At 68.5% G+C, this 112709-nt stretch carries 110 protein-coding genes, 1 tRNA gene and 2 pseudogenes (1 of these 113 running past the window's edge); 41 read left to right on the forward strand and 72 right to left on the reverse strand.

The genetic code is table 11. The annotated features are described in order from the left end of the window. Positions 1-194 (reverse strand): ABC transporter substrate-binding protein (locus tag IPP91_13580; protein MBL0143095.1); only part of this gene is annotated, 194 nt, incomplete at its 3' end. A gap of 411 nt (positions 195-605) precedes the next feature. Continuing rightward, complete coding sequence (locus tag IPP91_13585; GenBank protein ID MBL0143096.1) at positions 606-977, reverse strand: hypothetical protein; 372 nt, start codon at positions 975-977, stop codon at positions 606-608. Between the two features lie 696 nt (positions 978-1673). On the opposite strand from IPP91_13585, the gene IPP91_13590 reads away from it, so the two are divergent. Continuing rightward, the gene (locus IPP91_13590) at positions 1674-2552 is read left to right on the forward strand and encodes a M81 family metallopeptidase (GenBank protein MBL0143097.1); all 879 of its coding nucleotides are present in this window, start codon (positions 1674-1676) and stop codon (positions 2550-2552) included. A gap of 300 nt (positions 2553-2852) precedes the next feature. Here IPP91_13590 and eno read toward each other — a convergent pair. The 4 genes and pseudogenes from eno to IPP91_13610 all read right to left on the reverse strand — a co-directional run bounded on the left by eno (position 2853) and on the right by IPP91_13610 (position 6999). Continuing rightward, positions 2853-4130, reverse strand: a pseudogene (eno, locus tag IPP91_13595) (phosphopyruvate hydratase). Further along, entirely contained in the window at positions 4127-4768 is a 642-nt protein-coding gene (locus tag IPP91_13600) for a phosphotransferase (protein ID MBL0143098.1), read from the reverse strand. The pseudogene eno and the gene IPP91_13600 overlap by 4 nt, the downstream one beginning before the upstream one ends. Before the next feature lie 384 nt (positions 4769-5152). Then, a complete protein-coding gene (locus tag IPP91_13605; GenBank protein MBL0143099.1) occupies positions 5153-6061 on the reverse strand; it encodes a cation transporter in 909 nt (302 codons plus the stop codon). After that, a complete protein-coding gene (locus IPP91_13610; GenBank protein MBL0143100.1) occupies positions 6058-6999 on the reverse strand; it encodes a LysR family transcriptional regulator in 942 nt (313 codons plus the stop codon). Before IPP91_13610 ends, IPP91_13605 begins: the two co-directional genes overlap by 4 nt. 101 nt (positions 7000-7100) lie before the next feature. Here IPP91_13610 and IPP91_13615 point away from each other — a divergent pair, with 101 nt between their 5' ends. Beyond that, entirely contained in the window at positions 7101-7373 is a 273-nt protein-coding gene (locus tag IPP91_13615; protein ID MBL0143101.1) for a hypothetical protein, read from the forward strand. 13 nt (positions 7374-7386) lie between these two features. Here the strand turns inward: IPP91_13615 and IPP91_13620 are convergent, their stop codons facing one another. The 6 genes from IPP91_13620 to ppsA form a co-directional block, all read right to left on the reverse strand. Beyond that, on the reverse strand, positions 7387-9342 hold the full coding sequence (locus tag IPP91_13620) for an acetoacetate--CoA ligase (protein ID MBL0143102.1): 1956 nt from the start codon (positions 9340-9342) through the stop codon (positions 7387-7389). 74 nt (positions 9343-9416) lie between these two features. Beyond that, on the reverse strand, positions 9417-10052 hold the full coding sequence (gene pcp / locus IPP91_13625; GenBank protein MBL0143103.1) for a pyroglutamyl-peptidase I: 636 nt from the start codon (positions 10050-10052) through the stop codon (positions 9417-9419). Between the two features lie 64 nt (positions 10053-10116). Next, on the reverse strand, positions 10117-10908 hold the full coding sequence (locus IPP91_13630) for a 3-hydroxybutyrate dehydrogenase (protein MBL0143104.1): 792 nt from the start codon (positions 10906-10908) through the stop codon (positions 10117-10119). Positions 10909-10934: 26 nt separating this feature from the next. Beyond that, positions 10935-11561, reverse strand: coding sequence for a glutathione S-transferase family protein (locus tag IPP91_13635; protein ID MBL0143105.1), 627 nt, complete (start codon positions 11559-11561; stop codon positions 10935-10937). Further along, a complete protein-coding gene (locus IPP91_13640) occupies positions 11558-12013 on the reverse strand; it encodes a GNAT family N-acetyltransferase (GenBank protein ID MBL0143106.1) in 456 nt (151 codons plus the stop codon). The genes IPP91_13635 and IPP91_13640 overlap by 4 nt, the downstream gene beginning before the upstream one ends. Continuing rightward, a complete protein-coding gene (gene ppsA, locus IPP91_13645) occupies positions 12010-14403 on the reverse strand; it encodes a phosphoenolpyruvate synthase (GenBank protein ID MBL0143107.1) in 2394 nt (797 codons plus the stop codon). The genes IPP91_13640 and ppsA overlap by 4 nt, the downstream gene beginning before the upstream one ends. 153 nt (positions 14404-14556) lie before the next feature. Here ppsA and IPP91_13650 point away from each other — a divergent pair, with 153 nt between their 5' ends. Both IPP91_13650 and IPP91_13655 read left to right on the forward strand, forming a co-directional pair. Then, positions 14557-15381: a kinase/pyrophosphorylase gene (locus tag IPP91_13650; GenBank protein ID MBL0143108.1), complete on the forward strand. Its 825-nt coding sequence runs from the start codon at positions 14557-14559 to the stop codon at positions 15379-15381. Next, positions 15378-15686 (forward strand): DUF2007 domain-containing protein, encoded by a 309-nt coding sequence (locus IPP91_13655; GenBank protein ID MBL0143109.1) that lies wholly within the window; start codon positions 15378-15380, stop codon positions 15684-15686. Before IPP91_13650 ends, IPP91_13655 begins: the two co-directional genes overlap by 4 nt. Positions 15687-15689: 3 nt before the next feature. Here the strand turns inward: IPP91_13655 and IPP91_13660 are convergent, their stop codons facing one another. Next, on the reverse strand, positions 15690-17921 hold the full coding sequence (locus IPP91_13660) for a patatin-like phospholipase family protein (GenBank protein MBL0143110.1): 2232 nt from the start codon (positions 17919-17921) through the stop codon (positions 15690-15692). Positions 17922-18040: 119 nt separating this feature from the next. Here IPP91_13660 and IPP91_13665 point away from each other — a divergent pair, with 119 nt between their 5' ends. After that, complete coding sequence (locus IPP91_13665) at positions 18041-18445, forward strand: hypothetical protein (protein MBL0143111.1); 405 nt, start codon at positions 18041-18043, stop codon at positions 18443-18445. A 7-nt stretch (positions 18446-18452) separates the two neighbouring features. On the opposite strand, the gene IPP91_13670 is transcribed toward IPP91_13665, so the two are convergent. The 18 genes from IPP91_13670 to IPP91_13755 all read right to left on the reverse strand — a co-directional run bounded on the left by IPP91_13670 (position 18453) and on the right by IPP91_13755 (position 35368). After that, positions 18453-19178 (reverse strand): queuosine precursor transporter, encoded by a 726-nt coding sequence (locus IPP91_13670; protein MBL0143112.1) that lies wholly within the window; start codon positions 19176-19178, stop codon positions 18453-18455. A 250-nt stretch (positions 19179-19428) separates the two neighbouring features. Further along, entirely contained in the window at positions 19429-20235 is an 807-nt protein-coding gene (locus IPP91_13675) for an RNA methyltransferase (protein ID MBL0143113.1), read from the reverse strand. A gap of 2 nt (positions 20236-20237) precedes the next feature. After that, a complete protein-coding gene (gene rnhB / locus IPP91_13680) occupies positions 20238-20849 on the reverse strand; it encodes a ribonuclease HII (protein MBL0143114.1) in 612 nt (203 codons plus the stop codon). Next, the gene (lpxB, locus tag IPP91_13685; protein ID MBL0143115.1) at positions 20794-21999 is read right to left on the reverse strand and encodes a lipid-A-disaccharide synthase; all 1206 of its coding nucleotides are present in this window, start codon (positions 21997-21999) and stop codon (positions 20794-20796) included. Before lpxB ends, rnhB begins: the two co-directional genes overlap by 56 nt. Further along, complete coding sequence (gene lpxA / locus IPP91_13690; protein ID MBL0143116.1) at positions 21999-22775, reverse strand: acyl-ACP--UDP-N-acetylglucosamine O-acyltransferase; 777 nt, start codon at positions 22773-22775, stop codon at positions 21999-22001. The genes lpxB and lpxA overlap by 1 nt, the downstream gene beginning before the upstream one ends. Positions 22776-22800: 25 nt before the next feature. Next, positions 22801-23238: a 3-hydroxyacyl-ACP dehydratase FabZ gene (gene fabZ, locus IPP91_13695; GenBank protein MBL0143117.1), complete on the reverse strand. Its 438-nt coding sequence runs from the start codon at positions 23236-23238 to the stop codon at positions 22801-22803. Then, positions 23228-24262 carry a UDP-3-O-(3-hydroxymyristoyl)glucosamine N-acyltransferase gene (lpxD, locus tag IPP91_13700; GenBank protein MBL0143118.1) on the reverse strand — a complete coding sequence of 345 codons (1035 nt, stop codon included), beginning with the start codon at positions 24260-24262 and terminating at the stop codon, positions 23228-23230. Before lpxD ends, fabZ begins: the two co-directional genes overlap by 11 nt. Positions 24263-24287: 25 nt before the next feature. Then, positions 24288-24785 (reverse strand): OmpH family outer membrane protein, encoded by a 498-nt coding sequence (locus tag IPP91_13705; protein MBL0143119.1) that lies wholly within the window; start codon positions 24783-24785, stop codon positions 24288-24290. A 21-nt stretch (positions 24786-24806) separates the two neighbouring features. After that, positions 24807-27053 carry an outer membrane protein assembly factor BamA gene (bamA, locus tag IPP91_13710; GenBank protein MBL0143120.1) on the reverse strand — a complete coding sequence of 749 codons (2247 nt, stop codon included), beginning with the start codon at positions 27051-27053 and terminating at the stop codon, positions 24807-24809. Positions 27054-27107: 54 nt separating this feature from the next. Then, complete coding sequence (rseP, locus tag IPP91_13715; GenBank protein MBL0143121.1) at positions 27108-28478, reverse strand: RIP metalloprotease RseP; 1371 nt, start codon at positions 28476-28478, stop codon at positions 27108-27110. A gap of 20 nt (positions 28479-28498) precedes the next feature. Continuing rightward, positions 28499-29701 carry a 1-deoxy-D-xylulose-5-phosphate reductoisomerase gene (locus IPP91_13720; GenBank protein ID MBL0143122.1) on the reverse strand — a complete coding sequence of 401 codons (1203 nt, stop codon included), beginning with the start codon at positions 29699-29701 and terminating at the stop codon, positions 28499-28501. After that, entirely contained in the window at positions 29698-30531 is an 834-nt protein-coding gene (locus IPP91_13725) for a phosphatidate cytidylyltransferase (GenBank protein MBL0143123.1), read from the reverse strand. Before IPP91_13725 ends, IPP91_13720 begins: the two co-directional genes overlap by 4 nt. A 19-nt stretch (positions 30532-30550) precedes the next feature. Continuing rightward, a complete protein-coding gene (gene uppS / locus IPP91_13730) occupies positions 30551-31318 on the reverse strand; it encodes a di-trans,poly-cis-decaprenylcistransferase (GenBank protein MBL0143124.1) in 768 nt (255 codons plus the stop codon). A gap of 40 nt (positions 31319-31358) precedes the next feature. After that, positions 31359-31925, reverse strand: a complete 567-nt coding sequence (frr, locus tag IPP91_13735) for a ribosome recycling factor (GenBank protein ID MBL0143125.1) — start codon at positions 31923-31925, stop codon at positions 31359-31361. A gap of 14 nt (positions 31926-31939) precedes the next feature. Next, positions 31940-32656, reverse strand: coding sequence for a UMP kinase (locus IPP91_13740; GenBank protein MBL0143126.1), 717 nt, complete (start codon positions 32654-32656; stop codon positions 31940-31942). A gap of 40 nt (positions 32657-32696) precedes the next feature. Beyond that, positions 32697-33575, reverse strand: a complete 879-nt coding sequence (locus tag IPP91_13745; protein ID MBL0143127.1) for an elongation factor Ts — start codon at positions 33573-33575, stop codon at positions 32697-32699. A 79-nt stretch (positions 33576-33654) separates the two neighbouring features. Continuing rightward, positions 33655-34413, reverse strand: a complete 759-nt coding sequence (rpsB, locus tag IPP91_13750; protein ID MBL0143128.1) for a 30S ribosomal protein S2 — start codon at positions 34411-34413, stop codon at positions 33655-33657. Positions 34414-34630: 217 nt separating this feature from the next. Next, on the reverse strand, positions 34631-35368 hold the full coding sequence (locus tag IPP91_13755) for a hypothetical protein (protein ID MBL0143129.1): 738 nt from the start codon (positions 35366-35368) through the stop codon (positions 34631-34633). A gap of 376 nt (positions 35369-35744) precedes the next feature. On the opposite strand from IPP91_13755, the gene map reads away from it, so the two are divergent. Both map and IPP91_13765 read left to right on the forward strand, forming a co-directional pair. Beyond that, on the forward strand, positions 35745-36626 hold the full coding sequence (gene map / locus IPP91_13760; protein ID MBL0143130.1) for a type I methionyl aminopeptidase: 882 nt from the start codon (positions 35745-35747) through the stop codon (positions 36624-36626). A gap of 37 nt (positions 36627-36663) precedes the next feature. Beyond that, on the forward strand, positions 36664-39261 hold the full coding sequence (locus tag IPP91_13765; GenBank protein ID MBL0143131.1) for a [protein-PII] uridylyltransferase: 2598 nt from the start codon (positions 36664-36666) through the stop codon (positions 39259-39261). A gap of 18 nt (positions 39262-39279) precedes the next feature. On the opposite strand, the gene IPP91_13770 is transcribed toward IPP91_13765, so the two are convergent. Genes IPP91_13770 through smc form a run of 11 tightly spaced genes read right to left on the reverse strand, consistent with a single transcriptional unit; the run spans position 39280 to position 50975 of the window. Next, complete coding sequence (locus IPP91_13770) at positions 39280-40260, reverse strand: diguanylate cyclase (protein MBL0143132.1); 981 nt, start codon at positions 40258-40260, stop codon at positions 39280-39282. A gap of 52 nt (positions 40261-40312) precedes the next feature. Beyond that, entirely contained in the window at positions 40313-40816 is a 504-nt protein-coding gene (locus tag IPP91_13775) for a Spy/CpxP family protein refolding chaperone (GenBank protein MBL0143133.1), read from the reverse strand. 20 nt (positions 40817-40836) lie between these two features. Beyond that, positions 40837-41208: a hypothetical protein gene (locus IPP91_13780; GenBank protein MBL0143134.1), complete on the reverse strand. Its 372-nt coding sequence runs from the start codon at positions 41206-41208 to the stop codon at positions 40837-40839. A gap of 10 nt (positions 41209-41218) precedes the next feature. Beyond that, positions 41219-41569 carry a hypothetical protein gene (locus tag IPP91_13785; protein ID MBL0143135.1) on the reverse strand — a complete coding sequence of 117 codons (351 nt, stop codon included), beginning with the start codon at positions 41567-41569 and terminating at the stop codon, positions 41219-41221. 45 nt (positions 41570-41614) lie between these two features. Then, complete coding sequence (locus IPP91_13790; protein ID MBL0143136.1) at positions 41615-42151, reverse strand: peptide deformylase; 537 nt, start codon at positions 42149-42151, stop codon at positions 41615-41617. Beyond that, the gene (locus IPP91_13795) at positions 42138-42887 is read right to left on the reverse strand and encodes an S-methyl-5'-thioinosine phosphorylase (GenBank protein ID MBL0143137.1); all 750 of its coding nucleotides are present in this window, start codon (positions 42885-42887) and stop codon (positions 42138-42140) included. The genes IPP91_13790 and IPP91_13795 overlap by 14 nt, the downstream gene beginning before the upstream one ends. A gap of 2 nt (positions 42888-42889) precedes the next feature. Further along, positions 42890-43432 (reverse strand): hypoxanthine-guanine phosphoribosyltransferase, encoded by a 543-nt coding sequence (locus IPP91_13800; protein MBL0143138.1) that lies wholly within the window; start codon positions 43430-43432, stop codon positions 42890-42892. Then, positions 43429-44319, reverse strand: a complete 891-nt coding sequence (gene galU / locus IPP91_13805; protein ID MBL0143139.1) for a UTP--glucose-1-phosphate uridylyltransferase GalU — start codon at positions 44317-44319, stop codon at positions 43429-43431. Before galU ends, IPP91_13800 begins: the two co-directional genes overlap by 4 nt. Before the next feature lie 7 nt (positions 44320-44326). Beyond that, positions 44327-46345 (reverse strand): NAD-dependent DNA ligase LigA, encoded by a 2019-nt coding sequence (gene ligA, locus IPP91_13810; GenBank protein MBL0143140.1) that lies wholly within the window; start codon positions 46343-46345, stop codon positions 44327-44329. Between the two features lie 2 nt (positions 46346-46347). Further along, the gene (locus tag IPP91_13815) at positions 46348-47448 is read right to left on the reverse strand and encodes a hypothetical protein (GenBank protein ID MBL0143141.1); all 1101 of its coding nucleotides are present in this window, start codon (positions 47446-47448) and stop codon (positions 46348-46350) included. Positions 47449-47453: 5 nt separating this feature from the next. Beyond that, positions 47454-50975, reverse strand: coding sequence for a chromosome segregation protein SMC (gene smc, locus IPP91_13820; GenBank protein ID MBL0143142.1), 3522 nt, complete (start codon positions 50973-50975; stop codon positions 47454-47456). A gap of 169 nt (positions 50976-51144) precedes the next feature. Between smc and queF the strand changes: the two genes are divergently transcribed. Next, the gene (queF, locus tag IPP91_13825; GenBank protein MBL0143143.1) at positions 51145-51603 is read left to right on the forward strand and encodes an NADPH-dependent 7-cyano-7-deazaguanine reductase QueF; all 459 of its coding nucleotides are present in this window, start codon (positions 51145-51147) and stop codon (positions 51601-51603) included. Positions 51604-51625: 22 nt separating this feature from the next. On the opposite strand, the gene IPP91_13830 is transcribed toward queF, so the two are convergent. Beyond that, positions 51626-52513 carry a DMT family transporter gene (locus IPP91_13830; protein MBL0143144.1) on the reverse strand — a complete coding sequence of 296 codons (888 nt, stop codon included), beginning with the start codon at positions 52511-52513 and terminating at the stop codon, positions 51626-51628. Between the two features lie 41 nt (positions 52514-52554). Between IPP91_13830 and IPP91_13835 the strand changes: the two genes are divergently transcribed. From IPP91_13835 to IPP91_13885, 11 genes are all read left to right on the forward strand, one after another. Next, positions 52555-54030, forward strand: a complete 1476-nt coding sequence (locus IPP91_13835) for a glycosyltransferase family 4 protein (protein MBL0143145.1) — start codon at positions 52555-52557, stop codon at positions 54028-54030. Further along, complete coding sequence (locus IPP91_13840) at positions 54017-55846, forward strand: glycosyltransferase (GenBank protein MBL0143146.1); 1830 nt, start codon at positions 54017-54019, stop codon at positions 55844-55846. The genes IPP91_13835 and IPP91_13840 overlap by 14 nt, the downstream gene beginning before the upstream one ends. Beyond that, entirely contained in the window at positions 55843-56880 is a 1038-nt protein-coding gene (locus tag IPP91_13845) for a class I SAM-dependent methyltransferase (GenBank protein ID MBL0143147.1), read from the forward strand. Before IPP91_13840 ends, IPP91_13845 begins: the two co-directional genes overlap by 4 nt. A gap of 69 nt (positions 56881-56949) precedes the next feature. Further along, entirely contained in the window at positions 56950-58167 is a 1218-nt protein-coding gene (locus IPP91_13850) for a succinyldiaminopimelate transaminase (GenBank protein MBL0143148.1), read from the forward strand. Positions 58168-58179: 12 nt separating this feature from the next. Next, complete coding sequence (gene dapD / locus IPP91_13855; GenBank protein MBL0143149.1) at positions 58180-59001, forward strand: 2,3,4,5-tetrahydropyridine-2,6-dicarboxylate N-succinyltransferase; 822 nt, start codon at positions 58180-58182, stop codon at positions 58999-59001. A 42-nt stretch (positions 59002-59043) separates the two neighbouring features. After that, a complete protein-coding gene (locus IPP91_13860) occupies positions 59044-60222 on the forward strand; it encodes a PilT/PilU family type 4a pilus ATPase (GenBank protein MBL0143150.1) in 1179 nt (392 codons plus the stop codon). Between the two features lie 10 nt (positions 60223-60232). Continuing rightward, entirely contained in the window at positions 60233-60772 is a 540-nt protein-coding gene (locus tag IPP91_13865; GenBank protein ID MBL0143151.1) for a DUF962 domain-containing protein, read from the forward strand. A gap of 93 nt (positions 60773-60865) precedes the next feature. Continuing rightward, positions 60866-62002, forward strand: coding sequence for a succinyl-diaminopimelate desuccinylase (dapE, locus tag IPP91_13870; protein ID MBL0143152.1), 1137 nt, complete (start codon positions 60866-60868; stop codon positions 62000-62002). Between the two features lie 7 nt (positions 62003-62009). Further along, positions 62010-62975 carry a 50S ribosomal protein L3 N(5)-glutamine methyltransferase gene (gene prmB / locus IPP91_13875; protein MBL0143153.1) on the forward strand — a complete coding sequence of 322 codons (966 nt, stop codon included), beginning with the start codon at positions 62010-62012 and terminating at the stop codon, positions 62973-62975. Between the two features lie 5 nt (positions 62976-62980). After that, a complete protein-coding gene (gene pdxH, locus IPP91_13880; GenBank protein MBL0143154.1) occupies positions 62981-63613 on the forward strand; it encodes a pyridoxamine 5'-phosphate oxidase in 633 nt (210 codons plus the stop codon). A 2-nt stretch (positions 63614-63615) separates the two neighbouring features. Continuing rightward, positions 63616-64296, forward strand: coding sequence for a gamma-glutamylcyclotransferase (locus IPP91_13885; GenBank protein MBL0143155.1), 681 nt, complete (start codon positions 63616-63618; stop codon positions 64294-64296). Here the strand turns inward: IPP91_13885 and IPP91_13890 are convergent. The 13 genes and pseudogenes from IPP91_13890 to IPP91_13950 all read right to left on the reverse strand — a co-directional run bounded on the left by IPP91_13890 (position 64286) and on the right by IPP91_13950 (position 76207). Continuing rightward, a complete protein-coding gene (locus tag IPP91_13890) occupies positions 64286-65194 on the reverse strand; it encodes a TIGR01459 family HAD-type hydrolase (GenBank protein ID MBL0143156.1) in 909 nt (302 codons plus the stop codon). The two genes, IPP91_13885 and IPP91_13890, sit on opposite strands and share 11 nt — an antisense overlap. Further along, positions 65178-65987, reverse strand: a complete 810-nt coding sequence (gene phnE, locus IPP91_13895) for a phosphonate ABC transporter, permease protein PhnE (protein ID MBL0143157.1) — start codon at positions 65985-65987, stop codon at positions 65178-65180. Before phnE (IPP91_13895) ends, IPP91_13890 begins: the two co-directional genes overlap by 17 nt. Next, on the reverse strand, positions 65984-66784 hold the full coding sequence (phnE, locus tag IPP91_13900; GenBank protein ID MBL0143158.1) for a phosphonate ABC transporter, permease protein PhnE: 801 nt from the start codon (positions 66782-66784) through the stop codon (positions 65984-65986). Before phnE (IPP91_13900) ends, phnE (IPP91_13895) begins: the two co-directional genes overlap by 4 nt. Beyond that, the gene (gene phnC / locus IPP91_13905; protein MBL0143159.1) at positions 66781-67521 is read right to left on the reverse strand and encodes a phosphonate ABC transporter ATP-binding protein; all 741 of its coding nucleotides are present in this window, start codon (positions 67519-67521) and stop codon (positions 66781-66783) included. Before phnC ends, phnE (IPP91_13900) begins: the two co-directional genes overlap by 4 nt. 78 nt (positions 67522-67599) lie before the next feature. Further along, positions 67600-68604, reverse strand: coding sequence for a phosphate/phosphite/phosphonate ABC transporter substrate-binding protein (gene phnD, locus IPP91_13910; protein MBL0143160.1), 1005 nt, complete (start codon positions 68602-68604; stop codon positions 67600-67602). 793 nt (positions 68605-69397) lie between these two features. Further along, positions 69398-70246, reverse strand: a pseudogene (locus IPP91_13915) (pseudouridine synthase). Further along, positions 70236-70973: an SMC-Scp complex subunit ScpB gene (scpB, locus tag IPP91_13920; GenBank protein MBL0143161.1), complete on the reverse strand. Its 738-nt coding sequence runs from the start codon at positions 70971-70973 to the stop codon at positions 70236-70238. The pseudogene IPP91_13915 and the gene scpB overlap by 11 nt, the downstream one beginning before the upstream one ends. Positions 70974-70977: 4 nt before the next feature. After that, positions 70978-71829, reverse strand: coding sequence for a segregation/condensation protein A (locus IPP91_13925; GenBank protein ID MBL0143162.1), 852 nt, complete (start codon positions 71827-71829; stop codon positions 70978-70980). Then, positions 71826-72722: a hypothetical protein gene (locus IPP91_13930; protein ID MBL0143163.1), complete on the reverse strand. Its 897-nt coding sequence runs from the start codon at positions 72720-72722 to the stop codon at positions 71826-71828. The genes IPP91_13925 and IPP91_13930 overlap by 4 nt, the downstream gene beginning before the upstream one ends. A 30-nt stretch (positions 72723-72752) precedes the next feature. After that, positions 72753-73961: a tryptophan--tRNA ligase gene (locus tag IPP91_13935; GenBank protein ID MBL0143164.1), complete on the reverse strand. Its 1209-nt coding sequence runs from the start codon at positions 73959-73961 to the stop codon at positions 72753-72755. 11 nt (positions 73962-73972) lie between these two features. After that, positions 73973-74620: a site-2 protease family protein gene (locus IPP91_13940; protein ID MBL0143165.1), complete on the reverse strand. Its 648-nt coding sequence runs from the start codon at positions 74618-74620 to the stop codon at positions 73973-73975. After that, entirely contained in the window at positions 74620-75258 is a 639-nt protein-coding gene (locus IPP91_13945) for a threonylcarbamoyl-AMP synthase (protein MBL0143166.1), read from the reverse strand. The genes IPP91_13940 and IPP91_13945 overlap by 1 nt, the downstream gene beginning before the upstream one ends. A 112-nt stretch (positions 75259-75370) precedes the next feature. Next, on the reverse strand, positions 75371-76207 hold the full coding sequence (locus tag IPP91_13950) for a PHP domain-containing protein (protein ID MBL0143167.1): 837 nt from the start codon (positions 76205-76207) through the stop codon (positions 75371-75373). A gap of 101 nt (positions 76208-76308) precedes the next feature. Here IPP91_13950 and IPP91_13955 point away from each other — a divergent pair, with 101 nt between their 5' ends. The 6 genes from IPP91_13955 (at position 76309) to IPP91_13980 (ending at position 79676) form a co-directional block, all read left to right on the forward strand. Beyond that, complete coding sequence (locus tag IPP91_13955) at positions 76309-77034, forward strand: hypothetical protein (GenBank protein ID MBL0143168.1); 726 nt, start codon at positions 76309-76311, stop codon at positions 77032-77034. 43 nt (positions 77035-77077) lie between these two features. Next, positions 77078-77650, forward strand: coding sequence for a septation protein A (locus tag IPP91_13960; protein ID MBL0143169.1), 573 nt, complete (start codon positions 77078-77080; stop codon positions 77648-77650). Positions 77651-77655: 5 nt separating this feature from the next. Then, complete coding sequence (locus IPP91_13965; protein ID MBL0143170.1) at positions 77656-77955, forward strand: YciI family protein; 300 nt, start codon at positions 77656-77658, stop codon at positions 77953-77955. Then, entirely contained in the window at positions 77952-78206 is a 255-nt protein-coding gene (locus IPP91_13970; GenBank protein MBL0143171.1) for a BolA family transcriptional regulator, read from the forward strand. Before IPP91_13965 ends, IPP91_13970 begins: the two co-directional genes overlap by 4 nt. Positions 78207-78226: 20 nt before the next feature. Next, positions 78227-79045 carry a peptidylprolyl isomerase gene (locus IPP91_13975; GenBank protein MBL0143172.1) on the forward strand — a complete coding sequence of 273 codons (819 nt, stop codon included), beginning with the start codon at positions 78227-78229 and terminating at the stop codon, positions 79043-79045. 100 nt (positions 79046-79145) lie between these two features. After that, positions 79146-79676 carry a glycine cleavage system protein R gene (locus tag IPP91_13980; protein MBL0143173.1) on the forward strand — a complete coding sequence of 177 codons (531 nt, stop codon included), beginning with the start codon at positions 79146-79148 and terminating at the stop codon, positions 79674-79676. Between the two features lie 12 nt (positions 79677-79688). On the opposite strand, the gene IPP91_13985 is transcribed toward IPP91_13980, so the two are convergent. Beyond that, positions 79689-80231, reverse strand: coding sequence for a flavin reductase family protein (locus tag IPP91_13985; GenBank protein ID MBL0143174.1), 543 nt, complete (start codon positions 80229-80231; stop codon positions 79689-79691). Between the two features lie 39 nt (positions 80232-80270). Here IPP91_13985 and IPP91_13990 point away from each other — a divergent pair, with 39 nt between their 5' ends. The 4 genes from IPP91_13990 (at position 80271) to IPP91_14005 (ending at position 83042) form a co-directional block, all read left to right on the forward strand. After that, positions 80271-80708 carry a universal stress protein gene (locus IPP91_13990; protein ID MBL0143175.1) on the forward strand — a complete coding sequence of 146 codons (438 nt, stop codon included), beginning with the start codon at positions 80271-80273 and terminating at the stop codon, positions 80706-80708. Between the two features lie 73 nt (positions 80709-80781). Next, positions 80782-81624 (forward strand): hypothetical protein, encoded by an 843-nt coding sequence (locus IPP91_13995; GenBank protein MBL0143176.1) that lies wholly within the window; start codon positions 80782-80784, stop codon positions 81622-81624. Positions 81625-81667: 43 nt separating this feature from the next. Then, positions 81668-82225: a sigma-70 family RNA polymerase sigma factor gene (locus IPP91_14000; GenBank protein MBL0143177.1), complete on the forward strand. Its 558-nt coding sequence runs from the start codon at positions 81668-81670 to the stop codon at positions 82223-82225. Then, on the forward strand, positions 82218-83042 hold the full coding sequence (locus IPP91_14005) for a hypothetical protein (GenBank protein MBL0143178.1): 825 nt from the start codon (positions 82218-82220) through the stop codon (positions 83040-83042). The genes IPP91_14000 and IPP91_14005 overlap by 8 nt, the downstream gene beginning before the upstream one ends. Before the next feature lie 45 nt (positions 83043-83087). On the opposite strand, the gene IPP91_14010 is transcribed toward IPP91_14005, so the two are convergent. The 4 genes from IPP91_14010 to IPP91_14025 all read right to left on the reverse strand — a co-directional run bounded on the left by IPP91_14010 (position 83088) and on the right by IPP91_14025 (position 88496). Next, positions 83088-83570, reverse strand: coding sequence for a GNAT family N-acetyltransferase (locus IPP91_14010; GenBank protein ID MBL0143179.1), 483 nt, complete (start codon positions 83568-83570; stop codon positions 83088-83090). Beyond that, a complete protein-coding gene (locus tag IPP91_14015; GenBank protein MBL0143180.1) occupies positions 83567-83899 on the reverse strand; it encodes an antibiotic biosynthesis monooxygenase in 333 nt (110 codons plus the stop codon). The genes IPP91_14010 and IPP91_14015 overlap by 4 nt, the downstream gene beginning before the upstream one ends. Positions 83900-83957: 58 nt before the next feature. Further along, on the reverse strand, positions 83958-87938 hold the full coding sequence (gene purL, locus IPP91_14020; GenBank protein MBL0143181.1) for a phosphoribosylformylglycinamidine synthase: 3981 nt from the start codon (positions 87936-87938) through the stop codon (positions 83958-83960). 81 nt (positions 87939-88019) lie between these two features. Next, a complete protein-coding gene (locus tag IPP91_14025; GenBank protein MBL0143182.1) occupies positions 88020-88496 on the reverse strand; it encodes a hypothetical protein in 477 nt (158 codons plus the stop codon). 9 nt (positions 88497-88505) lie between these two features. Here IPP91_14025 and IPP91_14030 point away from each other — a divergent pair, with 9 nt between their 5' ends. The 4 genes from IPP91_14030 (at position 88506) to IPP91_14045 (ending at position 92482) form a co-directional block, all read left to right on the forward strand. Next, positions 88506-89339, forward strand: a complete 834-nt coding sequence (locus tag IPP91_14030) for a folate-binding protein YgfZ (protein MBL0143183.1) — start codon at positions 88506-88508, stop codon at positions 89337-89339. A gap of 155 nt (positions 89340-89494) precedes the next feature. Then, the gene (locus IPP91_14035) at positions 89495-89977 is read left to right on the forward strand and encodes a tripartite tricarboxylate transporter TctB family protein (GenBank protein ID MBL0143184.1); all 483 of its coding nucleotides are present in this window, start codon (positions 89495-89497) and stop codon (positions 89975-89977) included. An 11-nt stretch (positions 89978-89988) separates the two neighbouring features. Next, on the forward strand, positions 89989-91491 hold the full coding sequence (locus IPP91_14040) for a tripartite tricarboxylate transporter permease (protein MBL0143185.1): 1503 nt from the start codon (positions 89989-89991) through the stop codon (positions 91489-91491). Between the two features lie 13 nt (positions 91492-91504). After that, positions 91505-92482 carry a tripartite tricarboxylate transporter substrate binding protein gene (locus tag IPP91_14045; protein MBL0143186.1) on the forward strand — a complete coding sequence of 326 codons (978 nt, stop codon included), beginning with the start codon at positions 91505-91507 and terminating at the stop codon, positions 92480-92482. A gap of 44 nt (positions 92483-92526) precedes the next feature. On the opposite strand, the gene IPP91_14050 is transcribed toward IPP91_14045, so the two are convergent. Then, complete coding sequence (locus tag IPP91_14050) at positions 92527-92997, reverse strand: GNAT family N-acetyltransferase (GenBank protein ID MBL0143187.1); 471 nt, start codon at positions 92995-92997, stop codon at positions 92527-92529. A 41-nt stretch (positions 92998-93038) separates the two neighbouring features. On the opposite strand from IPP91_14050, the gene IPP91_14055 reads away from it, so the two are divergent. The 5 genes from IPP91_14055 (at position 93039) to IPP91_14075 (ending at position 99810) form a co-directional block, all read left to right on the forward strand. Continuing rightward, positions 93039-93923, forward strand: a complete 885-nt coding sequence (locus tag IPP91_14055; protein ID MBL0143188.1) for a DMT family transporter — start codon at positions 93039-93041, stop codon at positions 93921-93923. A 140-nt stretch (positions 93924-94063) separates the two neighbouring features. Continuing rightward, positions 94064-96319, forward strand: a complete 2256-nt coding sequence (locus tag IPP91_14060) for a trehalose-6-phosphate synthase (protein MBL0143189.1) — start codon at positions 94064-94066, stop codon at positions 96317-96319. Next, on the forward strand, positions 96316-97104 hold the full coding sequence (gene otsB / locus IPP91_14065) for a trehalose-phosphatase (GenBank protein ID MBL0143190.1): 789 nt from the start codon (positions 96316-96318) through the stop codon (positions 97102-97104). Before IPP91_14060 ends, otsB begins: the two co-directional genes overlap by 4 nt. Next, entirely contained in the window at positions 97101-98885 is a 1785-nt protein-coding gene (locus IPP91_14070) for a glycoside hydrolase family 15 protein (protein ID MBL0143191.1), read from the forward strand. Before otsB ends, IPP91_14070 begins: the two co-directional genes overlap by 4 nt. A 10-nt stretch (positions 98886-98895) precedes the next feature. Then, positions 98896-99810: an ROK family protein gene (locus IPP91_14075; protein MBL0143192.1), complete on the forward strand. Its 915-nt coding sequence runs from the start codon at positions 98896-98898 to the stop codon at positions 99808-99810. Here IPP91_14075 and ppa read toward each other — a convergent pair. Next, positions 99807-100349: an inorganic diphosphatase gene (gene ppa, locus IPP91_14080; protein MBL0143193.1), complete on the reverse strand. Its 543-nt coding sequence runs from the start codon at positions 100347-100349 to the stop codon at positions 99807-99809. The genes IPP91_14075 and ppa overlap by 4 nt on opposite strands. A gap of 133 nt (positions 100350-100482) precedes the next feature. Here ppa and IPP91_14085 point away from each other — a divergent pair, with 133 nt between their 5' ends. Then, positions 100483-101061, forward strand: coding sequence for an HNH endonuclease (locus tag IPP91_14085; protein ID MBL0143194.1), 579 nt, complete (start codon positions 100483-100485; stop codon positions 101059-101061). A 483-nt stretch (positions 101062-101544) separates the two neighbouring features. On the opposite strand, the gene menE is transcribed toward IPP91_14085, so the two are convergent. The 5 genes from menE to IPP91_14110 are packed head-to-tail and all read right to left on the reverse strand — an operon-like array spanning position 101545 to position 108792. Next, entirely contained in the window at positions 101545-102939 is a 1395-nt protein-coding gene (gene menE, locus IPP91_14090) for an o-succinylbenzoate--CoA ligase (protein ID MBL0143195.1), read from the reverse strand. Next, positions 102936-103925 (reverse strand): o-succinylbenzoate synthase, encoded by a 990-nt coding sequence (locus tag IPP91_14095; protein MBL0143196.1) that lies wholly within the window; start codon positions 103923-103925, stop codon positions 102936-102938. Before IPP91_14095 ends, menE begins: the two co-directional genes overlap by 4 nt. Before the next feature lie 24 nt (positions 103926-103949). Beyond that, a complete protein-coding gene (gene menB / locus IPP91_14100) occupies positions 103950-104780 on the reverse strand; it encodes a 1,4-dihydroxy-2-naphthoyl-CoA synthase (GenBank protein MBL0143197.1) in 831 nt (276 codons plus the stop codon). A 35-nt stretch (positions 104781-104815) separates the two neighbouring features. Continuing rightward, on the reverse strand, positions 104816-107440 hold the full coding sequence (gene menD, locus IPP91_14105) for a 2-succinyl-5-enolpyruvyl-6-hydroxy-3-cyclohexene-1-carboxylic-acid synthase (protein MBL0143198.1): 2625 nt from the start codon (positions 107438-107440) through the stop codon (positions 104816-104818). Then, positions 107437-108792: an isochorismate synthase gene (locus IPP91_14110; protein ID MBL0143199.1), complete on the reverse strand. Its 1356-nt coding sequence runs from the start codon at positions 108790-108792 to the stop codon at positions 107437-107439. The genes menD and IPP91_14110 overlap by 4 nt, the downstream gene beginning before the upstream one ends. A 259-nt stretch (positions 108793-109051) precedes the next feature. Here IPP91_14110 and IPP91_14115 point away from each other — a divergent pair, with 259 nt between their 5' ends. Beyond that, positions 109052-109288: a DUF2917 domain-containing protein gene (locus IPP91_14115; GenBank protein ID MBL0143200.1), complete on the forward strand. Its 237-nt coding sequence runs from the start codon at positions 109052-109054 to the stop codon at positions 109286-109288. Between the two features lie 66 nt (positions 109289-109354). Here IPP91_14115 and queA read toward each other — a convergent pair whose 3' ends face one another. Then, a complete protein-coding gene (queA, locus tag IPP91_14120) occupies positions 109355-110452 on the reverse strand; it encodes a tRNA preQ1(34) S-adenosylmethionine ribosyltransferase-isomerase QueA (GenBank protein ID MBL0143201.1) in 1098 nt (365 codons plus the stop codon). A 4-nt stretch (positions 110453-110456) separates the two neighbouring features. On the opposite strand from queA, the gene IPP91_14125 reads away from it, so the two are divergent. Then, positions 110457-110543 (forward strand) — tRNA-Leu (locus tag IPP91_14125). Between the two features lie 41 nt (positions 110544-110584). Here the strand turns inward: IPP91_14125 and IPP91_14130 are convergent. From IPP91_14130 to IPP91_14140, 3 genes are all read right to left on the reverse strand, one after another. Continuing rightward, a complete protein-coding gene (locus IPP91_14130) occupies positions 110585-111667 on the reverse strand; it encodes an acyltransferase (protein ID MBL0143202.1) in 1083 nt (360 codons plus the stop codon). Between the two features lie 4 nt (positions 111668-111671). Then, positions 111672-112406 carry a methyltransferase domain-containing protein gene (locus IPP91_14135; protein ID MBL0143203.1) on the reverse strand — a complete coding sequence of 245 codons (735 nt, stop codon included), beginning with the start codon at positions 112404-112406 and terminating at the stop codon, positions 111672-111674. A 212-nt stretch (positions 112407-112618) separates the two neighbouring features. Continuing rightward, on the reverse strand, positions 112619-112709 hold the end of the coding sequence (locus IPP91_14140) for a 5-formyltetrahydrofolate cyclo-ligase (GenBank protein MBL0143204.1). Its footprint extends 566 nt past the window's final position; only the last 91 of its 657 coding nucleotides appear in the window; the start codon falls outside the window, past its right edge — the gene reads right to left on this strand; its stop codon occupies positions 112619-112621.

Below are 112709 nucleotides of genomic sequence, written 5' to 3' on the forward strand. Positions count from 1 at the left end.
GCCTTGAGCCCGGCGCGCGTCCACATCTGCGCGATGGCCTGCGCCGCCGAGCTGTCGTTGGGGTAGCGCTCGCTGGTGGAGTGCAGGACGATGGAGGGCCACAGGCCGTACGCCTCCCTCAGAAGCGCCTGCGCCCTGGGCAGGTCGTGCAGGTCGGGCTTGAGCGTCTTGCTGGCGCCGGGGAAATTCCGCATCGAGCAACTGGCTCGCCGGAATCGCGCTGCCCTCCATGATCCACTTCACGATCGGGTCCCGGTTGATGGCGAGCGACGGGGCCCTTCCTACGCGCGGGTCGCCCGAGGGGTTCGCGCCGAACGTGCCTTGCCGTCCTTCGCGGTCTGAGGGGAGACCTCGCGGGCCGAGTCGAGGCACCACGTAGTGCACCAGCGCCGCGGCTCTCCGCGATAGAGGGCGAACTTACGCTGCACTCGCGCAGGCGGTCGAGATCCGGGATCGGCACCGCGTCGATCGCGTCCACCTGGCCGGACAGCAGCCGCCGCGAGCCGCGTCGGGTCCTTGGCGATAACGGTCTCGGTGACCCTTGCCCAGTGCGGCCTGGCGCCCCCGGTGGCGATCGTTGCGCTCGACCACGGAAGCCGTTCCGTTCACCCATTCGACCAGCCGGTGGGGCCGGTCCCGATAGCCGCCTTGCGCGAGTTGAAGTCGGCGGTGGTGGCCGCTTTCGCCGCCTTCGCCGAGACGATGAAGACGTTGGAAAGATCGTTGGGCGGCTGCTGCGGGCTGGGCGCCTGGTGCGGATCGACCGTGTGGTCGTCCACTTTCGTCACCCGTCTCGATGCCGCGCGTGGGCAGGAGAACGAGTTCGGTGAATTGAGGACGTTGGGCACGTCGATCGTGAACGGGACGTCGTCCGCCGTGAAGGGCGACCCGTCGTGGAACGTGACACCCTTCCGGGCCGGAATTCCCCAGGTGAGGTCGTCGATGAGCTTCCACGACTGCGCCAGGGAAGGCGTCACCTTCAGCTTGCTGTCGAGGACCAGCTTGTCGTAGAGGTACTCGTGCGACGAAGAAACCGTGGGGAAGGCGGCGAAGAGCGGGTCGAGCGTGTTGAGCTCGACTTGGTGCCAGGACGAGATTCTGGGCGAAGCGGCGGGAAGGAGGAGGGCAGCAGGCGGCGAGGAAGAGAAAGGCGGCCGAGCATGGCGGTACCTCGGGGCGAAAAAGCGGCGAAAATGGGGACGGTTTGGCGACGGCTTGCGGTGGCGTCGATGCCTGCCGGGACAGTGTAACCGAGGCCATTGTCAATCCTGTCTCCACTTCCTGCCATCCCCCGCATTGCCATCGGCGCGTTCATGCTCGAGTCAACTCCCATTCGCCCGTCGCCACGCGCAGAGAGTTCGCCGCCAACTACCTGTGCCTCGGCGGCGGCGACATGCTGACCGACCTGCGCAGTCCCACCCGATCGGACCGTTGACCCTGTCGGGATCTTCGTCGACGCCATGGACGCCTCGGGCGACTGGACGCCCGTTCCCCTGATGGGGGCGACCGTCAGGGCGAACTGGCCCCATCGACCACGCCTTCTTCCTCGAGGTGGCCGACGGCATCGTCTCCCGGCTCGATGCCGCGTTGCCGTCGACGGCGTGTTCCTCTCGCTGCACGGGGCGGCCATCGCCACCGGCCAGGTGGACCCGACGGCGTGATCCTCCGAGCGCGTGCGGCAGCTCGTCGGCCCCGGCATCCCGGTCCTTGCGACCCTCGACCTGCATGCCAACGTCTCGCGCCGGATGGTGGCCAACGCCAGCGTGCTGGTGGCCTACCGCACCAACCCGCACGTGGACGCGGCCGAGCGCGGCGCGGAGATGCGCCCGCCTCATGCGCGAAATCCTCGCCGGCGCGAAGCCGGCTGCCGCCTTCGTGAAACTGCCGATGATTCCGCCTTCGGTCACCCCCAGAACACCAAGCGGCCCGTATGCCGACATCATCGCGTACGGCCAGTCGAAGATCGACGCCCGGGTGATGAGCGTCTCGGTCGTGAGCGGCTTCTCCTGGGAGACACGCCGAAGAACGGCATGAGCGTCACCGTCACCACGCGCGGGGACGCCACGCTCGCCGGGGCCCTCGCGAAGGACATCGCGCGCAAGTGCTGGGCCGAACGCAATCGCTATGTGCCGCACCTCACGAATCTCGCCGATGCCACGCAGATGGCGCTCGATTCCAGGCGCGACGCGGCGAAGCCCTTCCTCATTTTTCGCCGACGTGGCCGACAACCCGGGCGGCGGCGGGCGCGGCAACACCACGGTCTGGATCCTGCGGGCGTTTCACCAGGCCGGCGTCAGGGCGCGCTCCTGGGCATCTTCTTCGACCCGGCGCTGGCAGCCAGGCGCACGCGCTCGGCAAGGGCGCGGCTTGCGTGCCCGGTTCAATCGCGGCGAGACCCACCCGCTGTCGGGGACGTTCGAAGCCGACGCGGTGGTCGAAAGGGGTTGCACGACGGCAACGTGGTGGGCCGGCGCGGCATCGCTGCGGGACACGATCGTGCTGGGGAAAATGGCCCTGTTGCGCATGGGCGGCATCCCGCGTCGTGGTCGTGAGCGTGCGCCAGCAGTGCAGGACACGGCGATGTTCGAGGTGTTCGGCCTGGACATCGCGGCCGCCCGCTCGGTGATCGTCAAGTCGCGCGCCACTTCCGCGCCGCCTTCGACCTGCTGTTTTCCGACGAACGCATCGTGGAAGTGGACGTCCCCGGCCTCACCACGCCGGTGCTGTCGCGCGTGCCCTATCGTGACGTGCCGCGCCCGGTCTTTCCCCTGGACACCGACTTCGCCTGGTCCCCTTGAGGGCAAGGGCGCAGGCGGGTCACGCGCCGGGCACCCGCCTGCCGGCCCGCGAGGTCACCGGGCCCGCAGGGCGGCGCGTCCCGCGAATCGCGCCTCGCTGCCGAGCTCGGCCTCGATGCGCAGGCACTCGTTCCACTTCGCCATGCGCTCGGAACGGGCGAACGACCCGACCTTCAGCTGGCCTGCGCCCCAGCCCACCGCGAGGTGTGCGATGGTAACGTCCTCCGTCTCGCCGGACCGCGCCGAAACGACGGTTGCCCACCCTGCCTTCCGGGCGGCCGCGAGGGCGGCCACCGTCTCGGTGATCGTTCCGGCCTGGTTGGGCTTGAGCAATGCCGCGTTGCACTGCCCCTGCGCCGCGGCCTGCGCGATGCGCTCCGCGCTGGTGACGAGGAAATCGTCGCCGATCACCTGGATCGAATCCCCGACGGCGGCGGTGAAGGCTCGCATGCCCTCAGGGTCATCCTCCGCGACGGGATCCTCGACCGAGGCGATCGGGTAGCTCCTCGTCCAGCCGAGCAGCATTTCAGCCATTCGCCGCCATCGAATTCCCGATCCTCCAGACCCAGGCGGTAACGCCCGTTCGAGCCGAACTCGGAGGCCGCGATGTCGAGCGACATCACCACGTCGTCATGGGCCGAAGCCCGCCTTCCCGATCGCCCGGGCGAGCATGTCGAGCGCCTCGTCGTTGGCCCGGAAGTCCGGCCACCACCCGCCCTCGTCGGCCACGCCGCAGCGCCGCCCCGCCGCTTGCATGAGTTCCCCCGCCGCGCGGTACACCTCGGCCACCATGACCATCGCCTCGTCGAAGCTGCGCGCCCCCACCGGCATCACCAGGAAGTCCTGGATGTCGACGCGCCGGCCGGCATGGGCACCGCCGCCGAAGATCTGGACCTCCGGCAGGGGCAGCGTGACCGGCGCTTCGCCAGCGACATGCCGCCACAGCGGCAGCCCGCGAGCGGCCGCGGCCGCGTGCAGGACAGCCATCGACGTGGCGATGACGGCGTTGCCGCCCAGTCGCGATTTCTGCGCGGTGCCGTCAAGCGCAATCAGCGTTTCGTCCACCTCCGCCTGGTTCGCGCCCTCGCGACCCACGAGCGCGGAGGCGATCGGGCCGTTCACGTTCGCCACCGCCCTGCCGACGTCGAACCCGCCCAGAAGCGCACCGCCGTCCCTCAGGTCGATCGCCTCATGGCTTCCGCGGGAGGCTCCCGCCGGCGCGATGCCGCGTCCCCGCGCGCCTCCCGCCAGGAACACCTCGACTTCGACGGTGGGCCTGCCGCGGGAATCCCAGATGCGGCGGCCTTCCACGCGGGCTATGGTCGTGTTCATGGGGCGTGCTCCCGGCTCCATCGGTGACGAATCTCGGCAAGGCTCGTCGAGCCGCCAAGAAGAAGCGACCGCGCGAAGTTGCGCACGCGCGAGCGCGCAGCCTCCTCGGTGAGATATTCCACGGGCGACTTGCCGTCCACTCGGGCGAGCAGCATCGCCGCGAGGAGGCGACAGGCGCGCGACTCCAGATGCACAGCGGCTCCCAATGGACGCCGTCGAGGTAGGTCGCGCAAAACGCGTCGAAGCACGCCAGGTAGGCTGGCGCCGCCTGGGGCCGGACGGCGCACAGGCAGCAGGTGGTTGAGGCAGAACGCGACGTCGAACGCCGGATCGCCGTACCACGCGCACTCGGCATCCAGCAGCACCGGTCCGCGTTGCCCCACCAGGATGTTCTTCGGACTCACGTCCCCGTGGACCAGCGCGAGCCGGGTGCCTGCCGTCGACTCGATGAGCTCGCGCAGGATCGCGCGCGCAGTCGGCGTTCGCGTCGGCCGCCGCGCCGAAATAGGGATCCAGCCGAAGGGCGAGGAAGTTCGCGTCGTTCGCGAAAGCGGCAGCGCACCGTTCGTCGCGCGCGGTCGCGTGGTGGACGCGGACCAGCGCGCCGGCCACCGCAGCAGCCGTTTCCCGCTCGGCACGGCCCGCGAGCAGCTGCGATTTCCAGACGGGATAGTCGGCGGGTTCGAGGTAGGCCATGGCGAAAGTCCAGGCTTCGCTATCCTCCCCAGGATTTGCGGCACGATCCCGGGCACCACGCCTGCGGCGACCTGCATCAGGCGACCTCGGCGCCATTGCGCTCAGCAGCGGCGCGGTCCAAATTGCAGCGACCCGGGCCTCGCCAGCGCGCGCTTGATGCAAAGAGGTGCCGCGCGTGGAGTCGACGCGCACGATGAGCGAGAGACGCCGCCCGCGAGGGAGTGAACTCCGGCACCTCTCCCGCGGCGAGGGCCCCATCCGGGCGAGGGAGGCAGCCAGACTGCAGATTTCGTCGGCGTCGAGAGGCACGGTCGGTTGCCTGCGCGCTAGGGCGGCGGCGCGGGCTCGGCGGGATAGTCCCAACTGCGCGGGTCCTCGAGGGATTCGAGGTGCGTGAGCACCTCGACGTGCGGCATGGCCGTCTCGATTTCCTGCTCGAGGCGGTGAGCGAGGTCGTGGCCGTCGTGCACGGTCATGGAGCCGGGAACGAGGATGTGCACGTCGACGAAGCTTTTCTTGCCCGCCGCGCGCGTGCGCAGGCGGTGGTAGTCCCCGCCGATCGCCTTCACCTGTTCGAGCACGGCCACGATACGGTCGCGCTCGTCGGCGGGAATGGCGCGATCCATCAGGCCGTCGAAGGATCGCCGGATCAGCGACCACCCCGTCCAGAGGATCTGCAGCGCGACGGCGATGGCAATCAGGGGGTCGAGCAGCAGCCACCCGGTGTAGTGCACCACGCCAACGGCCGCGATCACCCCTGCGGTGGTCCACACGTCCGTGAGCAGGTGGTGGGCGTCCGCCTCCAACGTGATCGAGCGGTGCTCGCGGGCACCCTTGAGCAGCAACCAGCCGCACAGGAGGTTGGCTCCGGCCGCGAACACCGAGAGCACGAGGCCCAGGCCCACCTGCTCGAGCGGCTGTGGCGCGATGAGGCGCGGGACGGCGCTCCAGACAATGGCCCCGGCGGCGACGAAAATGAGCGAGCCCTCGATGCCGCTCGAGAAGTACTCCGCCTTCTCGTGGCCGAAATTGTGGTCGTCGTCTTCCCCGGAATGCGCGTAGGACAGCGTCACCAGCGCCACCAGCGCGGCGGCGAGGTTGACGCCGGATTCGAGCGCATCCGAGAGCAAGCCGACGGATCCGGTGAGAAAGTAGGCGCCGGCCTTCAGCGCCATGGTGACGATCGAGGTCGCTACCGATACGAGGATGTAGAAGATGGGGGAGCGGCCGCTCATCGCGCCTTCCTCCCCCGCGTGGGCCTGACGGCATCCCGGCCGATGATCGCCTCGCCCTGCTCGAGCACGAAGCGCTCGAAGGCCTGCGCGATTGCCGGAAGACGCCGGTCTTTCCGCCGCACCACGAACCACTGCCGCATCACCGGAAAACCCTCCACGTCCAGGATGACGAGGCTACGCAGTGCGAGCTCCTGGCGCAATGCGTGCGCCGACAGGAATCCTACCCCGAGGCCCGCGGCGGCGGCCTGCTTGATGGTTTCGTTGCTGGCGATCTCCATTTCGATTCGCGGCACGATCCCGGCCTGCGCGAAGGCCTGGTCCATGGCCAGTCGCGTGGCCGAGCCCGGTTCCCGGGCAAGGAGGGGCTCCGCGGCGATGCGGGCGAGCGGGACGCGGCGCTTGCCGGCCATCGGGTGCGCGGGGGCCGCCGCGATCACGTGCGGATGCGGGGCGAACGGCGTGCAGACGTGGCCCGGCTCCACGGGCGGATCGCTCATGACCGCGAGGTCGATCTCGCGGGCAGCCAGGCGCGCGAGCAGTTCATGGCGATTTTGCACCGTCAGGCGCACGCGGATGCCGGGGCGCTGCTGCCGGAATGCGGCCACGATCCACGGAAAGAAGTGGTCGCCCGCGTTGATGACCGCCACGTCGAGGAGCCCCCGGGCGAGCGAGTCGAGTTCCGCGATCGCCTCCTCGGCGCCGCGGATATGGTCGAGGATCTCGCGCGCGTGCAGCAACACCTCCTCGCCTTCCGGCGTGAGGCGGATGCGCCGGCCGAGCCGCTCGAACAGTGCGGCCCCGGCGTGGCTCTCGAGCTGCTTCACCTGGATCGAGACCGCCGGAGGCGAAAGATGCAGCTCCTCCGCCGCGCGCGTGAGCGACAGGTGCCGGGCGGCGCAGGCGAAGACGCGCAGCTGGCGAAGTGTGGCGTTCCTCATGGTTAAACGATCACTTAATAAACTATGAAGATCATTTTACTGTCGTTTAATTGCTTCGGCGAGTACCTTGGTTTCATTCCTCGTGGAGGCAGGCCATGAACATGAATGAACCGACCCGCACCGGATTCACCGCCACCGACGCGCTGAACGCGGCATTCTGGGATCTCGGGCTGCGCTTCCGGTGGGACGAGGCGACCTGGCGCCTGCTGGTGCCGATGGAAACCCTCGAAGAGCAGATCGCCTACTACCTCGAGAACTGGCAGCCGCACCTGCTGGCCGTCTACGATCCCGGGTTCCTCGCCAGGCTGGTGGAAGGCCGCCTCGCCCAGCCCTCGAATTCGCGCATGGGCATGGAGGCGATGTCGCGGGCTTGACGCCCGCGCGGTCCTAGGGGGCCAGTTCGGGCCGGTTGCGGAATTGCTCCAGGGCCTCGGGGTTTGCGAGTGCGTCCAGGTTCTTCACCGGCTGCCCGTGCACCATGGATCGCACCGCGAGCTCCACGATCTTGTTCGACTTGGTGCGCGGGATGTCCGTCACCCGCACCACGACTGCCGGCACGTGCCGCGGAGTGGTGTTGTTGCGGATCGTGTCCTTGATCCGTTTCACGAGGGCGTCGTCGAGCGCGACCCCGTCGCGCAGCTTCACGAAAAGCACCACGCGCACGTCGCCCTGCCAGTCCTGGCCGATGACGATCGACTCCACCACCTCGTCCAGGCGCTCGACCTGCCGGTAGATCTCCGCCGTGCCGATGCGCACGCCGCCGGGATTGAGCACGGCGTCCGAGCGGCCGTAGATCACCATGCCGCCGTGCGGCGTAACCTCCGTCCAGTCCCCGTGACGCCATACGTTCTCGTACTTCTCGTAGTAGGCGGCGTGGTATTTCCTCCCGTCGGGGTCGTGCCAGAAGCCCAGCGGCATCGTCGGGAAAGGCGCCGTGCAGACCAGCTCGCCCTTCTCGCCCGCGAGCGATCTTCCGTCATCGCTCCACACCTCGACCTTCATGCCGAGCATCGGGCACTGCAGCTCTCCGCGCCACACCGGCAGGATCGGCGCGCCGCCCGCGAAGCAGGCCACGAGGTCCGTGCCGCCGCTGATCGAGGACAGGCACAGGTCCTTCTTCACGTTCGCATAGACGTAGTCGAAGGCCTCCGGCGCGAGCGGGGAGCCGGTCGAGAGCATCGTGCGCAGCGCTTCCAGCCGGTGCGTCCTCGCGGGTTCGAGCCCCGCCTTGGCCAGCGCGTCGATGAACTTGGCCGAGGTGCCGAAGTGGGTCATTTCCTCGGCCGCGGCATAATCGAAGAGGATGCTTCCCTTGCCGAGGAACGGGGAGCCGTCGTAGAGCAGGAGCGTCGCGCCGGCGGCGAGCCCCGAGACGAGCCAGTTCCACATCATCCAGCCGCAGGTCGTGAAGTAGAACAGCCGGTCGCCCGGTTTCACGTCACAGTGCAGCAAGTGCTCCTTCAGGTGCATGAGGAGCACGCCGCCCGCGCCGTGCACGATGCACTTGGGCACGCCGGTCGTACCGCTGGAGTAAAGGATGTAGAGCGGGTGGTTGAAGGGCAGCCGCGCGAACTCCAGGGGCGCGGGCTTGAAGGGCGCGAGGAATTTCGCCAGTGGCACCGCACGGGGCACCGCCGCGATGTCGGGCTTCTCCGACGCGTAGGGAACGACGACAACCCTCTCGACGGTTGGCAGCTGCGCCACGATCTCGGCGATGCGCGCAAGCGACTCGTTCACCTTGCCGTTGTAGAAATAGCCGTCGCAGCAGAACAGGACCTTCGGCTCGACCTGCCCGAAGCGGTCCACCACGCCCTGCACCCCGAAGTCCGGCGAGCACGACGTGAAGGTCGCGCCCAGGCTCGCCGCGCCCAGCATCGCGACGACCGTCTCGGGCATGTTCGGCATGAACGCAGCGACCCGGTCGCCAGTCTTCACGCCGGCCGCGGCCAGCGCCTGCTGCATCCGCGAGACTTCGCCGCGAAGTTCGTCGCGGGTGAGGCGGCCGCGCACGCGATCCTCGCCCCAAAACACGATGGCATCGCCCGGGCCCTCGTGGCGCAGCAGGTTCTGCGCGAAGTTGAGCTGCGCCTGCGGGAAGAACCGCGCCCCGGGCATCTTCGCCTTGTCGGCGATGACGGTTTCCCCGCGGGTGTGCGCGAGCACGCCGCCGAAGTCCCAGACCGCGACCCAGAAATCCTCCATCCGGTCCACGGAAAAGCGGTGCAACGCAGCGTAGTCGGTGATCGCGGTGCGGTGGCGGCCATTCACGAACTTCATGAAGGCAGCCATGTTCGAGGCCGCGATGCGTTCCGGCGTAGGGGTCCACAGGGGCTGGTCGGTCATGGTCGCCATTATCGCCTGCAGTCGGCTCGCTCCCCCGGGATGTTCACCAGCGGCTCGCTTTCCGGCCACGCAACTCAGTCAAGCTTGCCGGCGCCAATTTTCACATCGATGGCGGTGTCGAGCGCGCTGGCGATCGCGGCTTCCACCCCGCGCACCATTGTCGCGAGGGCCATCGACGGCTCGCCCGGCCGGGCAACCGCCTGGCTATCGAGCCACGGCACGTGGATGAAGCCCGCTGCCGCCTTCCGTCCGCTGGCGGCGAGGTAGTGCAGGACCCCGTAAAGCAGGTGGTTGCACACGAAGGTGCCGGCGCTGTTGGAGACTTCTGCCGGGACGCCTGCGTCACGAACCGCTGCCAGCATCGCCTTGATGGGAACCGTGGCGAAATAGGCGGCCGGCCCGGTGGGGGCGACCGGCTCGTCCACCGGCTGCCTGCCGGCATTGTCGGCGATGCGCGCGTCGTCCACGTTGATGGCGACCCGCTCGATGGACAGGCACGCCCGGCCTCCTGCCTGCCCCAGGAGGATGACGATCGAGGGCTCCAGCTCCTCGATCGCCTGCGCCGTCACCTCTATGGCGCTGCGGAACACCGTCGGCACGCGAAGCGTGTGCAGGCGCGCGCGCCCGATGGCCACCGGAAGCCGCCCGCAGATCTCCCACGAGGGATTGGCGTCCTCGCCGCCGAAGGGCTCGAAGCCCGTGACGAGGATCCTGCCGGAGGGCGGGGTGCCGGGTCCGGCTGCTTGAGCGGCCTTGCGGCGTCCGGTCACGGGGCTAGCGCGCTGTCCAGCCGCCGTCGATGACCATCGCCGTTCCGTTGACCTGCGCGGCCGACTCGTCGGCGAGATTGAGCGCGACCCGCGCCACCTCCTCGATCTTGATGAACTTCTTCGTGGGCTGCGGGGCCAGCATGATGTCCGCGATGACCTTCTCCTTCGGGATTGCATGGACGCGGACCTGGTCTTCGAGCTGCTTCTCGACGATGGGCGTCCAGACGTAGCCCGGGCAGATCGCATTTACCGTGATGCCCAGCTCCGCCACCTCGAGCGCCACGGTCTTCGTGAAACCCACGACCCCGTGCTTGGCGGCCACGTAGGCGCTCTTGTAGGGCGAGGCCACCAGCCCGTGGATCGAGGCCACGTTGATCACGCGTCCCCAGCCGCGCTTCTTCATGCCCGGGAGCGCCGCCCGCGTGGCGTGGAAGGCCGACGACAGGTTGATCGCGATGATCGCATCCCATTTCTCGATCGGGAACTCGTCCACCGGCGAGACGTGCTGGATGCCGGCGTTGTTCACCAGGATATCGACGGCGCCGAACTCCTTCTCGGCCGCCCGGATGAGGTCCGCGATCTCGGCCGGCTTCATCATGTCGGCGCCGTGGTAGCGGACCTTCACGCCGGACTCCTTCTCGAGGCCGGATCGCGTGGCCTCGATCGCCGCGGCCTCTCCCAGGCCGTTCAGCATCACGTTCGCCCCTTCGGCCGCGAAGGCCCGCGCGATGCCCAGCCCGATGCCGCTGGTCGATCCCGTGATCACCGCGGACTTGCCCGCCAATGCCTGGCCCATTTACCGTTCCTCCGAGGAAATGCGGATCATTCGCCGCGCAGCGCCCAGGCCTTCCGGGCAGCCGGGCGCGAATAGCAGTCTGCCAGCCAGCGCGCGAGGTTCGGGCGCGCCGCGTGGTCCATGCGCCGTGCGCGGAACATCGCCGCGGCCAGGTTAAGGTCGGCCACCGTGAAAGTGGCGCCCGCGAGGTACGACTTGCCCGCCAGGGCGGCCTCGATAACGGCGAGGGGCCTGGCCACTTTTTCCAGCGCGGCCGCGGCCCGCGCGGGATCGCGCTGGTCCTCGGGCAGGACGAACGAATGCGAGGCCCATTCCACCATGAGCGGGTCGATCTCCGTCACCGCGAAGAAGGACCACTGGAACGCGAGTCCCTCACCCTCGATCGTCGAAGGCCAGAGTCCCATGTCGTGCTTGCGCGCGAGGTACAGGTTGATCGCCATCGACTCCCAGAGCGTGAACCCGTCGTCGTCGATCGCGGGGACGCGGCCCAGGGGATTGGCGAGGCGAAACTCCGGGTTGTTCTTGCCGAGCGGGCCGTCCGGATCGTCGCGGTAGTGGATAGGCACGTGCTCATGGGGCAGCCCCAGTTCCTGCGCGATCCAGAGGACGCGGATGGCCCGCGAGGCGGCGATGCCGTAGATTCTCAGCGTCATTCGATGTCTCCCCGGAGCAGCATCTCGATGTGCGGGATGCCATCCTCGTCATAGGGCTCGGAGTCTGTCACGAAACCGAGCGACTGGTAAAAGCGCTCCAGCCGCTGCTGTGCGCCGATGCGGACCGGCCTCCCGGGCCACAACGCCTTCGCGCGCGCGATGGCCTCGACCATGAGCGCCCGGCCCAGTCCGGTGCCGCGCACGGCCTGCGTGGTGATCACGCGCCCGATGGAAGGCTCGGCGAACTTGATCCCGGCCGGGACGATCCGGCAGTAGGTGGCGAGCGCGCCGTCCACGTGGGAAAAGAGGTGCCAGCAACCGGGATCGACGCCGTCCATGTCCTGGAACACGCAGGCCTGCTCGACCACGAAGACTTCCGTGCGCGCCTGCAGGATGTCGTGGACCTCGCGCGCCGTGAGCTCGTCGAGGCGCGCGAAGCGCCACGCGGTCATGGAGCGCCGGTGGCGACCTTGTCAGCGGCCTTCGCCAGGTGCAGCCAGGTCTCGACGACGGTGTCCGGGTTGAGCGACATCGACTCGATCCCCTCCCCCATCAGCCATTCGGCGAGGTCGGGATAGTCGCTGGGGCCCTGCCCGCAGATGCCCACGTACTTGCCCTGCCGGCGGCACGCCTGGATCGCCAGCGAGAGCATGCGCTTCACCGCCGGGTCGCGCTCGTCGAAGGAATCCATGACCAGCCCCGAGTCGCGGTCGAGGGCAAGCGTGAGCTGCGTCATGTCGTTCGAGCCGATGGAGAAGCCGTCGAAGTGCTTCAGGAACTCGTCGGCGAGGATCGCGTTCGACGGGATCTCGCACATCATCACCACCTTGAGCCCGTTCCTGCCGCGCTCCAGGCCGTTGTCCTTGAGGATCGCGTGCACCTGCTCGGCTTCCTTCAGCGTCCTCACGAAGGGGATCATGATCTCGACGTTGGTGAGCCCCATCGCGTCGCGCACCTTGCGCATCGCCTCGCACTCGAGCCTGAAGCAGTCGCGGAAGGAGCGAGCGACGTAGCGCGAGGCCCCGCGGAAGCCGATCATCGGGTTCTCCTCGTGCGGCTCGTACTGCGCGCCGCCGATGAGATTGCGGTACTCGTTCGACTTGAAGTCCGAGAGGCGCACGATCACCTTCTTCGGCCAGAAGGCCGCGGCGATGGTGGCCACCCCCTCGACGATCTTCTCGACGTAGAAGCGCGTCGGGTTCTCGTAGCCTCGCGACTGGCGCGTCACCTGGGCCTTGAGGTCCGCGGCCAACCCGTCGTACTCGAGGCAGGCCTTGGGATGGATGCCGATGGTGTTGGAGATGATGAATTCCAGCCTCGCCAGTCCCACGCCGTCGTTGGGGAGCAGGCAGAAATCGAAGGCGAGCTGCGGGTTGCCCACGTTCATCGCGAGCTTCACCGGGATCTTCGGCATGCGGTCGAGGAAGACTTCCACCACCTCGAAGGCGAGCTTGCCTTCATAGACGAATCCGGTGTCGCCCTCGGCGCAGGACACGGTGACCTCGTCGCCGTCGCGCAGCACGCGGGTTGCGTTCTCGCAGCCCACCACCGCCGGCACGCCCAGCTCGCGGGCGATGATGGCGGCGTGGCAGGTGCGCCCGCCCCGGTTGGTGACGATGGCGGAGGCGCGCTTCATCACCGGCTCCCAGTTCGGGTCGGTCATGTCGGTCACGAGCACGTCGCCATCCTGCACGCGGGCGATCTCGGCCACGTCCTTGACGACGCGCACGCGTCCCTGCCCGATCTTCGAGCCGATGGCGCGGCCGGAGGCAAGCACCTCGCCGCGCTTGCCGAGCCGGTAGCGCGTGAGGTGGTTCTTGCGCGTCTCCTGGCTCTTCACCGTCTCCGGGCGGGCCTGCAGGATGTAGATCTGGTTGTCGCTCCCGTCCTTGCCCCATTCGATGTCCATCGGGCGGCCGTAGTGGTTCTCGATCGCCACCGCGTAGCGCGCGAGCTGCTCGACGTCGGCATCCGTCAGCGAGAAGCGATCGCGGTCGGTGGGCTCGACGTCGCGCTGCACGACGGACTTGTGGGCCTTCGACTCGCTGGTGAAGACCATCTTGATGGCCTTCCCGCCGATCGTGCGTCGAAGGATCGCGGGCCTGCCCGCCGCCAGGCAGGGCTTGGAGACGTAGAACTCGTCGGGGTTCACCGCGCCCTGCACCACCATCTCGCCCAGGCCGTAGCTCGAGGTCACGAAGACCACGTCGCGAAATCCAGACTCGGTGTCGAGCGTGAACACCACGCCGGCCGCGCCAGTGTCCGAGCGCACCATGCGCTGCACGCCCGCGGAGAGCGCCACGTCGGCGTGCGCGAAGCCCTTGTGCACCCGGTAGGCGATGGCGCGGTCGTTGTAGAGCGAGGCGAAGACCTGCTTCACGGCATCGAGCACGTTGTCGATGCCTCGGATGTTGAGAAAGGTCTCCTGCTGGCCCGCGAAGGAGGCGTCGGGCAGGTCCTCGGCGGTGGCGGAGGAGCGCACGGCGAAGCTCGTCTCCGTGCCGCCGGCGATCTTCGCATACGCCTCGCGGATCTGGCGCTCCAGCTCGGGCTGGAAAGGCGCCGAGGCGACCCAGTCGCGGATCTCGGCACCCGTCCTGGCAAGGGTGCCCACGTCCTCCACGTTGAGCGTCGCGAGGGCCTGGTCGATCTTCGCCTTAAGGCCATTCGCGGCGAGGAAATCGACGAAGGCCTGCGCCGTGGTCGCGAAGCCTCCCGGAACCCTCACACCTGCCGCGGAGAGCTGGCTGATCAGTTCGCCCAGGGAGGCGTTCTTGCCGCCGACCGACCCCACGTCGGTCATGCGCAGCGTTTCGAGGGGGAGTACGTAGGCTGGTGCCATGCTCGCTCGCAGGGGTTCGGGTGACGGGCCGCCCGGTATTTGCAATTATATCGGAGGCTTGCGGCCGTTGCTGCGCTGCATCAAACTCCTGTCTCGGACCCTTCGAAACATCCCGTGCGTAGCGCGGGGCCCCCACGAACCCGGAACCCTTCCATGTCCCACCGCCGCCGCGTCTTCTTCGTCTCCGACCGCACCGGCCTCACCGTCGAGGCTCTCGGCTCCTCCCTCATCTCCCAGTTCGACGGCATCGACTTCGTTCGCGTGACCCTGCCGTTCATCGACTCGGCGGACAAGGCTCGCGAGGCCGTCGCCCAGATCAACGCGGCCCACCGCGATTCCGGCAAGCGCCCCCTCATCTTCAGCTCGCTCGTGAACGATGCCGTGCGCGCCGAGATCGACAAGGCGGAAGGCCTCGTGCTGGACTTCTTCGGCAAGTTCATCGTCCCGCTGGAGGCCGAGCTCGGGCAGAAGTCGATGCACGCGGTGGGCAAGAGCCACAGCGCCGGCAACGCCAAGGACTACAACCACCGCATCGAGGCGATCAACTACACGCTCTCCCACGACGACGGCGTCACCCACCGCGGGCTGGAGGAGGCGGACCTGGTGCTGGTCGGGGTCTCCCGCAGCGGCAAGACCCCCACCTCGCTCTACATGGCGATGCAGTTCGGCATCAAGGCGGCCAACTACCCGCTGATCCCCGAGGACCTCGAGGCCAACCGCCTGCCGCCCTCGCTCGTTCCGATCAAGCACAAGGTCTGGGGCCTCACCATCCAGCCCGACCGCCTGCACCAGATCCGCAAGGAACGCCGCCCGGACTCGCGCTACGCCGCCCTCGACAACTGCCGCTACGAGGTGTCCGCCGCCGAGAAGCTCATGCGCCAGGCCGACATCCGATTCCTGGACTCGACGACCAAGTCCATCGAGGAGATCGCCACCACGATGCTGCACGAGGCCCAGCTCGTGCGCCGGGTGTATTGAAGCGCCTCTGCAACGCCTCCAACCTTCCCGAGGCCCACATCCTCGCCGGCTGGCTCGCCCAGCGCGGCATTCGCGTGCGCATCCTGAATGCCAATGCCTCGGGCGCCCTCGGCGAACTGCCGGTGGACGCGGCGGCGCCACAACTGTGGCTGGAGGATCCGCGCCAGGAGGCATGGGCGCGCGAGGCCATCGAGGAGTTCCGTCGCGCGGCCGCGGGACCTTCGCGGAAGTGCCCCGCCTGCGGCGAGGAGAACCCGCCCGCCTTCGAGCTGTGCTGGTCTTGCGGGTGCGGTCTCGTTCCCTGAGCGTCAGGGCGTGCCGATGAAAAAGTAGACCCGCCCCCCGCGGTCCTTGGCCGACGTCGTCGAGTAGCCGAAGTAGATCGGACCGAAAGCCGTATTCGAGGCAAGGTAGACACCGAAGGAATTGATCCCGCCGGTGAGGTTGGGCTCGGTGATCGGATTCTTCATGTATCCCGCTTCGTACGTCACGCCGGCCAGCACCGAAAGTCCCAGGATCGGAATCGGCTTGTTGAGCCGGTACTGGGCCTCGACCGTGGCGACACCATAAGCATCGACGCCGAGAATCTGCCCCGGCGCGAAGGCCGACAGGCGCCGGAATCCTCCCAGCGAGAACGCGTCGTTGAGCGGTGGGTTGCCCTGCGTGGCCATTCCGCCCTGTACCGAGCCCAGCAGGATGTAGTCGCCGTTCGGCGACCAGGCCCCGCCCAGCCGGCCGTCCACCCGGCCGTACTTGCTCAAGTTGTCGGACACGCGCTCGGCCTGGAAGAAGTCGAGGTCCGCCTTGTAGCCCTTCGTCGGGAAGAAGGCGAAGTCCAGCGTGTCGAGCGCCACGCTCGCCGAGATGCCGCCGATGTTTCCCTTCGAGTCGGGCAGGACCGGGGAGCCCGTGCTGAGGCTGGAGCGCCCTTTTTGCTCCAGCAAGCCCACGCTCGCCATGCCGTAGATCCCGAGGTTCAGGCCCACGTCGAGGCCCACATGCCCCTCACGCAGGCTGTAATCGGCAAGACGGTCGCCGTCGAAATACAGTCCCGCCGTGCGCTGGGTAAAGGCTGCATAGGGGCGTATGAAAGTGCGCTGTCGGTAGTCGAGCGGCTGGTAGAACTCCATCCCCACCGCCTGCTTGCTGCCCACCTGCACGATGGTGAGCCATTCGCCGCCGAAGGAGTTGATCCAGGTTTTCCGGAACAACGCGCGCAAGTTGTACGGCGTGTCGGAACTGAAATCCGTGGCCAGGTTGATGCCGAAGCGCAGGTAATCCGGCCCCCACGCCTTCTCGGAAGGAGCGAGCCTGAGGATCGTCTTTTCGCGCTCCGAAAGCACCGAGTAGTCGAGCGTCTGCAGGTCGCCCCGACTGTAGAGGAGGACCAGGTCCTCGGAAAGCTTCTGCGAATCGAGTACCTCGCCATCCTTCTGGCGAACGCCGGCACGCAGCTCCTCCGGGTTGACGAAGCGCGTCGTGGCCACCCGCACCTCATCCACCACGGGCGGGCTGTGCCTCGGCAGCGTGCGCAGCTTCGCCTGCCAGGCGCGGTATTCCTCCGGAGAGACGGAAAGCGCCCGCAGCTTGTCGGCCACCCCCAGCGCCGCCTCGCGCCCGATGGCCGCTGCCTCGAGCTGGTGGCTGAAGGCCATGGCGCTGAATTCGCCCAGCGCGGGGCGCATGTAGATGTCGCGGGGCCCCAGGAGCGAGAGGGACTTGGAGACGTTCTGCTCGGTGAGGAGGTTCACCATCTGCCCCATGACGCTCAGGACGCTGGTCACCTCCTCGGGCTTGTAGAGAGGCGAGCCCACGTTCACCGCGATAACGACCTCCGCCCCGCAGCGGTCGCGCACTTCCTGGACGGGCAGGTTGTCCACGAGCCCGCCGTCGACGAGCTTGTGGCCATCGCGCTCGACCGGAGCGATGGCACCCGGCACCGACATGCTGGCGCGCATTGCCGAGGTGAGCTCCCCGCTGCGCATGGCGACTCGCTCGCCCGTGCCGATGTCGGTGGCGATGAGAGTGAGGGGGAGCGGCAACTGCTCGATGCGCCGGTCGCCCAGGTCGGCACGGACGAGGTCGTTGAAGAAGAGCTTGATCTTCTCGCCCGCGACGGCGCCTTCGCGATAGCGCAGGCCGTCCTTGGTGACGCCGAACTCGAGGCCCGAATAGAAGCGGTCGTCGAACTGCTTGTTGCGCAGTCCCACCTGGTCGCGTCCGGCGGTGTCGTCGAACATTCGCGCCCAGTCCGTCTTTGCGATCTTTTCCGTCATGTCCGGGAGCGTCACGCCGGCGACGAACGCCCCGCTCACGAGCGCCCCCATGCTGGTGCCCGCGACGCAGTCGAATGGAACGCGCAATTCCTCCAGCACTTCAAGAACGCCCAGGTGGGCGCCGCCGCGGGCACCGCCGCCGCCGAGCACCAGGCCGACCTTGGGGCGCGTCGCCACACTTGCCTGCGGGAACGCGTCCGGCGCTGCGAGTACGGCACCCGCGAGGAAAGCCACCGCAGCGAGGCAAAGGCGGGGGAAAACCACGGCAGCACTCCGGAGACGGGACGCAGGACCGCTATTCTGCGCCCTGCGGATGCGTGCAGGCCAGAGCGGGCCGCGCGGCAAGCGGTTAGAATCGCGCAATCTCCCGACCCGGATTGCCCATGGACCGCCTCGTGATCGCCGCCTTCATTTTCGCCTCCGCAACCGCGGCCTTCGCGCAAACGCGCCCGCCCTCGGTGGTCTTCAAGCCCGAGGTGGCCTCGTGCCCGGAGTGCGGCGTGGTGCGCAGCGTGAAGCGAATCGAGACCGACCCGCGGCCCACGGCGCAGGAACGCGAGTCCACTGCCGGCTTCGTCGCGTCGATTCCGCTCGGCGGCGGGACGCCGGAAGTGGGATCGGTCACCGACGTGCGCCGCGAACAGAAGCCCCCCATCGTGAGCTACGAGGTGGTGGTGCGCCTCGACGACGGCCGCTTCCAGCTCGTCCTGCAGGACGGCGCCGAGGACCTCCACGAGGGCGACATGGTGAAGATCGAACGCGGCAAGGTCGTCCCGCGCAGCCACTAGGCCGGGCTCACACCTTTACCGAAAAGGGCGTGAAATCCGTGTCGCGGTCGTAGTAGTCCTCGTGCTCGGTGCGCTTGAGCCAGCCGACGATCGCGTAGGTGACGGGCGTGAGCACCACCTCCACCCCGACCTTCAGGACGAACTGGGCGAGCATCACCACCGGCAGTTTGTCGTCGGGGATGATGCCCGTGCCATAGAACGCGATCGGGTAGAAGAGGAGTGAATCGACGCCCTCGCCCAGGATCGTCGAGCCGATGGTGCGCGTCCACAGCCAGCGCCCGGCGGTCAGGATCTTCATCTTGGCAAGCGTGAAGGAATTCACGAATTCCCCGCAGAAGTAGGCGAACATCGAGGCGGCCGCGATTCGCCAGGCCTGCCCGAACGCGACCTCGTAGGCCGCCTGGTTCTTCCAGAACGGCGCCGGCGGCAGCGCCACCACCACGTACGCCATGAGTGATGCGAAAGCGAGCCCCGCGAAGCCCGCCCAGATCACGCGTCGCGAGCGCGCGTAGCCATACACCTCGGTGAGGACGTCGCCGAAGACGTAGGAGACGGGAAAGAAGAGCACGCCGGCGCCGAAGGTGAGCACCCCCAGCACGGGCAGGTCGATCTGTGCCACCTTCGCCGGTCCGATGAGGTTCGAGCAGATGAGGACGGTCACGAAGGCCGCCATCACGAACTCGTAATACCGGTACTGGCGCTGCGGGTGCGGTTCTGCGGGAGTTTTTTGCATGAGGTGGGCTCCGACTCATCCGGGGTTGAAAATCGCGGGCCGCTTCCGGGGGCGGCTCACGAGGGTGGCTATGGATGCAGCGGGGCTACGGTAACCCAAAAACAGGGACACGGATGAACACGGATGAAGACGGATGAAGACGGATTCGAAGAGGTCCGGACGAGGCGGTGGCGAGTGGGCGCATTCTCGCTCCGTTCGATGCCGCAGTTCCTGACCCGCATTATCCGAATTTATCCGTGTTCATCCGTGTTCATCCGTGTCCCCCGCCTTTGGGCCGCGTCACTCCCCGCTGCCTGACCGCCTCGAACAGCGCAATCGACCCAGCCACCCCCGCATTGAGACTCTCCGCGCGCCCGGGCATGGGGATACGCACGCGCACCGTCGCCGCCTTCTCGAGCTCCGCCGACAGGCCCGCGCCCTCGTTGCCGACCAGGAATGCCACGGGTCCGTGCAGGGACGTGTCGTAGAGCGACGCCTTTGCCCCGCCGCACAGCGCCACGCTCGTCCCGCGGAACGACGAGATGAACGCGGCGAGGTCCGCGCCTTCGACGATGTTGAGCGCGAAGTGCGCCCCCTGCCCCGCGCGCAGCACCTTGGGCGACCAGGCGAAGGCGCAAGAGGGCGAAAGCAGCACGTGCCCGACGCCCGCGGCGGCCGCGCTGCGCAGGAGCGTGCCGACATTGCCGGGGTCCTGCAGGTCTTCGAGCAGAAGGCAGAAGCGCGCGCTGTCCGGCACCGCGTGCCCCGTGGGGGTGGGCACCACCGCGATGATTCCGGCCGGCGACTCGACACCGCTCACCGCGTCGAAGAGGGCATCGGCCAGTTCCACCACCTGCGCGTCCTTCGCGCGGGCGAGAAGGCGAGACGTCCCGGTGGAGCCCGCCGCGGTCCGGCTCACGAAGAACTGCGCCACCGGATGCCCCGCGCCGATGCAGGCCTCGACCAGGTGCGCTCCTTCGATCACCGACAGGGCGCGCTTTCTTCGCTCGGCCGACGACGAAGCGAGCTTCGCGAGCGTCTTGTAGGCGGCATTGTCCCTCGAGGCAACGGTCTTCATCATCAGAACGGGAGCGTGCGCTGCGCGAGGGCGTCGCGCACCGGTGCGAAGGTGCGCCGATGGATCGCGCACGGCCCGAGCCTCGTGAGCGCCTCGAGGTGGTCCGCGGTCGGATAGCCCTTGTGGCGGGCGAACCCGTAGCCCGGAAAGCACGCGTCGAGCGCGACCATCTCCGCGTCGCGCGTGGTCTTCGCGAGGATCGAGGCAGCCGACACGGCGGGCACCAGTCGATCGGCCTTCACCAGCGCGCGGCAGGAAAAGCGCGTTCGCGGCACGTGCAGGCCGTCCACCACGACTTCGTCGGGCTCGACGCCGAGCGCCTCGACCGCCCGCGCCATCGCCTCCAGGCTTGCGCGCAGGATGTTCATCGCGTCGATCTCCTCGACCGTGGCGGAGGCGACGGCCCAGGCCAGGGCGTCGCGCCGGATCACGATCGCGATCGCCTCGCGCCGCGCGGGATCGAGAAGCTTCGAATCCGCGAGACCTGCGATCGTGCGCGCGGGATCGAGGATCACCGCCGCCGCGAAGACCGCGCCGGCGAGCGGGCCCCGCCCGGCCTCATCGACCCCGCACAGCCGCGAGGACAGGGTCGCCGGGGATCGCTTGCGGGGCATGGGGGGGTCCGTTCGAAAGCCAGGGGGCGAGGGCCTGCGCCACCCGCTCGTCGTTGCCGCAGCGCAGCTCGGCATGGATCGCCTCGTAGCGCGCGAGGAGCCTCACGCGCGCGGCCTTGTGGTCCAGCCAGTTACCGAGCGCCTGCTCGAGGTTCGTGGGCGTGGCATGTTCCTGCAACAGTTCCGGCACGATGAACTCGCCGGCGAGGATGTTCGGCAGCCCCACGTAGGGCAGGAGCGGGTTTCGCGTCATCAGCCAGGCGGTGAGGGTGGGCACCTTGTAGGTGATCACCATCGGGCAGCGCGCGAGCGCACCCTCGAGGGTGGCGGTGCCGCTCGCGACGAGCGCGCAATCGGCCGCCTGCAACGCGAGCCGGGCATGGCCGAAGAGGATCGTGAGGTCGAGCCCCTGCGCCTCGCGCACGTAGAGGCGCGTCTCGAAATAGTCGCGCGTCTCGCGCGTCGCGAGCGGGACGAAGAAGCGCACCCCGGCGCGCTTGCTCGCGAGCCGCACCGCAGTGTCGATGAAGAGGTCCGCGTGCGCCTCGAGCTCACCGCGGCGGCTTCCAGGCAGGAGCGCCACCGCAGTCGCCGCCGCGCCCAGGCGCAGCTGCGCACGGGCCTGGGCGCGGTCGGGAACGAGCGGGATCTGGTCGGCCAGCGGATGGCCCACGTAGGTGGCGGCGATGCCGGCCTTCTCGTAGATCGGCGGCTCGAAGGGGAAGATCGTGAGCACGTGGTCCACCGCGCGTCCGATGGATGGCAGGCGCCCGGGACGCCACGCCCAGACCGACGGGCTCACGTAGTGCACGGTCGGGATGCCGGAGCGCTTGAGGCGCGCCTCGAGCCCCAGGTTGAAATCGGGCGCGTCGATGCCGATGAAAAGATCGGGTTTGTCGGCCGTGAGCTGCGCCCCCAGCTTCGAACGGATCCGCAGGAGCTCCGGCAGGCTCCTTATCGCCTCGACATAGCCGCGCACGGAAAGCTTGCTCATCGGCACGAGCGTCGTCGCGCCCTCCGCCATCATCGCGGGACCGGCTATGCCGTAGAACTCGGTTCCGGGAAAGCGTTCGCGCACCGCACGCACCAGCGCCGCGCCCAGCATGTCTCCCGAGGCCTCGCCGGCGACGATGGCCACTCGGCGGGGCATCAGCGCACGATGCCCCGCGTGGAGAGGGCGAGGAAATCGACCAGCGCCTTCACTTCCGGCGCGGCCAGCGACTGCTGCTCGAGCTCCGTGCGGGCCTCGGCCAGGGTGAGGCTGGATTTGTAGAGCGTCTTGTAGGCGCGCTTCAGCGCTGCGAGCGCCTCGGGCGTGAACCCGCGGCGCTTCAGGCCCTCGCTGTTGATGCCGTGCGGGCCGCACGGGTGCCCGGCGACCGTGACGTACGGGGGAATGTCCTGAAGGATGACCGAGGAGACCCCGGCCATCACGTGCGCGCCCACCCTCACGAACTGGTGCACGCCCGTGAATCCGCCCAGCACCACATGGTCCCCGATGTGCACGTGGCCGCCCAGCGTGGCGTTGTTGGCGAAAACCGTGTGGTTGCCGACGACGCAATCGTGCGCGATGTGGCAGTAGGCCATGATCCAGTTGTCGTCGCCGATCGTGGTCACGCCCGCGTCCTGGACCGTGCCGCGGTTGATGGAGCAGTACTCGCGGATGGTGTTGCGATCGCCGATGGAAAGTCGCGTGGGTTCGCCCTGGTACTTCTTGTCCTGGTTCGCTTCCCCGATCGAGCAGAAGTGGAAGATCCGGTTGTCGCGGCCGAGGGTCGTGTGCCCCGTCACCACGCAGTGCGCGCCGATGGAAGTCCCCTCGCCCATCTCGACGTCGCCGTCGATCACCGAGTAGGGGCCGACGCAAACGCCCGGGGCCAGCCGCGCGCGCGGGTCGATGATCGCCGTGGGATGGATGGGCTTCATGATCTGGCAGGCGCTCCGGCAGGCCTCACGCCACGGGGCGAAGGGCGCACATCAGCTCCGCCTCGGAGGCGACCGCCCCGTCCACCTTCGCCAGGGTCCGGTACTTGCCGATGCCGCGCGACATGCGAAGCTGCTCGACCTCGATCACGAGCTGGTCGCCGGGCTTCACCGGCCGCTTGAAGCGCGCATCGTCGATGCCGACGAAGTAATAGACGCTCCCGCCGTCGTCCTTGTGCCCCTTCGACAGGAGGCCGAGCATGGCACACGCCTGGGCCATCGCCTCGATGACCAGCACACCGGGCATGACCGCGTAGTTGGGGAAGTGCCCCGGGAAGAACGGCTCGTTGGCGGTGACGTTCTTGAGCGCCACCAGGCGCCTGTCCTTTTCCCACTCGACGATGCGATCGAGGAGCAGGAAGGGATAGCGGTGCGGCAGGTACTCCTTGATCTGGTCACTCGTCATCGGTTCCATGGTCTTCTCCCGAAGCAGACTTCCCGCGCGCGGGGCGCACGGTATCGTGCAGCCGGCGCAATTGCGCCGTGTTCCTGAGCCAGTCCGCGTGCGGCATCATCGGCACGCCCGAGGAGTAGACCCCGGCCTGCTTGATCGACTTGGTCACGAACGTCATCCCGGTGACGGTGACGCCGTCGGTGATCGTGAGATGTCCCACGAAGCCCGCGCCGCCCCCGATCACGCAATGCCGGCCGATGACCGTGCTTCCCGAGATCCCCACGCAACCGGCGATCACGGTGTGCGCCCCGATGCGGCAGTTGTGCGCCACCTGGACCTGGTTGTCGATCTTCACGCCTTCCTCGACGACGGTGTCGCCCAGCGCCCCGCGGTCGATCGTCGTGTTGGCGCCGACCTCCACGTCGTCGCCCAGCACCGCGCGGCCCACCTGCGGGATCTTCACCCAGACGCCGCGGTCGGGCGCCATGCCGAACCCGTCCGAGCCGATCACCGCCCCCGAATGCAGGATGCAGCGATTGCCCACCACGCAGCCGTCGTAGATCGTCACCCGCGGGTAGAGGATGGATTCGTCGCCGACGGCCGAGCCCTCGCCCACGACCGACCCCGCGCCGATGCGCGCGCGCTCGCCGACACGCGCCCCTGCGGCCACCACCGCGAAGGGGCCGATCTCGGCGGACGTCGCCACGCGGGCGCTCGGGTGAATCGCGGCGCTGGGGTGGACACCGGGAACCGCCGCCTTCGGCGGATGAAACAACGCGACCGTGCGCGCGTAGTAAGCGTACGGGTTGTCGGAGACGATGCGCGCGACCGCGGTCGCACCGCTGTCGCGCGGCGCCAGGATCACGGCGGCGGCGCGCGTGGCGGCAAGCTTCGACCGGTAGCGGGGATTGGCGAGGAAGGTGATCTCGCCGGGGCCGGCCTCGTCGAGGGTCGCGACCCCGGAGATCTCGATCGCGGCATCGCCCGCCACTTCCCCGCCGAGGCGCCGGGCGATTTCCTGGAGTGTGAATCGCAAGGTGGGCAAGGGGCCTCGCGAGCGGCTACTTGTCCGCGAGCGCCTTGATGACCTTGTCCGTGATGTCGATGCGGGTGCTCGCGAACACGGCCTCCTGCACGACCAGGTCGAACTTCTCGGACTCGGCGATCTGGTTGATGGCGCGCGTGGCGCGCTCCTGGACCTGGGCCAGCTCCTCGTTCCTGCGCAGGTTCAGGTCCTCGCGGATCTCGCGCTGCAGGCGCTGGAAGTTGCGGCTCACGTCGGCGAGCTGCCTCTCCTTCTCGCGGCGCGCCGCCTCCGGGAGCGCCACGCTGTCCTTCTCCAGGTCCGCCTGCAGGTCGCGGCCCTGCTTCTCGAACTTGGCGAGCTCGGCGTTTCGAATCGCGAACTCGCGCTCGAGCTTCTGCTGCGCGCGCCTGGCGGGCGCCGCCTCGCGGAAGACACGTTCGGTGTTCACGAAACCGATCTTCACTTCCGCGGCCGCGGCGCCCATCACGAGGGTGCCGAGCGCAGCCGCCGCCAATCCATTGCGCCAGTTCATTTGCTCTTTAGCTCCGATGTCCTAGAAGATCCTGCCAAGCTGGAACTGGAAGCGTTCCAGCTTGTCGCCGGTCTGCGTCCTGAAAGGGTAGCTGAACGAGAACTTGAGCGGGCCCACGGGCGAATCCCAGCTTGCGGCGATGCCGGCCGCGGCGCGCAGGTCGGAGGCGCTCACCTTCTGCTCGGCGCCCCACACCCAGCCGGTATCGACGTACGTGGACAGTCGCACGCTCCTGTCCTTGATGCCGGGCATCGGGAATAGAACCTCGAGGTTGGCGACGAAGCGGCGGTTGCCGCCCAGCACGTCGCCGTTGAAGTCGCGCGGGCCCAGGGAGGCCGTCTGGTACCCGCGCACCGAGCCCACCCCGCCGGCGTAGAAGTTCTTGAAGAACGGCAGCGGCTTGTCGTTGTAGCCATCGGCGTAGCCGATCTCGCCGTTCATCAGGAACGTGAGCCAGCCCGGCCTCTCGGGGGTGTACAGGAACTGCTGCTGGAGCACGGCGCGGTAGTACTGCAGGTCCCCCGGCGGGACGCCGACCTCGAAGCCGATGTCGGTGAGCCGGCCACGCGTGGGATAGGTCAGGCTGTCGCGCGTGTCGCGCGCATAACCGAGGTTCAGGCGAAGGGTGTTGGTCTTCGAGCCGAACTGGTTCACGAAATCCAGGTAGCGGGGCGGGGCGGTCAGCGGGTCGAGCGTGAGGTCCGTGGTTTCCGCCGTGACCCCGAAGCGCAGGCCGTCGTACTCGGTGAGCGGCAGGCCGAAGTTCACGCCCACGCCCTTCGAGGATGTCTGATAGCTTGTCACCGAGAGCGTGGAGGTATCCACGTCGCGGCGGAAGAGATCGATGCCGGCCGAGACGCCGTCCACGGTCCAGTAGGGATTCACGTACGCGAGCGAATAGACCCTGTTGACCGAGCCGGAGTTCACCTGGAACGCGAGCTGGTTGCCGGAGCCGAAGATGTTCGCCTGCGAGATCGACGCGGAAATCGTGAACTTGTCCGCCTGGGAGTAGCCCACGCCGAAGTTCAGGCTCCCGGTGTTCTTCTCCGTGACGGTCACCACCGCGTCCACCTGGTCGGCGGTGCCCGGGACGGCCGGGGTCTCGATGTTCACTTCCCCGAAGTACCCGGTGCGCTGCAGGCGTTCCTTGGACCGGGCGATCTTCTCCAGCGAATACCACGAGTTCTCGAGCTGGCGAAGCTCGCGCCGGATCACCGCGTCCTGGGTGCGCCCGTTGCCGACGATGTTCACGCGCCGCACGTACACGCGCCGGCCGGGATCGACGAAGAAGGTGAAGCCCGCCACGCGCTTTTCCTTGTCCAGGTCCGGCACCGGATTGACGTTGGCGAAGGAATAGCCGTCGTTGCTGAGGCGGTCGGTGATGCGCTTGACGCTTTCGATGATCTTCTCGCGCGAGAAGACGTCGCCGGCGCGAAGGCTCAGCAGGCCGCGCAGCTCGGGCTCCGGGACGATCAGGTTGCCGGCGAACTTGAGCTCGCCCAGATGGAAGACCGGGCCCTCCGTGACCGAGACGCCGATGAAGATCTTCTCGCGGTCCGGCGTGATCGAGACCTGGGTGGAGTCGATGTTGAATTCGAGGTAGCCGCGGTTGAGGTAGTAGGAGCGCAGCGTCTCGAGATCGGCCGTGAGCTTCTGCTTGGAGTACTGGTCGTCCTTGGTGATCCAGGTGAGCCAGCCCGGCGTCGTGAGCTGCATCTGGCGAAGCAGATCCTTCTCCGTGAAATCCTTCGCGCCGATGATGTTGATGTCGGCGATGCGCGTGATCTCGCCCTCCTCGATGTCGAAGCGCAGCGACACGCGGTTCCTCTCGAGGGGCGTCACCGTGGTCTTCACCACCGAGGAGTAGAAGCCGCGCGAGGTGTACTGGCGCTTCAGTTCCTTCTCCGCCCGGTCCAGGAGCGACTTGTCGTAGATCTTCGACTCCGAGATCCCCGCCTGCTTCAGGCCGTCCTTGAGGTTGTCCTTGGTGAATTCCTTGGCGCCCTCGATCTCGATGGTCGAAATGGCCGGGCGCTCCTGCACGAAGACCACGAGCACGTCGCCATCGGCCTCCAGCCGCACGTCGGAATAGAACCCGGTCGCGTAGAGGGCCTTGACCGACTGCGCGGCCTTGTCGTCGTCCATGCGCTCGCCCACCTTGACGGGCAGGTAGGAGAACACGGTGCCGGCCTCGGTGCGCTGCACGCCCTCGACGCGGATGTCCTTCACCACGAACGGCTGGATGGCCAGCGCCGGGAGCGCTGCCATGAGCGCGCAGGCAAGGGCGAGGCGCAAGGCGGGAAAACGGGGAGTATTCAAGGACTAGCCCGTGAGGAGCCGATTGATGTCGTTGTAGAAGGCGAAGAACGTGAGCCCCGCGAGGATCGCGAGTCCCACGCGCTGGCCGATTTCCATGGTGCGTTCGGATACCGGCGAGCCCTTCACGATCTCGGCAGAATAGTACACCAGGTGCCCCCCATCGAGGAGCGGGATGGGCAGCAGGTTGAGCACGCCCAGGCTCACGCTCACGAGGGCGAGGAAACCCGCGAACGATACCCAGCCCATCTGCGCGGACTGCCCTGCGTAATCGGCGATCGTGATGGGGCCGGAAAGGTTCTTCCACGACACCTCGCCCAGCAGCATCTTGCCGAGCATCTTCAGGCTGAAGATGGCGAGGTCCCACACGCGGTGCACCGCTTTCGGGATGGCGGCGAGCGGATCGTGGCGCACGGTGGTCGTCATGCGTTCCCACTCACGGCGGACCTCCGGGCCGGGCTCCACCTTGAGCAGCCCGATCCGCGATTCCCCCTCCCCCACGCCCTCCGGCACGGCCGCGATCGCGACCCGGCCCGCGCCACGCTCGACCTCGAGCGCGAGCTTGCGTCCTGCGGAGGCGCGCACGCGCGCGGTGAACTGACCCCAGGTGGCCACGGGGTCGCCGTCGATGGACAGGATCCGGTCGCCGTCGCGCAGCCCCGCGCGCTCGCCCGCGCCGCCGGCCATGACGCGTCCCAGGATCGCCGGGACGCGCGGCGAAAAGGCCTTCAGACCCAGCTTCTGCATGAAGTCGCGGTCGAGGTCCTCCTTGTCGAGCGAGGACAGGTCGAGCGATCGCGTGACGCGGGAGCCGCCCTCGCTTTCGAACTCCAGCGCCACGTCGCCGCCGCGCACCGCTTCCTTCAGGAGCAGCCAGCGCACGTCCGACCACGTGGCCACGGGCTCGCCCCCGATGGCGCGGATCGTGTCGCCGTTGGCGAGTCCCGCCGCGGCGGCCGCGGTGGCGCGGGGCGGGTCGCCCACCACCGGCTTCACGCCCGGGAGGCCCGTCACGTAGAGCGCCCAGTAGAGGAAGAAGGCCGCGATGAAGTTGGCGGCGGGCCCGGCCAGGACGATGGCGATGCGCTTGCCCACCGGCTGCAGGTCGAAGGCGCGCGAACGCTCCGCAGGGGCGACTGCCTCCTCGCGCGAGTCGAGCATCTTCACGAATCCGCCGAGGGGAAAGGCGGCGATCACCCATTCCGTGCGGTCGGCGCCCGAGCGGCCGATCCACAAGGGGCGGCCGAAGCCCACCGAGAAACGCAGGATCTTCACGCCGGCGAGCCGCGCCACGATGTAGTGGCCCCATTCGTGGACGATAACGAGCAGGCCCACGGTGACCAGGAAGGAGGCGATGGTAACGAGTGCGCCTGACATGGAGCCGATTCTCGCCGATTTCAGCCGGCGCGGCGCCCGAGGCGCGAAACTTCGCGCCGGGCGGCCTCGCGGGCTTCGCGGTCCGCCCGCCAGGCAGTCTCGAGCGAATCCAGCGGTTCGACCGGGGTGCCGGCGAGCACGTGCTCGATCACGGCCGCGATGGCGGTGAAGGGCAGGCTGCCAGCGAGAAAGCTTTCCACGGCGATTTCGTTGGCGGCGTTGAGGATGGCCGGGGCCGTGCCTCCCCGATCTAGGGCCGAGTACGCAAGCCGCACGCACGGAAAGCGCGCGTCGTCCACGCGACCGAACTCGAGCCGGCCCAGCGCGGTGAAGTCCACCGGGGCCACGCCAGCCTCGATGCGCTCGGGCCAGGCGAGCGCGCAGGCGATGGGCGTGCGCATGTCCGGGACGCCCAGCTGCGCGATGACCGAGCCATCGTGGTACTCGACCATGGAGTGGATCACGCTCTGCGGGTGGAGCACGACCTCGATCGCCTCGCGCGGCGCGCCGAAAAGCCAGAACGCCTCGATCACCTCCAGGCCCTTGTTCATCATGGTGGCCGAGTCCACGGAGATCTTGCGGCCCATCACCCAGTTCGGATGCGCGCAGGCCTCGTCGGGCGTGACCTGCGCCAGGCGCTCCAGGGCGGTGGCGCGGAACGGGCCGCCCGAGGCGGTGAGCAGGATGCGGCGCACGCCGGCGCGCGCGGCCTCGCCCGCGCGCCCGCAGGTGAACCCGCGGGGCAGCGACTGGAATACCGCCGAGTGCTCGCTGTCGATCGGAAGCAGCGTGCCGCCGCCCTGCGCCAGCGCGGCGAGGAAGAGCGACCCGGAGACGACCAGGGCCTCCTTGTTGGCGAGCAGCACGAGCTTGCCCGCGCGCGCCGCGGCCAGCGTTCCGGGCAGCCCCGCGGCGCCGACCACGGCGGCCATCACCGCATCGGTCTCGGCCAGCGTCGCTACGGTCTCGAGCGCGCCCGGCCCGGCCAGCACTTCCGTGGCAACGCCCCTCGCGCGCAGCAGCTTCTGCAGGCGCTCCGCGGCCTGCTCGTCGGCCATCGCCGCGTAGCGCGGCGCGAAGCGCTCGCATTGCGTTGCGAGCTTCTCGTGGTTGCGGCCGGCCGCGAGCGCCACGACCTGGAAGCGGTCCGGATGGCGCGCGACGACGTCCAGCGTGCTCTCCCCGATCGATCCGGTGGAACCGAGGATGGTCAGGCGCTTCATGCGAAGGAGAGCAGCAGTGCCGCCACGGGCAGCGTGGGGGTGAGCGCGTCGATCCGGTCGAGCACGCCGCCGTGGCCCGGCAGCAGGCCGCTGGAATCCTTGACCCCGGCGCCGCGCTTCATCCACGACTCGAAAAGGTCGCCCAGCACGGACAGCGCGGCGAGAACGAGCATCGCGAGCAGGGTGAACGCGCCCCACGCAGGCTCGAAGAGGGGCGTGAACGGTCCGGGCCTTGCGTGCGCGTACACGTCGAGCGCGGCCCCGTAGGCGAGCACGCCCAGGAGCGCGCCGAGCACGCCCTCCCAGGTCTTTCCGGGGCTGATGGCCGGCGCGAGCCGGCGCCGTCCGAAACGCCGGCCGGCGAAGTACGCGGCAATGTCGGCGACCCACACCAGCGCCGCGACCGCGAGCAGCATCCACGGGCCCGACTGGCGAAGCACCACGAGCGCGGCCCACATCGGCCAGATCACGAACCAGCCCGCGAGGCCCGAGGCCCAGGGCTCGGGGCGCAACCTGAACGCGAGCCAGGCCGGCACCGCAAAGATCCAGAAATAGGCCGACGCGACGAAGCAGGCCTGCGCGACGTTGGTGAACACGAGCGCCGGCCCCCTGAGGCACGCTGCGCCCAGGGCGAGCCCGATCGCCGCGGACAGCACCAGGAACAGCCGGCGGCCGCCGGGTGCGAACCCGCACAGGCGCGACCATTCCCAGCAGCCGATGAGCGCGATCGCCGCGGCGAATGCGGTCCACGTCACCGGCCCTGCCAGGAAGAGCATTCCCAGGACGAGGGGAAGCAGGGCGATCGCGGTGAGGACGCGCGTCTTCAGCATGCGGCAGCCCCGGGGGCGTCTAGCCGACCTTGGGCTGGGGAAGCGTTGCGGCCAGCTGCTCGCTCGTGCGTCCGAAGCGCCTCTCGCGCGAGCGGTACGAGGCAATCGCCTCGTCGAGCGCTTCCTCGCCGAAGTCGGGCCAGAGAACCGGCGTGAAGTGAAACTCGGTGTAGGCGAGCTGCCAGAGCAGGAAGTTGGAGATGCGCTCCTCCCCGCCGGTGCGGACGAAGAGGTCCGGTTCGGGCGCATAGTTCATCGACAGGTAGCTCGACAGGAGCTCCTCGGTGATCTCCTGGCCGGGGAGCTCGACGCGGCAGCGGTTGGCCGCCTGCAGGATGTCCCAGCGCCCGCCATAGTTGGCCGCGACGGTGAGGACGAGGCGCTCGTTCGCGCTGGTGAGGGCCTCGGCCCGGCGTACGTGCTCCACGATGAGCGGATCGAAGCCGGACAGGTCGCCGATCACGCGGAAGCGGATGCCGTAGCCGTGGAGCTTTTCCACCTCCTGCTCGAGTGCCCTCAGGAAAAGCTGCATGAGGAAAGTGACTTCCTCGCTCGGGCGGCGCCAGTTCTCGCTCGAGAAGGCGAAGAGGGTGAGGAATTGCACGCCCCGGGCGGCGCACGACTTCACCACCTCGCGCACGGCCTCCACGCCGCGGCGGTGCCCGGCCACGCGCGGCAGGTAGCGCTTCTTCGCCCAGCGGCCGTTGCCGTCCATGATGATGGCGACGTGGCGCGGAACGTCCCCCGGGGAAGGGATCGCGAGCGTGCTGCTCTCGAGGTCTGCCATGGCTCTGGAAGCGGGGCGGAGGACGGTCGTCGGCCGCGCCTCAGACCGCCATCAGCTCCTTTTCCTTCTCGGCGACCATCTTGTCGATGTCGAGGACGGCCCTGTCGGTAAGCTTCTGCACCTCGTCCTGGGCGCGCTTCTCCTCGTCCTCGGGCACGTCGTGCTTCTTGAGCATTTCCTTCAGGTGCGTGTTGGCGTCGCGGCGCACGTTGCGCACGGCGACCTTCGCCTCCTCGCCCTCGTGCTTCACGATCTTCGTGAGCTCGCGGCGGCGCTCCTCCGTGAGGGCGGGCATCGGCACGCGGATCATGTCGCCGGAAGTGGCGGGGTTCACGCCGAGATCGGAGTCGCGAATGGCGCGCTCGACGGCCTGGACCAGTTTCTTCTCGTACGGCTGCACGCCGATCGTGCGGGCGTCCACGAGCGTCACGTTGGCCACCTGGCTGATGGGCGTGGGCGTGCCGTAATAGTCGACGCGCAGGTGGTCGAGGAGGCCGACGTGGGCGCGGCCGGTGCGCACCTTGGCCAGGTTGTGCTTGAGCGTGTCGATGGACTTCACCATCTTGTCGGCGGCCTGCTTCTTGATGTCGGCCATGCTTGCAGCCATGCGTCCTCCGAAAGTCAGCTGTGGACCAGGGTTCCTTCCGGCTCCCCCATCACGACGCGCTTGAGCGCCCCGTCCTTGAAGATGGAGAAGACGTTGATGGGCAGTCGCTGGTCGCGGCAAAGCGCCAGCGCCGTCGCATCCATCACCTTCAGGTTCCTCACGAACGCCTCGTCGAAGGTGATTTTGTCGTAGCGGGTCGCGGTCGGGTCCTTCATGGGGTCGGCGGTATACACGCCGTCCACCTTGGTCGCCTTGAGCACGATCTGCGCCTCGACCTCGCGGCCGCGCAGCGCCGCGGCGGTGTCGGTCGTGAAGAAGGGGTTGCCCGTGCCGGCCGCGAAGATCACGATCTTGCCTTCCTCGAGGTAGCGGATCGCCTTGCCGCGGATGTAGGGCTCGCAGACGGGCTCGATGTTGAGAGCCGACTGCACGCGCGCCACGAGGCCGGCGCGATTCATGGCGTCCTGGAGTGCCAACGCATTGATCACGGTCGCGAGCATGCCCATGTAGTCGGCGGTGGCGCGGTCCATGCCCGCGGCACCCTGCGACACGCCCCGGAAGATGTTGCCGCCGCCGATCACCACGCCCACCTGGACGCCGAGTTCCGCGACCTCCTTCACCTGCCTCACGATCCGCTCGACCGTCGCCCGGTTGATGCCGAAGGCGTCGTCGCCCATGAGGGCTTCGCCCGAGAGCTTGAGGAGGATGCGCGTGTATGCGGGTGTGGTCATGGTCGATTGGTGCCAGGCACCGGTGCCTGGCACCGCAGGGTCAGGCCGCCGTCTTTGTCATCGCCGCGACTTCCGCGGCGAAGTCGGACTGCTTCTTCTCGATGCCTTCGCCCACCACGAGGAAGCGGTAGGACAGGACCTTCGACTGGCTGGCGGCGAGCATCTTCTCCACCGTCAGCTTGTCGTCCTTCACGAACGGCTGGCCGAGCAGCGTGATCTCGGCAAGGTACTTGTTGATGCCGCCCTCGACCATCTTCGCCACGATCTCGGGCGGCTTGCCCGATTCCTTCGCGCGCGCCTCGATGATGGTGCGCTCTCCGGCGATCGCCTCGGGGGCCACCTGGTCCTTCGACAGGAACCGGGGCTTGGCGAAGGCGACGTGCATCGCGACGTCCTTGCCCACGCTGTCCTGGCCCTCGAACTCGACGGTCACGCCGATCTTCACGCCGTGCACGTACTGCGCGAGGCGCGCGGCCGACTGCATGCGCTCGAAGCGGCGGACCGTGATGTTCTCGCCGATCTTCTGGACGAGCGCCTGGCGCGCCTCCTCGACGGTCTGTTCTCCGGCCTTCAGTGCCGACAGGGCGGCCACGTCGGCCGGACCGGCCGTGGCGACCAGCTCGGCCAGCGTCTTCGCGAACGCGGCGAAATCCGGGTTCCTCGCGACGAAGTCGGTCTCGCAGTTCACTTCCACCATCGCGCCGAGCCTGCCGTCGGCGGACAGGTAGGTGCCCACCGCGCCCTCCGACGCCACGCGCGAGGCCGCCTTGGAGGCCTTGGCCCCGCTCTTGATGCGCAGCAGTTCCTCGGCCTTCTTCGCGTCGCCGCCCGATTCCTCGAGGGCCTTCTTGCACTCCATCATGCCGAGCCCGGTGAGCTCGCGCAGCTCCTTGACCATGCCCGCGGTGATTTCAGCCATCTTTATCTGCTCCTGTCGCTGTTCGGATGCGAAAAGGGGGCGCTCGGCCCCCTGTCCGCTCAAATGTCGCCCCGGCCGTTCAGGCCTTCGCTTCCTCGGCGTTCTCGACCTCGACGAACTCCTCCGTGGAGGTCGCCGGCGCCACCATCTCGGTGATCACCTGGCTGCGGCCCTCGAGGATCGCGTCCGCCACGCCGCGCGCGTAGAGGCGGATGGCGCGCGTCGAGTCGTCATTGCCCGGGATCACGTAATCGATGCCGTCGAGCGAGTTGTTGGTGTCGACCACCCCCACGATGGGGATGCCGAGCTTCTTCGCCTCCGTGACCGCGATCTTGTGGAAGCCCACGTCGATCACGAAGAGGGCATCGGGGATGCCGCCCATGTCCTTGATGCCGCCCAGCGAGCGCTCGAGCTTTTCCTTCTCGCGGCCGAAGGTGAGGCCTTCCTTCTTGGTGAGCTTCTCGACCGACCCGTCGAGGGTCATCTGGTCGATTTCCTTCAGGCGCTTGATCGACTGCTTCACCGTCTTGAAGTTGGTGAGCATGCCGCCCAGCCAGCGGTAATCGACGTACGGGGCGCCGGCGCGTTGTGCTTCTTCCTTCAGGATGTCGCGCGCCTGGCGCTTGGTGCCGACGAAGAGGATCTGCCCCTTGTTGGAGGTGAGCTGGCGCACGAACTTGAGCGCCTCCTGGTACATCGGAAGCGACTTCTCGAGGTTGATGATGTGGATCTTGTTGCGGGCACCGAAGATGAACGGCGACATCTTCGGGTTCCAGTAACGCGTCTGGTGGCCGAAGTGAACGCCGGCCTCCAGCATCTGGCGCATGGTGACGGACATCTGTTGCTCCTTGGGTCTAAGGTTGGCCTCCCTCCGCGAACCCGGGTATCCGGGACCTTAGCCTTCGCTAGCGGAGGTGCGTATTTGCCCGGGGTTGAAAAAAACGGCCTCTTCCCGGACAGACAGCAATTATAGCCGGAAAAGCGCCGCGTATTCAAATAGTTCGGAGGTGATGATCCAGGGCGAGGTGCCCAGGGGGACGATGCGGGGAGACCGCTCAGTAGTAGCTGATCCTGGCCTTGCTATCGGTCGCCGTAAGGGTCACCTCGAGCGTCTCGCGCCGGCCACCGTGCTCGATGGGCAGCACGATTTTCAGCCAGTTGCCGATGCCGCGCTCAGTGAGGTGAGGCTCCCCGTCCGGCCAACTCACGTTGAACATCTTCCCAGTCGGGAAAAGCCCGCTCAGGTCCGGCGAGAGGGAGAAGTGTGCCGACTTGCCTGGCTGAAAGCACAGCGGCGAAGGAACCCGGTAATTCCGTTCCGTCGGCTTGTCGTATCCCAGCGACACAAGTGTCCCATCCACGTTGTGAAGCATCCTCGCGACCCGCAACGGAACCTCGTCAGTGTGAAGATTCGACGAAAGGCGTGTCTGGTCGAAACGGAAACACAACGGACTGGAGAGGTGGTTGGTCACGTCGCCGCCAAGCCCATGTGTGCCGGCTCCAAATGTCCACTCGAATGCCTCGCCACGGTACTTTATCGTCGAGTATGGGGAGGCCTCCCCTTGCTGCCTTGGCGCTGTCGTAATTTCATCCTGCCGCGCACGCCAAACACGCCCGGTCTCATCGCGCCCTATCACCTGTGCATTGATGGCGATGTCGACGACGAAACTGCCTGCGCATCCGCCTGTGCATGCGACGGCAGCGGCCAGCAATATCGCCTGCATGGGGGACCGTATCGAGCGTGACATGATCAGGTGGACGAGGGCCACGCGGCTATTGAATGTCACCACCATTCGTAATCTTCCGATTCTTCCTCATCGTCGACTTCAAATATCCGCCGAAAGAATTCTTCATCGGGTTGCCGGACGTCGATACCGGACTGCGATAGCGAAAGACTCGGCGTATGTGACTCCGCCCTTGTTGCGTTACCAATCAAAGCAATCGACAGGCCGTATACCACGCGAGGCCACTGCCTTGTGGAGTTGGACCGCAACGTCGACTTCTTTAGTCACGTGCAGGCTCCTGTCAAGTTGCCCGGGATCGCCGCGCCGGGAATACGCCTCTGTGTTACGTTATCTTTTGTGTAATGTAAAGTAACCTTACTTTAGGGCCTGTGGGCCGCTTCCCGGCGACCGTCAATTCACCCACTCTGATTGGGCGATTGCGGATATGACCGACCAAGCTCCCGCTATAATTGCGCCTTTCCGACCTGTTACCGATCCCGTGGCAATCGAACCGAAAACCCCCCAGCAAGTCGAGTCGATGCGCATCGCCGGAAGGCTTGCGGCCGAGGTGCTCGACTTCATCACCCCGCACGTGAAGCCCGGCGTGACCACGGGCCATCTTGACAAGCTCTGCCACGATTACATGGTGGACGTGCAGCGCACCATCCCGGCGCCGCTCGACTACGCGCCCCCCGGCCATCGCCCTTACCCGAAGTCGATCTGCACGTCGGTCAACCACCAGGTCTGCCACGGGGTGCCCGGGGACAAGGTTCTCAAGACGGGCGACATCGTGAACATCGACATCACCGTGATCAAGGACGGCTGGCACGGCGACACCAGCCGCATGTTCCTCGTGGGGGAGCCCTCCATCCAGGCGCGCCGCCTTTGCGACGTCACCTACGAATGCATGTGGAGGGGCATCGCGCAGGTCCGCGCCGGGGCGACCCTCGGCGACATCGGCAACGCGATCCAGCGCCACGCGGAGTCGCACGGCTACAGCGTCGTGCGCGAGTTCTGTGGCCACGGCATCGGACGGCGCTTCCACGAGGAGCCGCAGATCCTGCACTACGGCACGCCGGGCCAGGGAATCCTGCTGCAGGCCGGCATGACGTTCACCGTCGAGCCCATGATCAACGCCGGCCGGCGCGACATCCGCGGCCTTGCCGACGGGTGGACCATCGTGACCGCCGACCATTCCCTTTCGGCGCAGTGGGAGCACACGGTCCTGGTGACCTCCGCGGGCTTCGAGGTCCTCACGCTTTCCGAGGGCGCGCCCGCGATGCCGGCTTTCGTCGGGGCGCAGCTCGCGGCCGTGACCGCAACCTGAGCGTGCGGCTGCCGCGCCCAGGCGCTTTCGCGCCGGGATGAACCCTTCCTCTTCCACGCCCGCCCCCATCGCGCCGGCGCGCGCGCGCGACCCCGCGGACGCCCGCCGGTGGCTCAAGGCCAGGCGCGAGGAGCTGCGAACGCGCTACCTGCGCCGCCCGGACCCGCAGCGTTGCCTAGCGGCGCACGCGGCGCTGGTCGACGCGCTCCTCGTGCGCCTCTGGGCGGAAAACCTCGACGACCCCGCCATCGCCCTGGTCGCGGTGGGAGGCTACGGCCGCGGGACGCTGTTCCCGCATTCCGACGTGGACCTCCTGATCCTGCTGCCCGACGGCCGAGCGCCCGACGGCGACATCGAGCGCTTCGTGGGGCTGCTCTGGGATTGCGGCCTTGAGCCGGGCAACAGCGTGCGCACGGTCGCCGAATGCGTGGAGGAGGCCGCCAAGGACGTGACGGTGGACACGAGCCTGCTCGAGTCGCGGCTCATCGCAGGCAACCGCGCGCTCGTGGCGGAGATGGATACGCGCCTCGCGAAGCGCCGCGGCGTGCGCGACTTCTTCCGCGCCAAGGTCGAGGAGCAGAGGAAGCGCCACGACCGCTTCCAGGAAGCCGCCTACAATCTCGAGCCCAACATCAAGGAAAGCCCCGGAGGCCTGCGCGACCTGCAGACGGTGCTGTGGCTCGCGCGCGCCTCGGGGATCGGCCGCAGCTGGGCGGAGCTCGCGGCGCAGGGCATCATCACGCCGCGCGAAGCCACCGGGATCATGCGCAACGAGCGCGTGCTGCAGGACCTGCGCCTGCGCCTGCACCACCTCGCCAGGCGCCGCGAGGACCGGCTCGTCTTCGACCACCAGATCGAGATCGCGCGGCAGCTGAAGCTAAAGGGCGTCAAGTCGCTCGCCGCCTCCGACCTTCTCATGCGCCGCTACTACCTCGCGGCCAAGGCGATATGGCGCTTCAACCAGATCCTGCTGGCAAACCTCTACGCGCGCATCGTCCCGCGCAACGAAAGGAAGCTGCGCAAGCTGGACGCGGATTTCCGCATCGTCGACTACACGCTCGACCTGCGCGACGAGTCCCTCTTCGAGCGCGAGCCCGGGAAGATCCTGGAGGCGTTCCGCCGCCTCCAGGACGACCGGGGGCTCGCCAACTTCTCGGCCACCACGCTGCGCGCCTTGAGCCGCGCGCTTGCGCGCATCGACCGCGCCTTCCGCGAGGACCCCGACAACCGCCGCCGCTTCATGGAGATCGTGCGCGGCGACCGCTTCACGTGGACCCTGCGCCGCATGAGCCGCTACGGCGTGCTCGGCCGCTACATCCCGGCGTTCGGCCGCATCACGGGGCAGATGCAGCACGACCTCTTCCACGTCTACACCGTGGACGAGCACATCCTCATGGTGATCCGGAACCTGCGCCGCTTCCGCCTTCCCAAGTTCGACCTCGAGCACCCCTTCTGCTCCAAGCTCATGCAGGAGTTCGACGCGCCGGAGCTGCTCTACCTCGCCGCGCTCTTCCACGACATCGCCAAGGGCCGCGGCGGCGACCACTCCGCGCTGGGCGCGCGCGACGCGGAACGGTTCTGCCGCGCGCACGGCGTGGCGAAGGCCGACGCGAAGCTCGTCGCCTGGCTGGTCGAGCGCCACCTCACGATGTCGGCGACGGCGCAGAAGCAGGACCTGTCCGACCCGGAGGTGATCTCGGAGTTCGCGACCCTCGTGCGCGACGAGCGTTCACTCACGGCGCTCTACATCCTCACGGTCGCGGACATCCGCGGCACGAGCCCGAAGGTCTGGAACGCGTGGAAGGGCAAGCTCCTCGAGGATCTCTTCCGCTCCACGCGCCGGATCCTGCGCGGGGATACCGAGTACGCGGCCAAGTCGATCGAGGCGAAGAAGGCCGAGGGGCTGCGCATCTTCCGCCAGTATGTCCACGAAGAGCTCGCACACGAGGCGCTGTGGATGCACTTCGGCGAGAACTACTTCCAGCGCTTCGAGGCGGGCGAGATCGGATGGCATACCCGAACGCTGTGCCTGCGCCCCGCGCCGCAGCGGCCGGTGGTGCGCGCGCGGCTCTCGCCCATCGGCGAAGGGCTGCAGGTTCTCGTCTATGCCCACGACCAGCCCGGCGTCTTCGCGCGCATCACCGGATTCTTCGAGCGCCACCAGTTCGACATCGCGGCGGCGAAGATCTACACGACCGGGCACGGCTTCGCGCTCGACGGCTTCCAGGTGCTCGCGCGCGCCCGGGCCGGCGAGCACTATCGCGACCTCATCCACAAGGTGGAGGAAGGCCTGGCCGGCGAGCTCGACCCGGACAAGCCGCTGGGCGCGCCGCCCACGGGCCGCATCTCCCGCTGGGTCAAGCATTTCCCTTTCGAGCCCAAGGTGGAAATCGTGCGCACGCGCGCGGGAATCGGCTGGCAGGTGTTCGCGACCTGTGCCGACCGGCCCGGACTGCTCTCGGCGATCGCGCGGGCGATGCTCGCCGCCGGCCTGAACCTCGTGGACGCGCGCGTGACCACGCTGGGTGCGCGGGCCGAGGACGTGTTCGTGGTCAACGGCCAGGCGCTCGAGGACGAGGCCGGGCGCGAGGCGTTCGCGCGGGAGCTCCGGGCGGTGCTGGCCGAAGGACAGTAGGCGCCCCGGCCGCGACGCTCAGTGCAGCAAGGCGCCCGGGGACGCGGCGTCGCCCAGGTCCGGGACCACGGCCTGCGGCACTTCGGGCAGCGGCAGATCGGAGAATGCAATCACCGCGTTTCGCCCGGCGCGCTTGGCAGCGTAGAGCGCCTGGTCCGCGCGGCTGAGGAGCGTGTCGGCCACGACCGCCGCATCGGGCACGCAGCCGGCGACCCCGAGGCTCAGCGTGACGACGCCCGAGACTTCCGAGCCGCGATGCTCGATCTCCAGCGCCGCGACGGCGCGCATCGCCTCACGGGCGCGGCGGCGGCCCGCCTCCTCCGTCGTGTCGGGCAGGATCAGCGCGAACTCCTCGCCACCGTATCGGGCCGCCACGTCGCCCGGGCGCCGGCAGGCCAAGCGCAGCGCCCCGGCGATGCGGCGCAGGCACTCGTCGCCCGCGGGATGGCCGTAGGCATCGTTGTAGGCCTTGAAATGGTCGGCGTCGGCGATCACCAGGCAGATCGGGCGCTGCTCGCGCCGCGCGCGGCCGAGCTCGCGCATGAGATCGAGGTCGAAGCGGCGCCGGTTCGCGAGCCCGGTGAGCCCATCCTGCTGCGACAGGCGGGCGAGCCGCTCGTTGGCCTCGCGCAGCTCGAGCGTGACCGCCATGAGCTCGCGGCGTATGTCGTCCAGTCGGCGCAGGGCGCGGATCTTCGCCTCGAGCACCACCGGGCTCACGGGCTTCGTGAGGTAGTCGTCGCCTCCCGCCTCGATGCCGCGCGCGAAATCCGCGTCGTCCTCCATCGAGGTGAGGAAGATGACGGGCACCCAGTGATCGGTGCTCATCTGACGGATGCGCCGCACGACCTCCAGGCCGTCCATGCCCGGCATCTGCACGTCGATCAGCACCAGGTCGGGCTTTTCGCTCTCGAACAGCGCGAGCGCCTGCAGCCCGTCCTCGGCCTGGATCGCGGCGAGCCCAAGCCGCTTGAGGATGCGAAGCATCGCGAAGCGCATCACGCGCGTGTCGTCGGCGACCAGGACCTTGTAGATGGCTGTCTCCCGTTTCCTATTGGTTGCCGAGCGGCTCCGACTGCGACAGGAGGACGCGGCGGTCGAAGAGGGAGCGTTGCACCGGTGAGAGAACCTCGTAGAGCGTCTTCATGCTGGCGGCCGCGGCGACTATCGCGTCCGCGCGCATGCGCTCGTCCTCGGCGAGCGCCGCGAGGAGCCCCGGGGCCGCGGGAGGCGGCGCATCGACCGGACGGGGCGCGAGGAACTTCCTCGTGCTCTGGCGTGTGAGTTCGGCCGCATCGCGCACGCTGCGCTCGAACGGACCCCACAGGGCCTGCTGCCCGGGGTCGAGGCCAAGGTCGGTGCGCAGCGACGGCAGTTCGCGCTCGAGTGCGAACACCGGGTCCGTGGTCCGCGCCGGCCGCATCGCCTGCCCTTGCGCTTCCGGCGACTGCCCTTCCACGCGCGGCCTGCGCTGGCCGCCCTGCCCCTGCGCCCCGAAGGCGAACGCGATCGAGGCACAGGCAAGGACCAGCGCGCGAAGGAGGTGTGGCTTCATTGCCGCCATCCGAGGAATCATCACTCCACGGGCAGTCCGTCGTTCAATCGCAGCCAGCCCTTGAGCACGCGGTAAAGGTACCAGAAAAAGAGGATGGTGAACGGCAGCCAGATGATGAGCCACCCGACGAGCGAGACGAACAGCACGGCCGTGATCACCGCGCAGATCGCGATCCACAGCAGCCCCCACCAGAAGGTGCGCGAGAGCCACGAGAAATGCGAGTCGAGGTAGGTGCCGCGCACGTCGTCGCGCCGGGCCATGCCCAGGATGATCGCCAGCACCGCGAGCAGCCAGGCCGTGAACGGAGCCAGCGCATGCAGCGCGTAGAGGATGTGGGTCAGTCGCCTGTCGCCCTGGCCACCGCGTTCGGGGACTGCTGCAGGTTCGTTCATGGCGGGCTCCTCAGTCGATGGGACGCTTCTCGTTCAGGCGCAGCCAGCCCTTCACGATGCGGTAGATGACCCAGCACGCCAGGAAGATGAGCAGCGGGATCCCGATCACGAAGACAGCCAGGGCCCCGAAGGCGAGGCCGCCCACGAGTCCCCACCAGAACGTCTTGATCATCCACTCGACATGGGTGCCGAGCCAGCTGCCAGCAAGGTCGCTGCGCTTCACGTAGGCAAGGATCACTCCCGCGATGGTGGTCACGCCGCCGGTGAGGAACCCCGCCGCAAAGAGGGCGTACATCACGTGCATCACGTTGATGCTGGGGGCTTCGTCGCTCGCCCGATTGCCTGCGGGGTCGGTGCTCATGGCGGTGTCCCTTTCTGTCGGTTGTCGGTTCGTTCGCGGAGCACGTCACTCGTCCTGCCCCGGGTCCATGTCCGGGAACAACACGTCGGTGAATCCGAACTCGCTCATGTCCGGCATGCGCATCGGATAGAGGATGCCGTCGAGATGGTCGCACTCGTGCTGCACCACGCGAGCGTGGAAACCTTCCGCGACGCGGTCGATGGAGCGTCCGTGCTCGTCGAAGCCGGTGTAGCGAAGCTTCGTGCGGCGCGGCACCACGCCCCTCAGGCCCGGCACGGAAAGACATCCCTCCCAGCCGTCCTCCATTTCCTCGGTGAGGAATTCGATGACGGGGTTCACGAGCACCGTGAAGGGAACCTCCTGCGCATCCGGGTAGCGCGGATTGGCGGTGACCCCGAAGATCACCACGCGCACGCTGCTGCCGATCTGCGGCGCTGCCAGACCCGCGCCGTTCTCGTGGGCCATGGTGTCCTTCATGTCCTCCACCAGGCCCGCGAGTTCCGCCGTGGCGAAACGCTGCACGGGCCGCGCCACCTCGCGCAGCACGGGGTGTCCCATGCGCAGCACCTCACGGATGGCCATGGCGCTCCACCACCCTTTCGACCACGAGACGCACACGCCCCATGGCCTCCTTCAGGACCTGCGAGATCTCCTCCAGCGAGATCGACTGCGCGCTCGAACCGCGCCCGGCTGCGGGATTGGCCACCACGGCGAGGGCCGCGTACGGGATTTGCAGTTCGCGCGCGAGCGCCGCCTCCGGCATTCCGGTCATCCCCACCAGGTCGGCGCCATCGCGCTCGAGGCGGCTGATTTCCGCCGCGGTCTCCAGGCGGGGCCCCTGCACGGCCGCATAGGTTCCGCGCGCAACCACGGCCACCCCGGCTTCGGCCGCCGAATCGATGAGCATGCCCCGCGTCGTTGCGCAGTAGGGATGCGTGAAGTCCACGTGCACCACGGGCTGCTCGGCCCCCTCGAAGAACGTGGACCGGCGCCCCCAGGTGTAGTCGATGATCTGGTCGGGGATCGCGAGGACGCCCGCGCCCAGCCCCGGCGCGATCCCGCCGACGGTGCACACGGCGAGGATGCGGGTGACGCCCTTTTCCCGGAGCGCCCAGAGGTTGGCCCGATAGTTGATCTCGTGCGGCGCGAGCGTGTGGCCATAGCCGTGGCGCGCCAGGAACGCGACCTCGCCGGCGCCGATGTGGCCGAAGGTGAGCGGGCCGGAGGGCTCGCCGTAGGGCGTGCGCACGATCTGCTTCCGCATGACCTCGAGGCTCGCAAGCTGGGTGAGGCCTGAACCGCCGATGATGGCGAGCATCGCTATCCCTTGAGCGCGTAAATGGCGGGAAGGTTGCGCCACAGCCCGAAGGCGTCCATGCCGAAGCCGAAGACATATCGGTCGGGGACGCGCACCCCGACGAAGTCCGCGGCCACGGGCTTGTCGCGCTTCAGGTCCTTGTCGGCGAACACCGCGCACAGCACGCGCTTCGCCCCCTGGGAGAGGAGCTTGCCACGCACGGCGGCGAGCGTGATGCCCTCGTCGAGGATGTCGTCGATCACGAGCACCGTCCTGCCGCGAACGTCGTCCTTCGGCGCCAGGCGCCATTCGATCTCGCTCCCGGCGGTGCCCTTCCCGTAGCGCGTCGCCTCGATCGCGCCGAACTCCAGCGGAAAGGCGAGCAGCGGCAGCAGTTGCCCGGTGAGGATCACCGCCCCGCCCATGACCGAAAGCACCACCGGGAATTCGTCCTCGAGGCTGGCGGTGATCTCGCGGGCCATCCGGGTGACTGCGGTGCGAACCTCGTCGGCGGAAAACACCAGGTCCGCGCTCGCGAGCAGGGCCCGGGCCTCTTCCCCGTTCATGGCCGTTTCCCGCCGTCGCGGGGGAGCCTGTCGAGGTAGGCCCGAAAGCCCGCGGCCACCTCTTCGTGGCGCAGGGCGAAATCGACCGTGGCCTCCAGGTAGCCGAGCTTCGAGCCGCAGTCGTAGCGCCGCCCTTCGAACTCGAATGCGTAAACCGGCTCCGCGTCGAGCAGGTGCCCGATGGCGTCGGTCAGCTGGATCTCCCGGCCCGCGCCGGCGAGCGTTGCCTCGAGGAACTCGAAGACGCGCGGGTTGAGGATGTAGCGGCCGACCACGCCGAGCGTTGACGGCGACTCGCTCGGCTTTGGCTTTTCCACGATGCCCGTCATGCGCGCGAGGCGCCCCTTGGCGGGCCTGGTCGAAGCGATGCCGTAGGAGCCCGTATCGGCCCGGTCGATGTTCTGCACCGCGACCAGGCTCGCGCCGTCCTTCGCGTGCTGGTCCACCATCTGCCTGAGCACGGGGACCTTCGCGTCGATGAGGTCGTCGGCGAGGATGACTGCAAAGGGCTCGTCGCCCACGAGGTGGCGCGCGCACAGCACCGCATGTCCCAACCCAAGGGCTTCGCCCTGCCGCACATAGACGCAATTCACGCCGGCCGGCAGCAGCCCGCGCACTTCCTTGAGGAGCCGGGTCTTGCCGGCGGCGTTCAGCTCCGCCTCGAGCTCGTAGGCCTTGTCGAAGTGGTCCTCGATGGCGCGCTTGCCGCGGCCGGTGATGAAGATCAGATCCGTTACGCCCGCGGCCACCGCCTCCTCCACCGCGTACTGGATGAGCGGCTTGTCCACGATGGGGAGCATCTCCTTGGGCGAGGCCTTGGTGACCGGCAGGAAGCGCGTGCCCAGGCCCGCGACGGGAAATACGGCCTTGCGGATCTTCTTCTTCATCGTGGCTTCAGCCTTCAAGCATCGCGCGCAAACGCGCCTCGTCCAGCACCTCGACACCCAGCTCGCGCGCACGCGCGAGCTTCGAGCCCGCGTCCGGCCCGGCGACGACGAAATCGGTCTTCTTCGACACCGATCCCGTCACCTTGCCGCCGGCGGCCTCGACGCGCTCCTTCGCCACGTCGCGCGCCATCGACACCAGCGTTCCCGTAAGCACGACGATCTTACCCGCGAAGGGCCCCGCGGTGGCGGCATGCGCGGCTTCGACCTCCGGCCAATGCACGCCGGCTGCACGCAACTCGTCGATCACCTCGCGGTTGTGCGGCTCGGCGAAGAATCGCGCGACGCTCTGCGCGACCACGGGCCCCACGTCGCGTGCCTCCTGGAGCGCGGCAACGTCGGCCGCCATGAGCGCGTCCAGCCCTCCGAAATGGCGCGCCAGGTCCTTCGCGGTCACCTCGCCCACGTGGCGGATGCCCAGCGCGAAGACGAATCGGCCGAGGGTCGTGTCCTTGCTCCTCGCGATGGCCGCGAGCACGTTGACGGCGGACTTCTCGGCCATGCGCTCGAGGCCGGCGAGTTTCGGGGAGTCCAGCCGGTAGAGATCCGCGGGCGTCCTCACGAGGCCGCCGTCCACCAGTTGGTCGACCAGCTTGTCGCCCAGCCCCTCGACGTCCATGGCGCGCCGCGAGGCGAAGTGCAGGAGCGAGGCCTTGCGCTGCGCCGGGCAGATGAGGCCGCCGGTGCAGCGCGCCACGGCCTCGCCCTCGAGGCGCACGATGGCGGAGCCGCATTCCGGGCAGGCCGAAGGCATCTCGAACCAGTCGCCCGGCGTTCGCGGCCCGGGCTTATCCACGCGCGCCACTTCCGGGATCACGTCCCCGGCGCGCCTCACGATGACCGTGTCGCGCCGCCACACGTCCTTCCTGCGAATCTCGTCCTCGTTGTGCAGCGTGGCGTTGGACACGGTGGTCCCGCCCACGAACACGGGAGCCAGCCTCGCCACCGGCGTGATCGCGCCTGTCCGGCCCACCTGGACGTCGATGTCCAGGAGTTCGGTGAGCGCTTCCTGCGCCGGGAACTTGTGTGCCACGGCCCAGCGCGGCGCCCGTGCAACGAAGCCCAGCGCCTCCTGCTGCGCGAGCGCATTCACCTTGTAGACCACCCCGTCGATGTCGCAGGACAGGTGCTCGCGCTTCGAGGCAACCTCGCGATAGAACGAGAGGAGTCCGGCCTCGCCCGTCACGACACGGCGATCCTTCGCGACCGGAAAGCCCAGGTCGGCGAGCGCGTCCAGCAGCCCCGCATGCGTGGGCGGGACGTTCCAGCCTTCTCGCGCACCGAGCCCGTAGGCGAAGAACGAGAGCCGGCGCCGGGCGGTGAGCGCCGGATCGAGCTGGCGCAGCCCACCCGCGGCCCCATTGCGCGCATTGACGAGCTCCTTCTCGCCCGCTTCGCGCGCCCGGACGTTGTACGCCTCGAAATCGCGCTTGAGCATGAGCACCTCGCCGCGCACCTCGAGCAGTTCCGGCGGGTGGGTCGTGCGCAATTTCAGCGGGACGGCCCGGACGGTGCGCAGGTTGGCGGTGACGTCCTCGCCCGTTTCGCCGTCGCCGCGCGTCGCGCCGCGAACCAGCACGCCGTCCTCGTACGCGAGGCTCACCGCGAGGCCGTCGAACTTGAGCTCGCAGGCGTACTCGACGCATTCGGCTTCGAGCCCCTCGCGGCAACGTCGGTCGAACCCGGCGACGTCCTCCTCGGAGAAGACGTTGGCGAGCGAGAGCATGGGGACACGGTGGCTTGCCTCGGCAAAGCCCTCGGCAGGCTTCGCGCCCACGCGCTGCGTGGGCGAGCCGGGCGTCACGAGTTCCGGGTGCGAGGCCTCGAGGGCCTGGAGCTCCTTGAACATCGTGTCCCACTCGGCGTCGGAGATCTCCGGCGCGTCGAGGACGTAGTACAGGTGGTTGTGGCGCTCGATCTCGCGCCGCAGCTGCGCAATCTGCTGCGCGACCGCGCGCGGCGCAGCCATCGTCAGGAGAAGAGCCGCCGCGCGAGCGCCCCGCCCGCCGGGATGCCGTGCGCCTCCATGCCCCGCGCCACCGTCTCGAGCGAGCGGCGGATTGCCGCGAATCCTGCGGCGCCCAGGGGCTTTCTCTCGTCATCCACGAGTTCGGCGCCGAGCACGGTGCCGAAATCCGCCGCGACCTTGCCCATCTCGTCCAGCGCCGCCGCGGGATCGGCGACGTGAGGCACGTCGAGCGCGAAGGTGAGGCCGGTGGCGTAGCCGGAGTCGCGCCGCGGCTCGGCGACCAGCACGCGAAGCGTCATCGCGACGAACCCGTTCGCGCCGCGGCGCTCGAAGGTTCCCGAGCCGGTCTCCGCGAAGCCGTTTTCCAGCGCAAGCGCTTTCACGCGCGACAGAGCGAAGGTGGCGCCCGCGCGGCCGACGAGGTTCACCGCGACCTCGATGTCGGCCTCGGCGCAGAAGCGGTCCAGCTCGCGCGAGCGCGCCGCGGCCGCGGCCGGGCTCTCGCGCTGCGACACGGCGTTGATCGAGGCCGCGAATCCCGCCACCGTCTCGTTGAAGGCGGCGATCTCCTCCTCGGCCACGGGGCCCGCGCGGCTGGCGAGCTGCAGGCCCGCGCGCAGTTCCCGCCAGGCGTCGCGCGGAGAATCCTCGACAGCCATCCAGTGCTCGTCCACGAGGCCCTCGACGTGGACCGGCGTGGCGTGGGACTCGAGCGCGTCGAGAAGCGGCTCGAGTTGCGCGCGCGTGACGGGTTCGTCGGCCAGCACGAGGGCAATGGTATCGATGCGGCCGGACACGTCGGCGCCGGGGGCGGCGCGGGCATCGGGCCGCGCCTCTTCCTGCGCGGGCTCGTCCGCAGCGACGGTCTCGATCACCGCGTCGAGGGAGCCGAGCGAGGGATCCTGCCTCGAGGCCGGAGGCAGCTCCCCCAGCACGGGCTCGCGGCGGTCGGTCGCGGGGTCCAGGAGCGCATCGGGATGGCCGCCGCGGAACGCTGCCTCGGCGCGGCGGCGCACCTTGCGGTCCTGGAACGCGTTGTAGCCCGCCACCGCGGCCACGAGCGCGGCGCCGAGGGCGATGAGGGCGAGCTGCAGGTCGCTCATGGGAGTCAGGCCGCCTGTTTCCTTGCGAATTCCATCGCGGCTTCGATGTCGACCTCCACGATACGCGAGACGCCGGGCTCCTGCATCGTGACGCCGATCAGCTGCTGCCCCATCTCCATCGTGATCTTGTTGTGCGTGATGAAGAGGAACTGCGTCTGCGCCGACATCTGCTTCACGAGTTCGCAGAAGCGCTCGGTGTTGGGGTCGTCGAGCGGCGCGTCCACCTCGTCCAGCAGGCAGAAGGGCGCCGGGTTCAGGCGGAACAGCGAGAAGACCAGCGCGATCGCCGTGAGCGCCTTTTCGCCGCCCGAGAGCAGCTGGATCGAGGTGTTCTTCTTGCCCGGCGGCTGCGCGAAGACCTGCAGTCCGGCGTCCAGGATCTCCTCGCCCGTGAGCTTGAGCGAAGCGTTGCCGCCGCCGAAGAGCGCCGGGAACATCTCCTGGAAATTCCGGTTGACCGTCTCGAACGTGCCCTGCAGGAGTTCGCGCGTCTCGCGGTCGATTCGCTTGATCGCGGCCTCCAGCGTCTCCACCGCCTGGGTGAGGTCGTCGGCCTGCGCGTCCAGGTAATTCTTGCGGTCGCGCGCCGTGGTGAGCTCGGAGAGCGCCGCGAGGTTCACCGGGCCCAGCGCCGCGATCTCCTCGGTCAGCCGGTTGATCTCGGCTTGCATGCCGGCCGAGCGCACGCGCTTCTCGAGCTTCTCCGCGAGTTCCTCGCGGGTGACGCCCGCCTCCTGGATCTGCTGCGCGTACTGCTCGGCGTGCGTGGAGGCTTCCTGTTCCTTGAGGCGCAGCTCGGTGATGCGCTCGCGCAATGGGTTGAGGGTCTGCTCCGCGGCAAGGCGCCCCTCCTCGAGCGTGCGCAGCTCGTCGGTCAGGTGCTCCAGCCCCGCGCGCGCGTCGGACAGGGTGCGTTCCCGCTCCGCCTTGACGGCGAGCGCGGCTTGCAGCCGCTCGCGCACCGTGCCCTCCTCGAGCTTGCCCAGCTCCAGGGACACGTTCGCGCGGTTGGCGGCGAGCGCGGCCATGCGCTCGCCCAGCGACACGGCAAGCCGGCCCTGCGATTCGACCTTCTCGTGGCAGCTCCTTTCCTGGAAATTCGCCTCCTGCACGGCGCGCTCGGCCGTCATGATCGCGGCGCGCGCGGCGTTGAGCGCCTCGCCCGCCTGCTTCGCGCCGAGTTCGAGCCCCTGCAGGCGCTGGACGACCTCCTCGACCTTCTGCGACCCCGCGAGGAGCGCGGCCTGCGCCTCCTGCATCTCGAGGCGCTCCTTCTCGTCCTCCCGGTCGATGTCGGCGAGCTCGACGCGGATGGCCTCGCGCCGCTTCTCGGCCTGCTCCGAGGTTTGCGATAGCTTCAGGTGCTCGACCTCGAGCGCGTGTTCCGCCTGCCGCGTGCGCAGCAACTCCTCGCGCAGGCGGCGCGCCTCTTCCTGCGCCTGGCTCACCAGCGTCTCCAGGTCGCGAAGGCGCGTCTCGACGGCATTGCGCGCGGCGGCGGCGGCCGGCGAGCGCCCCTGCAAATCCTCGATTTCGCGCTGCCGCTGCAGCACGCCGTGCAGCTCGGACTGGGGGCCGTGGAAGACCACGCCCTGCCGGCTGAAGAGATGGCCTGCCTTGGACACGAGCAACCCGCCGGGCGGCAGGATGCGCGCGAGCGCGAGGCCGTCCTCGCCCTCCGGCAGGATGAACACGTGGGCGAGCGCGTCCTTGAGGTACGCCGCCACGCCCGTGCGGGCGCTCGAGACCACGCCGGACAGGGGCTTCAGGTTCGATCCGGGGACGGCCGCTTCCGGCGCGCCTCGCTCGACGAAAACGGCGAAATTGCCCGGCGGCGCGTCGCGAAGGAGTTCCGCGAGGCCCCCTTCGTCCGCCAGGCGCGCCGCGTTGAGCCTCACGCCGAGCGCCGCCTCGACGGCATCGTCCCACCCCGCCTCCACGCGGATCGCCTGCCAGAGGCGCTCGGCGCGGTCCAGCGCGTGACCCTTGGTCCAGTCGGCGAGCCGCGAGTTGTTGTCCAGCTTCGCCTGCTGGTCCTGAAGCGCCTTGAGCGCCGCCTCGATCTGCGCGACTTCCCGCGTGCGGTCCTGCAGCACCTGCTGCGCCAGCCGGCGCTCCTCCTCGAGGGCCGGCAGCTTCGCCTCCACCACGCGCTGCGATTCCTCGAGCGCCAATACGCTCGCGCCGGTCTCCTGGCGTCGTGCCGCGATGGCCGCGAGCTTCTCGGGCTCGGGGAAGACGAGCGCCATGTTCTCCTGTCTGAGGCGGTTCTTGCGCGCCTCCAGCTGGGCCAGGATCTTGAGCGCGTGCGATTCGCGCGTCTCCTCGACGCCCTGCGCCTGTTCCGCGGCGGACATCTCGCCTTCCGCGGCGCGAACGCTCGCCACGGCTTGCTGCTGCGCGGCCTCGGCGGCCGGCAGGCCTGTCCGGGCCGTCTCCAGGTCCGCCTCGCGGGCGCCGATCGCGGCACGGGCTGTCTCGATCTCGCCTTCCCAGCGCCCGCGGTCTGCCTGCGCCTCCGCCGTGCGCCTCTCGACCTCCGCGATCTCGACGGCGAGCCCCTCGAGCTGCACCCCCATGCGCCGGCGGTTCTCGCCGAGGAACGCGATCTCCTGCTCGAGCGACTGCACCTCGCCGTTGGCGGCGTAGAGGGCGCCCTGCAGGCTGGAGAGCTGGTCGGTCTCCTCGTAATGGCGGCTGCGCAGCTCCTCGAGCGAGCGCTCGGCGTCGCGCAGGCGGGCCGTCTCGGCCTCCAGGCTCACCTGCACCTTCTGCACTTCGTTGGCGTAGCGGCTCTTCGCCTGCTCCGCCTCGCGCAGCCGCGTGAAGGCAAGCAGGTTGTGGTTGAGCGCGAGCTGGGCCTGCAGGTCCTGGTAGCGCGACGCCACCTCCGCCTGCTGGGCCAGGTGCCCGAGCTGCGTATCGAGCTCGGCGCGGATGTCGCCCACGCGCGAGAGGTTCTCCCGCGTGTCTTCCAGACGCAGCTCCGTCTCGCGGCGGCGCTCGCGGTACTTGGAGACACCGGCGGCCTCCTCGAGATAGACGCGCAGCTCCTCGGGCTTCGAGGAGATGACGCGCGAGATCATTCCCTGCTCGATGATCGAGTAGGCGCGCGGGCCCAGGCCGGTGCCCAGGAAGATGTCCTGCACGTCACGGCGCCGGACGTGCGTGCCGTTGATGTAGTAGTTGGAGTCGCCGTCGCGCGAAAGGATGCGCTTCACGCTGATCTCCGCGTACTGCGACCACGCGCCGCTGATGCGCCCGAGCGAATTGTCGAAGACCAGTTCGACGGAGGCCCGGCCCACCGGCTTGCGATCGGAGGAGCCGTTGAAGATCACGTCGTGCATGTGCTCGCCGCGCAACTGCTTGGCACTCGATTCGCCGAGCACCCAGCGCACCGCGTCGATCACGTTGGATTTTCCGCAGCCGTTGGGGCCGACCACGCCCACCAATTGGCCGGGGACCGCGATCGTGGTGGGATCGACGAAGGACTTGAAGCCGGAGAGCTTGACGGAAGTGAGTCGCAAGGTAGTGATTCTTATGAGAAAACCCCACCGAGCCGGACGGCCGGTGGGGTTTGGGGTTCGCGTATGATCCGCATTTTACCGGATCGATTCCCCGCGCCCAATGCCCATGAAGAAATCACCAAAAAAAACCTTGACAGGCACCGCCCGCGGCCCCGCCGGCGCCGGGGTCATGCGCAAGGGGACTGGTCGGCTTTCCCGCTTTCGGGAGAAGGGGCCTGTCCCCGTGCCGGGCAGCGGTCCGCGCGAATCGGCCTCGAGGGTGCTCGAGACCTTTCCCAACCCTGCGCCCGGTCGCGACTATGCGATCCGCATGGAGATCCCGGAGTTCACGTGCCTGTGCCCCAAGACGGGCCAGCCGGATTTCGCGACCCTGCACCTCGAGTACGTGCCCGACACGAAGTGCGTGGAGCTGAAGAGCCTGAAGCTCTACGTGTGGTCGTTCCGCAACGAAGGCCGGTTCCACGAGGCGGTGACGAACGAGATCCTCGACGATCTCGTCGCCGCCACGCGCCCGCGTTTCATGCGCCTGAGCGCCGAGTTCCTCGTTCGCGGCGGCATCTACACGACCATCGAGGCCGACTACCGCATGAAGGGGTGGAAGGCGCCTGAACGGGTGGCCCTGGAATAAATCGAAAGGGGACAGACCCCTTTCAGGAAAAGGGGTCTGTCCCCTTTTTCTGCAGCCCGCTGGCGAGGCTCGCCAGCACGATGAGCGAGCCGCCGATCCAGTCCTGCATCCGCAGCCGCTCTCCGGCCAGCCAATAGGACGCCACGGCGGCCACCACCAGCTCGAAGAGCAGGATCACGATGGCGCGGTTGGCCGGCACGCGAGTGAGGCCGTACTGCAGCGCCAGGCTCATCGCGAGAAGAGCAAAGCCCACGGTCACCCAGATGTCCCACGTGACTGCCGCGACGCGCATTGCGGAATCCGTCGCCGTCGGCGCCCACGGCAGGTAGAGCAGGGCGGCCGCGACCACGCCCGCCCAGATGGCGAGCGACTTGGTCGTGTCGCGCAGGTGCGCAAGGCTGCGCACGAGCACGTTGCCCAGCGCAAAGAAGAACCCGGCCACCACGCCGAGCCATTCCGCCCGCGATGCCGGCCACGGCAGTCCCAGCTCGGGATGCCACAGCATCACCGCCGCGCCCGCCATCGCGACCGCCATCACGAAGGCGCCGCGCAGGTCGAGCCGCTCGCCGAGCAGCCCGTGCGCGAGCGGCACGGTCCAGAGCGGCGCGAGATAGAAGAGCAGGAGCACGCGCATCACCTCGCCCTCGAGCACGCCGATCACGTAGGCGAGGTTGCTCCAGCCGATGGCGAGACCCATCGCGAGGCAGGCCCACGGCGCGCGCATCACGTCGCGCCAATGGCCCGGGAAGATCGCGCTGCCCGCCACGAGTGCCACGCCGTAAGTGAGGACCGAAGCCCACCCGCCGTCGAGGCCCGCGGCGCCGAGCAGCCGATAGGGGTACCAGACGACACCCCAGAGGGATGCGCCGGCGAGCAGCGACAGGACGGGAAGGGAGGGGATGCGCGGCACTTTCAGGCATCATTCTACCGTCCCTCCCACCCCGGTTCCCGATGAATGACGCCGCGATCCTGCACGTGACCAGCCTCTTCGGCGGTGGCGTCGACCGGCACCTGCGCGACATCGTGCGCACGGTCGAGCGCCCGCAACTCGTGTGGCACGCGGGCGAAGGCGTCGATGTGCTCGAGGACACGCGCAAGGGGCGCTTCTACCCGCTGGCCGGCGATGCGCTCCCGGCGCGCGCCAGTGCGCTCGCGCAGTGGCTCCGCGCCAGGCGCGTGGGCCTCGTGCACCTGCACCAGCTCACGCGCGCGCCACGCGAGCGCGGCGAATGGGCCTGCCGCACCCTGGGCGTGCCGTGCATCACGACGCTGCACGACATTCTCTTCCTGCGGCCCGATGCATTCGCGGCCCCGGACCCCCTCGTAGCCGATACACACTGGCTCGCCGAAACGGCACGCACGCTCCTGGCCTCGAAGGCGGTTCTCGCGCCTTCGCCATGGCTCGCCCGCCTGGCCGCGGCGAGCGTGCCGGGGCTGCGCGTCGATGTCGTTCCCAATGGCTCCGTCGCCGACACGAAGAGGGGACGCAGCGCTCCGCGCGAGGGTTTTGCGCGCCATCGGCCGGACCGCGTCGTCGCCCTGCTCGGCGCGCTCGGCCCGCACAAGGGCTCCGACCTCGTGGACGACATCGCGGCCTGCCTCGAAGGCTCCGGCATCGGCCTGGTCGTCATCGGCTATCTGGAAAAGCAACTGCATCCGGGATGGCGCATCCCGGGAAGCCTGTTCGTGCACGGCGCCTTCGCCGAAGGGGACGCGGCGCCGCTGCTGCGCGGCTACGACGCCTGCCTCGTCCTGATGCCCAACGAATTGCCCGAGAGTTTCAGCTACGCCCTCTCCGATGCGTGGGCGGCCGGCGTACCGGTCCTCGCCGCGCCGCGCGGCGCGCTCGCCGAGCGCATCGCCGCGCACGGCGGCGGCTGGCTCCTGCCCGAGCGCTTCGATGCCGCCTTCGTCGCGGCCCGGGTTCGCGAGCTGGCCGGTGGCGTTCAGGAAAGCGAGAGGGCGAGGGTACAATCGGCCCTGGCGCTTCCCGACCCGGAGCGCATCCCTTCAATCGACGCAATGACCCGCTCCCTCGACGCCTTCTACACGCGCTTCGGCATCGACCCGGCCGCGCCCGATGCGGCGGATGCAGCAGCCATCGAGTCCCTCGTCGCGAAGAACCTCGACGGCTCCCTCTTCCGCCTGGAACTGGTGCGCCTGAGCGACGAGCTCGCGCAGACCCTCGCCGCCCTGGAGGACGCCAACGGCCGCGCGCAGGCATTCGAGACGGAGGCGCGCGGCTGGATCGCCAAGCTGGAAGCCGATGTCGGCGCGGTTCAGGACGGACTGCGCCGCGTGACGGAGGATCGCGACCGGCTCGCGAAGGAAGCCGATCTCCTGCGCCTCAACCAGGAAGCGCTCGACCGCCTGCCCTCGCCGGTGAAGCGCCTGCTGCTCAAGCTCGCCTTCGATGCCCGACGTTGACCTGAGCGTCGTCACCTACCGGCCGGACTTCGCGCTCCTGAGCCAGCTCTTCCAGAGCCTCGCGCAAGCCGTCGGCCCGGAGGACCGCCTCGCCCTGCTGGTGCAGGACAACAGCCCCGACCGCGCCATCGCGGCGGCCATCGCGGCCATGCCCGAATGCAAGGGGGGGGATTTCAAGCGCGTGGACGCGCGTTCCTCGGGCGAGAACCTGGGCTTCGGGCGTGGCCACAATGCGAATGCCGCCCGCGGCAGCTCGCCGTGGATCCTCGTGATCAACCAGGATTGCATCGTCGAGCCGGGCGCGCTGCGTCGGCTCGTGGAGATCGCCGTCGCAGACGATGCCCGGGTCGCCGCCTGGGAGATGCGCCAGATCCCCTACGAGCATCCGAAAGCCTACGACCCCGTCACGCTCGACACGCCGTGGGTGAGCGGCGCGGCGACGCTTTTCCGTCGCGAGGCCTACGAGGCGGCTGGCGGCTTCGACGAGGCCATCTTCATGTACGGCGAGGACGTGGACCTCTCGTGGCGCCTTCGCGCCAGGGGGTGGCGGCTCACCTACCAGCCGAAGTGCGCCGTGGTGCACCGCACGTACCGGGAAGCGGCCGAGGTGAAACCGCTGCAGGTCTTCGGGGGCGTGCAGACGAACCTGGGCCTCAGGATGCGCTTCGGCGGAATGGCCCGCGTGGCGCAGGGCTTTGCGATGCTTGCCGCCGAGATCCTGTCCCCCAATTCCTTCCCCGGACGGCGGCGCGGACTCGCGCTTGCCGGGGCAAGGGCGCTCGCGCATGCGCCGCATTTCCTCTTCTCGCGGGTCGCTCCCGCGAAGCGCTTCCATCCGCAGTTCGCCGGCTGGGGCTACGAGATGCGGCGCGATGGCGCCTTCCACGAGTTCGCCTCGCACCGTGAGCATCCGCAGGAAGCACTGCCCCGGGTATCCATCCTCATTCGCACGGTGAACCGGGCGGCGTGGCTGCGCGAGGCCCTCGCCTCCTGCGTCAACCAGACGCACGGGAATCTCGAAGTGGTGGTGGTGGAGGACGGGGAAGCGGCCTCGCGCGCCATCGTCGAGGAGTTCCGCGGGCGCATCGACATCCGCTACGAGGCCACGGGGGAGAAGGTGGGCCGCGCCCGGGCGGGAAACCGCGCGCTCGCGCTCGCCACGGGCGACTGGCTCAATTTCCTCGACGACGACGACGTGCTGTTCGCCGACCACGTGGAGGTGCTGCTTGGCGCCGCCCTCGCGGCGGGCGTGAAGGGCGCCTACGGCCTGGCCTGGGAGACGAAGACGCGGGTTCACGACCGCGACCATGCTGAGTACGATGAGACGATGCACTACACCGTCCACCGCCAGCCGTTCGACCGCCTCACGCTCTGGCACCACAATTTCCTGCCCATCCAGGCCGTGCTCTTCCACCGCTCGCTTTTCGAGCGCCACGGAGGGTTCGCCGAGGACATGGACCAGCTCGAGGACTGGAACCTGTGGACGCGCTACACGCTCGAGGACGATTTCGTGCTGGTGGAGAAGACGACATCGAAGTACCGCGTCCCGGCCGACACGCGCGGGGCCGCCAGCCGGCAGACGCTCCTCGACGGCGCCTACCTGGATGCCCGCGCCCGGCAGGACGCGCTGCGCGTCACGATGAGCCCGCGCGCGATTTCCAACATGGCCGAGCGATACGCGAGGACCCAGGCGCTGGTGCTGGTCACTCGGGTGGACGTGCGCCGCTTCGTGGGCTCCTCGGGCGTGCTGTCGCGGCTTGCCGCCTGGCGGCGTCCGGTCGCCGACCGGCTGCGTCGCCTGGGATGGCTGCGATGAGCGGCAAGCTCGAGTTCACGGGAGAGCGCTTCGTCCCCGGCGCGCGCGGCGAGATCTGGGTGGAGCACTGGCACCGCTACCATTTCGCGGCGCGGCTCGCCGGCGGCCAGCGCGTCGTGGACGCGGCCTGCGGCGAAGGCTACGGCTCGGCGCTGCTCGCGCAGGTCGCGGCAAGCGTCACCGGCGCCGACATTTGCGCGCCCGCCGTCGCCCACGCGCGTGCAACCTACGCCGGTGTCGCGAACCTCGCTTTCGTCGAGGCGCCGTGCGCGAAGCTTCCCCTGCCCGACGCGTCTGCCGACCTGTTCGTTTCCTTCGAGACGGTGGAGCACATTGCCGGGCAGGAGGAATTCATCGACGAAATCGCGCGCGTGCTGGCCCCCGACGGCCTCCTGCTGCTCTCGTGCCCCAACAAGCGCGAATACAGCGACCGCCGCGGGTTCGCGAACGAGTTCCACGTGAAGGAGCTGTACCGCGAGGAGCTCGAGGCGCTGGTGGCGCGCCGCTTCGCGCACGCGCGCTGGTACGGCCAGCGGCCCAGCTTCTTTTCCGTCATCGCCCCCGAGCCGCACGCCGAGACGGGCCACCTCGCGGAAGTGTCGGAAGCGAACCCGGCCGAGGGCACCACGGCGCTCGGGGAGCCCCTCTATTTCATCGTGGCCGCCAGCCGCTCGGTCGCGACGCTGGGCATGATCCCCGCGACGCTGTCCGTGCTGTCGGATCGCGAGGACTGGGTGCATCGCGACTACGAGAAGGTGATGCGCGATCTCGAAGCCACGGCCGCGCGCGCGCAGGCGCTGGAGAAGCAGGTGGCGCAGGCCGCGCTGGCCCATGGCGAGGCCGTGAAGTCGCGCGACGAGGCCCTGGCCCGGGCCGGCGGGCTGGACAGCCGCCTGGCGCAGGCCGAGCGGACCGTCTCGGAACAATCGCGAACGATCGACGAACGCAACCGCGAAGTCGCGCGTCGGGGCGGCTGGCGGTGGTGGCTGCGCCTGCCCTACGAGCGGCTCTTCGGCCAGCCGCCCCGTCGCTAGGCCGCGGCGGCACGCGCACTCCGCGTCTGCCCCGTTGGTCATGGGTCGCTTACAGGCGATAATCGCGGCATGAACCCCCGCCTCGGGCTCCTGAAGCCCTATCCCTTTGAAAAGCTGCGCGGCCTCCTGGCCGGCGTCAGCCCGCCACCGGGCCTCGGGCACGTGAACCTGTCCATCGGCGAGCCGCAGCACCCCACGCCCGCGATCCTGAAGGACGCGTTGGGGGCGAACCTGGGCGGGCTCGCCCGCTATCCGCTCACGAAAGGCCTGCCGGAACTGCGCGCCGCCATCGCTGCCTGGCTCGCGCGGCGCCACGGCCTGCCAGGCGTGGACCCGGAGACCCGGGTGCTTCCGGTCTCGGGCTCGCGCGAGGCCCTGTTCGCCATCGCACAGACGGTGCTGGATCCGGGCGAGCACGACGCGCTCGTCGTGTGCCCCAACCCGTTCTACCAGATCTACGAGGGAGCAGCCCTGCTCGGCGGCGCGCGGCCGTATTTCGTGAACGCGTCGGCCGCGAACGGCTTCGCTCCCGACTGGCACGGGATCCCGGAGCACGTGTGGAAGCGCACGCGGCTCCTCTACGCCTGCTCCCCCAACAACCCCAACGGCCGCGTGATGACGCTCGCCGAGTGGGAGCACCTCTTCTCGATGGCCGACCGGCACGCTTTCACCATCGTCTCCGACGAGTGCTACAGCGAGATCTACTTCGACGAATCGGCCCCACCCCTGGGCGCGCTGGCCGCTGCGCACCGCCTCGGCCGCGCGGATTTCGCGAGGCTCGTCGTGATGGGCTCGCTCTCCAAGCGGTCCAACGCGCCGGGGCTGCGCTCCGGCTTCGCCGCCGGGGACGCCGGCGTTCTCAAGGACTTCCACCTCTATCGCACCTACCACGGCACGGCGCCGTCCAACACCGTGCAACTCGCGTCCGTCGCCGCGTGGAACGACGAGGCGCACGTGGTCGAGAACCGGCGCCTCTACCGGGAGAAATTCGCGGCGTTCTTCGAACTCGTGAACCCCGTGCTCGCGCTCGCCCGGCCCGAGGCCGCGTTCTACTACTGGGTCGCCGTCCCGGGGGACGACGAGACCTTCGCGCGCGACCTTTACGCCAGCGCGAACGTGACCGTCCTTCCCGGCAGCTACCTCTCGCGAGAGGCGCACGGAACCAACCCCGGTCGCGGGCACGTGCGCATCGCCCTCGTCTCCACCGTGGCCGAGGCCGCCGAGGCGGGACGGCGCATCGCCGAATTCGCCCGCGCGCGCCTGCATGCCGCGCCCCTCCTTCGATAACGAAAGAATCCCATGGACAAGCTGCAGCCCCTCATCGAGCAGGCCTTCGAGAAGCGCGCCGACCTGACCCCGAAATCCGCGCCGCCCGAGGTGGCGCACGCCGTGAAGGCCGTGCTCGCCGAGCTGGACGCCGGGCGCCTTCGCGTCGCCGAGAAGAAGGGCGGCGAGTGGGTCACGCACCAATGGCTCAAGAAGGCGGTGCTGCTCTCCTTCCGCCTGCGCGACAACGAGATCATGCAGGGCGGCTACACGCACTACTTCGACAAGGTCGATTCCAAATTCGTCAACTTCTCGCAGGGCGATTTCGCCGCAGGCGGCTATCGCGTGGTGCCGCCGGCCGCCGCGAGGCACGGCGCCTTCATCGCGAAGAACGTCGTGCTGATGCCCTCCTACGTGAACATCGGCGCCTACGTGGACGAGGGCACCATGGTGGACACCTGGGCCACCGTCGGTTCCTGCGCGCAGATCGGCAGGAACGTGCACCTTTCCGGCGGCGTGGGCATCGGCGGCGTGCTCGAGCCCCTGCAGGCCAACCCGACGATCATCGAGGACAACTGCTTCATCGGGGCGAGGAGCGAGGTCGTCGAGGGCGTCATCGTGGGCGAGGGCTCGGTGATCTCGATGGGCGTCTACATCGGCCAGTCCACCAAGATCTACAACCGGGCGACGGGCGAGGTGAGCTATGGCAGGATCCCGCCGGGCTCCGTCGTGGTCTCCGGCAACTTGCCCGGCCATGACGGCCGGTATAGTCTCTACTGCGCCGTGATCATCAAGCAGGTCGACGCGAGAACGCGCGCCAAGACCGGCATCAACGACCTGCTCAGGGGCGACTGAAGTCCCGTCCCCCGCCACACATCCCGGAACCCGGAGGCATTCATGTTCATCGAGAAGCTCCTGCAACTCATGGCCGAGAAGAAGGCCTCCGACATCTTCTTCTCGGTCGGCTCGCCGATCATGATCAAGATCCAGGGCAACATCATGCCGGTGAACCCGCAGGTGATGGATCCGGAGACGGTCAAGAAGATCGTCTACGAGATGCTCTCGCCCGCGCACATCGCCACCTTCGAGAAGGACCTGGAGCTGAACCTCTCGAAGCCGATGCCCGGCCTGGGCAACTTCCGCGTCAACGTCTTCTGGCAGAAGGGTTCCGTCGCCTGCGTGATCCGCTACGTGACCGCGGACATCCCGAAGCTCGAGGACCTGAGCCTGCCGCCCGTGCTGCTGCAACTGGTGATGGAAAAGCGCGGCCTCGTGCTCGTGGTGGGCGCGACAGGCTCGGGCAAGTCGACCACCCTCGCCTCGATGCTCGATTTCCGCAATTCCATGGCCGCGAACCACATCCTCACCATCGAGGACCCGGTCGAGTACGTGTTCACGCCCAAGAAGAGCATCTTCAACCAGCGCGAGGTGGGCAACGACACGCACGCCTTCCACGACGCGCTTCGAAACGCCATGCGGCAGGCGCCGGACTGCATCCTCATCGGCGAGATCCGCGACCAGGAGACGATGCGCATGGCGCTCACCTACGCGCTCTCCGGGCACCTGTGCCTCGCCACGCTGCACGCCAACAACTCCTACCAGGCGATGAACCGGGTGATCAGCTTCTTCCCGCTGGAAGTGCGGCCCATGCTGCTGCAGGACCTTTCGGTGTCCCTCAAGGCGATCATCTCGCAGCGGCTGGTGAAGACCGTGGACGGCAAGCGCACCCCGGCCGTCGAGGTGCTCCTGAATTCCCGCAACGTTGCGGAGGCGATCGAGAAGGGCGAGGTGGGCGAGGTGAAGGAAATGATGGAAAAGAGCATGTCGCCGGGCTCGCAGACCTTCGAGCAGGACCTCTTCCGGCTCGTGCGGCAGGGGAAGATCTCCACGGACGAGGCGCTCGCGAACGCCGACTCGGCCACGAACCTGGGACTCTTGCTGGGCAACTCCGGGATCATGCCGGCCATGGCCGAGCGGGCGAAGAACCCGGTGCCGTCGCTCGGCAAGGGTCCGGGCGGCCCATCGTTCAGCGAATTCAAGATCTCGGAAGACACATCCGATCCGAGCCTTCGCTGACGCGCCTCGCGTGAAGCGCCTGGAGGAATCCCTCACGCAGTACGCGGCGTACCACCGCGACCGCCGCAACATCGCGACCCATTTCGTGGGCATCCCACTCATCGTCTTCGCGGTCGTGCTGGCGCTGGCGCTCGCCGCTTTTCCCGTGGCCGGCATGGCTATCACGCTCGCGGCCGCGGCCTCGATCGCCGCCTGCGCGTACTACTTCCGGCTCGACCCCGCCTTCGGCAGCGTCATGGCGGCCGCGCTCTTCGTCATGTGCGCCGCCGCGAGCGAAATCACGGCGCGCCTGGGCCCGGGAGGCGTGCTCGCGCTCGCCGCCCTCCTCTTCACCCTCGGCTGGGCGCTGCAGTTCTGGGGGCACCGCTTCGAGGGCATGCAGCCCGCCTTCTACGACGACGCGAAGCAGCTCCTCATCGGGCCGCTTTTCGTCTGCGCCGAGGTCTTCTTCCTCTTCGGGGCCAAGCCGGCCCTGCGCCGCTACATCGAGGAGCGCGTCGGGCCCACGGTGGCCAGGCGCGCGCATCCCGCAGCGACGGGCCCGCGATGAGCCCGGGCTTCCCGGGCACACTGGCCGGCGACCGGGTGGTGTGCTGGCAACTGCTCACGGGCGCCATCCCGTTCGACGAGGGAAAGCCGGAAAATGTCAAACGAGACGCTTGAGCTGGCAAAGGCGCTCCTCGCGCGCGCATCCGTCACCCCCGCCGACCAGGGCTGCCAGCAGCTGATCATCGATCGTCTGGCGCCGCTGGGCTTCAGCGCCGAGACCTTCCGCTGCGGCGAGGTCACCAACCTCTGGATCCGGCACGGAGTCGCGGCCCCGCTCGTGGTGCTCGCAGGCCACACCGACGTCGTGCCTCCCGGCCCGCTCGACCAGTGGCACACCGACCCGTTTGTTCCCACGCTGAAGGACGGCAAGCTCCACGCGCGCGGCGCGGCGGACATGAAGGCTTCCATCGCCGCCTTCGTCGTGGCGGCCGGGCGCCTCGTGGCGGCGCACCCGGATCATCCCGGCTCGCTGGCGCTGCTCATCACCTCCGACGAGGAAGGCGACGCGGTGGACGGCACCGTGCGCGTGGTGGAGGCGCTGAAGGCGCGCGGCGAGCGGATCGACTACTGCATCGTCGGCGAGCCGACTTGCGCCGAGCGCTTCGGCGACACGATCAAGAACGGCCGCCGCGGCTCGCTGACCGGCCGCCTGACGGTCAGGGGCATCCAGGGACACGTGGCGTATCCGCACCTCGCGAGAAATCCGGTCCACGGCCTTGCCCCGGTGCTGGCGGAATTCGCCGCCCTGGAATGGGACAAGGGGAATGAGTCCTTCCCGCCGACCACGTGGCAGGTCTCCAACATCCACGCCGGCACGGGAGCGCAGAACATCATTCCCGGGGAAGCGAAGGTCGATTTCAATTTCCGCTTTTCCACCGCGAGCACCATCGAGGGCCTCAAGGCGCGCGTGCATGCCGTCCTCGACCGGCATGCGCTCGACTACCACGTCGAGTGGATCGTCGGCGGCAGGCCCTTCCTCACGCCGCGCGGTCGGCTGGTCGAGACACTCAAGCGCGTGGTGAGGCAGGTATCGGGCGTGACGCCCGGGGTCTCCACCACGGGAGGCACCTCCGACGGGCGCTTCATCGCCGACATCTGCCCGGAGGTGGTCGAGTTCGGCCCCGTGAACCGCTCGATCCACAAGGTGAACGAGGCCGTCTCGGTGGACGAGCTCGAGCCGCTGGCCGACGTCTTCCGCCTCGCGTGCGGGGAACTCCTGGGCGTGAGGTAGCCGCTGCGTGGCCCGCACCGTTCCCGCCAAGGGCGTCACCGTCCGCAGCCTCGTGCTCGCTGCCGCCGGCCGCCTGGAAAGCGCCGGCGTCTCGTTCGGACACGGCACGACCAACGCGGTGGACGAGGCCGCCTGGCTCGTGCTGCACTCCCTCGGCCTTCCGGTCGACCGGCTCGATCCCTACCTCGACGTCGCGGTGGACGCCGGCCGCGCGAAAGCCGCGAACGCCCTCGTCGCGAAGCGCATCCGCACCCGCAAGCCCGCCGCCTACCTGCTGAACGAGGCCTGGCTCGGGCCGCACCGCTTCTACGTGGACGAGCGCGTCATCGTGCCGCGCTCTTTCATCGCGGAGCTCCTGCGCGTGCGGCTCGCGCCCTGGATCGCCGACCCCTCGCGGGTGCGATCCGCGCTGGATCTGTGCACGGGATCGGGGTGCCTGGCGATCCTCACCGCGCTCGCCTTCCCGAAAGCCCGGGTCGATGCCGCGGATCTTTCGCCCGACGCGCTCGTGGTCGCAGGGACGAACGTCGAGGGCTATCGGCTCGGCAAGCGCGTTCACCTCGTGCAGTCCGACCTCTTCGGCTCGCTGGAGGGCCGCGCCTACGACCTCATCGTCACCAACCCGCCCTACGTGACGGCGGCCTCGATGAGGCGGCTTCCGGAGGAGTACCGCCGGGAGCCGGAAATGGCGCTTGCGAGCGGCGCCGACGGCCTTGCGCACACGCGCGTCATCCTCGCGAAGGCAGGCAAGCACCTGAATCCCGGCGGGACCCTGGTGGTGGAAATCGGCCACAACCGCAAGGCCCTGGAGCGCGCCTTTCCGAAGCTGCCGTTCGCGTGGCCCACGGTTGCCGCGGGAACCGGGTTCGTCTTCGTGCTCAAGCGGGAGTCCCTTCCCGCGCCGGGGGACTGTCCCCATTTCCGCGATAATGGGGGTCACGCAGACAAGCGCAACAGACCCCGATCCGGGTAGACGCCATGAAAATCGCCGACCTTCGCAAGGACTACGCGCTCAAGCGCCTCGACGAGACCGACGTTGACGCCGATCCGTTCAGGCAGTTCCATGCCTGGCTCAAGGAGGCGTTGGAGGCCGAGGTTCTCGAGCCCACCGCCATGACGCTCGCCACGGTCGACGACGAGGGCCGCCCCTCGGCACGCATCATGCTGCTCAAGGCGCTCGACGATCGCGGCTTCGTCTTCTACACGAACTACGAGAGCCGCAAGGGCCGGCAACTCGCCGCGCACCCGAACGCCGCCCTCACTTTCTTCTGGAAGGAACTGGAGCGGCAGGCGAGGATCGAGGGCGCCATCGAAAAGGTGAGCGCCGCCGAAAGCGACGAGTATTTCCACAGCCGCCCGCTCGGTTCCCGCATCGGGGCATGGGCAAGCACCCAGAGCGCGACGATCGCCAGCCGCCCCTGGCTCGAGGCGCGCGTGCTGGCGGCCGAGGCGCAGTACGGCGACAAGCCGCCGCGCCCGCCGCACTGGGGCGGCTTCCGGGTGATCCCCGCCAGGCTCGAGTTCTGGCAGGGGCGCCAGAGCCGTCTGCACGACCGCATCGCCTACACGCGCGAGGCGACCGGCTGGGCGATCTCGCGCCTCTCGCCGTAGAAATGCGAAGTCCCCCCGGCTGCCACGATCCGGTGCGGCTCGAAGCCGAAAGGCTCTCGGCCGGGGCGCTGGACCGGTCGCTGGAAGCAACGCTCGCGGGACGCGATCCCCACGACCCGCTGTGGATCTTCGCCTACGGCTCCCTCATGTGGAACCCGGGGCTCGCGTTCGTCGCCAAGCGCGTGGGCACCCTCTACGGCTTCCACCGCAACTTCTGCCTCTGGTCGCGCATCAACCGCGGCACGCCGCAGCGTCCGGGCCTCGTCCTTACGCTCGAGCACGGCGGCAGCTGCCGGGGCCTTGCATACCGGCTCACGGAATCGACCTCGCGCGAGGAGCTGCGAGCCCTCTGGCGGCGCGAAATGTCGCTGGGCTCCTACCAGCCGCGCTGGCTCGAATGCCACGCGCAATCGGATCGCTTCCCGGTGCTCACGTTCATCGTGAACCGCGGCTGTTCGGGCTACGCGGGAAAGCTGCCCATGGAGGCGATGGTGCAGTCGCTCGCGACGGCGCGCGGCAAGTACGGATCGAGCGCGGAGTACCTCTTCCAGACCCAGGCCACGCTGGAAGCGCACGGCATCCTCGACCGGCGCGTGAAGCGGATTGCCGATCGCGTGAAGACCCACCTCGCGCGAGGCGACTCCATCCCCGGACACGCGCCGCCGCGCGAAATCACCAGGTGAACGCAGGCAGCCGGTAGTCGGGCCTGGCGATGGCGCGGCCCTCGAACTCGCGCCACGTCGTGGGGTCGGGCTGCGCGCCAAAGGCCACACCGAGCTCCTGCGCGTGGATGCCCGCCGCGATGAAGGCGCTCGGCAGGCCTGCCCGCGAGGCGCCGAGGATGTCGTGCTCGATCGAATCGCCGACCGCGATCACGCGACCCGGTGCGCAAGTCCCTAGGGCAGCGAGGCAGGACGCGTAGATGGCCGGCCAGGGCTTGCCATGATGGAAGACTTCCCCGCCCAGCTCCCCGTACCGGCGCGCGAGCACGCCCGTCGCCTCGACGAGCGCCCCCTCGAGGAATCGCGCGATGTCGGGGTTGGCGCAGATCATCGGCAGCCCGCGCGATCGGGCGGCAACCAGTTCCGCCTCGTAATCGGCGAGGCGGCGGTACGGCGAATCGATGCCGATCGCCGCGAGGAAATCCGCCTCCTCGACGTTCGTGACGAAGGTGAGCCCGATTCCCTCCAGGATGGAGCGGTCGCCCGAACGCGTGAACGCGTAGCAGCGACGGCCGAGACTGGCGTGGAAGGGACTCGCTCTTGCGATGATCGCCTCGCGCGCGTCCTCGCCCGCGGACACCATCCGGTCGAAGAGCCGGGCGGGAAATCCCATTTCCTGCATCAGCCGCACGTTGGCCGCCTCGCGCCGGCCGGAGTTGGACAAAACGACCACATGCTTGCCCGCCTCGTGCAGCCTCTCGAGGCAATCCAGCGCACCGGGATAGGGGCGCGTGCCGTCGTGCAGCACGCCCCACTGGTCGACGATATAGCCGTCGAACAGCGGCGCGAGCGCAGCCACGCCGGGCAACGCGATCGCGCCCTGCGCCGACGAGCCCGCGGCCTCAGGAGATGCGCGCACGGATCCAGGCCGAAATGCCCTCGCTCAGGATGACCACCACGAGGATCGTCAGGAGAACGACGAGCACCTGCTGCCACATGAACTGGTTGATGGAGGCGTACAGGTAGATGCCGATGCCGCCGGCGCCGACGAAGCCGAGCACGCTCGACTCGCGCACGTTGATGTCCCATCGGTAGACCGTCGTGCCGATGAGCACCGGAATCACCTGGGGCAGGATGCCGATGAGGTAGACCTGCGCCGTGCTCGCCCCCGTGGACTCGATCGCCTCGACCGGCCCCCGGTCCGCTTCCTCGATCGCCTCGGCCACGAGCTTGGCGAGGAACCCCACGGAGCGCGCGGCCACGGCCGCGATCCCGGCAAGCGGCCCCGGTCCGAAAATCGCCACGAAGAGGAGCCCCCAGATCACCGTGTTCACGGAGCGCGAGGCCACGAGGAGCCCGCGGCCGATGGCCCAGGTGAAGCCGTTGGCGGTGGTGTTGCGCGCGGCGAGGAAGGCAAGCGGCACGGAGAAGACAACCGCGATCGCCGTTCCAAGCGTGGCGATGTGGATCGTCTCCACGAGCGGCGCAAGGATCTGCGGCAGGTACGACCAGCGCGGCGGCCACATGCGCTGCGCCAGGTCCGCGGCCTGCAGGTGGGCGTCCTTGAAGAACACCCATTCGATATCGAGCGCGGAGACACTCCACGCCGAGGCGAATGCGACCGCTGCGATCCACAGCCAGCCGATGACCGAATCGCGCATCGAATGCCGGCGCCAGAGCTCTGGATAGCGCTTCTGCGCGGCCGCGTTCATCGGATCCTGCGCCTCACCCAGTCGCTGAACCACTCGCCGAGCGCGACGAGGGCGATGATGCCGAGCAGGATCGCGGCGGCGAAATCGTAGTCGTAGCGCGAGAACGATGCCGAGAGGGTCTGCCCGATGCCCCCGGCGCCAACGATGCCCACGATGGTCGAGTGGCGCACGTTCGCGTCGAGGCGGTAGATCGCCGTGCCCACCGTGCGGGTGAGCACCTGCGGAACCACGGAGTAGACGACCACCTGCCCGAAGCCGGCGCCGGTCGCGCGCACGGCCTCGATGGGCCCGGTGCGCACGTTCTCGATGTCCTCGGCGAGCATCTTGCCCAGAAAGATCACCGAGGACATCGCGAGGGTGAGCAGTCCGGCGACGGGGCCGAAGCCGAAGAGCTTCACGAAGAAGATGGCGATGATCACTTCGTGGAAGGTGCGCCCGACCACGATGAAGGCGCGCGCCGCGAGGTACACGGGGCGCGGGGCGAGGTTGCGCGCGGCGGCGATTCCCAGCGGCACGCTCAGCACCACGCCCACCAGCGTGGCCGCGAAGGCCATCTGCACGCTCTCCACCATTCCCTTGAGCAGGAGCTCCCAGCGCGAGAAGTCCGGCGGAATCATGCGCTCGAAGATGTCCACGGCCCGCCTGAAACCGGCCAGCAGGCGGTGCATGTCGACGTTTAGCGTCGAGAGCGACCACGCGAGGTAGAGCAGCGCCGCGGCGATCACCGCGTAATGCCTGGTCCGCGTCCCGAAGAAGAGCGGCGCCCGCCAGGTGGTCGGGTACGGGGCGGCGCTCAAGCGGGCGTGTCCTCGTCGCCGTGACGGATGGTCTGGCTCCAGTCCTCGGCGCCGTAGATTTCGGTCAGCACGTCGGGCGTGAGCCCCGCGCTGGGGCCGTCGAAGACGAGCTTGCCGGCCTTGAGCCCGACGATGCGGTCGGAGTAGCCCTGCGCCAGCGCCACGTCGTGGATGTTCACGAGCGCGGGCCGCTCGCGCTCGGTGGCGAGGGAGCGGATGAGGCGCATGACCTGGCGCGCCGTCTTGGGATCGAGGCTGGCCGTCGGCTCGTCCACCAGCAGGATGTCCGGATGCTGCATGAGCGCGCGGCCGATGCCGACGCGCTGGCGCTGGCCGCCCGAGAGGGCGTCGGCCCGCGAGTCGTGCAGCCCCTCGAGTCCCACGCGCTCGAGCATCGCGAACGCGTCGGCCACATCGGCGGGCGGATAGCGGCGCATGAACGAGGCGAAGAAACCCACCGAGCCCAGGCGCCCCGAAAGGATGTTCTCCATGACCGTGAGACGGTCGACGAGGTTGAACTCCTGGAAGATCATGCCGATGCGCCGGCGCGCCTTGCGAAGCTCGCTCGAGGGGAGGCCCACGATTTCGGTGCCGCCGAGGCGGATGCTCCCCGAGGTGGGCTCGACCAGCCGGTTGATGCAGCGGATGAGCGTGCTCTTGCCTGCGCCCGACGATCCGATGATCGCGATGACTTCGGGGTGCCCGACGGTGAAGCTCACCGAGTCGAGCGCCCGCATGCCGCCGCGGTAGACCTTCGTGAGCGAGTCGATCGCGAGGAGCGGCGGCACGCCGCCGGCGGGGACGGCGGCCACGCCCTACTCCGCCTTCGTGCCCAGCTTGGAGAGCCCTTCCTGCGAGTAGACGATGCCCTGGGACTGCTGGATCGTGCGCACGTCGCGCCAGCCGTCCTTGAAGTTGACCGGGGCGAAGCGCTCGGTGTCCTTGAATTCCTTGGCCAGCGCCGATTTCTTGAAGTCGAAGCCGAGGAAGGCCTCGCGGATCTTCGCCTTCAGTTCCGGCGTGAGATTGTGCGCGACGCCGTAGGCGGTGCGCGGGAATGGCGCCGATTCGTACACCACGCGAATGGCGTCGGCCTTGAACATGCCGCGCGCCTGCATGCGGTCGACGACCGAGGAGGCCACCGGCGCCGCGTCGTAGTCCTTGTTCACCACGCCCATGATCGAGTTGTCGTGCTTGCCGGAATAGAGGACTTCGTAGTCCTTGCCGGGCACCACGCCCATCGCGGTGAAGAGCGCGCGCGGCGCGGTGTCGCCCGAGTTCGACGACGGCGCCACGTGCGCGACGCGCTTGCCCTTGAGGTCCGCCACCGATTTGATGGGGCTGTCCTTGTAGGTGATGAGGCGCAGCGTGTAGCCGATGCTGCCGTCGTGGGCGGCCATGCCCGCGATCGGCACGAACCCGGCCAGGTTCACGGCATAGGGCGTCGGTCCCGCCGCGACACCGGCGATGTGCAGGCGGCCGGAGCGCATCGCCTCGATCTGCGCAGCGTACGATTCCGCCGGATACCAGCGCACGCGCTTGCCGGTGACCTTGGCGATGTGCGCCATGAAGTCGGCGAACACGTTCTCGTAGACGGCGGGATCCTCGACAGGCGTATAGGAGAACACGAGCGTCGCCGGATCCTGCCAGGCCTTCGGGTCCTTCGGCTGGTCCGCGACCAGGTCGTGGTCCTCGTCGCAGTAGCGCGCGTCGAGGAGTCCCCGGTAGCTGCAGGGCGCCTGCCCGTAGGCGTTCCCGGCCCAGGGGCCGGCCAGAAGGACCATTGCGGCGGCCAGCAGGGCCGTGCCAATCGATTTCATCACTGTCTCTCCTTTACGGTTCCGGTGCCGCCGAGCGTCGCGGCGCGATTCGCTTCTGTTGCTACGATTCCTGGCTGCCGTTCCCGGCCGGCTGCTGCCCACCGCCTCCCGCGCCGCCCCGGTTTCGATTTCGACCGCGATGACGACGGTTGCGGCCGGGCTTGGCCTGGGCACCCGCCGCCGGTCCCTGGGCGGGGCCCCGACCCTGCGGCTGCGGCTGCGGCTGGGCCGACGTCACCTGGACATTGCCCTGCCCCTTGCCCGCACCGGGCGTGGCGGGTCCCTTGGAACGCCGCTTCTTGCCTTGGCGCTGGCCTTGTCCCTGTCCCTGACCCTGCCCCTGCCCGCCCCCCCTGCCCTGGAACGGACCTTGTCCGGTGCCCGGCACGCCGGGCTTGCCCCCGGGGCGCTTGCTCCGGCGCTTCTTCTGGCCCTGGCCCGGACTCGGGCCAGGGCCCGGCCCTTGACCGGGGCCGCGCGAGGGATGATGACCCCGGTGCCCGACCGGCAGGCCCATCGTGCCGGTCGCCCGGTTGAAGCCCGGCAGGCTCTCGAAGTCGGGCTGGCGATCGTCGTCGTCGTCGAAGACTTCGGGCTCGTTCGGCTTCCAGCCTTCCAGCAGGTGCGCGGGCTGCACGTGGTCCTCTTCCTCGTCCACGTACTCGTCGTCCGGTTCGATCGCCTCGCCGGGAGGCGCCACGTTGCCCGGCGAGAATTCCTCTTCCGCCTCGTCGTCTTCCCCGGCGGCCTCGGCAGTGGATTCGCTGATGCCCGCAAACTCCAGGAGCTTCACCACGTCGGCCTCGGGCATGTCGCGCGCCATCCCGCGCTTCAGGAACCCGGGCAGCTCCACCGGCCCGTAGCGCACGCGCATGAGGCGGCTCACCATCAGCCCCACGGCCTCGAACATTTTGCGCACCTCGCGGTTCTTTCCCTCCTTGAGGACCACGTGATACCAGTGATTGGAGCCCTCGCCGCCGCGGTCCACGAGGCGCACGAACTTGCACTTCTCGCCTTCGATCTCGACACCTTCGCCAGTGAGGAGCTGCACCTGCTCAGGCGTGAGCTCTCCCATGAGGCGCACCGCGTACTCGCGCTCGATCTCGTAGCGCGGATGCATGAGGTTGTTGGCCAGCTCCCCGCTGGTGGTGAAAATGAGCAGGCCGCTGGTGTTGAAGTCGAGACGGCCGATGGACACCCAGCGCGCGTTGTTCATTTTCGGCAGCTTCGCGAACACGGTGGGGCGGCCTTCCGGGTCGTCGCGCGTGCAGATCTCGCCCTCGGGCTTGTGGTACAGCAGCACCCGGGGCAGCGACGAGCCGAACCGCAAGCTGATGAGCTTGCCGTCCAGTTTCACGCGATCGCCCGGGCCCACGAGATCGCCGAGCTTCGCAACCTGGCCGTTGATCGCGATGTGCCCCTGCGCGATGAGGATCTCGATGTTGCGCCGCGAGCCGTGGCCCGATTGCGCCATGACCTTCTGCAGGCGTTCGCGCTTGCCGGCGTCCTTGCCGCCGCGGGCGCCCTTGCCGCCCTTTCCGCGGCGCGCTGCTGCCGCGGGGACCTTGGCCCATTCGGGGACGATGCCGCCGGGCCAGTCGAGTTTGGGTGCGCGAGGGGTACGAAAGGGTCTATCCCGCATGGTCTGGGTGCTCCGTGTGTTGCGAGGGCGCGTTCGCCTCGGCTTCCGGGGTGGGGGCTGCGACGTCGGCTTCCTCCTCAGGCGCGCCGAGGAGCGCCTCCTGCACCGGCATCGCGGGCAGGGTGTCGAGGGAAGCGTCGAGGGCGCTTTGCAGCTCCTCGAGCGCGGGCAGCTCCTCGAGCGACCTCAGGTTCAGGTCGTCGAGAAACTTGCGTGTGGTGGCGAAGAGCGCCGGGCGGCCGGGGGTCTCGCGGTGGCCGACCACGTCGATCCAGCCGCGCTCCTCCAGGGCCTTGAGGGTCGGGGGAGACACGGCAACGCCGCGAATGTCCTCGATGTCGCCGCGCGTCGCCGGCTGGCGGTACGCGATGATGGCAAGCGTCTCCAGAACCGCTCGCGAATAGCGCGGCGGCTTCTCGCTGGAGATGCGGTCGAGGTATTTCTGGTAATCGGGCTTCACGCGAAAGCGCCAGCCGCTCGCAACCGCGGTGAGCTCCACGGTGCGCCCGGCCCATTCCTCCTTCAGCTCGTCGAGGATCTTCCTCAGGCTGTCCGCGTCCAGCTCGCCGCCGAACAGGCGCCTGAGCTGCTGCACGGTGAGCGGCTCGGACGTGGACAGGAGCGCGGCTTCGAGCACGCGCTTCACGAGGTCCAGGTCGAGGGGTTCGCGCTCGGGCTCGGGCCCGGGAGCCGGCGCTTCGGCGATTTCGATGGTTTCGTCGGTCATATGGTCAGGTGATCGTGAGCGGCACGCGTTCGTTCTTCAGGCGCACGTAGATGGGTTCGAAGGCGGTCTGCTGCGTGATCTCGATGAGGGATTCGCGGGCGAGCTCCAGAAGCGCGAGGAAGCTCACCACCAGCACCGGCACGCCCAGCTCGGGCTGGAACAGGCGGGAGAACTCGGTGAAGGCGCCGCCCGAGAGCGTGCGCAGGATGCGGCTCATGTGCGAGCGCACCGAGAGCTGCTCGCGCGTGATCTTGTGGTGCTTCGTCATCTTCGCGCGGGCGAGGATCGAGCGCCACGCTTCGGAGAGGTCGGCCACCGCGATGCCGGGCAGCCGCTCGGCCATCGCCTCCTCGACGTACACCTCCACGACGGAAAAGTCGCGGCCGGCGACGGGCGCCTCGCCCAGCATCATCGCGGCCTGTTTCATCTGCTCGTACTCGAGGAGTCGACGGACGAGCTCGGCGCGCGGGTCTTCCGGCTCGCCTTCGCTTTCGCGCTTCGGGCGCGGCAGGAGCATGCGCGACTTGATCTCGATGAGGAGCGCGGCCATCAGCAGGTAGTCGGCGGCCAGCTCGAGCTGCTGCGTGCGCATCATCTCGACGTAATCCATGTACTGGCGCGTGAGCTCCGCCATGGGGATGTCGAGGATGTCGAGCGAGTGCCGCCGGATGAGATAGAGCAGGAGGTCCATCGGCCCCTCGAAGGCATCGAGGAAGACCGACAGCGCCTCCGGCGGGATGTAGAGATCCGTGGGCATCTCGGTCATCGGCTCGCCGCGGATCCGGGCGACCGGAAGCGCAAGGTCGAGTCCCTGCTGCTCGTGCGCCTGCGGGTCGTTGGCGGCCTGCGCGATCATTTCCTCGTTCCGTAAACGATGTCGGCTGCGGCCCGGGACATCTTCGAGCCCTGGTGGCCGGTGCCCGGGACGTAGGAGAGTTCCCACCCGAGCTTCACGCCGAGCGCCGCTGCGGCGCCCGTGGCGGCGCCGAAGAAGTTCTCTCCGCGCTCGACTCGATTGGCGCCCTGCTTCATCGAGCCTTCGCTCTTGTCGAGGGCCGGGTCGTCCGTCTTCGTGTCGGCCTCGCCGAGCAGCACGTAGACCTTGCGGCCGAGCGCCTGGCGCAGCTCCTTCTCGCCCACCGGCGAGCCGACGAGGGAATGCGGATACTTGGCGGCCGCCTTGTCGGAGCGCCACTCGGGCATCATGTACCAGCCCGCGTTGGCGACCATCGCCGCCACCGCGCGGTTTTCCGGCAGCAGGAACATCATCCGGTGCACGAACTGCGCGCCGGCGGAGTGCCCGAAGATGCGGTAGTCCTTCTGGCCGTCGCGCATCTCGTCGAACAGGTGCTCGATGACCGAGTACGACCACTTCTCCCGGTCGCTGTTGTCGGCCACGTCGCCCAGGTTGTACGCCGCCGACCCTGGCCAGTACTTCTCCGCGAACTCAGGCGCGATCACGACGAAGCCGTAGCGGTCCGCCGCGAGTTCCCAGTAGTCGCGGTAGTTCGACGCATGCCGGCTCATCCCGTGCAGCACGAACTGGATCGGGCAGGTGGAGTCGCACTGTCGCGGCCGGTAGGTGTAAACGCGCAACGGCCTGTCCGGCTGGCCGCGCTTGTCCGTGAACACGAAGCTCCACTTCCCCGATGGCACGGGCGTGGCCGCGTGCGCAGGAATCATCGCCGCCGTCCCCATGAGCACGACGCCCGCCACGATCGCCTTCCATCCGCTCTTATCCGTGTTCATCCGTGTCTCCGTTTTTGGCCCGCATCACTCTCAGCTGTAGTTGAGGCCCATCGCCTCGCGCACGTCGCGCATCGTCTCGTCGGCCAGGTCGGCAGCCTTCTCGCACCCGTCCTGGATGATCGAGCGCACGAGCGTCGGATCCTCCTCGTAGCCCGCCGCCCGCTCGCGCAGCGGCTTCAGCTCCGCATTCACCGCGTCGATCACCGGCTGCTTGCACTCCAGGCACCCGATGCCCGCGCTCACGCACCCCTTCACCACCCAGTCGCGCGTGTCCTGGTTCGAATAGACCAGGTGCAGGTTCCACACCGGGCACTTGTCCGGGTTGCCCGGGTCCGTGCGCCGCACGCGCGCGGGGTCCGTGGGCATCGTGCGCACCTTCCTGGAAACCTCGTCCGCGGAGTCGCGCAGGAGGATCGCGTTGCCGTAGCTCTTGCTCATCTTCTGCCCGTCCAGGCCGAGCAGCTTCGGCGTCTCCGTGAGGAGCGCCTCGGGCTCGGTAAGGATCATGCGCCCGCCCCCCTCGATGAAGCCGAAGAGCCTTTCCTTGTCGCCGAGCGAGAGGTTCTGAACGTCGCCCACCAGGTCGCGGGCCTGCGCCAGCGCCTCCCCGTCGCCCTTCTCCTGGAAGCGTGTGCGCAGTTCCCGGTACCGCTTCGCCTTCTTCGGGCCCATCTTCTTCACCGCCGACTCCGCCTTCTCCTCGAAGCCCTTCTCGCGGCCGAAGAGGTGGTTGAAGCGCCTCGCGATCTCGCGCGTGAGCTCGACGTGCGAGACCTGGTCCTCGCCCACCGGCACGCGGGTGGCGCGGTAGATGAGGATGTCGGCGGCCTGCATGAGCGGGTAACCGAGGAAGCCGTAGGTGGTGAGGTCGCGGCCGTGCTCGGCGTGCTTGTCCACGGCGTCCTTGTAGGTCGGCACGCGCTCGAGCCAGGAAAGCGGCGTGAAGAAGGACATGAGGAGGGTGAGCTCCGCATGCTGGGGAACCCGCGACTGCACGAAGAGCGTGGCCTTCGAGGGGTCGATGCCGGCGGCAAGCCAGTCCACGAACATGTCCCAGACCGTCGATTCGATCACCGACGGGTCCTCGTAGTGCGACGTGAGCGCGTGCCAGTCGGCGGCGAAGAAGAAGCACGGGTACTCGTTCTGCAGCCGCACCCAGTTCTTGAGCGCGCCGTGGTAGTGGCCAAGGTGCATGGCGCCCGTGGGGCGCATGCCGGAGAGGACCCGATCCTCGAACATGTGTCTTTTTCCTAGAAGCCGAGCAGCGAATAGAGGTTCTTGAGCAAAACGCCCATCACGGGCCCGATCATCCACGAGAGCGCGCCCGACACGATGAGCAGGATGAGGATCACCATGCCGTAGGGCTCGAGGCGCGAGTACTGGTAGGCGAGCCGGTCCGGCAGCAGGCTCGTCACGATGCGGCCCCCGTCGAGGGGCAGCAGCGGGAACAGGTTCAGCACGGCGAACATCACGTTGACCTTGATGCCCGCATCGGAGACGCGTATCCAGTACTCGAAGGCGATGCCGGAGCCGCCCAGCGTGAGCAGCACCTTGGCCACCAGCACCCAGGCAAGCGCCATGGCGAGATTCGCGCCGGGCCCTGCCGCCGCGACCCAGAACATGTCCCGCTTCGGGTCGCGCAGGTTCTGGAAATTGACCGGCACGGGCTTGGCCCACCCGAAGACGAACCCGCTGAAGGACGTCAGTATCGGCACGAGTATCGTCCCCACCGGATCGATGTGCCTGGCCGGGTTGAGGCTCAAGCGCCCCAGCATCCAGGCCGTCTTGTCGCCGAAGAACTTGGCGGCGTAGGCGTGCCCCGCCTCGTGCAGCGTGATGGCGAACACCGCGGGGATCGCGTAGATCGCGATGTTGAGGATGATGCCCTGGACGTCCATCAGTGCAGCGCCGCCTTCACGAACCCGAAGGCACGGATGTCGCCCTTGCCCTCGCGCAGCAGGACGGGTGTGTCGCCCGAGATGTCGATGACGGTCGTCACGTCCAGCCCGCAGGGGCCGGCGTCGATGATGGCGTCGAGCTGGTGGTCGAGGTGCTCCCGGATCTCCTGCGCGTCGTTCAACGCCACGCCATGGTCGGGGAGGATCAGCGTGGACGACAGCAGCGGCTCGCCAAGCTCCGCCAGCAGCGCGAGCGGCACGACGTGGTCCGGAATCCGCACGCCGATCGTGTGCCGCGGGTGCAGCAGGCGGCGTGGCACGTCCCGCGAAGCGCGCAGGATGAAGGTGTAGTTGCCGGGCGTGTTGGCCTTGATGAGACGGTACTGGATGTTGTCCACCTTCGCGAACTGGCCCACCTCGGATAGATCGCGGCACATGAGCGTGAGGTGGTGACGCTCGTCCACGTTGCGGATGCGGCGGATGCGCTCCATCGCCGCCTTGTCGCCGATGTGGCAGCCGAGCGCGTAGCAGGAGTCCGTCGGGTAGGCGATCACGCCCCCTGCGCGGATGATTTCCACGGCCGCCTTGATCGATCGCGGCTGCGGGTTCTCCGGATGAACCGTGAAGAATTCCGACATTCCTGGCGTTGGAAGTTGCGCTTCGCCCGCCTGTGCGCTCGCGGGCCCGCGTCTTTCCGTTTCCTTTTCGCATCGGCCGCCGGCATGCTGGCGGCCAGTCGTTACCGGGCGGCTAATGCGCCCATCGGGTCCACACGGGCCTGAGCGAGGCCGGCAGCGGCGGCAACCGCCCCGGCTCCACCGGGCTTTCGCCCAGACCGTGGAAATCGGCGCCGCGGGAAGCGAGGAAACCGTACTCCTCTGCCACGCGACGCCAGGCGGCGTATTCCTCGGGACGGTGACTGCCCGTCACCACCTCGATCGCCTCGCCACCGAGGCGCTTGAATTCTTCCAGCAGGGTCGCACGACCGAGGGGCTTGAGTCCATAGCGGCCCGGATGCGCCAGCACCGCGATGCCGCCGGCGCCGGTGATCCAGCCCACGGCGTCCTGCAGCGTGGCCCACCGGTGCTGCACGAACGCGGGCTTGCCCTTGCCCAGGTACTTGTCGAATGCGCGCTGCGGATCCTTCACGGCCCCCACTTGCGCCAGGTGCCTCGCAAAGTGGGTACGGCTCAACCGCTGTTCGCTCCCGGCCAGCGCCAGTGCCGCCTCGAGCGTGCCGGGGATGCCCAGGGCTTCGAGCCGTTCGGCCATCAGTCTTGCCCGGCCCAGGCGCCCGCCGCGAATCGACGCGAGGCCCTTGGCCAGCACCGCAGCGCCCGGATCGATTCCGAGGCCCACCACGTGGACCGTCGTCTCGCCCCAGGTCACCGAAATCTCCACCCCGTTCACGAACCGGATGCCGAGCCTGCCGGCGGCTGTCGCGGCCTCCTCGAGGCCGTCGATCGTATCGTGATCGGTGAGCGCCATCGCATGCACCCCATTACGCGCGCCCAGTTGCATCAACTGGGTGGGGGACAACAGCCCATCCGAGGCAGTCGAATGGTTGTGCAGGTCGAAATTGTCCAAGCGGCGATGAATTTGAGGAAGCAGTTGAAATTATAGCAGAATCCGTCTCCGAGGACCCACGGCGGGGACGGGTTCGCGAACCCGTCCGCAATTCTTTTCCCATGGAAATCAAGAAGATCGCATTTGGAGACGAAGGGCAGGTCGCGACGGCGGCGCTGCTCGCCCGGCTGGCGGGTTTTCACGACCGGGCGATCGCCGTATCGCCCGCCCTCGCCGCCCACCTCGACCGCACCCGGCGCGGCCTCGATACGCTGCAGGCACTCGACCGGCAGCATGGCGGGGCCGGTCCGATGGCTGTCGAAGGCGTCGAGGAGCTGGTGGGCGCCATCCTCACGGACCTCGCCCAGGTGGAGGCTATCACCCTGCGCACGGAAGGCTCGGTCCTCCTTGCCGAAACCGACGACTTTCTCCTCGGGGTGGCTCTCTGGGCAATTCGTCATGAGGTCGGCATCGAGCCGGTCGAGCCGGTGGTGAACGCGCTGGCCCATCGCGCCAACGGCGCACGCTCGAAGCAGGAACTGGCGGCGGTCTTCGGGCTGGCGCAGGGCATCCTCGCGCACGTGGCGCCGCGCCTGTCCGCCGACCTCGAACGGTCCAACCCCGAGCGGCCCTGGCGCATCCTGCATGCCAACCTCGCCATCACCGCCATTCGTACCGAGGACGCGGCGATGATGGACCATGCCTTCGATGCCCTGGATGCCGCCCTTCCCGACGATCGCGCCGGGTTCTACGCCCAGGCCCTCGCCCTGGCGCTTTCCCCCGGCATTGCGCCCGAAGTCAGGGAACGGATTGCGGTCCGCCACCTCAAATGGACAGCCGCCCCCTGAATGGGTGAAAATAGCGGTTTGATTTTTCGAGGCTTTTCCTGATTTGAAGCTGCTTTTCGACCTTTTCCCGGTCATTCTCTTTTTCGTCGCGTTCAAGTTCTTTGGCATCTACGTGGCCACCGCGGCGGCCATCGGGGCGACCATCGCGCAGGTGGGCTGGGTGCTCGTCCGGGGCCGGAAGGTCTCGAACATGCAGTGGGCGAGCCTCGTCATCATCCTGTTCTTCGGGGGCGCGACGCTCCTGCTGCGCGACGAGACCTTCATCAAGTGGAAGCCCACCGTCCTGTATTGGCTGGCCGGGAGCCTCTTCCTGGGCGGCCTGGCATTGCGCAAGAACCTCGTGAAGGCCGTGATGTCCGAGGGAATCACGATGCCCGAACCCGCGTGGACCAGGCTCTGCGTGGCCTGGGGCATCTTCTTCCTCTTCAAGGGGACGCTCAACCTCTGGGTGGCCTACACCTTCGATACCGACACCTGGGTCAACTTCAAGCTCTTCGGGGGCATGGGTCTCATGTTCGCGTTCGTGATCGCGCAGGCCTTCTGGATCGCGAAGTACCTCCCCGACGAAGAGCCGAAGCGCGACCCGGCGGCCGCAACCGACACTCCCAAGCCCTGACCCCCATGCTCTACGCCATCATCGCCGAGGATTTTCCCGGCTCCCTCGACAAGCGCCTCGCCGCTCGCCCGGCCCACGTGGAGCGCCTCAAGGCGCTGCTGGCCGAGGGACGGCTGGTCATCGCCGGCCCGCATCCGCTCATCGACGCGGAGGATCCCGGCCCGGCCGGTTTCTCCGGATCGCTGATCGTGGCGGAATTCGCCTCGCGCGAACTGGCGCTTGCGTGGGCCAGTGCGGATCCCTATGTGACCGCCGGCGTGTACGCCCGCGTGACGGTCAAGCCGTTCAGGAAGACGCTGCCGTGAACCTCGAGAGCGCCATCCGCGAGCGCCTTGCCGCGCTGAAGCCGGAAAGCGTGCAACTGGTGGACGAGGACCACCTGCACATCGGCCATGGCGCCGACGGCGCGCACTGGCAGCTCACCATCGTTTCGGAAGCCTTCCGCGGCAAGGCGCCGCTGGCGAGGCATCGAATGATTTATGAGGCCCTGGGCGACCTCATGAAACGCGACATCCACGCCCTGAGAATCGAGGCGTTCGCGCCCGAGCAGTTCTGACCCCACGAAAAGGACCATTCATGCATTCCACCCTGAAAAACCTCGCCGTCGCGCTCGTCGCGGGCACGCTCGCCTTCGGCGCCGTGGCCCAGGAGAAAGCGGCTCCCAAGAAGGCCGCCGCCGGCAAGATCGTCGTGAACGGCGTCACCATCCCGCAGTCGCGCATCGACATGATGAGCAAGGAGCTCACCGCGAGCGGCCAGCCCAACACGCCCGAGCGCATGCAGGCCGTGAAGGAGGAGCTCATCAACCGCGAGGTGCTCGTGCAGGCGGCGCAGAAGCGCGGCCTCGACAAGAACCCCGAGGTGGCCGCGCAGATGGACATGGCCCGCCAGGCCGTGCTCGTGCGCGCCCTCTTCGAGAGCGAAGTGAAGGCGCACCCGATCACCGACGCCGAGCTGCAGAAGCAGTACGAGGAATTCAAGAAGTCCATGGGCGAGAACGAGTACAAGGTCCGCCACATCCTCGTGGACAAGGAAGACGATGCGAAGGCGATCATCGCGGACCTGGGCAAGGGCGCCGACTTCGCCAAGCTCGCCAAGGAAAAGTCGAAGGACCCCGGCTCCAAGGACAACGGCGGCGATCTCGACTGGGGCCCCGGCGCCCGCTACGTGAAGCCGTTCGCCGACGCCGTGATGGCGCTGAAGAAGGGCCAGACCACGACCGCGCCGGTGAAGACCGACTTCGGCTTCCACGTGATCCGCCTGGACGACGTGCGCCCGCTGAAGGTGCCCGCGTTCGACGAGCTGAAGGAGCAGTTCCGCCAGCGCGCGCAGCAGCAGCAGATCCAGAAGCTGGTGATGGACCTGCGCAGCAAGGCGAAGGTGGAGGAGCGGTAGTCATACGCCTCGCGGCCTGACGAGGAAGGGCGCCCGCGGGCGCCCTTTTTCATTCGCGCTATCATCCCGCGAAGGACATCCGCCCCCGGAAGGAAGTGCCATGACGACCTCGCTCGTGGTGACGGCCATCGGCCCCGATCGGCCTGGAATCGTGAACGACCTGTCGGACGTCGCGCAGCGCTTCGGCGCCAACTGGGCCGGCAGCCGCATGGCGAACCTGGCCGGCCAGTTTGCCGGCATGGTGCATTTCGAGGTGTCGGACGAGAAGGCCGACGCTCTCGCCCATGCGCTCGGCGATCTGGAATCCGCGGGACTGCGCATCGTCATCGCGCGCAGCCAGGCGGGCAACGCGACCCCCCCGCGCCGCCGCGTGCGGCTGGAGCTGGTCGGCCACGATCGCCCGGGCATCATCCGCGACCTGTCCGGCAGCCTCGCGCAACGCGGCGTCAGCATCGAGGAGCTCCACACGCAGGTCGCGAGCGCCGCGATGTCCGGCGAGCAACTGTTCAAGGTGAGGGCATTGCTTGCCGTGCCCGCCGACCTGCCGAACGTCGAGCTGCGGCGCGGGCTGGAGGCGCTGGCCAACGAGATGATGGTCGACCTGGAATTGGGTGAGCCGGCGGACGGCTGACCGCGCGCGGCGTCACTTCATCCGCGAAGGCAGCTTCACCGTCCTGCCGGCGACCATGAACTCGCCGCGGCCCCGGTGGTGTATCGTGCGCCGGCTCCTGCCCGACGCGTCGATCCACGCCGCGACCACCTCGAGGATGAAGAAGTTGTACCGGTTGACGAGGCGCGTATCGACGACCCGGCATTCCAGGTTGGCGAAGCATTCGGCCAGCAGCGGTGCCGCCACTTGCGAAGCCGGGACCGGCGAGAGGCCGAAGGTGGCGAACTTGTCCACCGTTCGTCCGCTGGTGTTGCCGCAACCCACGACTTTCCTGGCGAGCGCCGACGACGGGATGGCGAGCACGCACGCTTTCGATTTCCTCAACAGGTCGAAGGAGAAGTTGCGCCCGCTCACCACGCACCCCACCAGCGGGGGCTCGAATTCCAGCATCGTGTGCCACGACATCGTCATCACGTTGGCGCGCCCCTTGTGCGCGGTCGTGAGGAGCACCACGGGGCCCGGCTCGAGCAGCCCATAGACCCGCGAAAGCGCGAGCTTGCGCCGCGGGCGGTTCATGGCGACCATGGCGATTGGTCCACCGGAATGGAGGCTTCCATGTACAAGAGAATACTGCTTGCCTACGACGGCTCCCCAACCGGCCAGAAGGCCCTGCTCGACTGCCGCGACGTCGCGCAATGGGGCCAGACGGAACTTTCCCTGATCGCCGTCATGCCGTCGGCCGCCATGTTCGTCGGCGCCGAAGGGGGTGTCTACGACGCCGGGGCCGAGGAACGGGACCGGCAGCAGTACCAGGACGTCCTGGACGAGGGACTGAGCCGCCTCGCGGAGGCGGGGTACAAGGCCACCGGCGAGGTCGTGATCGGGGATCCGGTCGACGAGATCGCGAAGTGCGCGAAGAAGATCGGTGCCGACCTCATCGTCGTCGGTCACCGGCACCTCGAAGGGTGGGCTGCGCGCTGGTGGCGGGGCTCGGTTTCGCGGGCGCTCATCGAGCACGCGCCCTGCAACGTGCTCGTCGTCATCACGCATTGACCCTTTTCCCCGGCCGCGCCGTTTCATGACCTGACCCCGCCATCCCGGCCGGGGCAGCCCGAAAGGAGCCGTCATGAAGCGCTTCACCCTGCTCGCCGTCGCCGCCGCCATCGCCTTCACCCTGCCCGCCTGCGCGAGCGGGGTCGGCAGCCTCGCCCGCATCACGGTCTTCGACCGAACCGCCAACCGGGAACTGCCCGTCCACTGGAAGGACGGGCGCGCCTTTGTCGCCGGGCAGCCGGGAAACGAGTACCAGATTCGCGTGCGCAACGTCGCCGGCGAGGACCTGCTCGCCGTGGTGAGCGTGGACGGCGTGAACGCGATCACGGGGCAATCGGCCGCCGCCACGCAAAGCGGCTATGTCCTGGCCTCGTACGCCTCGATGGACGTTTCGGGCTGGCGCAAGAGCATGCAGCGCACGGCTGCGTTCTACTTCACCACGCTTCCTGATTCCTACGCGGCGCGTACCGGCCGGCCCGACGACGTGGGCGTGATCGGCGTGGCGCTCTTCAAGAGGAAGCCTGCGGAACCGGTGGCGGTCGAGCCGTATCGCCCGATGCCGTTCTCGAAGCAGGAATCGTCGGGCGGGTCCGCCTCTCCGGCAGCCCCGGCCGCGGCGGCGCCCGCCGAACGAGCCGAGTCACGCGATTCCGTGTCCAAGCGCACGCAGTCGGAGTCGCCGTTGGGCACCGGTCACGGTCGCGTGGAAACGAACCCGACGCGATGGACGGATTTCGAGCGTGCCTCGCCCTACCCCGTCGAAACGATCTCGATCTACTACGACAGCACGAGGAACCTCGTTGCCCAGGGCGTGATCCGCGCGGCGCCGATGCCCCGCGACCCGAATCCCTTTCCCGGGTTCGTGCCGGACCCGGTTTCCAGCTATCGCTTCTGGCACCGGCCGCCGGGTGCCTGAACCGGACGCTTCGCCGGCCACGCGGGCAGCGTAAACTTCCCGCGTGCCGGAAACCGACGAACAACTCATGCTCGCCTTCGCGCAAGGAGACGCCGGCGCGTTCGACCGCCTCTACGCCCGTCACAAGGCAACGGTGTTTCGCTTCATCGCGCGCTCGCTTCCGTCTCGCGCCGACGCGGAGGAGATCTTCCAGGAAGTCTGGATGAAGGCTGTCGAGGCCCGGGCCCGGTACGAGCCGCGCGCGAAGTTCACGACCTGGATCTACGCCATCGCGCACAACCGGCTCGTGGACGTGTGGCGCAAGAAGGGCCTCGTGCTCGTGCCACTCGACGGCGGCGACGATGACGGACGCCCCGGCATCGATCCGCCCGGCGATCCGGCCAACGAGCCGTTCGCGCAGGCGTCGACCCGCGAAGCGATGGCCCGATTCGCGCTGGCATTCGAGAAGCTGCCGCCCGCGCAGCGCGAGGCATTCGTGATGAAGGAGGAAGCGGACATGTCCATCGCCGAAATCGCGGCAGCCACCGGCTCCAGCGAGGAGGCCGCGAAGAGCCGCGTTCGCTATGCGACGGCCCGGCTCCGGGAGGCCCTCGATGGCTGATCCACGCGACGATCGCGTTTGCGCGGCTTACCGCGACATGCCGGGCGACGGGCCTTCGCCCGCGCTCGATGCCGCGATCCAGGCCGCTGCCCGGCGGGCCGTGGGATCGAGGCCGGGAGGGGCGCGCCGATGGCAGGTTCCCGTCTCGATCGCCGCCGTGCTCGCGCTCGCCATCGGGATTTCCCTGAACGTCGATCGCGAGAAGCCGATGGTCGTGGACGGCACGCCGGTTTCATCGGGCAGCGCGGAGTATCCCGTTGCGCAGGCGGCGCCGGAGACGGAGGAACCTGCCGCGCCCGCCAGTCCGCCGGCCGTTTCCGCAAGTTCTCCGGCGCGCGCTTCGCCTCCGGCACCCGCTTCGCATCCCACGCCTGCTTCGCCTCCCGCGTCCGCTTCGCATCCCACTCCCGCTTCGCCTCCCGCGACGGCTTCGATGCGAGCTGCGCCTGCCGCGGTCGCTCCCTTGTCTGTCCCGATCGCTCCGTTGCCTGCCGCAGTCGCTCCCCCGCCCGCGCAGGCTCCGGCGGCCCTGGCCGTTCCGCCCGTTGCCGCCGGTGCCGCAGCCTCTGCCGACAATGCCCGCGCCGCGCCGCAGGTGGCCAAGCGCGCAAAGTCGGAAACGGCTCGCGACTCGGTCACGGCGGAGAAACCCCAGGCGGAGGCGATGCAAACCCCGGAACGGCGCCTCGAGCGCATCGCCGAACTGCGTGCCCAGGGCCGGCACGACGACGCCGACCGCGCCCTGGCCGAGTTCCGCCGCGCCTATCCCGCCTATCGCATCAGCGACGATTGGCTGCGCAAGGTCGAGCGCCGCTAGGGACAGGCATTGCGGACGCCCGGTTCTCCGGAACCGTCCCCGGGATCAGAGGAGGCAGGAGAGGCGCTCTTCGCGCAGGGTCGCGAAGCCGTGGCGCTCGTAGAAGCGCCGGGCGCCGGGGTTGTCGAAATGGGTGGCGGTGTCGATGCGCGTCACGCCCGACCTGCGCAGCTCGGCCTTGAGGGAATCGAGCATGGCCGAGCCGATGCCCTGCCCTTCCAGCCCCGGCCGCACGTTCACGTCGTCGAGCTTTGCCACGAGCGTGCCGCGCGAGGTGGAGATGGCGAAGCAGGCCACGCAGCAGCCCACGACGTCGGCGCCCCGCCGTGCCATCCAGACGAAGCCCAGTTCGGGCCTGCCGACGAAGAGCGCGAGCGCGCCCCGCAACGCCTCCGGCCCGCCATCACCATAGCGCGCGGCGACGTCGAGGTAGTGCGGATCGGCCCGCAGGAAGGCGAGAAAGAGGTCGAAGGCCGCGTCGCGCTCCTGCGCTCCCATCCGCGCGAACGACAACGGCGCCGGGTTCATTTCCGCTCAGGGGGCGCCGGGCCCTTCTCGCCGGCAACACCGTAGGCGCCAAGCCGGGTTTCCGAGAGCGTGAGGGATTCGAAGCGGCGATCGAGCCGGTCGTAGTCGCTTTCGTGATCGCCGAGGAAGGCGCTGTACGCCTCCTCGCTCGCCCAGCGGTCGATCGTGACGAACTCGCCGGGCCGCTCGTCGTCCGCGAGGAGTTCCGTTCCGAGATAGTCCTTCGCGGACGAGAAGAACTTCGCCCACTCGCCCTTCGGGCCGTAGGCCTTCGCGAACTTCGCCTCGTGGGCGGGTTCGACGCGGTAACGCCATATCACAACGTACACGGCGCCTCCTTCTGCGTAATGGGGTCGGGTTACTCAAAAAAGGGGACAGAACCCTTTTCTACCCGAGCCACACCCGGGCATTGCGGAACATGCGCATCCACGGCGAATCCTCGCCCCAGCCATCCGGGTGCCAGGACATGAGCACCGTGCGGAACACGCGCTCCGGGTGCGGCATCATGATCGTGAACCGGCCGTCGGGCGTGGTGACGCTCGTGATGCCGCCGGGCGAACCGTTGGCGTTGTAGGGGTACGCCTGCGTGGGCTTGCCGCGGTTGTCCACGAAGCGCGCAGCCACGAGGTACTGGCAGGCTTCGAGCGACTTCGCGTCCCGGAACGTGGCCTTGCCCTCGCCGTGCGCCGTGACGATCGGGATCCGGCTGCCTTCCATGCCGGCGAAGAGGATCGAGGGCGACTTCTGCACCTCCATGAGAGCGAAGCGCGACTCGTACTGCTCGGAGAGGTTGCGCTCGAAGTGCGGCCAGTTCTGCGCTCCGGGGATGATGGACTTCAGGTTCGACACCATCTGGCAGCCGTTGCAGGCCCCCAGCGCGAAGGAATCGGCGCGGCCGAAGAACGCCTCGAACTCGTCGCGCGCCCGCGCATTGAAGAGGATCGACTTGGCCCATCCCTCTCCCGCGCCCAGCGTATCGCCGTAGCTGAAGCCGCCGCACGCCGCGAAGCCCTTGAAATCCGAGAGCTTCACGCGCCCGGCGATGATGTCGCTCATGTGCACGTCGAAGGCAGCAAATCCGGCGCGATCGAACGACGCCGCCATTTCCATCTGGCCGTTGACGCCCTGCTCGCGCAGGATCGCGATCTTCGGCCGGGCGCCCCTTGCGATGAACGGCGCGGCAATGTCCTCGGCCGGATCGAAGGAGAGCTTCGCGTGCAGCCCCGGATCGCCCGCATCGAGGATCCGGTCGTATTCCTCGTCGGCGCAGGCCGGGTTGTCGCGCAGGCGCTGGATGGCGTGCGTGACCGACGACCACTCGCGGTGCAGGTCGATGCGCTTCTCCGCCAGCACGGGCTTGCCGTTCACGATCACGCGTACCTGGCCGTCCGCATTGGGATGCCCGATCACGTGCGACTCGCGCGAAAGGCCCGCCTCGCGAAGCGCCTGCATCACCGCCGCGCGATCGTCCTTCCTCACCTGCAGCACCGCCCCCAGTTCCTCGCAGAAGAGCACCGCGAGGATGCGCTCGGCGAGGTTGCCGGCAAGCACGTCGGTCTGGCGCTCATGGCCATCGACGTCGAGCTGCTTCGGGTCGAGCGCGAGGTTGTCGAGATAGACGGTCACTCCCGAGCGGCCGGCGAAGGCCATCTCGCAGAGCGTGGCAAAGAGGCCCCCATCCGACCGGTCGTGATAGGCGATGATTCTCCCGTCCGCGTTCAGCGACTGGATCGCGCCGAAGAACGCCGCGAGCTTTGCAGGCTCGTCCAGATCGGGCGCCACGTCGCCGAGCTGGCCGCTCACCTGCGCAAGCGCCGAGCCGCCAAGGCGATTCCTGCCGCCCCCCAGGTCGATGAGGACGATCTCGGTCGCGCCGAGGTCGGTGCGAAGCTGGGGCGTGAGAGTTCTCCTCGCATCCGTCACCGGCGCAAAGGCCGAGATGATGAGGGAGAGCGGCGCGGTGACGGCCTTCGCCTCGCCCGTGACGGCGTCCTTCCACGTCGTCTTCATCGACATGGAATCCTTGCCGACGGGAATCGACACACCGAGCGCGGGGCAAAGCTCCATGCCGACCGCCTTCACGGTGTCGAAGAGCGAAGCATCCTCGCCCGGATGCCCCGCCGCGCACATCCAGTTGGCGGACAGCTTGACGTCGCCCAGGCTTGCGATTGGCGCGGCCGCGATGTTCGTGATCGCCTCGCCCACCGCCATGCGCCCCGAAGCGGGACCGTCGATGAGCGCGACCGGCGTGCGCTCGCCGATCGCCATCGCCTCGCCGAGATAGGTCCCGTAGCCCATCGTCGTGACGGCGCAATCGGCGACCGGCACCTGCCAGGGGCCGACCATCTGGTCGCGAACGCACATCCCGCCCACGGAACGGTCGCCGATGGTGACGAGGAAAGTCTTGTCCGCAACGGCCGGCAACCGGAGCACGCGGCGGGCCGCGTCCTTGAGGTCGATCGCGGAAGTGTCGAGCGGTTCGAGCGTCCTCGCCACACGCTTCACGTCGCGGTGCATGCGCGGCGGCTTGCCCAGGAGCACCTCCAGCGGCATGTCCACCGGCCTGTTCCCGAACTGCGGGTCCTCGACCACGAGCTGGTCATCCGCCCGCGCCCGCCCCACCACCGCGTAGGGGCAGCGTTCGCGTTCGCAGAATCGCTCGAAGTGCGCCAGCCGGTCCGCCGGAATCGCGAGCACGTAGCGCTCCTGCGACTCGTTGGACCAGATCTGCATCGGCGTCATGCCCGGCTCTTCGTTGGGCACCTTGCGCAGGTCGAAGGCCGCGCCCACGCCGCCGGAGTGCGCGAGCTCCGGGAACGCGTTCGAGAGCCCGCCCGCACCCACGTCGTGGACTGACAGGATCGGGTTCGCCTCTCCCATCTGCCAGCACGCGTCGATCACCTCCTGGCAACGGCGCTCGAGTTCCGCATTGGCGCGCTGCACGGAATCGAAATCCAGTGACTCGGTGTTGGTGCCGCTCGCCATCGAGGAGGCCGCACCGCCGCCCAGACCGATGAGGAACGAAGGGCCGCCCAGGTGCACGAAGACGGTGTTCGCGTCGAACCCCTGCTTCAGCACGTGCCGGCCGGAAATGTTTCCCAGGCCCCCGGCCAGCATGATGGGCTTGTGGTAGCCGCGCACCTCGCCCGCGACGGGCATCTCGAAGGTGCGGAAGTAGCCGGCGAGATTGGGCCGGCCGAACTCGTTGTTGTAGGCGGCGCCACCGATGGGGCCCTCGACCATGATCGCGAGCGGTGTGGCGATTCGCCCCGGTTTTCCGTAGTCGCCTTCCCAGGGCTCGCGCTGCCCCGGAAGATTCAGGTTCGAGACGCAGAACCCGGTGAGGCCGGCCTTGGGCTTCGCGCCCGTGCCGGTTGCGCCCTCGTCGCGGATCTCTCCGCCCGCGCCCGTGCCCGCGCCGGGGTGCGGGGCGATGGCTGTCGGGTGGTTGTGGGTCTCCACCTTCATCAGGATGTGCGCGACATCGCGGTGGTAACCCCAGCCCTGCTCCGCATCGGGGAAGAAGCGTTCGATCTCGGCGCCTTCCATGATCGCGGAGTTGTCCGAATACGCGACCACGGTGCCGCGCGGGCTCACGGCGTGCGTATTTCGGATCATCTGGAAAAGCGACTTGTCCTGGCGCGCTCCGTCGAGGGTCCACGAGGCATTGAATATCTTGTGCCGGCAATGCTCGCTGTTGGCCTGCGCGAACATCATGAGTTCCACGTCGGTGGGGTTTCGGCCCATCCTCGCGAAGTTCTCGACGAGGTAGTCGATCTCGTCGGGCGCCAGCGCGAGTCCCAGGGCGGCGTTGGCTTCCTCCAGCGCCAGCCTGCCGCGGCCCACGAGGTCGACCGTCGCGAGCGGCCCCGGCGACCGGTGCGCGAAAAGCTGCGACGCCTCGGCCAGCGTGTTCACCACGGTCTCGGTCATGCGGTCGTGGATGGCGGTGGCGAGCGCTCGGTCCTCGTCGTCGGCCAGGGGCTTGCCGCCCTTCTTCGCGAAGTGCCAGGCCACGCCGCGTTCCAGCCGCACGACCTTCTCCAGCCCGCAGTTGTGCGCGATGTCGGTCGCCTTGGACGACCACGGCGACACAGTGCCGAAGCGGGGCAGAACGACCCGCAGCTCGCCCATCGGATCCTCGCGGCCCGGCGTTCCGTAGGTGAGGATCTTCGCGAGGACGTCGGTTTCCGCGGCCGTGAGGGACTCGGCGACGAGCGCGAAATGGACGAAGCGGGTGTCGATCGCAACGGCTTCGCGCAGGCCCGGTTTCAGTCCGGCAACGAGCTTTTCGACGCGGAAGGCAGACAGTGCGACGCTGCCGTGCAGCGTAAGGAGGGGCTGCGCAGGCGCGACGTGCGAATTCATGCCCAAATTATACCGGAGCGGAAACGCACAAAAAGGGGACAGACCCCTTTTCGGGAAAAGACGGGAAAAGGGGTCTGTCCCCTATCGCCACCGCAAGAGGATGCGCAGGCGGCGGAAGGACTCCGCATCCACCGCATCGGGTGCGATCAGCGCCGCGCGCGCAAATCGCGCGCCTTCGGGGCGCCATCGGACGAGCGTGAGCCAGGGGGCGACGAAGGACCCGTCCTCGACTCGCCCGGCAAGCCGGCGACCGTCGACGCCCTCGATCTCGATCCGGCCGGAGAGATCCACGATCAGGCGCCGCGGGGCATCGGGCACCTCCCGCCAGGCGTGCCGTCGGGCTGCCCGGATCGCGGCGATCGCCAGCGCACAGGTGAGTACGGCCTTCGCAGCCGGCGACACGGCGGCGGCCAGGATGGCAGCCAGGGCCGCGGCCGCCACCCCGGTGATCCAGGCCTCGATCAGACGCGACGGTCCCGGCGCGATGTCCACACGCCACGCAGGCGCGCGCACCGGTGCCCCACCGCTATACTTGAACGTATCGATCCTTGGCGCCATGTCCGACCCGTGACCTCCGCCCTTCCCCTCGTTTGCGACCTCACTCCCTCCAACGCACTGCTGCGCGTTTCGGGTGACGACGCCGCCGAATTCCTGCACAACCAGTTCACCAACGACGTGAAGGGGCTGGCAGTGGGTGGCGCGCAGTGGAACGGCTGGTGCACGCCCAAGGGGCGGCTCCTCGCCACGTTCGTGCTGGCGCGAGACGCCGAGGGCTTTTTCCTGATGTTGCCCGCCGCCTTCGCCGAGGCCATCGCCAAGCGCCTGCGCATGTTCGTGCTGCGCTCGAAAGTGAAGGTCGAGGATGTGTCGGCCGGCGCTCCTCGCTTCGGCATGTGGGGCGGCCCGATCCCGGCCGGGGCGTTCCGGCTGGGCGAGTCACGCGCAATCGCCATCGGCTCGGCGCCCGAGGGACGAGCCGCCTCGCACGACGACTGGGCGCTTTCGCTCATCCGTGACGGTGTTGTGCAAGTGGTTCCCGGCACGCAGGAGGAGTTCGTTCCCCAGATGGCCAACTACGAACTCATCGGTGGCGTCAGCTTCAAGAAGGGCTGCTACCCGGGGCAGGAGATCGTCGCCCGCACCCAGTACCGCGGCATCCTCAAGAAGCGCGCCGTTCGCGTGTGCTCGGCCTCGCCGCTGGCCCCGGGCGACAGGATCTTCAGCGAAGCGTTCGGCGACCAGTCCGCCGGCACCGTCGCCAACGTCGCCCCCTCGCCGGAGGGCGGCTACGAGGCGCTGGTGGTCGCGCAGCTCGAGGCGATTGCGCAGAAGTCGCTTCGGCACGGCTCGCTCGCCGGTCCCGCCCTGCGGATAGAGACCCTTCCCTACCCGTTGTCCTGAGCCGGCCCCGGCAAAGGCAATACTTACTGACCCTGCTCAATATCGCGGGTCCCGTAATGCGGGACCCTGTGTCCTGCAGCGCCGCTCCTGGCCAAAGGGCCGGGTCGAGGCGGCTTGTCCTCGAAGTGGGCGCATGCCTTTATGGGAACGGTTGCGTGAACCGCTCGGAGAGAATCGCATCGGCAGGCCTGGTCGCCTTCGGACTGGGCGTCGCGTATCACTCCCACCAGCATCTGAAGCTCGGCATCATGATCACGCCGGGCGCCGGATATTTTCCGTTCTGGATCGGCATCGCGCTCGCCGTGCTCGGGGTGTTGTGGTTCCTCATGACCCTCCTTGCCCGCAAGACGCCCGAATCGGCCACCCCCGACGACGCTGCGCAGGCCTCCGAAAGGCGCCGGCTCGTCCTTGCCCGGCTCGTGCCAGGCGTGCTCCTCGTCCTCGCCTACGCCTGGCTGTTCGAAAGGGCAGGGTACTTCCTGTCCACGGTCCTGTTCATGGTCGGGTGGCAGAAGGGCGTGGAAAGGGAAGGCTGGCTCAAGACCGCGGTCGTCGCCCTGCTATGTGCAGCAGCGATGTACGCCCTCTTCTCATTCCTCCTCAAGGGCGTGCTGCCCACCGGCGCCTGGTTTTCCTGAGGCGCGCAACCATGGACATCTTCGCGGGACTCCTCCAGGGCTTTTCCGTCGCGCTCACGCCGACCAACCTGCTGTTCGCCTTCCTCGGCGCGCTGATCGGCACCGCCGTCGGCGTGCTCCCGGGGCTGGGACCCGCGGCCACCATCGCCCTCCTCCTGCCGGCCACCTACGCGATCGACTCTCCGGTCACCGCCATCATCCTCATGGCCGGGATCTTCTACGGGTCGATGTACGGCGGCTCCACGACGTCGATTCTTCTCAACCTGCCGGGAGAGGCGGCCTCGGTGGTGACCTGCATCGACGGCTACAAGATGGCCCAGAAGGGCCGGGCCGGCGCCGCGCTCGGCATCGCCGCCATCGGCTCGTTCGTGGCCGGCACCGTGGGCATCGTGGGGATGACGCTTTTCGCCCCGACGGTCGCGCAGTTCGCCCTGAGCTTCGGACCCCCGGAGAAATTCTCGCTCGCGGTCGTGGGCCTGCTGCTCGCGGTGACGCTCTCGGGATCGTCCGTCGTGAAGGGGCTGGTGATGATGGCGCTCGGCCTGCTCCTGGCGGCCGTGGGGCTCGACCCCATTTCCGGGAAGACGCGGTTCGCCTTCGGCGTGACGGAACTGCAGAGCGGCTTCGACTTCGTCACGCTCGCGATGGGCGTCTTCGGGCTGGGGGAGATCTTCTACGGCCTCGAGACCGCGATGAAGGGCGATGCCGTCACGGCCAAGGTGGGCCAGGTCTGGCCCACGATGGCCGATTGGGCGGCCTCGCGTATGGCGATCCTGCGCGGCACGCTCATCGGGTTCTTCATCGGCGTCATTCCGGGCGGCGGGGCGGTCATCTCTTCCCTCGCTTCCTACGCCGTCGAAAAGAAGGTTTCGAAGCACCCCGAGGAGTTCGGCCAGGGCGCCATCGAGGGCGTGGCGGGCCCCGAATCGGCCAACAATGCCGCCTCGAGCTCGTCGTTCATCCCGCTGCTCACGCTGGGCATCCCGGGGAACGCCTCCATCGCGATGATCTTCGCCGCGCTCCTGATCAAGGGCGTCACGCCGGGGCCGTTCCTCATCCAGGAGCACCCGGACATCTTCTGGGGCGTGATCGCCTCGATGTACCTCGGCAACGTCATGCTCCTCGTGCTGAACCTGCCCCTGGTCGGGCTGTGGGCCCAGCTCGTGCGCGTGCCGTTCGGGATCATGGCCCCGGTCATCATCCTCTTCACGGCGATCGGCTCCTACAGCATCCAGGGCCAGGTCTTCGACATCTACAGCCTGGTGGGCTTCGGCCTCTTCGGCTACCTGCTGCGCAAGCTCAAGTTCGAGGCCGGCCCCCTGGTGCTCGCCTTCGTGCTGGGGCCGATGGTCGAAGGGGCGATGCGCCAGTCGCTGCTCATGTCGGGCGGAAGTTTCGCGATATTCGTCGACCGCCCCATTTCGATGGTCCTGATCGGGCTTTTCGCGGTCCTCGCCATCGGCCAATCCGCACTCACCGTGCGCCAGAAATTGCGCACACAAGCCACTACCTGAAGGGAGAAGGAAGATGAAAGGATTCACCGCTGCAATCACCGCATCGATGCTCGCACTCATGGCGTTCCCGTCCAGCTCGATGGCCGCGGACGCATACCCCTCGAAACCCGTCTCCGCCGTGGTCCCCTTCGGCGCGGGCGGGTCCAGCGACCTGCTGGCGCGGGCCGTCGAGAAAACCTGGTCCAAGTACTCGAAACAGCCCCTCATCGTCGTCAACAAGCCCGGCGGCGGCGGCGTGGTCGGCACCGAGGGCGTGGTCCGTTCGAAGCCGGACGGCTACACCCTCTACTTCGGCTACGGCTCGGGACATGACGTGGTCATGCCGCTCCTGCAGAAAATGCCCTACGACCCCGTGAAGGACCTGATCCCGGTAGCCAGGGTCTCCGTCCACTCGGTCGTCATCGTCACCGGCGCGAATTCCCCCTTCAAGTCGATCAAGGACGTCATCGCGTGGTCGAAGAAGGAAGGCAAGCCGGTCACGACGGCGGTGTCCGTGAAGGCGGGTGCCGTTGACATCGCCCTCACCGCGTTCGGCAAGGCGGCGGGCATCAACATCGTCACCGTTCCCTTCTCGGGCGGCGCCGAGGCCACGACGGCGCTGGCGGGCGGGCACCTCATGATCGGCGGGGGACACCCCTCCGAGGTCATCCCCCACATCAAGTCCGGGCGCTTCAAGGCGCTCGCCGTGGTGACCCCGCAGCGCGACGCAACTCTGCCCGACGTCCCGACCCTGAAGGAACAGGGTATCGACGTGTCCACCTGGGGTTCCATCAAGGGTGTCGCCGCCCCGGCGGGCACTCCGAAGGAAGTCGTGAAGGACATCGAGCTCACGATCAAGAAGATCTGCGAGGACGCCGAGTTCCAGAAGACGATGGCGAACCTGAACCAGCCCGTCATGTACCTGGGCAGCGAGGACTTCACGAAGTTCATCAAGCAGGCGACGGCGGACTACGCTGCGCTCATCAAGCAGCTGAACATCTCGATCGACTGATGTAACAGGGCTTCAGGGGACAGGTTGCGCAAGAAGAGCAGACGTCAATCCTGCTTTTCTCGCGCAACCTGTCCCCGATCGCCCAGAGGCGCCCGCATGCGAATGTGCGGGATGCCGGCCTCGAGGTATTCCTCCCCCTCGGCGACGTAGCCGTGGCGCGCGTAGAAGACCTGCGCGTGCGACTGCGCGTGCAGGTAGGTTTCGCGAAAGCCGCGCCGCCTCGCCTCCGCCATCAGCGCGTCGAGGATCGCGGCGCCGACGCCCTTGCGGCGCCACGGGGCCAGCACCGCCATGCGGCCGATTCGCCCGTCGCGCATGAGGCGGCCGGTACCGATGGCCTCGCCCGCCTCGCTCTCGGCCAGCGCGTGCGCGCATTCGCCGTCGCGTCCATCCATCTCGATTTCCGCGGGCACGTTCTGCTCCTCGACGAAGACGGTTGTGCGAATGCGCGTGAGGATGGCACACGCCTCCGGCCATTCGACCAGGCGCACGCGGAAATCGGGGGGAATCGTCATGGTAGAGTCGCGGCTCGCCGCAATTCTACCGCCCGCCGCGCATGAACCCCCGTTCCGCCCCGCTCGCCGCCATGGCCGCCATGTGCGCGATCTGGGGCTACTCGTGGATCGCGATGAAGATCGCGCTCCGGCACGCGCATCCCTTCGACTTCGCCGCCGAGCGGCTGGTGATGGGCGCGCTGCTGCTTTTCGCGATCATCGCCATGACCGGGCGCAGGCTCACGCTGGCGAACTACCGGATGGCACTCGTGCTCGGCCTCGTGCAGGTGGCCGCATTCGTGATCCTGACGCATTTCGCGCTCCTCATCGCGGGGGCGGGCAAGACCTCGGTGCTGGTCTACACGATGCCCTTCTGGATGATCCTGTTCGCGCACCTCATGCTCCAGGAGCGCATGCGCGGCGCGCAGTGGCTTTCGGTGGCGCTCGCTTTCGCCGGCCTCGTGCTCATCGTGTCACCGTGGAAGCTCACGAGCCTGGAGGGCAGCCTCCTGGCCGTCGTATCGGGCGCGGTGTGGGCACTGGCCGCGGTGATGTCGAAGCGCTGGCCCACGAAGGATGCGGAGCCGCTCACCTTCTCGGCGTGGCAGCTCGCGTTCGGTTCGATCCCGCTCGTGCTCCTGTCGACCCTGCACCCGCACGAGGCGCCGCGCTGGAACGGCGAGTACGCCATCGCGCTCGCCTACTCCACCGTCTTCGCGACGGCCGGCGGCTGGTGGCTGTGGACCTATGTGCTCTCGCATGCGCCCGCGGGCGTGACCGGCCTCAACACGCTCGCCATCCCCGTGATCGCCGTCATCGCCTCCTGGGTGCAACTGGGCGAGCGCCCGGCCCCGCACGAGCTCGCGGGAATGGCGCTCATCGGGGTCGCGCTGGCGCTGCTCGCCTGGCTGGGGATTCGAAAGCCCGAGGCCAGGCCGGCGCATTGAGTCTGCTGGCCCGCCGCAGGCCGCGCATTCGCGGATAGAATGATGCCTCGTCCCCCGGTGAGCGCGCGCGGGGGCCCGCAACACGCGCCTCAGGCAACCGCGAGTAGCCCGTGCCCGGCGCGCCGGCTGGATTCCCGACCATGCGGTTGTCCCTGCGGTTCATCGTCCCGCTCATCGTTGCGCTCGGCGCCATCGCCTACGCCGTCGTGCCGCTGGTCGACGACCTCACCCTCAAGTGGTTCGTGCGCGACCTCGACATCCGCACGAAGCTCATCACCGCGGCCATTCAGGAGCCCCTGGCCGACGCGATGTCCGCCGACCTGGACCAACGCGCCCGCCAGCACCGGCTCGAGGCGATCTTCGGCCGCATCATCCAGGACGAGCGGCTCTTCGCGATCGGCTATTGCGACGGCTCGGGGAAGTTCGCCTACCGCACCGTCACGCTGCCGCGCGACATCACCTGCCGCCTGCCGGGACTTCCGGCCCCGGAGTCCGGACGGGTCCACCACTTTGCAGGCGGCTCGCTGCACGTGGCCGCGAACCCCGTGGTGATCGGCGGGACTCGCGTGGGCGAGCTGGTCATCGTCCACGACATGAGCTTCGTCGAGCGCCGCAGCGCCGACACCCGAAAATACATCGTTTACCTCTTTACCGGCATCGGCCTGGTGATCGCGCTCATCACCGTGGTGATCGCGGAGATCTCCTGGCGCGGCTGGGTCGCCGGCATGAAGGCGCTGATCCGTGGCCAGCTCCTGGCCGAATCCCTGGAGCCGCGGGCCAAGGAGCTCAAGCCCCTCGCGCGCGATCTCGAAGCGCTGGTTCGCGACCTGGAAACCGAGCGGCGCATGCGCGACGAGTCGCAGATGAGCTGGGTGCCCGAGACGCTGCGCACGATCCTGCGCCAGGACCTCAAGGGCGACGAGATCCTCATCGTCTCCAACCGCGAGCCCTACATCCATGTGCGCCAGAACGGGCGCGTCGAGGTGCAGCGGCCCGCGAGCGGGCTGGTCACGGCCCTCGAGCCGGTGATGCGCGCCTGCTCCGGCACCTGGATCGCGCACGGCGCCGGAACCGCGGACCGCGACGTGGTCGACGCGAGGGACCACGTGCAGGTGCCGCCCGAGAACCCCGCCTACCAGATCCGCCGCGTCTGGCTCACGAAGGAGGAGGAGGCGGGCTACTACTACGGATTCGCCAACGAGGGCCTGTGGCCGCTTTGCCACAACGCGCACACCCGGCCGGTGTTCCGCGCGGGCGACTGGGAGTATTACCGCACCGTGAACCAGCGCTTCGCCGACACCGTCGTGTCGGAGTCGCGCACGCCCAACCCCATCGTGCTCGTGCAGGACTACCACTTCGCGCTGCTGCCCCGGCTGATCCGGGAGCGGCTGCCGCAGGCGACGATCATCACCTTCTGGCACATTCCCTGGCCCAATCCGGAGTCCTTCGGCGTCTGCCCATGGCGCGAGGAGCTTCTCGAGGGCCTGCTGGGTTCCTCGATCCTGGGCTTCCACACCCAGTTCCACTGCAACAACTTCTTCGAAACCGTCGATCGCTATCTCGAGGCCCGCGTGGATCGCGAGACCTTCACGATCTCCTGCGGCGGGGAGCCCACGGAGGTGCACCGCTACCCGATCTCCATCGAGTGGCCGCTCACGGGGCTCGCCGACCAGCCCCCGGTGGCGGACTGCCGGCGGATCATCCGCGAGCAGTTGGGCATCGCGCCGGAAGCGAAGCTCGGCGTCGGCGTGGATCGCCTGGATTACACCAAGGGCATCCTCGAGCGCTTCGCCGCCATCGAGCGCTTCCTCGAGCAGGAGCCCGCGTGGATCGGCCGGCTCGCCTTCGTGCAGATCGCGGCGCCGAGCCGTTCGAGCATCGACGAGTACCAGTCGCTGGACGCGCGCGTGCGCGCCTCCGCTCAGCGCATCAACGACCGCTTTGCCTCGGCAGGCTGCAAACCGATCATCCTCAAGATCGAGCACCACGACGCCGGAAGCGTCTACACCCACTACCGCGCGGCGGACTTCTGCTTCGTCTCGAGCCTGCACGACGGCATGAACCTCGTCGCCAAGGAGTTCGTGGCGACGCGGGAGGACGAGCGCGGCGTGCTCATCCTGTCGCAATTCGCGGGTGCCGCCCGGGAACTCCCGGAGGCACTCATCGTCAATCCCTACGACACGGAGCAGTGCGCCGCGGCGGTGCGCGACGCCCTCGCCATGCCGCCGGACGAGCAGCGCGCCCGCATGCGCAGCATGCGGGCCCTCCTGATGGAATTCAACGTGTACCGCTGGGCGGGACGGATGCTCCTCGACGCGGCGCGCATGCGCAACCGCCGCCGGCTGTCCGGCGGGGCGCGCCCACAGACGGCGGGACCGCGAGGCAAACGCACATGACGAGCACGGTCGGACGGACCACAATCGGGGCGATGCCGCCGATGCCGGAACACGCGGCCATCTTCCTGGACGTCGACGGCACGCTGGTGCCCCACGCCGATCGCCCCGACGCGGTGCACATCGACGCCTCGCTCTTCGCCCTCCTCGAGCGGCTGGGACGGGCGACCGGCGGCGCGCTCGCACTGATCAGCGGCCGATCGATCGCCGACGTCGACGCCCTCTTCCGCCCTGCCCGGTTCCCGATCGCCGGCCAGCACGGGGCCGAGCGCCGCTCGGCGGATTCGAGCCTGCATTTCCATGCCCCGCTCGGCACGCGGCTCCGGGAGCCGGCCGAGGCGCTGCGTCGCCTGGTGCGCGAGCACCCCGGGCTCCTGCTCGAGGAAAAGGGCGCGAGCCTTGCCCTGCACTACCGCGGCGCGCCGTCCCTCGCCGAGCTCGCCGAGCGCGAGGTCCGGCAGGCTGTCGTCGCCCTGGGCGACGACTTCGAGCTGCAGGCTGGCAAGCTCGTCTTCGAGGTGAAGCCCAGCGGCAAGGACAAGGGCACGGCGATCGACGAGTTCATGTCCGAGGCGCCCTTCGCCGGGCGCCGGCCCGTCTTCGTCGGGGACGACCTGACCGACGAGCTGGGGTTCGAGCGCGTGAACCGGATCGGCGGCGACTCGGTAAAGGTGGGGCCCGGCCCCACGCGGGCGCGGTGGCGGCTGGAAAACGCCGACGCCGTGCGGGCGTGGCTCTCCAATTTCGCGGACTGCGCCGGCGGCGGCGCAAGGAGGCTACCGGCATGAGCAGCCTGCAACTTGGCGCCATCGGCAACTCAAGCGTCGGCGCCCTCATCGACGGACACGGCGAGATCGCGTGGGCGTGCCTGCCGCGCTTCGACGGTGACGCGACCTTCTGCTCCCTGCTTCGACCGCACGAGGGCGACGAGGGCTTCGGCTTCATGGACGTGGAGCTCAGCTGGCTTGCGGACTCGCGGCAGAAGTACCTGCCGAACACGCCAGTGCTCGTCACGCGCCTGCAGGACGACCGGGGCGGCGCCGTCGAGATCGTGGATTTCGCGCCGCGTTTCCGCCAGTTCGGGCGCCTCTTCTGCCCCGCGCAGCTCGTGCGCATTGTGCGACCCCTCTCCGGCAGCCCGCGCATCCGCGTGCGCATGCGCCCGGCCGACGACTACGGACGCCGCCGCCCGGAGGTCACCTCGGGCTCCAACCACATCCGCTACGTGGGCTCGACGAACGTGCTGCGCCTCACCACGGACTGTTCGATCACCGCGATCCTCGAGGAGATGCCCTTCGTGCTGCGCGACCCCATCGCCATGGTGATGGGCCCGGACGAGACGATGCAGGGGTCGTTGGCCGAGGTGGCGCGGCGCTTCCTCGAACTCACCACCGACTATTGGCACGACTGGGTGCGCGACCTCTCCATCCCCTTCGAGTGGCAGGACGAGATCATCCGCGCAGCCATCACCCTCAAGCTCGCCGCCTACGACGACACCGGCGCCGTGATTGCCGCCCTCACGACCTCGATCCCCGAATCGGCCGCGAGCGGACGCAACTGGGATTACCGCTACTGCTGGCTGCGCGACGCCTACTTCGTCGTGAACGCGCTGAACCGCCTCAACGCCACGCGCACGATGGAGCGCTACCTCGGCTACATCATCAACGTGGCGGCGGGAAGCGGCGGGCACCTGCAGCCGGTCTACCGCATCAGCGGGCGCTCCGAGATCGAGGAGACGATCGTCGAAACGCTCCCCGGCTACCGCGGCATGGGACCGGTGCGCGTGGGCAACCAGGCGTTCCGGCAGGTGCAGAACGACGTGTACGGCTCCGCCATACTCGCCGCCACTTACGCCTTCTTCGACCGCCGACTCGCGGCCGTGGGCAACGAGGGGCTATTCCACCGCCTGGAGGTGCTGGGCGCGAGGGCCGCGGAGCTGCACGCCACCCCGGATGCGGGGCTCTGGGAGTTGCGCGGTTCCGAATACGTGCACACCTTCTCGAGCGTCATGTGCTGGGTCGCGTGCGATCGGCTCTCGAAGATTGCGCGCCGGCTGGGCCTCGCCGAGCCCGCCGTGCGCTGGCGCGCGCAGGCCGACCGCATCCACGCCGTCGTGGTGGAGCGCGCCTGGTCGGCGAAGCGGGGCAGCTTCGTGGCCACCTTCGAGGGTGACTCGCTGGACGCGAGCCTCCTGCTGCTGGCCGAGCTCGGCTTCCTGCGCGCGGACGACCCCCGATTCGCCGGTACCGTGGCCGCCGTCGGGCGCGAGCTGCGGCGCGGCGATTTCATCTTCCGCTACACGCAGCCCGACGACTTCGGGGCGCCGGAAAACGCCTTCCTCGTCTGCACCTTCTGGTACATCGACGCACTCGCCGCCCTGGGCCGGCGCGAGGAGGCGCGCGCCCTCTTCGAGTCCACCCTCAAGCGGCGAAACGCGCTCGGCCTGCTGTCGGAGGACGTGGACCCGGTGACTGGCGAGCTCTGGGGCAACTTCCCGCAGACCTACAGCATGGTCGGCCTCATCAACAGCGCCACGCGCCTGTCCATCCCCTGGGACCAGGCGTTCTGACGGGGCGCGCTTGATCCGGATCGGACTCGACCTCGGTGGCACGAAGACCGAGATCGCCGCCCTCGACCGCGACGGCACCGAACTGCTGCGCCGACGCGTACCCACGCCCGCGGGCGCATACGAGGAGTCGGTGCGCACGCTGGCCGGGCTCGTCACGGACGCCGAGCGCGAGCTGGGTAGGCCGGCACGCGTGGGGCTGGGGCACCCCGGCGCCGTCGATCCGGCCACGGGCTTGCTGCGCAACGCCTACGCCACGGTGTTCAACGCGCGGGCGCTGCAGGCGGACCTTTCGCGCGCGCTCGCGCGCGAGGTGCGTTTCGAGAACGACGCCAACTGCTTCGCGCTCTCGGAGGCCACCGACGGCGCAGGCAGCGGCGCCCGCGTCGTGTTCGGTGCGATCCTGGGAACGGGCGCGGGATCGGGCATCGTGATCGAAGGCCACCTGCTGCGCGGCGCTCACGGGCTCGCGGGCGAATGGGGCCACAATCCGCTGCCGTGGATCCGGGCCGACGAACTTCCCGGGCCCCGGTGTTACTGCGGGCGCGACGGCTGCATCGAGCGCTTCGTCTCGGGCCCGGCGCTCGCGGCGGACCACGAGCGCGCTACCGGTATGCGTCTCGATCCCGCCGCCATCATGGCCGCCGCGAACTCCGGCGACGCCGCGTGCCGCGCCAGCCTCGAACGCCACGAGGACCGCGTCGCCCGCGCGCTCGCCCACGTGGTGAACCTCGTCGATCCGGATGTCGTGGTCCTGGGCGGCGGTCTCTCGCACTTCGCCCACCTTTACGAGAATCTGCCCACCCGGATCGCCGCGATCGCCTACGCGAAGGCCTCGCCTCCGATCCTGCGGGCGCGGCACGGTGACGCGAGCGGCGTGCGCGGGGCCGCGATGCTCTGGCCGTCAACCGGCGAAGCGAAAGGCTAGGACTTCTTCCGCGACGGCTTGCAGCGCTTCACGCTGGTCATGATCTCGGCCTTGGCCTCCTCCGGCCCGACCCACCCCTCGATCCGCACCCACTTGCCCGGCTCCAGGTCCTTGTAATGGGCGAAGAAGTGCGTGATCTGCTCGAGCATCATGCTCGGCAGGTCGCGCGGCGTCTCGATCGCGCGGTAGAGCGGCGTGAGCCTGTCGATGGGCACCGCCAGGAGCTTGGTGTCGCCGCCCGCCTCGTCGGTCATCTTGAGCATCCCGATGGGCCGGCAGCGCACGACGACGCCGGGCATCAGCGCGAAGGGCGTCACGACGAGGACATCGGTCGGATCGCCGTCGTCCGACAGCGTGTGCGGGATGTAGCCGTAGTTGCACGGGTAGTGCATCGCCGTCTGCACGAAGCGGTCGACGAAGAGTGCGCCCGTGGCCTTGTCGACCTCGTACTTGATCGGGTCAGCGTTCATCGGGATCTCGATGATCACGTTGAAATCGTTGGGCAGGTCCTTGCCGGCATCGACGCGGTCGAGGTTCATGGATTTCCCTGGGTGGCCGCTGCCCGCACGCGCGGTGAGCGAGCGCTGGCGTTCGGTTGTGGTAAATTGAATCGCGTTGTGGGCAGCATTATCGCAAGTTCCCGATTTGACTGGCAAAAGCCTCTTCAGGCCGATGAACCGATCGCACCCCCTCATCCTCACGCTGGACCAGCATGGGGTTCCGCACCGCTGGGTGACCTGGCAGCAGGCCGTCTGGTACTACGCCAAGGAAAGCGTGGCGTGGGAGACCGGCCGCGAGGCCTTCACGATCTGGGGCGGCCTCTCCCAGCTCACGGGCAAGCGCTCCAGCATCACGGCGAACTCCATCATCGCCATCCGCGGCAAGGCGCTCGCGATCAGGAGCTTCCGGCAGACGCCGCCGCTCAACAACAGCGAGTTGTTCCATCGGGACCGCGCCGTCTGCGCCTTCTGCGGCGGCATCTTCGCGCCGCTCAGGCTCACGTGCGATCACATCCTGCCGATGTCGCGGGGCGGCCGCGATGCCTGGATGAATGTCGTGACCGCGTGCCGGTCGTGCAACCAGCGCAAGGGCAACCGCACGCCGGAGGAGGCGCATATGCAGCTCCTCTACGCGCCCTACGTGCCCAACCGCGCGGAATTCCTCATCCTCGCCAACCGCCGCATCCTGGCCGACCAGATGGAGTTCCTGAAGCAGCACGTCTCCGCGAACTCCCGCCTGCACGCCGCATAGTGGACGGTTCGCGCCGCGGCACGTAGGCGCGGATTCCGGTTGGCGGTTCGTGCTGCGGGGATCGGACCCTGGTGACAGTGGGGTACTCCGTTCTCGGGCGCGGGTCGAATGGCGATACTGCGGAAATCGGAGCCTGGTGACAGTGGGGTACTCCGTTCTCGGGCGCGGGTCGAATGGCGATACTGCGGAAATCGGAGCCTGGTGACAGTGGGGTACTCCGTTCTCGGGCGCGGGTCGAATGGCGATACTGCGGAAATCGGACCCTGGCCACCATGGGGTTGATGTGGGTTGGGTTTCTTTTTTGGCTTTTTGGCCGAGTCAAATTGCTCCGGGCATCACGGGCAGGACCCATGTCGAAACGCTTGCGGCATCGAAACTGACGGCACGTTCATTCGGCCAAAAAGCCAAAAAAGAAACCCAACCCACATCAACCCCTATTCGCACCGGTCCACACTCCCTGGCACGACGGCCGGACCCTACGGTTCAGATCGACCCAGTTACACGATTCCGGACCGCGAGGCGGTCGGGCTTGCCATTGGCCAGCCGGGGGATCTCGTCCGTGAACACGATGCGCGGCAGCTTGTAGCGCGCCAGGCGAGGCTCCAGGAACGCGCGCAGGTCGGGCGAACCCGGGCGTTGCAGCGCCACGACGGCCAGCGGCACCTCTCCCCACTTCTCGTCCGGCACGCCGATCACGATCGCATCGGCGACATCCGGATGCTCGCGAAGCGCATGCTCGATCTCGGCCGGGTAGACATTCTCGCCGCCGGAGATGATGAGATCGTCGCGCCGCGAAAGGACCCGCAGCGCCCCCTGGGCATCGAGTTCGCCCAGGTCGCCGGTGCGAAGCCATCCGTCGCGAAGGACGGCCTCCGTGGCCACTGAATCATCGAGGTAGCCTCGCATCACGATGGGTCCGCGCACTTCGATCACGCCATCGTCGGCGATGCGCAGCTCGATGCCCGGAAGCGCCGTTCCCGCGGTACGGCGCTGCGCGAGCGCCGCTCCCGGACGGACGAGCGTGGCCATCGAGCAGGTTTCGGTGAGACCGTAGGTGGCGAGCGCCTGGGGGCAGGCGTCGAGCAATCCCGGGCTCACGGGTCCGCCGCCCACGACCACGGCGCGCACGCGCTCCGGCAGGAGGCGGCCCCCGCGCGTCTCCAGGATGCGACGAAGGGTGGCATCGACCACCGAAAGGTGGGTGACCCCCTGTTCCTCGATGGCACGGTCGAGATGATCGGCCGAGAACGATTCCGGAATCACCACGCACGCGCCCGCCTGCGTGCAGCGCTGGACGATGCCCATGCCACCCACGTGGAAAAAGGGCAATGAAGCGAGCCAGCGATCGCCGGGGCCGATCGGCAGCACGGCGGCCGTCGCCCGGGCGCTGGCGAGCTGGTTGCCGCGTGAGAGGACGGCGCCCTTGGGCCGGCCCGTGGTTCCCGACGTGAAGACGATCGCCGCATCGCGGATCGCCTCGTCGCAGCCGGGCGCAGCCGCGGTATCGCCGGCGGGCAGCGCGTGCCATTCGGACAGGGACACGATGCGGCTTGTGCGAACGGACCGCGCGGCCAGCGTGTCGCTCGCGACGACGACCGGCAGGTCGGCGCGCGCCACCTGCCATTCGATCTCGGCATCGGTCAGGCGCGTATTGAGCGGCACCAGGACACCACCGGCCCGGGCGACCGCGAGGGCCATGGCGATCCAGTCGGGAGAATTCTCCGCCCACAGCCCGACGCGGGTTCCCTCCCGCACGCCCAGCGTCCTCAGGCGCCCCGCCGACGCGATGACCTCCTGCACCAGCTCGGCATAAGTGAGAGTCGTGCCACCGGCAATGACCGCGGCCGACAGGGAAAAGGGGACAGACCCCCTTTTCATGGATCGAAAAAGGGGTCTGTCCCCTTTTCCCGCAGGCGGACGCCCAGGCCGGGCGCCGTCGGCACCTGAATCTCCCCCGCATGGGGCGGGTCGAGGCCTTCGACCGGTGCCTCCTCGAGCAGCCCGACGGTGGCGAGCCCGTGCGCCCGCTCCGGCCCGGGCAGGCTCGCGGCAAGGTGCAGGGCGCCGGCCACGCCCACCGCCGTATCGAAGACGGAAGTGATGACCACGCCGATGCCGGCATCGATCGCGGCGCAGGCCAGCTCGCGCGTCGCGCGAACGCCGCCCAGGGCCATGGGCTTGAGCACCAGCACGTCCGCGCCGCGCTCGCGCATCACTCGCCAGCCGTCTTCCAGGGTTCGCACATCCGCGGCAACGGGAATATTGGTTCTCCGCCCGACGGGCCGCGAGTCACCGGCCACCGGGTCCTCCACGTATTCGATGTTGCAGCCCTCGACCGCGTTGAGCACGTGCAAGGCGGTCGCCTCGTCCCAGGCGCCATTGGCGTCGATGCGGATCGCCACCGCCGCGCCCACCCGTTCGCGCACTGCCATGATCCGTGCGATGTCCTCGCCAGGCGTGGCGGAGGCAACCTTGAGCTTCACCGACCGGTAGCCCTCGCCAACGGCTCTCGCCGCTTCGGCTGCCGTCGCCTCGGCGCCGGTCGAGAAAAGCAGCGCGTTCACCGAGACCCGGGAGCGCGGAGCATCGGAAAGCAGGAACGACACCGGCCGCCCGATGCGTTGTCCTTCGAGATCCAGCGACGCAAGGTCGAAAGCGGCCTCGCGAAAGGGACCTTCCTCGATCGCCCTGGCGAGCGCCTCCGGGGAATCGAGGGGTTCCAGGGGCGCGGCCTCGCCAAGACCCACGTGCCCCGCATCGTTCCCGGCGCGAAGCCAGGCTCCGCGACGAACCCGCCACGCGCCCGCGGCCGTCACGACCGGGCTGCGGAAGGCGATGGCGTAGGGGATGAATTCGTGGCGCAAGCGCAGGGCCGGGCGCGGGCCGCCTCAGGGCAGGCGCTTGAACTTGCCGAAATCGGGAGGTCGCTTCTCGATGTAGGCGTTGCGGCCTTCCTGCGCCTCCTGGCTCATGTAGTAGAGCAGCGTCGCATTGCCGGCAAGCTCCTGGATGCCGGCCTCACCGTCGTAGTGCGCATTGAAGGCGCTCTTGAGACAGCGAAGCGCGAGCGGGCTGTGCTGCAGGATCTCGCGGCACATCGCCACGGTTTCCTTCTCGAGATCCTTCAGCGCAACGACGGCATTGACGAGTCCCATCTCGAGCGCCTGCTTCGCGTCGTACTGGCGGCAGGTGAACCAGATCTCCTTCGCCTTCTTCGGGCCCACGAGGTCGGCGAGGACGCTCGCCCCGAAGCCTCCATCGAAGCTGCCCACACGCGGGCCGGTCTGTCCGAAGCGCGCGTTGTCCGCCGCGATGGTGAGGTCGCACACCACGTGCAGCACGTGGCCGCCGCCAATGGCGTAGCCCGCCACCATCGCGATGACCGGCTTGGGGCACGAGCGGATCTGCTTCTGCAGGTCGAGCACGTTCAGCCGTGGCACGCCGTCCAGGCCCACGTAGCCCTTGTCGCCACGGATGCGCTGGTCGCCGCCGGAGCAGAACGCGAGGTCGCCCGCGCCCGTGATGACGATCACGCCGATGGCCGGGTCCTCGCGCGCGTCGTTGAAGGCGCGCATGAGTTCGCCCAGCGTGGTCGGGCGGAAGGCGTTGCGGACCTCGGGACGGTTGATCGTGAGCTTCGCGATCCCCTCGGCCTTGTGGTACAGGATGTCCTCGAACTTCCCGGCGGCCTTCCAGGCGATGGACTTGGCTTTCTTCATGAGTCGATGCTCCTAAAAAAAAGGGGACAGACCCCTTATCCGGAAATGGGGTCTGTCCCCATTTTCAGGAAGTCCTCGAGTTCGGCGGCGCAGGCCTGAGCGCGCTCGAGCGGCACCGCGTGACCCGCCTGGGCAACGATGCGCAGCACAGAGCCCGGAATGCGGCCGGTCATTGTGCGTGCAATGCCGGTGAATTTCGTGTCGAGCTCTCCCGCCACCACGAGCACCGGCAGGGTCAGGCGCTCGAGCTCTTCATGGACAGGGGGTTGGAAACCCGTGCCGAAGGCGCGCAGTGCGCCGGCGAGCCGGGCGGGATCCTGCCCGAGGCGCTGCTTGCGCATCGCCTCGCGAAGCGCCGGGGGAGCCGCGGATTGCGAAGCGAAAAGCGGATTGGCTTCCCATTGCCGGCTGAAGGCATCGATGCCGTCACGCTCGATGGACGCGGCGAGTTCCAGGTCGGCTGCGGCCCGCGCGGCCCGCTCGCCTGCGTCTGCGATTCCCGGCGTGGCGCCGATGAGCGCGAGTGCAGCGACGCGATCCGGATGGCGCAGCGCGAGGCCCAACGCCAGGCGCCCGCCCATCGAGTAGCCGGCAAGCGCGAAGCGGCCCACGCCGAGTTCGTCCATCAGCAGGGCCAGCGCATCGGCAGCCCGATCGAGTCGCCACGATTCAGGCGGCAGCGGCGCATCCGTTCCGCCGTGCCCCGGCAGGTCCGGGAAGATGCAATGGCGGCGCGGCAGCGCGTTGGCTACCGGCAGCCAGAATTCGCCCGTGCCCGTGAACCCGTGCAACAGGACGAGCGGCAAGCCTTTCGGCAGCCCGCGGCGCCGGACCTGCCACGAAAGGCCCCCCGCCTCCACGCGATCGGCGTGCACACCGGCAAGGCGCGTGAGCGCCACCTGCTCGCGCACCGTTTCTTCCCGGCCGGTGCGCCATTCGATGACTCGAACCCCGGCACCTGACAGGGTTTCGGCGGTGAGCGAGGCGACCTCTTCAAGGCTGCCGGCCACGCGATGCTCGATGCCGCAAGCGCCCGAAAGCGACGCGAGGTCGCAGCCGTGCGGCGTGCCGAAGAGCGGCTCGAAGGCCTCGGTGTGCTGCGCCACCGGCAGGTGCGAGAAGATGCCGCCGCCTCCGTTCTCGAGGAGAAGCACGACAAGCGGCGAGCGCAGGTCTCGCGCCGCACGCAGCCCCCCCGCATCGTGCAGGAACGCGAGGTCGCCGGTGACCAGCAGCGTGGGCGCACCGCTTCCGCGGGCTACGCCGATCGCCGTCGAGACGATGCCGTCGATGCCGTTGGCGCCGCGATTCGCGAAGACCTCGACGCCTTTCGCCAAGGCGGTCACGTACATCTCGGCCCAGCGGATGGGCATGCTGCTCGAAAGGAACAGCGCCGCGCCGGCAGGAAGCGCGCTGCAGGCGGCTGCGACTGCCGCGGCCTCGCCAGGGGCCTGCGCGAGCAACGCGCGTGCGCCGGTTTCAGCCGATTGCAGCGCGGCGATCCAGTCCTCGTCGCGCGAGCCGCGCCTGGCATGGCTCGCGAGCGCCTCGCACAGCGCGCCGGCGTCGGCTACGATCATCTCGCCCACAATCGCGTCCGGATCGCGGCGCCGTTCGTCCGGCTGGATCGCGACGAGCGGCGGGCGATGCCGCGACAGCCAGGCCGCCAGGGTCTTCGACGTCGGTATCCCGCCCAGGCGCAGGACGAAATCGGGCGCCAGCGCCGCCATGGCCTCGTCGCGCAGGAACAGGTCGGCGTGCGAGCAGGCGACCACGCCTTCGGGCAACGCCGCGCTTCGAAGTCCCGAAGCAATATCGGCGAAAACCGGAAGCCCGGCGGCGCGGGCCAGTGCAAGCATGGTCGCCGCCTCTTCCGGTGCGGCAGCGCCCGGGCCCGCGATGAGCAGCGGACGCCGCGATTTCTCGAGGCGCGCGGCAAGCCCCGCCAGCACCGGAAGAGCAGGCAGTGCTCGCGGGGAAGGGGGCGCAGTCATGCAGGCGCGCAGCGCCGGAACGAGCGCCACCCAGTCGGCCTCGCACGCGGCCATGCCTTCCGGCGGAGGAACCAACGGCTCGCGAAACGGCATGTTGAGGTGTGCCGGTCCCACGGCGCCGGCCGTCGTCGCAACGCACGCATCGCGCCCGGCTTGCGCGGCCATGGCCGGAGTCGATCCCGCATCATCGGGACACGGCAGGTCGCGGAAGTGGCGAACGTGGGATCCGTACAGGCCGACCTGGTCGATGGTCTGTGGCGCGCCCGTTGCGCGAAGCTCGGGCGGACGGTCCGCGGTCAGCACGACGAGCGGCACGCCGGAAAGAAACGCCTCGACTACCGCCGGCAGGTAATTGGCGGCCGCGGTGCCGGAGGTGCACACCAGGGCCACGGGCGCTCGCGTCGCCTTGGCAATGCCGAGCGCGAGGAACGCGGCGCTTCGCTCGTCGATCTGCACGCTGACCGCCAGGCGCGGATCGAGGCGCGCGGCGAAGGCCAGCGGCGAGGAACGCGAACCCGGGCTCAGGCACACGTGACGCACGCCGCCCGCGACCAGCCCCTCGAGAAGGGCGCGTGCCCAGAGGAGGTTCGCCCGCGCGGTGAGCGCAGGGCCGGCCGTCGCGTTGCCTTCCTGTGGCGCGGCGGCCCCTGCGCCGACCGGGGTCAAGCCCGCTCCGTGAACAACTGGGTGAATGAAGCAGCCTTGCGCGCCGTCTCGTCCCACTCGGCATGCGGGTCGGAGCCGCGTACGATCCCGGCGCCGCCGAAAGCGGTCATGCGGTTGCCCCGAACGATGCCGGAACGGATGGCGACCGCGAAGTCCGCCGCATCGTGCCCGACCCAGCCGACGAGCCCGGCGTACCAGCCGCGCGAGCGCTGCTCCAGCGCGTGGATCAGATCCATCGCGCGAAGCCGCGGCGAGCCGCCCACGGCCGGCGTGGGATGCAAGGCCCCGATCAACTCGCTCAGCCCGACGCCCTGGCGCAGGTGCGCACGCAGCGGGCTCCAGAGGTGGAGCACCTCGGCGAGCGACAGGATGCGCGGTGCGGACGGCGATTCCACCTCGCGCACGTGCGGTGCGATCGCCGCGAGGATCTCCTCGAGAACGATGCGGTGCTCGCGGCCATCCTTCTCGCTCGCCAGGAGCGCGGCCGCGTTGCGAGCCTCGGCCTCGGAGGATTCCCCGCGCGCAATCGTTCCCGCGAGGCAATCGCACGCGATGGCCGACCCACGCTGGGAAACGAGCCGCTCCGGGCTTGCGCCCATGAAGGCCGACGCCGCGTCGAAGCGAAGGCAGAAGCGCAGCCCGTGCGGATCGCGCTCGTGGATGAGGCGAAGCAGTTCCCAGGGATCGATGGGGCGATCGGCGTCGAGAGCGATGTCGCGCGACAGCACGACCTTGCGCACCGACTCCGTCTCGATGGCGCGAAGCACAGTCTGCACGGCGCCGGTCCAACGCTCGCGGGATTGCGGCAACACCGTTTCCGTCACGCGTATGGGAACCGCCGCTCCGCAATCCTCGCGCGCGGCCTCCTGGATGCGCTCGATGAGGCGGCGTGCCTCGGGCTCGGGCGTGCCGAGCACCATCACGTCCGTCCGGCCTCGCGCCTGCCGCAACAGCACGCGCGGCAGCACCAATCGGGCGGCGTCTGCACCGGGCCAATCCGGGTTGGCCCCCTGGCGCGGATCGAAGGCCAGGCCGCCGACGTAACGAACCATGCCCGGCTCCGGCGAAAGGCTCGCCAGGACCTTCAAGCGATCACGGGCACGGGCCAGGACCTCGAGAGCCGCGGCGAATCCGGCACCCGCAGGCGCGACAATCGAATCGATCTCTCCCAGCGCGAGCCAGCGCTCCCCGGTCGCGGAGGAATCCGACCAGCCGATCTGCGGCAGGAAAGGGGCCTGCATACCCAGCCGCGTCGGCAGGGCGTAGAGGTTGTCGCAGGCGATGGACGCGCGGGCGCCGACGGCCGCGAGGCCCGACTCGAGCGCCGGCGCCGTCGTCAACACGTCATCCACGAAACTTCTCCGGTCTCATCTGTCCGATCGAACGCCACGGGAACCGGTCGATTGAATTGCTGGGACCCGAATTATACAAACGGCGCCCGTCCCGCACGTGTGCAGAATCAACCGGGAACCGGGGGCGTTACGCATTAGCTATTCTATCTCATCAGGCTCGAAAAACTCGTTTGTTCCGGGCTTCGCTGCGGCGCAGCATGAACGAATCGAAGCGCGGTCCTGGCTGTCGGGGCTCGCGCGCCCAACCCAGAGAGACGCCATGCACCTGAACATCACCTCCTCCAAAGTCGCCCTCGAATCCGGCCAGGTCCTTACCCTCGACGATGCCGCGGGCGTTCACATCCGCCCGCGCGGCGCCAAGGTATGGGTCACCGAGGAAGGCGATTGCAGCGACTTCGTCGTGAACCCCGGCGAGGACTTCGTCGTCTCCCACGGCGGCCGCACGGTGGTGCAGGCCATCGACACGACCTGGGTGGACTTTCAGGAAGCCGCCTGACCCTGTAGAACGAAAAGGGGTCGGATGACTTTGCGCATTTTCTGTGCAAAGTCATCCGACCCCTTTTCAATCGTCTCGGTTGCGGTCGAGCAGCATCGCGTCCCCGTAGGAAAAGAAGCGGTAGCGCTGCGCGATGGCGTGCGCGTAGGCGCGGCGAACGCGGTCGGTGCCCGAGAACGCCGAGACGAGCATGAGCAGCGTCGATCTCGGCAGGTGAAAGTTGGTGACCAGGCGGTCCACGACCCTGAACCGGAAGCCGGGCACGATGAAGAGTCTAGTCTCGGCGGCCTGCGCATGAAGAGTGCCCGCCGCGGCGCCGGATTCCAGCGCGCGAAGCGTCGTCGTGCCCACCGCCACGACGCGCCCTCCCCTCGCCTTCGCGGCGGCTATCGCGCCCACGGTGGCTTCGGGAATGCTGTACCACTCTCCGTGCATCACATGCGACGCGATGTCGTCGCCCCTCACCGGCTGGAAGGTGCCTGCGCCCACGTGCAGCGTGACGCGCGCCGAGTCGAGCCCTTTTGCCTTGAGCGCCCCGAGGACCGCCTCGTCGAAATGCAGTCCGGCCGTCGGCGCCGCCACCGCGCCGGGCACCGTGGCGTACACCGTCTGGTAGCGCGACTCGTCATCGGCCTGCGGCGCGTGCGTGATGTAGGGTGGCAACGGCACCTCGCCGTGAGTTGCCAGGACGTCGAGCACCGGCCAACCCGCCTCGAAGCGCAACTCGAAGAGCTCGCCCCGGCGCCCGATCACCTCGGCCGTCACGCCCGGGGCGAAGACAAGCCTGCGCCCGGGCTTTGGCGTCTTGCTCGCCCGGACATGCACGAGCGCGGTGTCCTCGCCCAGCACGCGCTCGACGAGCGCCTCCACCTCGCCGCCCGTGTCCTTGCGGCCGCGCAGCCGCGCCTTGATCACGCGCGTGTCGTTGAAGACGAGAAGATCGCGCGCGTCGAGCAGCGAGGGCAGGTCGCGGAAGGCAAGATCGCGCAATTCGCCCGCGGGTTCCACGCGCAGCAGGCGGCTGGACGCACGCTCTGGCGCCGGGTGCTGCGCGATCAGTTCCGGGGGCAGTTCGTAATCGAAGTCGGATAGCTTCACCCGTCGATTATAATTTGACACCGAGCCCCCCCCTTCCTCCGGGAAAGGGGACGGGAGCAAGGGCATCAGGGCCGGGATGGCGGAATCGGTAGACGCAGCGGACTCAAAATCCGCCGGTGGAAACACTGTGGGGGTTCGAGTCCCCCTCCCGGCACCAGGCAGCGGCGCGGCTTTCCGCGGCGCCTGCCGGTCGTGCACTCATGACGTGCCCCTGCGCGGGCTGGAGGTGAGCCTGCGTGCCGCCGCGATGAACGGCCTTTCGATGCCGTGATAGGTGACCGTGGCGATCACGACCGTCACTCCCAGCGCAAGCGCAACCATGACGGGCAGCGGCGCCAGCGCGCTCGAGAGGCCGCCGGAGTCGAGAAGCGCGACGAGCAGGCCGACGGCAAACGTGTGGAACAGGTAGATGGAATAGCTGATGACGCCAAGCCGGGCGATGATTTCCATCGATCGATGCCTGGACGAACACACGATCCAGAATAGCCCCAGGGCCGTCGGATAGGACACCCCCCAGCGCAGGTCGCTGGGGCTGCTCGAGTGGAAGTACCTCGCAAGTGCGTAGAGGGACGGCGCGAGCACCAGCGCGGTGGCGATCCAGGGCAACCATTGCTGCAGGGCGACATCCTGCGTGGCGCGAGGCGGGCTGAAGCGGGTGGCATGAAACAGCGCCCCCCAGAGCATGAAGGCGAGGTTCAGCGGCAGGGACTGCCACTCCAGGCGCCTGGCGGCGGGAATCACGTCGAACATGAGGCCCGCGAAGACGAGGATCAGGAACGCGATGATCGACAACAACGCGGCAGGCCGGAACAGGTATCCGGCACTCCATAGCAGCGCGGCAGCCGCGTAGAAGATCAGCTCCGTTTCGAGCGTCCAGTACACCCCGAGAAGGGGCTCGAAGCCGATCAGGGCGGGAACCATGGTCAGGTTGGCCAGGAGGGTCGAGACCGACCTGTCCGTCCCGGCAACCCAGGCGGCGACCATGACCGACACCCAGAACAACGGGAAAAGCCGGAACGCGCGGCGAACGGCAAACCGGGCCAGCGTCATCCCTCGCGTGCCCAGGCTGTGGGCGACGACGAATCCGCTGATGATGAAGAAAAGCACGACCCCGATTCGCCCGAAGTCGATCCCCAGGGCGATCCGGCTGAGCAGGACGCTGTGCCCGGCGCTGGCCGCGTAGGGCGCGAAGATCTCGCTCGCGTGAGTGATGAGCACGAGCACCGCAGCCACGCCGCGTAACTCGTCAATCTGCGCAAATCGCTGAGTGCCCGGCGTCATGTTCTCAGCGCCTGGTCGCGAAGTACCTGTAGCTGACGAATGCAGCCCCGGAAAAGTCGTATCGCTCCACCTCCACAACGGACATGCCTTTCTCGCCGAGGAGCCGCAGCACCTCCTCCCGCCTGTTGGTGTGCATTTCCATCACATGGCCCCTGCCGTACCGGAGCCTTCTCGCCAGATTCAGGACCCGGTTGCCCAGCAGGATGTGGAGCAGGCCGTGGACCGTCCTCGCGTCCGGGTGTGACGGCGTCTGGAACACGAGCGTTCCCCCGGGGCGCAGGACGCGGCAGAACTCCCGGATCAAGGATTGCTGGGTCGTCCTCGGCGCATGCTGGAGGGCGATCACGCTGTAGATGAAATCGACCGTTCCATCGTCGATGTCCGCCAGGCTGCGGCCATCGTTGCGCAGGAATCGAATGTTCGGAAATCCGGCATTCTCCGACCGTGCCACCGACAGCATCGCTTCGGAAATATCGACGCCCACGACGTGCCGGAACTTCATCGCCAGCGCCCGGCTCAAGCGCCCGACGCCGCATCCGTAATCCAGCGCAAGACCGGATCCGGGCTGAATGCGAAGGCGGGAAAGCTTCTCCAGCAGGCCGTCGATTTCGTCGATGCCCGTCTGGAAGAATTCCTCCTTGTCCCAGCGCCCCCCTTTCTTCGCCGGGTCGGTGAGTACGGCCCAATAGGGATCGTTGGCGCCGAGCGCCTCCCATTGCTGTCGGCATCGGTCGGTCATGGAGAGTTCATCTCCCTGCCCGCCCCTGCACCGCAAGCAGGTACCGGATCACTGTCGCTCATCATGACTTCCCGTGAAATCTGGTCGCTTTCAATGCACGCGGCTGCATGCCGCCGGTTCATGGTGATGCCGGCGGGACGACAACCGGCTACGGCGGTGAATCGATGAAAACGGGCAGCGACATCAGCACGCTGCGCCAGGGGCGCCAACGCTCAGTTGCCCTCGAAGCCCGGACCGGGGACGAGCCGGCCTTCGGTTGCGCGCCGATAGCACCCGCGCTCGGTCACCACGAAATCCGCCGGG

The organism is Betaproteobacteria bacterium, assembly GCA_016720855.1.
Classification (GTDB): Bacteria; Pseudomonadota; Gammaproteobacteria; order Burkholderiales; family Usitatibacteraceae; genus FEB-7.

Coding starts and splice junctions, on each gene's coding strand:
- IPP91_13845 (MBL0143147.1), top strand. CDS start 55,843: ATGAGCGGCAAGCTCGAGTTCACGGGAGAGCGCTTCGTCCCCGGCGCG.
- IPP91_13640 (MBL0143106.1), bottom strand. CDS start 12,013: ATGACCGCGTGGCGCTTCGCGCGCCTCGACGAGCTCACGGCGCGCGAG.
- IPP91_14045 (MBL0143186.1), top strand. CDS start 91,505: ATGAAAGGATTCACCGCTGCAATCACCGCATCGATGCTCGCACTCATG.
- IPP91_14025 (MBL0143182.1), bottom strand. CDS start 88,496: ATGGCGCCAAGGATCGATACGTTCAAGTATAGCGGTGGGGCACCGGTG.
- IPP91_13930 (MBL0143163.1), bottom strand. CDS start 72,722: ATGAACACGGATAAGAGCGGATGGAAGGCGATCGTGGCGGGCGTCGTG.
- otsB (MBL0143190.1), top strand. CDS start 96,316: ATGACGAGCACGGTCGGACGGACCACAATCGGGGCGATGCCGCCGATG.
- IPP91_13650 (MBL0143108.1), top strand. CDS start 14,557: ATGTCCCACCGCCGCCGCGTCTTCTTCGTCTCCGACCGCACCGGCCTC.
- IPP91_13850 (MBL0143148.1), top strand. CDS start 56,950: ATGAACCCCCGCCTCGGGCTCCTGAAGCCCTATCCCTTTGAAAAGCTG.
- IPP91_13840 (MBL0143146.1), top strand. CDS start 54,017: ATGCCCGACGTTGACCTGAGCGTCGTCACCTACCGGCCGGACTTCGCG.
- rseP (MBL0143121.1), bottom strand. CDS start 28,478: ATGTCAGGCGCACTCGTTACCATCGCCTCCTTCCTGGTCACCGTGGGC.
- IPP91_13800 (MBL0143138.1), bottom strand. CDS start 43,432: ATGAACGGGGAAGAGGCCCGGGCCCTGCTCGCGAGCGCGGACCTGGTG.
- IPP91_13785 (MBL0143135.1), bottom strand. CDS start 41,569: ATGAGCACCGACCCCGCAGGCAATCGGGCGAGCGACGAAGCCCCCAGC.
- IPP91_13995 (MBL0143176.1), top strand. CDS start 80,782: ATGAAGCGCTTCACCCTGCTCGCCGTCGCCGCCGCCATCGCCTTCACC.
- IPP91_13770 (MBL0143132.1), bottom strand. CDS start 40,260: ATGCGCTTCGCGATGCTTCGCATCCTCAAGCGGCTTGGGCTCGCCGCG.
- queA (MBL0143201.1), bottom strand. CDS start 110,452: ATGCCCTTGCTCCCGTCCCCTTTCCCGGAGGAAGGGGGGGGCTCGGTG.
- menE (MBL0143195.1), bottom strand. CDS start 102,939: ATGAAAAGGGGGTCTGTCCCCTTTTCCCTGTCGGCCGCGGTCATTGCC.
- IPP91_13795 (MBL0143137.1), bottom strand. CDS start 42,887: ATGCTCGCCATCATCGGCGGTTCAGGCCTCACCCAGCTTGCGAGCCTC.
- IPP91_13615 (MBL0143101.1), top strand. CDS start 7,101: ATGAATGAACCGACCCGCACCGGATTCACCGCCACCGACGCGCTGAAC.
- queF (MBL0143143.1), top strand. CDS start 51,145: ATGCGCAAGGGGACTGGTCGGCTTTCCCGCTTTCGGGAGAAGGGGCCT.
- IPP91_13990 (MBL0143175.1), top strand. CDS start 80,271: ATGTACAAGAGAATACTGCTTGCCTACGACGGCTCCCCAACCGGCCAG.
- IPP91_13635 (MBL0143105.1), bottom strand. CDS start 11,561: ATGACGCTGAGAATCTACGGCATCGCCGCCTCGCGGGCCATCCGCGTC.
- lpxA (MBL0143116.1), bottom strand. CDS start 22,775: ATGAAGCCCATCCATCCCACGGCGATCATCGACCCGCGCGCGCGGCTG.
- IPP91_13720 (MBL0143122.1), bottom strand. CDS start 29,701: ATGAAGCGCCTGACCATCCTCGGTTCCACCGGATCGATCGGGGAGAGC.
- IPP91_13790 (MBL0143136.1), bottom strand. CDS start 42,151: ATGGCCATCCGTGAGGTGCTGCGCATGGGACACCCCGTGCTGCGCGAG.
- IPP91_13620 (MBL0143102.1), bottom strand. CDS start 9,342: ATGACCGACCAGCCCCTGTGGACCCCTACGCCGGAACGCATCGCGGCC.
- IPP91_13885 (MBL0143155.1), top strand. CDS start 63,616: ATGCGAAGTCCCCCCGGCTGCCACGATCCGGTGCGGCTCGAAGCCGAA.
- IPP91_13705 (MBL0143119.1), bottom strand. CDS start 24,785: ATGAACTGGCGCAATGGATTGGCGGCGGCTGCGCTCGGCACCCTCGTG.
- dapE (MBL0143152.1), top strand. CDS start 60,866: ATGTCAAACGAGACGCTTGAGCTGGCAAAGGCGCTCCTCGCGCGCGCA.
- IPP91_13670 (MBL0143112.1), bottom strand. CDS start 19,178: ATGCAAAAAACTCCCGCAGAACCGCACCCGCAGCGCCAGTACCGGTAT.
- IPP91_13775 (MBL0143133.1), bottom strand. CDS start 40,816: ATGAAGCCACACCTCCTTCGCGCGCTGGTCCTTGCCTGTGCCTCGATC.
- IPP91_13630 (MBL0143104.1), bottom strand. CDS start 10,908: ATGGGCCAGGCATTGGCGGGCAAGTCCGCGGTGATCACGGGATCGACC.
- lpxB (MBL0143115.1), bottom strand. CDS start 21,999: ATGCCCCGCCGAGTGGCCATCGTCGCCGGCGAGGCCTCGGGAGACATG.
- IPP91_13975 (MBL0143172.1), top strand. CDS start 78,227: ATGCATTCCACCCTGAAAAACCTCGCCGTCGCGCTCGTCGCGGGCACG.
- IPP91_13925 (MBL0143162.1), bottom strand. CDS start 71,829: ATGATCGCGCAGGCCGCCAACGACCCGCAGGCGCACGAGCAGCAGGGA.
- IPP91_13765 (MBL0143131.1), top strand. CDS start 36,664: ATGAACCCTTCCTCTTCCACGCCCGCCCCCATCGCGCCGGCGCGCGCG.
- uppS (MBL0143124.1), bottom strand. CDS start 31,318: ATGGCAGACCTCGAGAGCAGCACGCTCGCGATCCCTTCCCCGGGGGAC.
- IPP91_14055 (MBL0143188.1), top strand. CDS start 93,039: ATGAACCCCCGTTCCGCCCCGCTCGCCGCCATGGCCGCCATGTGCGCG.
- IPP91_13665 (MBL0143111.1), top strand. CDS start 18,041: ATGGACCGCCTCGTGATCGCCGCCTTCATTTTCGCCTCCGCAACCGCG.
- ppa (MBL0143193.1), bottom strand. CDS start 100,349: ATGAACCTCGACCGCGTCGATGCCGGCAAGGACCTGCCCAACGATTTC.
- IPP91_13935 (MBL0143164.1), bottom strand. CDS start 73,961: ATGTTCGAGGATCGGGTCCTCTCCGGCATGCGCCCCACGGGCGCCATG.
- IPP91_13980 (MBL0143173.1), top strand. CDS start 79,146: ATGACGACCTCGCTCGTGGTGACGGCCATCGGCCCCGATCGGCCTGGA.
- IPP91_14005 (MBL0143178.1), top strand. CDS start 82,218: ATGGCTGATCCACGCGACGATCGCGTTTGCGCGGCTTACCGCGACATG.
- galU (MBL0143139.1), bottom strand. CDS start 44,319: ATGAAGAAGAAGATCCGCAAGGCCGTATTTCCCGTCGCGGGCCTGGGC.
- IPP91_14115 (MBL0143200.1), top strand. CDS start 109,052: ATGCACCTGAACATCACCTCCTCCAAAGTCGCCCTCGAATCCGGCCAG.
- scpB (MBL0143161.1), bottom strand. CDS start 70,973: ATGACCGACGAAACCATCGAAATCGCCGAAGCGCCGGCTCCCGGGCCC.
- IPP91_13835 (MBL0143145.1), top strand. CDS start 52,555: ATGAATGACGCCGCGATCCTGCACGTGACCAGCCTCTTCGGCGGTGGC.
- menB (MBL0143197.1), bottom strand. CDS start 104,780: ATGAAGAAAGCCAAGTCCATCGCCTGGAAGGCCGCCGGGAAGTTCGAG.
- IPP91_13610 (MBL0143100.1), bottom strand. CDS start 6,999: ATGAGGAACGCCACACTTCGCCAGCTGCGCGTCTTCGCCTGCGCCGCC.
- IPP91_13740 (MBL0143126.1), bottom strand. CDS start 32,656: ATGACCACACCCGCATACACGCGCATCCTCCTCAAGCTCTCGGGCGAA.
- IPP91_13725 (MBL0143123.1), bottom strand. CDS start 30,531: ATGCTGAAGACGCGCGTCCTCACCGCGATCGCCCTGCTTCCCCTCGTC.
- IPP91_14040 (MBL0143185.1), top strand. CDS start 89,989: ATGGACATCTTCGCGGGACTCCTCCAGGGCTTTTCCGTCGCGCTCACG.
- purL (MBL0143181.1), bottom strand. CDS start 87,938: ATGAATTCGCACGTCGCGCCTGCGCAGCCCCTCCTTACGCTGCACGGC.
- IPP91_13945 (MBL0143166.1), bottom strand. CDS start 75,258: ATGTCGGAATTCTTCACGGTTCATCCGGAGAACCCGCAGCCGCGATCG.
- IPP91_13965 (MBL0143170.1), top strand. CDS start 77,656: ATGCTCTACGCCATCATCGCCGAGGATTTTCCCGGCTCCCTCGACAAG.
- IPP91_13605 (MBL0143099.1), bottom strand. CDS start 6,061: ATGAGCGGCCGCTCCCCCATCTTCTACATCCTCGTATCGGTAGCGACC.
- fabZ (MBL0143117.1), bottom strand. CDS start 23,238: ATGACGAGTGACCAGATCAAGGAGTACCTGCCGCACCGCTATCCCTTC.
- phnE (MBL0143157.1), bottom strand. CDS start 65,987: ATGAACGCGGCCGCGCAGAAGCGCTATCCAGAGCTCTGGCGCCGGCAT.
- IPP91_13955 (MBL0143168.1), top strand. CDS start 76,309: ATGGAAATCAAGAAGATCGCATTTGGAGACGAAGGGCAGGTCGCGACG.
- IPP91_14060 (MBL0143189.1), top strand. CDS start 94,064: ATGCGGTTGTCCCTGCGGTTCATCGTCCCGCTCATCGTTGCGCTCGGC.
- frr (MBL0143125.1), bottom strand. CDS start 31,925: ATGGCTGCAAGCATGGCCGACATCAAGAAGCAGGCCGCCGACAAGATG.
- IPP91_13860 (MBL0143150.1), top strand. CDS start 59,044: ATGTTCATCGAGAAGCTCCTGCAACTCATGGCCGAGAAGAAGGCCTCC.
- IPP91_13985 (MBL0143174.1), bottom strand. CDS start 80,231: ATGAACCGCCCGCGGCGCAAGCTCGCGCTTTCGCGGGTCTATGGGCTG.
- IPP91_13675 (MBL0143113.1), bottom strand. CDS start 20,235: ATGAAGACCGTTGCCTCGAGGGACAATGCCGCCTACAAGACGCTCGCG.
- IPP91_13940 (MBL0143165.1), bottom strand. CDS start 74,620: ATGGACGTCCAGGGCATCATCCTCAACATCGCGATCTACGCGATCCCC.
- bamA (MBL0143120.1), bottom strand. CDS start 27,053: ATGGCAGCGCTCCCGGCGCTGGCCATCCAGCCGTTCGTGGTGAAGGAC.
- IPP91_13745 (MBL0143127.1), bottom strand. CDS start 33,575: ATGGCTGAAATCACCGCGGGCATGGTCAAGGAGCTGCGCGAGCTCACC.
- ligA (MBL0143140.1), bottom strand. CDS start 46,345: ATGGCTGCGCCGCGCGCGGTCGCGCAGCAGATTGCGCAGCTGCGGCGC.
- IPP91_13780 (MBL0143134.1), bottom strand. CDS start 41,208: ATGAACGAACCTGCAGCAGTCCCCGAACGCGGTGGCCAGGGCGACAGG.
- ppsA (MBL0143107.1), bottom strand. CDS start 14,403: ATGGCACCAGCCTACGTACTCCCCCTCGAAACGCTGCGCATGACCGAC.
- rnhB (MBL0143114.1), bottom strand. CDS start 20,849: ATGCCCCGCAAGCGATCCCCGGCGACCCTGTCCTCGCGGCTGTGCGGG.
- IPP91_14010 (MBL0143179.1), bottom strand. CDS start 83,570: ATGAACCCGGCGCCGTTGTCGTTCGCGCGGATGGGAGCGCAGGAGCGC.
- IPP91_14135 (MBL0143203.1), bottom strand. CDS start 112,406: ATGACCGACCGATGCCGACAGCAATGGGAGGCGCTCGGCGCCAACGAT.
- IPP91_14130 (MBL0143202.1), bottom strand. CDS start 111,667: ATGACGCCGGGCACTCAGCGATTTGCGCAGATTGACGAGTTACGCGGC.
- rpsB (MBL0143128.1), bottom strand. CDS start 34,413: ATGTCCGTCACCATGCGCCAGATGCTGGAGGCCGGCGTTCACTTCGGC.
- pdxH (MBL0143154.1), top strand. CDS start 62,981: ATGAAAATCGCCGACCTTCGCAAGGACTACGCGCTCAAGCGCCTCGAC.
- IPP91_13755 (MBL0143129.1), bottom strand. CDS start 35,368: ATGGTGGTGACATTCAATAGCCGCGTGGCCCTCGTCCACCTGATCATG.
- IPP91_13815 (MBL0143141.1), bottom strand. CDS start 47,448: ATGAGCGACCTGCAGCTCGCCCTCATCGCCCTCGGCGCCGCGCTCGTG.
- IPP91_14085 (MBL0143194.1), top strand. CDS start 100,483: ATGAACCGATCGCACCCCCTCATCCTCACGCTGGACCAGCATGGGGTT.
- IPP91_14050 (MBL0143187.1), bottom strand. CDS start 92,997: ATGACGATTCCCCCCGATTTCCGCGTGCGCCTGGTCGAATGGCCGGAG.
- map (MBL0143130.1), top strand. CDS start 35,745: ATGACCGACCAAGCTCCCGCTATAATTGCGCCTTTCCGACCTGTTACC.
- IPP91_14070 (MBL0143191.1), top strand. CDS start 97,101: ATGAGCAGCCTGCAACTTGGCGCCATCGGCAACTCAAGCGTCGGCGCC.
- phnD (MBL0143160.1), bottom strand. CDS start 68,604: ATGAAATCGATTGGCACGGCCCTGCTGGCCGCCGCAATGGTCCTTCTG.
- dapD (MBL0143149.1), top strand. CDS start 58,180: ATGGACAAGCTGCAGCCCCTCATCGAGCAGGCCTTCGAGAAGCGCGCC.
- phnC (MBL0143159.1), bottom strand. CDS start 67,521: ATGCGGGCGCTCGACTCGGTGAGCTTCACCGTCGGGCACCCCGAAGTC.